The 110,558-nt window shown below is 62.9% G+C and carries 111 protein-coding genes, 1 tRNA gene and 6 pseudogenes (2 of these 118 running past the window's edge); 70 read left to right on the forward strand and 48 right to left on the reverse strand.

Translation table 11 applies throughout. From position 1 onward, the window contains the following. Positions 1-263, reverse strand: the 5' portion of a protein-coding gene (locus tag NLY37_RS02390; protein WP_023742657.1) for a co-chaperone GroES. The gene continues 100 nt to the left of window position 1, outside the view; only the first 263 of its 363 coding nucleotides appear in the window; the start codon lies at positions 261-263; its stop codon lies off the left edge, out of view. Between the two features lie 246 nt (positions 264-509). Here NLY37_RS02390 and NLY37_RS02395 point away from each other — a divergent pair, with 246 nt between their 5' ends. Both NLY37_RS02395 and NLY37_RS02400 read left to right on the forward strand, forming a co-directional pair. Then, positions 510-773: a hypothetical protein gene (locus NLY37_RS02395; RefSeq protein WP_023670169.1), complete on the forward strand. Its 264-nt coding sequence runs from the start codon at positions 510-512 to the stop codon at positions 771-773. Continuing rightward, positions 770-1,036 (forward strand): DUF1488 family protein, encoded by a 267-nt coding sequence (locus tag NLY37_RS02400; protein ID WP_023670170.1) that lies wholly within the window; start codon positions 770-772, stop codon positions 1,034-1,036. The genes NLY37_RS02395 and NLY37_RS02400 overlap by 4 nt, the downstream gene beginning before the upstream one ends. A gap of 43 nt (positions 1,037-1,079) precedes the next feature. Here the strand turns inward: NLY37_RS02400 and NLY37_RS02405 are convergent, their stop codons facing one another. Together NLY37_RS02405 and NLY37_RS02410 are read right to left on the reverse strand one after the other, a co-directional pair. Continuing rightward, a complete protein-coding gene (locus tag NLY37_RS02405) occupies positions 1,080-1,271 on the reverse strand; it encodes a hypothetical protein (RefSeq protein WP_023742656.1) in 192 nt (63 codons plus the stop codon). Positions 1,272-1,278: 7 nt separating this feature from the next. Continuing rightward, positions 1,279-1,488 (reverse strand): hypothetical protein, encoded by a 210-nt coding sequence (locus tag NLY37_RS02410; protein WP_023670172.1) that lies wholly within the window; start codon positions 1,486-1,488, stop codon positions 1,279-1,281. 217 nt (positions 1,489-1,705) lie between these two features. Here NLY37_RS02410 and NLY37_RS02415 point away from each other — a divergent pair, with 217 nt between their 5' ends. Beyond that, positions 1,706-2,113, forward strand: a complete 408-nt coding sequence (locus NLY37_RS02415; protein ID WP_023742655.1) for a DUF3168 domain-containing protein — start codon at positions 1,706-1,708, stop codon at positions 2,111-2,113. 6 nt (positions 2,114-2,119) lie between these two features. Here the strand turns inward: NLY37_RS02415 and NLY37_RS02420 are convergent, their stop codons facing one another. Further along, complete coding sequence (locus tag NLY37_RS02420) at positions 2,120-2,506, reverse strand: ester cyclase (RefSeq protein ID WP_023742654.1); 387 nt, start codon at positions 2,504-2,506, stop codon at positions 2,120-2,122. Between the two features lie 278 nt (positions 2,507-2,784). Between NLY37_RS02420 and NLY37_RS02425 the strand changes: the two genes are divergently transcribed. From NLY37_RS02425 to NLY37_RS02460, 8 genes and pseudogenes are all read left to right on the forward strand, one after another. Next, on the forward strand, positions 2,785-3,045 hold the full coding sequence (locus NLY37_RS02425) for a hypothetical protein (RefSeq protein WP_023670174.1): 261 nt from the start codon (positions 2,785-2,787) through the stop codon (positions 3,043-3,045). Positions 3,046-3,126: 81 nt separating this feature from the next. Further along, positions 3,127-3,792 carry a response regulator transcription factor gene (locus tag NLY37_RS02430; protein WP_023742653.1) on the forward strand — a complete coding sequence of 222 codons (666 nt, stop codon included), beginning with the start codon at positions 3,127-3,129 and terminating at the stop codon, positions 3,790-3,792. Beyond that, complete coding sequence (locus NLY37_RS02435; RefSeq protein WP_023670176.1) at positions 3,776-5,194, forward strand: ATP-binding protein; 1,419 nt, start codon at positions 3,776-3,778, stop codon at positions 5,192-5,194. Before NLY37_RS02430 ends, NLY37_RS02435 begins: the two co-directional genes overlap by 17 nt. A gap of 174 nt (positions 5,195-5,368) precedes the next feature. Further along, positions 5,369-5,811 (forward strand): annotated as a pseudogene (locus tag NLY37_RS02440) (RT0821/Lpp0805 family surface protein). Between the two features lie 85 nt (positions 5,812-5,896). After that, a complete protein-coding gene (gene ccmI, locus NLY37_RS02445; RefSeq protein ID WP_023742651.1) occupies positions 5,897-7,048 on the forward strand; it encodes a c-type cytochrome biogenesis protein CcmI in 1,152 nt (383 codons plus the stop codon). Positions 7,049-7,051: 3 nt separating this feature from the next. After that, positions 7,052-7,495: a cytochrome c maturation protein CcmE gene (gene ccmE / locus NLY37_RS02450; protein WP_023742650.1), complete on the forward strand. Its 444-nt coding sequence runs from the start codon at positions 7,052-7,054 to the stop codon at positions 7,493-7,495. Beyond that, entirely contained in the window at positions 7,495-9,486 is a 1,992-nt protein-coding gene (locus tag NLY37_RS02455; protein WP_023742649.1) for a heme lyase CcmF/NrfE family subunit, read from the forward strand. The genes ccmE and NLY37_RS02455 overlap by 1 nt, the downstream gene beginning before the upstream one ends. Further along, a complete protein-coding gene (locus tag NLY37_RS02460; RefSeq protein ID WP_023742648.1) occupies positions 9,483-9,947 on the forward strand; it encodes a cytochrome c-type biogenesis protein in 465 nt (154 codons plus the stop codon). Before NLY37_RS02455 ends, NLY37_RS02460 begins: the two co-directional genes overlap by 4 nt. Here the strand turns inward: NLY37_RS02460 and NLY37_RS02465 are convergent. Together NLY37_RS02465 and NLY37_RS02470 are read right to left on the reverse strand one after the other, a co-directional pair. Beyond that, positions 9,944-10,252: a type II toxin-antitoxin system RelE/ParE family toxin gene (locus tag NLY37_RS02465; protein WP_023742647.1), complete on the reverse strand. Its 309-nt coding sequence runs from the start codon at positions 10,250-10,252 to the stop codon at positions 9,944-9,946. The two genes, NLY37_RS02460 and NLY37_RS02465, sit on opposite strands and share 4 nt — an antisense overlap. Further along, the gene (locus NLY37_RS02470) at positions 10,249-10,518 is read right to left on the reverse strand and encodes a CopG family ribbon-helix-helix protein (protein WP_023684527.1); all 270 of its coding nucleotides are present in this window, start codon (positions 10,516-10,518) and stop codon (positions 10,249-10,251) included. The genes NLY37_RS02465 and NLY37_RS02470 overlap by 4 nt, the downstream gene beginning before the upstream one ends. A gap of 191 nt (positions 10,519-10,709) precedes the next feature. Between NLY37_RS02470 and NLY37_RS02475 the strand changes: the two genes are divergently transcribed. From NLY37_RS02475 to NLY37_RS02495, 5 genes are all read left to right on the forward strand, one after another. Beyond that, positions 10,710-12,263, forward strand: coding sequence for a Do family serine endopeptidase (locus NLY37_RS02475; protein WP_023742646.1), 1,554 nt, complete (start codon positions 10,710-10,712; stop codon positions 12,261-12,263). A 252-nt stretch (positions 12,264-12,515) separates the two neighbouring features. Then, on the forward strand, positions 12,516-13,190 hold the full coding sequence (locus NLY37_RS02480; RefSeq protein ID WP_023670185.1) for a response regulator transcription factor: 675 nt from the start codon (positions 12,516-12,518) through the stop codon (positions 13,188-13,190). 107 nt (positions 13,191-13,297) lie between these two features. Next, positions 13,298-14,773: a sensor histidine kinase gene (locus NLY37_RS02485; protein ID WP_023742645.1), complete on the forward strand. Its 1,476-nt coding sequence runs from the start codon at positions 13,298-13,300 to the stop codon at positions 14,771-14,773. Positions 14,774-14,784: 11 nt separating this feature from the next. Continuing rightward, positions 14,785-17,739 carry a bifunctional [glutamine synthetase] adenylyltransferase/[glutamine synthetase]-adenylyl-L-tyrosine phosphorylase gene (locus NLY37_RS02490; RefSeq protein WP_023742644.1) on the forward strand — a complete coding sequence of 985 codons (2,955 nt, stop codon included), beginning with the start codon at positions 14,785-14,787 and terminating at the stop codon, positions 17,737-17,739. A gap of 65 nt (positions 17,740-17,804) precedes the next feature. After that, positions 17,805-18,278 carry an EF-hand domain-containing protein gene (locus tag NLY37_RS02495; protein WP_023705425.1) on the forward strand — a complete coding sequence of 158 codons (474 nt, stop codon included), beginning with the start codon at positions 17,805-17,807 and terminating at the stop codon, positions 18,276-18,278. A gap of 103 nt (positions 18,279-18,381) precedes the next feature. Here NLY37_RS02495 and NLY37_RS02500 read toward each other — a convergent pair whose 3' ends face one another. Both NLY37_RS02500 and pepN read right to left on the reverse strand, forming a co-directional pair. Further along, positions 18,382-20,703 carry a PAS domain-containing sensor histidine kinase gene (locus NLY37_RS02500; RefSeq protein WP_023742643.1) on the reverse strand — a complete coding sequence of 774 codons (2,322 nt, stop codon included), beginning with the start codon at positions 20,701-20,703 and terminating at the stop codon, positions 18,382-18,384. Positions 20,704-20,912: 209 nt separating this feature from the next. Next, positions 20,913-23,552 (reverse strand): aminopeptidase N, encoded by a 2,640-nt coding sequence (gene pepN / locus NLY37_RS02505; RefSeq protein WP_023742642.1) that lies wholly within the window; start codon positions 23,550-23,552, stop codon positions 20,913-20,915. Positions 23,553-23,869: 317 nt separating this feature from the next. On the opposite strand from pepN, the gene NLY37_RS02510 reads away from it, so the two are divergent. Next, a complete protein-coding gene (locus tag NLY37_RS02510) occupies positions 23,870-24,772 on the forward strand; it encodes a DMT family transporter (protein WP_084559012.1) in 903 nt (300 codons plus the stop codon). A gap of 19 nt (positions 24,773-24,791) precedes the next feature. Here NLY37_RS02510 and NLY37_RS02515 read toward each other — a convergent pair whose 3' ends face one another. The 3 genes from NLY37_RS02515 to NLY37_RS02525 form a co-directional block, all read right to left on the reverse strand. Continuing rightward, positions 24,792-25,604: a helix-turn-helix domain-containing protein gene (locus NLY37_RS02515; protein ID WP_023742640.1), complete on the reverse strand. Its 813-nt coding sequence runs from the start codon at positions 25,602-25,604 to the stop codon at positions 24,792-24,794. Between the two features lie 238 nt (positions 25,605-25,842). Next, positions 25,843-26,721 carry a uracil-DNA glycosylase gene (locus tag NLY37_RS02520; protein ID WP_023742639.1) on the reverse strand — a complete coding sequence of 293 codons (879 nt, stop codon included), beginning with the start codon at positions 26,719-26,721 and terminating at the stop codon, positions 25,843-25,845. A 267-nt stretch (positions 26,722-26,988) separates the two neighbouring features. Beyond that, the gene (locus tag NLY37_RS02525; RefSeq protein WP_023698594.1) at positions 26,989-27,543 is read right to left on the reverse strand and encodes a hypothetical protein; all 555 of its coding nucleotides are present in this window, start codon (positions 27,541-27,543) and stop codon (positions 26,989-26,991) included. Between the two features lie 302 nt (positions 27,544-27,845). Here NLY37_RS02525 and NLY37_RS02530 point away from each other — a divergent pair, with 302 nt between their 5' ends. After that, positions 27,846-29,525 (forward strand): electron transfer flavoprotein-ubiquinone oxidoreductase, encoded by a 1,680-nt coding sequence (locus NLY37_RS02530; RefSeq protein WP_023742638.1) that lies wholly within the window; start codon positions 27,846-27,848, stop codon positions 29,523-29,525. 150 nt (positions 29,526-29,675) lie between these two features. After that, complete coding sequence (locus tag NLY37_RS02535) at positions 29,676-30,269, forward strand: DUF922 domain-containing protein (RefSeq protein ID WP_353621659.1); 594 nt, start codon at positions 29,676-29,678, stop codon at positions 30,267-30,269. A 25-nt stretch (positions 30,270-30,294) separates the two neighbouring features. On the opposite strand, the gene NLY37_RS02540 is transcribed toward NLY37_RS02535, so the two are convergent. From NLY37_RS02540 to NLY37_RS02560, 5 genes are all read right to left on the reverse strand, one after another. Further along, on the reverse strand, positions 30,295-31,326 hold the full coding sequence (locus NLY37_RS02540; RefSeq protein WP_023698596.1) for an endonuclease/exonuclease/phosphatase family protein: 1,032 nt from the start codon (positions 31,324-31,326) through the stop codon (positions 30,295-30,297). Positions 31,327-31,448: 122 nt separating this feature from the next. After that, positions 31,449-32,909, reverse strand: coding sequence for an AMP nucleosidase (locus NLY37_RS02545; RefSeq protein WP_023731828.1), 1,461 nt, complete (start codon positions 32,907-32,909; stop codon positions 31,449-31,451). 277 nt (positions 32,910-33,186) lie between these two features. Continuing rightward, a complete protein-coding gene (locus tag NLY37_RS02550; RefSeq protein ID WP_023670200.1) occupies positions 33,187-33,381 on the reverse strand; it encodes a hypothetical protein in 195 nt (64 codons plus the stop codon). 39 nt (positions 33,382-33,420) lie between these two features. After that, positions 33,421-33,573, reverse strand: a complete 153-nt coding sequence (locus NLY37_RS02555; RefSeq protein ID WP_023738556.1) for a hypothetical protein — start codon at positions 33,571-33,573, stop codon at positions 33,421-33,423. A 224-nt stretch (positions 33,574-33,797) separates the two neighbouring features. After that, positions 33,798-34,139 carry a DUF2147 domain-containing protein gene (locus NLY37_RS02560; RefSeq protein WP_023687258.1) on the reverse strand — a complete coding sequence of 114 codons (342 nt, stop codon included), beginning with the start codon at positions 34,137-34,139 and terminating at the stop codon, positions 33,798-33,800. Between the two features lie 437 nt (positions 34,140-34,576). On the opposite strand from NLY37_RS02560, the gene NLY37_RS02565 reads away from it, so the two are divergent. Both NLY37_RS02565 and NLY37_RS02570 read left to right on the forward strand, forming a co-directional pair. Beyond that, a complete protein-coding gene (locus NLY37_RS02565; RefSeq protein WP_006199745.1) occupies positions 34,577-34,843 on the forward strand; it encodes an SEL1-like repeat protein in 267 nt (88 codons plus the stop codon). Positions 34,844-35,229: 386 nt separating this feature from the next. Beyond that, entirely contained in the window at positions 35,230-36,351 is a 1,122-nt protein-coding gene (locus tag NLY37_RS02570; RefSeq protein WP_023738557.1) for an ABC transporter substrate-binding protein, read from the forward strand. A 49-nt stretch (positions 36,352-36,400) separates the two neighbouring features. Here the strand turns inward: NLY37_RS02570 and NLY37_RS02575 are convergent, their stop codons facing one another. The 9 genes and pseudogenes from NLY37_RS02575 to NLY37_RS02615 form a co-directional block, all read right to left on the reverse strand. Continuing rightward, the gene (locus tag NLY37_RS02575; RefSeq protein WP_023738558.1) at positions 36,401-38,377 is read right to left on the reverse strand and encodes an acetyl/propionyl/methylcrotonyl-CoA carboxylase subunit alpha; all 1,977 of its coding nucleotides are present in this window, start codon (positions 38,375-38,377) and stop codon (positions 36,401-36,403) included. 49 nt (positions 38,378-38,426) lie between these two features. Beyond that, positions 38,427-38,804 (reverse strand): hypothetical protein, encoded by a 378-nt coding sequence (locus NLY37_RS02580; protein WP_023684512.1) that lies wholly within the window; start codon positions 38,802-38,804, stop codon positions 38,427-38,429. 45 nt (positions 38,805-38,849) lie between these two features. Continuing rightward, on the reverse strand, positions 38,850-39,224 hold the full coding sequence (locus NLY37_RS02585) for a hypothetical protein (RefSeq protein ID WP_023670207.1): 375 nt from the start codon (positions 39,222-39,224) through the stop codon (positions 38,850-38,852). Between the two features lie 120 nt (positions 39,225-39,344). After that, positions 39,345-39,873: pseudogene (locus NLY37_RS02590) on the reverse strand (O-acetyl-ADP-ribose deacetylase). Between the two features lies 1 nt (position 39,874). Then, positions 39,875-41,482, reverse strand: coding sequence for a carboxyl transferase domain-containing protein (locus tag NLY37_RS02595; RefSeq protein ID WP_023684511.1), 1,608 nt, complete (start codon positions 41,480-41,482; stop codon positions 39,875-39,877). Between the two features lies 1 nt (position 41,483). Continuing rightward, positions 41,484-42,647 carry an isovaleryl-CoA dehydrogenase gene (locus tag NLY37_RS02600; RefSeq protein ID WP_023684510.1) on the reverse strand — a complete coding sequence of 388 codons (1,164 nt, stop codon included), beginning with the start codon at positions 42,645-42,647 and terminating at the stop codon, positions 41,484-41,486. Then, positions 42,616-43,266 (reverse strand): TetR/AcrR family transcriptional regulator, encoded by a 651-nt coding sequence (locus NLY37_RS02605; RefSeq protein ID WP_023684509.1) that lies wholly within the window; start codon positions 43,264-43,266, stop codon positions 42,616-42,618. Before NLY37_RS02605 ends, NLY37_RS02600 begins: the two co-directional genes overlap by 32 nt. A gap of 44 nt (positions 43,267-43,310) precedes the next feature. Then, positions 43,311-43,625 (reverse strand): acylphosphatase, encoded by a 315-nt coding sequence (locus NLY37_RS02610; protein ID WP_155924235.1) that lies wholly within the window; start codon positions 43,623-43,625, stop codon positions 43,311-43,313. A gap of 146 nt (positions 43,626-43,771) precedes the next feature. After that, positions 43,772-44,884, reverse strand: coding sequence for a pyridoxal phosphate-dependent aminotransferase (locus NLY37_RS02615; RefSeq protein WP_023742636.1), 1,113 nt, complete (start codon positions 44,882-44,884; stop codon positions 43,772-43,774). Between the two features lie 109 nt (positions 44,885-44,993). Between NLY37_RS02615 and NLY37_RS02620 the strand changes: the two genes are divergently transcribed. Then, positions 44,994-46,673 carry a tetratricopeptide repeat-containing sulfotransferase family protein gene (locus NLY37_RS02620; protein WP_023732006.1) on the forward strand — a complete coding sequence of 560 codons (1,680 nt, stop codon included), beginning with the start codon at positions 44,994-44,996 and terminating at the stop codon, positions 46,671-46,673. A 161-nt stretch (positions 46,674-46,834) separates the two neighbouring features. Here NLY37_RS02620 and NLY37_RS02625 read toward each other — a convergent pair whose 3' ends face one another. The 4 genes from NLY37_RS02625 to NLY37_RS02640 all read right to left on the reverse strand — a co-directional run bounded on the left by NLY37_RS02625 (position 46,835) and on the right by NLY37_RS02640 (position 48,872). Continuing rightward, positions 46,835-48,007, reverse strand: coding sequence for a porin (locus tag NLY37_RS02625; RefSeq protein ID WP_023732005.1), 1,173 nt, complete (start codon positions 48,005-48,007; stop codon positions 46,835-46,837). Between the two features lie 122 nt (positions 48,008-48,129). Beyond that, positions 48,130-48,372 carry a GIY-YIG nuclease family protein gene (locus NLY37_RS02630; RefSeq protein WP_023670218.1) on the reverse strand — a complete coding sequence of 81 codons (243 nt, stop codon included), beginning with the start codon at positions 48,370-48,372 and terminating at the stop codon, positions 48,130-48,132. A 268-nt stretch (positions 48,373-48,640) separates the two neighbouring features. Then, positions 48,641-48,731, reverse strand: a tRNA-Ser gene (locus tag NLY37_RS02635). Further along, positions 48,693-48,872 (reverse strand): hypothetical protein, encoded by a 180-nt coding sequence (locus NLY37_RS02640; protein ID WP_084014292.1) that lies wholly within the window; start codon positions 48,870-48,872, stop codon positions 48,693-48,695. Before NLY37_RS02640 ends, NLY37_RS02635 begins: the two co-directional genes overlap by 39 nt. A 322-nt stretch (positions 48,873-49,194) precedes the next feature. Here NLY37_RS02640 and NLY37_RS02645 point away from each other — a divergent pair, with 322 nt between their 5' ends. Both NLY37_RS02645 and NLY37_RS02650 read left to right on the forward strand, forming a co-directional pair. Next, complete coding sequence (locus NLY37_RS02645; protein WP_023738562.1) at positions 49,195-50,370, forward strand: porin; 1,176 nt, start codon at positions 49,195-49,197, stop codon at positions 50,368-50,370. Between the two features lie 288 nt (positions 50,371-50,658). Further along, a pseudogene (locus NLY37_RS02650) lies at positions 50,659-51,686 on the forward strand (tyrosine-type recombinase/integrase). A 57-nt stretch (positions 51,687-51,743) separates the two neighbouring features. On the opposite strand, the gene NLY37_RS02655 reads toward NLY37_RS02650, so the two are convergent. Continuing rightward, a complete protein-coding gene (locus NLY37_RS02655; RefSeq protein ID WP_023742633.1) occupies positions 51,744-52,646 on the reverse strand; it encodes an alpha/beta fold hydrolase in 903 nt (300 codons plus the stop codon). A 311-nt stretch (positions 52,647-52,957) separates the two neighbouring features. Further along, positions 52,958-54,991: a lytic transglycosylase domain-containing protein gene (locus tag NLY37_RS02660; protein WP_023732001.1), complete on the reverse strand. Its 2,034-nt coding sequence runs from the start codon at positions 54,989-54,991 to the stop codon at positions 52,958-52,960. 278 nt (positions 54,992-55,269) lie between these two features. Here NLY37_RS02660 and dapA point away from each other — a divergent pair, with 278 nt between their 5' ends. The 3 genes from dapA (at position 55,270) to NLY37_RS02675 (ending at position 57,446) form a co-directional block, all read left to right on the forward strand. After that, positions 55,270-56,151: a 4-hydroxy-tetrahydrodipicolinate synthase gene (gene dapA / locus NLY37_RS02665; protein ID WP_023732000.1), complete on the forward strand. Its 882-nt coding sequence runs from the start codon at positions 55,270-55,272 to the stop codon at positions 56,149-56,151. Positions 56,152-56,176: 25 nt separating this feature from the next. Next, a complete protein-coding gene (smpB, locus tag NLY37_RS02670; RefSeq protein ID WP_023687280.1) occupies positions 56,177-56,656 on the forward strand; it encodes an SsrA-binding protein SmpB in 480 nt (159 codons plus the stop codon). Between the two features lie 70 nt (positions 56,657-56,726). After that, on the forward strand, positions 56,727-57,446 hold the full coding sequence (locus tag NLY37_RS02675; protein WP_031246407.1) for a glycoside hydrolase family 25 protein: 720 nt from the start codon (positions 56,727-56,729) through the stop codon (positions 57,444-57,446). 268 nt (positions 57,447-57,714) lie between these two features. On the opposite strand, the gene NLY37_RS02680 is transcribed toward NLY37_RS02675, so the two are convergent. Together NLY37_RS02680 and NLY37_RS02685 are read right to left on the reverse strand one after the other, a co-directional pair. Continuing rightward, on the reverse strand, positions 57,715-58,380 hold the full coding sequence (locus tag NLY37_RS02680) for a uracil-DNA glycosylase (protein ID WP_023738564.1): 666 nt from the start codon (positions 58,378-58,380) through the stop codon (positions 57,715-57,717). Beyond that, positions 58,377-58,958, reverse strand: a complete 582-nt coding sequence (locus NLY37_RS02685; protein WP_023670234.1) for a LabA-like NYN domain-containing protein — start codon at positions 58,956-58,958, stop codon at positions 58,377-58,379. The genes NLY37_RS02680 and NLY37_RS02685 overlap by 4 nt, the downstream gene beginning before the upstream one ends. Before the next feature lie 332 nt (positions 58,959-59,290). Here NLY37_RS02685 and rpoZ point away from each other — a divergent pair, with 332 nt between their 5' ends. From rpoZ to recO, 11 genes are all read left to right on the forward strand, one after another. Further along, positions 59,291-59,692 (forward strand): DNA-directed RNA polymerase subunit omega, encoded by a 402-nt coding sequence (gene rpoZ, locus NLY37_RS02690; RefSeq protein ID WP_023670235.1) that lies wholly within the window; start codon positions 59,291-59,293, stop codon positions 59,690-59,692. Positions 59,693-59,819: 127 nt separating this feature from the next. Continuing rightward, positions 59,820-62,051, forward strand: coding sequence for a RelA/SpoT family protein (locus NLY37_RS02695; RefSeq protein ID WP_023670236.1), 2,232 nt, complete (start codon positions 59,820-59,822; stop codon positions 62,049-62,051). Between the two features lie 127 nt (positions 62,052-62,178). Beyond that, positions 62,179-62,757 carry an orotate phosphoribosyltransferase gene (gene pyrE / locus NLY37_RS02700; protein ID WP_023742632.1) on the forward strand — a complete coding sequence of 193 codons (579 nt, stop codon included), beginning with the start codon at positions 62,179-62,181 and terminating at the stop codon, positions 62,755-62,757. 11 nt (positions 62,758-62,768) lie between these two features. Further along, entirely contained in the window at positions 62,769-63,149 is a 381-nt protein-coding gene (locus NLY37_RS02705; protein ID WP_023742631.1) for a VOC family protein, read from the forward strand. Between the two features lie 264 nt (positions 63,150-63,413). Continuing rightward, entirely contained in the window at positions 63,414-63,998 is a 585-nt protein-coding gene (locus tag NLY37_RS02710) for a DUF2062 domain-containing protein (RefSeq protein ID WP_023670239.1), read from the forward strand. After that, positions 63,995-64,408 (forward strand): holo-ACP synthase, encoded by a 414-nt coding sequence (acpS, locus tag NLY37_RS02715; RefSeq protein ID WP_023742630.1) that lies wholly within the window; start codon positions 63,995-63,997, stop codon positions 64,406-64,408. The genes NLY37_RS02710 and acpS overlap by 4 nt, the downstream gene beginning before the upstream one ends. 90 nt (positions 64,409-64,498) lie before the next feature. Further along, positions 64,499-65,248 carry a signal peptidase I gene (gene lepB, locus NLY37_RS02720; protein ID WP_023670241.1) on the forward strand — a complete coding sequence of 250 codons (750 nt, stop codon included), beginning with the start codon at positions 64,499-64,501 and terminating at the stop codon, positions 65,246-65,248. Continuing rightward, on the forward strand, positions 65,248-65,964 hold the full coding sequence (rnc, locus tag NLY37_RS02725) for a ribonuclease III (RefSeq protein WP_023692856.1): 717 nt from the start codon (positions 65,248-65,250) through the stop codon (positions 65,962-65,964). The genes lepB and rnc overlap by 1 nt, the downstream gene beginning before the upstream one ends. Beyond that, entirely contained in the window at positions 65,961-66,887 is a 927-nt protein-coding gene (era, locus tag NLY37_RS02730) for a GTPase Era (RefSeq protein WP_023670243.1), read from the forward strand. Before rnc ends, era begins: the two co-directional genes overlap by 4 nt. 45 nt (positions 66,888-66,932) lie before the next feature. Then, complete coding sequence (locus NLY37_RS02735) at positions 66,933-67,826, forward strand: aminoglycoside phosphotransferase family protein (RefSeq protein ID WP_023742629.1); 894 nt, start codon at positions 66,933-66,935, stop codon at positions 67,824-67,826. Between the two features lie 102 nt (positions 67,827-67,928). Then, complete coding sequence (gene recO / locus NLY37_RS02740) at positions 67,929-68,720, forward strand: DNA repair protein RecO (RefSeq protein WP_023692858.1); 792 nt, start codon at positions 67,929-67,931, stop codon at positions 68,718-68,720. Positions 68,721-68,820: 100 nt separating this feature from the next. On the opposite strand, the gene NLY37_RS02745 is transcribed toward recO, so the two are convergent. Beyond that, a complete protein-coding gene (locus NLY37_RS02745; RefSeq protein ID WP_023687287.1) occupies positions 68,821-69,285 on the reverse strand; it encodes an NUDIX hydrolase in 465 nt (154 codons plus the stop codon). A gap of 246 nt (positions 69,286-69,531) precedes the next feature. Between NLY37_RS02745 and NLY37_RS02750 the strand changes: the two genes are divergently transcribed. The 8 genes and pseudogenes from NLY37_RS02750 to NLY37_RS02785 all read left to right on the forward strand — a co-directional run bounded on the left by NLY37_RS02750 (position 69,532) and on the right by NLY37_RS02785 (position 77,517). Beyond that, a complete protein-coding gene (locus NLY37_RS02750) occupies positions 69,532-72,306 on the forward strand; it encodes a DUF2339 domain-containing protein (protein ID WP_023742628.1) in 2,775 nt (924 codons plus the stop codon). Between the two features lie 47 nt (positions 72,307-72,353). Then, entirely contained in the window at positions 72,354-72,596 is a 243-nt protein-coding gene (locus NLY37_RS02755; RefSeq protein ID WP_023670248.1) for a type II toxin-antitoxin system VapB family antitoxin, read from the forward strand. Further along, a pseudogene (locus NLY37_RS02760) lies at positions 72,596-73,011 on the forward strand (type II toxin-antitoxin system VapC family toxin). Before NLY37_RS02755 ends, NLY37_RS02760 begins: the two are co-directional and overlap by 1 nt. A gap of 162 nt (positions 73,012-73,173) precedes the next feature. Next, positions 73,174-73,692 carry an RNA polymerase sigma factor gene (locus NLY37_RS02765; RefSeq protein WP_023670250.1) on the forward strand — a complete coding sequence of 173 codons (519 nt, stop codon included), beginning with the start codon at positions 73,174-73,176 and terminating at the stop codon, positions 73,690-73,692. Beyond that, entirely contained in the window at positions 73,689-74,480 is a 792-nt protein-coding gene (locus NLY37_RS02770; RefSeq protein ID WP_023742627.1) for an anti-sigma factor family protein, read from the forward strand. The genes NLY37_RS02765 and NLY37_RS02770 overlap by 4 nt, the downstream gene beginning before the upstream one ends. A gap of 159 nt (positions 74,481-74,639) precedes the next feature. Then, complete coding sequence (locus NLY37_RS02775; RefSeq protein WP_023742626.1) at positions 74,640-75,737, forward strand: peptidase C39 family protein; 1,098 nt, start codon at positions 74,640-74,642, stop codon at positions 75,735-75,737. A gap of 5 nt (positions 75,738-75,742) precedes the next feature. Further along, on the forward strand, positions 75,743-77,206 hold the full coding sequence (locus tag NLY37_RS02780) for a RimK family ATP-grasp domain-containing protein (protein WP_023692866.1): 1,464 nt from the start codon (positions 75,743-75,745) through the stop codon (positions 77,204-77,206). Positions 77,207-77,244: 38 nt separating this feature from the next. Continuing rightward, on the forward strand, positions 77,245-77,517 hold the full coding sequence (locus tag NLY37_RS02785) for a DUF3303 domain-containing protein (RefSeq protein ID WP_023742625.1): 273 nt from the start codon (positions 77,245-77,247) through the stop codon (positions 77,515-77,517). A gap of 13 nt (positions 77,518-77,530) precedes the next feature. Here the strand turns inward: NLY37_RS02785 and NLY37_RS02790 are convergent, their stop codons facing one another. After that, positions 77,531-78,430: a LysR substrate-binding domain-containing protein gene (locus tag NLY37_RS02790; protein ID WP_023742624.1), complete on the reverse strand. Its 900-nt coding sequence runs from the start codon at positions 78,428-78,430 to the stop codon at positions 77,531-77,533. Positions 78,431-78,515: 85 nt separating this feature from the next. On the opposite strand from NLY37_RS02790, the gene NLY37_RS02795 reads away from it, so the two are divergent. Then, complete coding sequence (locus NLY37_RS02795; protein WP_031246405.1) at positions 78,516-79,433, forward strand: fatty acid desaturase; 918 nt, start codon at positions 78,516-78,518, stop codon at positions 79,431-79,433. On the opposite strand, the gene NLY37_RS02800 is transcribed toward NLY37_RS02795, so the two are convergent. Continuing rightward, positions 79,396-80,610 carry an amidohydrolase gene (locus NLY37_RS02800; protein ID WP_023742622.1) on the reverse strand — a complete coding sequence of 405 codons (1,215 nt, stop codon included), beginning with the start codon at positions 80,608-80,610 and terminating at the stop codon, positions 79,396-79,398. The two genes, NLY37_RS02795 and NLY37_RS02800, sit on opposite strands and share 38 nt — an antisense overlap. A 91-nt stretch (positions 80,611-80,701) precedes the next feature. Here NLY37_RS02800 and NLY37_RS02805 point away from each other — a divergent pair, with 91 nt between their 5' ends. Further along, positions 80,702-81,550 (forward strand): AraC family transcriptional regulator, encoded by an 849-nt coding sequence (locus tag NLY37_RS02805; RefSeq protein ID WP_031196463.1) that lies wholly within the window; start codon positions 80,702-80,704, stop codon positions 81,548-81,550. Here the strand turns inward: NLY37_RS02805 and NLY37_RS02810 are convergent. The 3 genes from NLY37_RS02810 to ygfZ form a co-directional block, all read right to left on the reverse strand. After that, positions 81,519-83,651 (reverse strand): putative bifunctional diguanylate cyclase/phosphodiesterase, encoded by a 2,133-nt coding sequence (locus tag NLY37_RS02810; protein ID WP_023742621.1) that lies wholly within the window; start codon positions 83,649-83,651, stop codon positions 81,519-81,521. The two genes, NLY37_RS02805 and NLY37_RS02810, sit on opposite strands and share 32 nt — an antisense overlap. 67 nt (positions 83,652-83,718) lie before the next feature. Next, positions 83,719-84,357, reverse strand: a complete 639-nt coding sequence (locus NLY37_RS02815; protein WP_023742620.1) for an HD domain-containing protein — start codon at positions 84,355-84,357, stop codon at positions 83,719-83,721. Further along, positions 84,357-85,217 (reverse strand): CAF17-like 4Fe-4S cluster assembly/insertion protein YgfZ, encoded by an 861-nt coding sequence (gene ygfZ, locus NLY37_RS02820; RefSeq protein ID WP_023742619.1) that lies wholly within the window; start codon positions 85,215-85,217, stop codon positions 84,357-84,359. Before ygfZ ends, NLY37_RS02815 begins: the two co-directional genes overlap by 1 nt. A gap of 82 nt (positions 85,218-85,299) precedes the next feature. On the opposite strand from ygfZ, the gene NLY37_RS02825 reads away from it, so the two are divergent. From NLY37_RS02825 to NLY37_RS02835, 3 genes and pseudogenes are all read left to right on the forward strand, one after another. Beyond that, on the forward strand, positions 85,300-86,631 hold the full coding sequence (locus NLY37_RS02825; RefSeq protein ID WP_023742618.1) for a dihydroorotase: 1,332 nt from the start codon (positions 85,300-85,302) through the stop codon (positions 86,629-86,631). Between the two features lie 54 nt (positions 86,632-86,685). Continuing rightward, on the forward strand, positions 86,686-86,913 hold the full coding sequence (locus NLY37_RS02830) for a hypothetical protein (RefSeq protein WP_027049982.1): 228 nt from the start codon (positions 86,686-86,688) through the stop codon (positions 86,911-86,913). Positions 86,914-86,975: 62 nt separating this feature from the next. Continuing rightward, positions 86,976-87,703 (forward strand): annotated as a pseudogene (locus NLY37_RS02835) (nucleotidyl transferase AbiEii/AbiGii toxin family protein). A gap of 21 nt (positions 87,704-87,724) precedes the next feature. Here the strand turns inward: NLY37_RS02835 and NLY37_RS02840 are convergent. The 4 genes from NLY37_RS02840 to NLY37_RS02855 form a co-directional block, all read right to left on the reverse strand. Beyond that, entirely contained in the window at positions 87,725-88,528 is an 804-nt protein-coding gene (locus tag NLY37_RS02840) for a hypothetical protein (protein WP_023687301.1), read from the reverse strand. Between the two features lie 106 nt (positions 88,529-88,634). Then, entirely contained in the window at positions 88,635-88,892 is a 258-nt protein-coding gene (locus NLY37_RS02845) for a hypothetical protein (RefSeq protein ID WP_023673564.1), read from the reverse strand. Between the two features lie 328 nt (positions 88,893-89,220). After that, positions 89,221-89,598 (reverse strand): TIGR02301 family protein, encoded by a 378-nt coding sequence (locus tag NLY37_RS02850; protein WP_023742617.1) that lies wholly within the window; start codon positions 89,596-89,598, stop codon positions 89,221-89,223. Between the two features lie 67 nt (positions 89,599-89,665). Then, positions 89,666-90,073: an NUDIX hydrolase gene (locus NLY37_RS02855; protein WP_031246403.1), complete on the reverse strand. Its 408-nt coding sequence runs from the start codon at positions 90,071-90,073 to the stop codon at positions 89,666-89,668. Positions 90,074-90,196: 123 nt separating this feature from the next. Here NLY37_RS02855 and NLY37_RS02860 point away from each other — a divergent pair, with 123 nt between their 5' ends. After that, positions 90,197-90,955: an SOS response-associated peptidase gene (locus tag NLY37_RS02860; protein ID WP_023742616.1), complete on the forward strand. Its 759-nt coding sequence runs from the start codon at positions 90,197-90,199 to the stop codon at positions 90,953-90,955. A 137-nt stretch (positions 90,956-91,092) separates the two neighbouring features. Here NLY37_RS02860 and NLY37_RS02865 read toward each other — a convergent pair whose 3' ends face one another. Further along, entirely contained in the window at positions 91,093-91,248 is a 156-nt protein-coding gene (locus NLY37_RS02865; protein ID WP_023673568.1) for a hypothetical protein, read from the reverse strand. A gap of 391 nt (positions 91,249-91,639) precedes the next feature. Between NLY37_RS02865 and cysS the strand changes: the two genes are divergently transcribed. The 9 genes and pseudogenes from cysS (at position 91,640) to NLY37_RS02910 (ending at position 99,682) form a co-directional block, all read left to right on the forward strand. After that, positions 91,640-93,073, forward strand: a complete 1,434-nt coding sequence (cysS, locus tag NLY37_RS02870; RefSeq protein WP_023742615.1) for a cysteine--tRNA ligase — start codon at positions 91,640-91,642, stop codon at positions 93,071-93,073. 283 nt (positions 93,074-93,356) lie between these two features. Beyond that, positions 93,357-93,761, forward strand: a complete 405-nt coding sequence (locus NLY37_RS02875; protein WP_023742614.1) for an endonuclease domain-containing protein — start codon at positions 93,357-93,359, stop codon at positions 93,759-93,761. Next, on the forward strand, positions 93,758-94,144 hold the full coding sequence (locus NLY37_RS02880) for a VOC family protein (protein WP_023673572.1): 387 nt from the start codon (positions 93,758-93,760) through the stop codon (positions 94,142-94,144). Before NLY37_RS02875 ends, NLY37_RS02880 begins: the two co-directional genes overlap by 4 nt. Positions 94,145-94,166: 22 nt before the next feature. Further along, the gene (locus tag NLY37_RS02885) at positions 94,167-94,673 is read left to right on the forward strand and encodes a GFA family protein (protein WP_023742613.1); all 507 of its coding nucleotides are present in this window, start codon (positions 94,167-94,169) and stop codon (positions 94,671-94,673) included. Beyond that, a pseudogene (locus NLY37_RS02890) lies at positions 94,670-95,147 on the forward strand (GFA family protein). The gene NLY37_RS02885 and the pseudogene NLY37_RS02890 overlap by 4 nt, the downstream one beginning before the upstream one ends. Positions 95,148-95,155: 8 nt before the next feature. Further along, on the forward strand, positions 95,156-96,112 hold the full coding sequence (gene pip, locus NLY37_RS02895) for a prolyl aminopeptidase (protein ID WP_023742612.1): 957 nt from the start codon (positions 95,156-95,158) through the stop codon (positions 96,110-96,112). A gap of 186 nt (positions 96,113-96,298) precedes the next feature. Beyond that, a complete protein-coding gene (cimA, locus tag NLY37_RS02900; RefSeq protein WP_023742611.1) occupies positions 96,299-97,915 on the forward strand; it encodes a citramalate synthase in 1,617 nt (538 codons plus the stop codon). Positions 97,916-98,054: 139 nt separating this feature from the next. Then, positions 98,055-98,984 carry an EamA family transporter RarD gene (rarD, locus tag NLY37_RS02905; protein WP_023742610.1) on the forward strand — a complete coding sequence of 310 codons (930 nt, stop codon included), beginning with the start codon at positions 98,055-98,057 and terminating at the stop codon, positions 98,982-98,984. Between the two features lie 11 nt (positions 98,985-98,995). Beyond that, the gene (locus NLY37_RS02910) at positions 98,996-99,682 is read left to right on the forward strand and encodes a glutathione S-transferase family protein (protein ID WP_023742609.1); all 687 of its coding nucleotides are present in this window, start codon (positions 98,996-98,998) and stop codon (positions 99,680-99,682) included. A gap of 31 nt (positions 99,683-99,713) precedes the next feature. On the opposite strand, the gene NLY37_RS02915 is transcribed toward NLY37_RS02910, so the two are convergent. Then, on the reverse strand, positions 99,714-100,325 hold the full coding sequence (locus tag NLY37_RS02915; RefSeq protein WP_023742608.1) for an LOG family protein: 612 nt from the start codon (positions 100,323-100,325) through the stop codon (positions 99,714-99,716). A 124-nt stretch (positions 100,326-100,449) separates the two neighbouring features. Here NLY37_RS02915 and NLY37_RS02920 point away from each other — a divergent pair, with 124 nt between their 5' ends. From NLY37_RS02920 to NLY37_RS02945, 6 genes are all read left to right on the forward strand, one after another. Next, positions 100,450-102,156, forward strand: coding sequence for a LysM peptidoglycan-binding domain-containing protein (locus NLY37_RS02920; RefSeq protein WP_286441481.1), 1,707 nt, complete (start codon positions 100,450-100,452; stop codon positions 102,154-102,156). A gap of 214 nt (positions 102,157-102,370) precedes the next feature. Then, on the forward strand, positions 102,371-103,204 hold the full coding sequence (locus NLY37_RS02925) for a hypothetical protein (protein WP_286443029.1): 834 nt from the start codon (positions 102,371-102,373) through the stop codon (positions 103,202-103,204). After that, positions 103,153-103,452, forward strand: coding sequence for a transposase (locus tag NLY37_RS02930; protein ID WP_245269818.1), 300 nt, complete (start codon positions 103,153-103,155; stop codon positions 103,450-103,452). Before NLY37_RS02925 ends, NLY37_RS02930 begins: the two co-directional genes overlap by 52 nt. A 264-nt stretch (positions 103,453-103,716) precedes the next feature. Continuing rightward, a complete protein-coding gene (locus NLY37_RS02935; RefSeq protein WP_023672695.1) occupies positions 103,717-104,052 on the forward strand; it encodes an ArsR/SmtB family transcription factor in 336 nt (111 codons plus the stop codon). Positions 104,053-104,076: 24 nt separating this feature from the next. Continuing rightward, positions 104,077-105,957, forward strand: a complete 1,881-nt coding sequence (locus tag NLY37_RS02940; RefSeq protein WP_023743466.1) for an ABCB family ABC transporter ATP-binding protein/permease — start codon at positions 104,077-104,079, stop codon at positions 105,955-105,957. 282 nt (positions 105,958-106,239) lie between these two features. Further along, entirely contained in the window at positions 106,240-106,575 is a 336-nt protein-coding gene (locus NLY37_RS02945; RefSeq protein WP_023743467.1) for an antibiotic biosynthesis monooxygenase, read from the forward strand. Here NLY37_RS02945 and NLY37_RS02950 read toward each other — a convergent pair. Beyond that, positions 106,554-107,444 (reverse strand): SMP-30/gluconolactonase/LRE family protein, encoded by an 891-nt coding sequence (locus NLY37_RS02950; RefSeq protein WP_023743468.1) that lies wholly within the window; start codon positions 107,442-107,444, stop codon positions 106,554-106,556. The two genes, NLY37_RS02945 and NLY37_RS02950, sit on opposite strands and share 22 nt — an antisense overlap. A gap of 132 nt (positions 107,445-107,576) precedes the next feature. Then, complete coding sequence (locus tag NLY37_RS02955; protein ID WP_023743469.1) at positions 107,577-107,906, reverse strand: hypothetical protein; 330 nt, start codon at positions 107,904-107,906, stop codon at positions 107,577-107,579. Here NLY37_RS02955 and NLY37_RS02960 point away from each other — a divergent pair. Beyond that, a complete protein-coding gene (locus tag NLY37_RS02960) occupies positions 107,892-108,260 on the forward strand; it encodes a DMP19 family protein (protein WP_502882119.1) in 369 nt (122 codons plus the stop codon). The genes NLY37_RS02955 and NLY37_RS02960 overlap by 15 nt on opposite strands. A gap of 61 nt (positions 108,261-108,321) precedes the next feature. Continuing rightward, positions 108,322-108,912, forward strand: coding sequence for a hypothetical protein (locus tag NLY37_RS02965; RefSeq protein ID WP_023743471.1), 591 nt, complete (start codon positions 108,322-108,324; stop codon positions 108,910-108,912). 11 nt (positions 108,913-108,923) lie between these two features. Here NLY37_RS02965 and NLY37_RS02970 read toward each other — a convergent pair whose 3' ends face one another. Further along, the gene (locus tag NLY37_RS02970) at positions 108,924-109,604 is read right to left on the reverse strand and encodes a lysozyme inhibitor LprI family protein (protein WP_023743472.1); all 681 of its coding nucleotides are present in this window, start codon (positions 109,602-109,604) and stop codon (positions 108,924-108,926) included. 181 nt (positions 109,605-109,785) lie between these two features. On the opposite strand from NLY37_RS02970, the gene NLY37_RS02975 reads away from it, so the two are divergent. After that, positions 109,786-110,558: the 5' portion of a phosphatidylserine decarboxylase gene (locus NLY37_RS02975; RefSeq protein ID WP_280790543.1), read on the forward strand. The gene runs 10 nt beyond the window's last position; the window shows 773 of its 783 coding nt (coding positions 1-773); its start codon is at positions 109,786-109,788; its stop codon lies beyond the right edge, outside the window.

The raw sequence follows: 110,558 nt of genomic DNA on the forward strand, positions 1-110,558 counted from the left end.
GCTTCCTTCATGATCAGCAGGTCCTCGCCGTCGATCTTGACCTCGGTGCCCGACCATTTGCCGAACAGGATGAAGTCGCCGGCCTTGACGTCGAGCGGAACAAGCGCGCCGTTTTCGTCGCGTGCGCCCGGCCCAACGGCGATGACTTCGCCTTCCTGCGGCTTTTCCTTGGCATTGTCGGGAATGATGATGCCGCCCTTGGATTTGATATCGCCTTCGGCGCGCCGGATGACGACGCGGTCGTGGAGTGGCCGAAACTTCATGAGAACTTCTTTCTGGGGCCGGCATAGGCGACCGCGCCGTTCTTATAGGCGTGTTGGCACTCGATAGATAGGAGTGCCAAAAATTATTCGTGGCCAAAATTAAATATTAAAAAGTATTATGATGTCTGCAGGGTTCGAAACGTCGCGAGGCGCCTAGATATTTCAAAAAATTGAATTTCGAGGCAAAAGTGACTATTTATATCGTAAGTTCGATTCACGATTTCAGGCACGAAGGAGATTTAGGCGATGGCCGAAGGCAATCAGAGCATCATGGAAAAAGCTGAAGCCCGCTTCATGGACAAGCAGAAGAAGACGGCCGAGCGCAACAAGGCAACCTCCGACTACATGTCCGAAGCGAGGGCCAGGGAGATCAAGACAGCAAGGCTCAGGGAATTGCGCCTGGCCAAGGAAGAGGCCGACCGCGTCGCGGAAGCCTTGAACCCGACACCGAAGAAGAAGCGGGCGACAGTCAAGAAAGCCGCCGCCGCGCCGAAGGGGGGCACGTCATGAGCCTGACATTCCCCAATCCAAGTCGCTTCTATGACGAGGCCGGCAAGCGCATCCGCTTTGTCGGCCACGACGGCATGTTCCAGATTTCCTTCTCTGTCGCAGCCGATGCCCTCTCGAAGGCGCCATCAGGGACGGCGACCGCGGAAGCCACCTATCTGGCGGCTTTCGACACCGCGTCCAGCTCCATCCATGACATTGCCAGCAAGGCCTACGCCCGCACCCGCAAGAGCATATATGTGCTCACAGCCGCGGATTTCGGTTAGCGCGCGTTCGTCTTGCAATCAGAGCGGCTGAGATCAGCGTGCGTCAGGACTTGCGGTCGGCTTTTGCCCGCCGCTTGACGTCCCGGCTGTTCAGGCAGTCGGCCATCGCTTCCGCATCGCGCAAATTCATGGCCACCATTACCTGTTGCTTAAGCTCGACAGGCTGGCCGGTGAAGATGTCGAAGATATTCCAGCTCTCGGGCTCGTCCATGCGCAACGCGTAGCGGTTTGCCATATCGGCATCAGGCCCTTGACATGAAAAATGCCGCCGCCAGGATCAGGATTGTCCAGGCCACCACCGACAGCTTCAAGGCCAGGCCGCCATGCATTGAAAGTATCTCGCGCATGCGCAGGGCCACGGTCCTCTTCGACAGGGCGGGTGCTGCCGCAATCGCGACCGGGGGCTTGACGCCAAGCTTTCCAAAGGCCGGCAGCAGCGGTGGCGTTCGCATGAAATGACCTCGAATTGCCGGAGAAAACAGGGCTCCTCATAACACCCTTCTTGAAACTCCCCGCATGCCAAATAGAACCCGGTCCGTGAAAGGGCCATGCCGCCCGATTCGCCGCCTTCCATCAGGCGGATCGTCATCTGGCGCAATCCGTGCAACGCGGTTAGGTTGCGCGCGAAACTGAGGTTGTTCAAAGCGTGACAGGCGAACGGAGACGACGATGACGGCGCCCGGCGATTTGCTGCAAGCCTTGTTCATGAGATTGAAGTGCGATGCCTCGCTGACGGCGCTGCTCGGCGGCGCCGGGTTGCGCGAGCAGGCGGCCGACAGTGCCGCCTTCCCTTATGTGACCTATGGCAGGACCAGCGCATTCGATCTGGACACCGGCGCCGACAATGATGACGACCAGCTCATCACGCTGCATGTCTGGTCGAAGGCGCAAGGCGAGGCCGAGACGCGTCTGATCATGGACAGCATCCGGGCGCGCCTTGACGGCGCCGCTTTCGCCACCGGCTCGCGCGACCAGACCCGCCTGTCCCTGGAGTTCGCCGAGGCCCGCTACGACGAGGACCTGGCGCTCTACCACGGGGTGCTGCGGATACGCGCTCTCACCGAGCAAAGTGATTGAAGCAACCTAGATTTGCGCCTGGATCTCGGCCTTGTCGATGACTGACCACACCTCGAGGATGCGACCCTCTCCGAATTCGTAGAAAACATTCTCAGCGAACGACACGCGCTTGCCGTTCACCGGCAGGCCGAACAGCACGCCCTTGGGATGACAGTCGAAATGCAGGCGCGCCGCCACGCGCGGCGGCTGGCAGACCAGCAGTTCGATGTTGAAGCGGAGGTCGGGAATCGCCTCGAAATCGCCTTCGAGCATACGGCGATAACCCGACAGGCCGAGCATTTCGCCATTGTGCTGCACCTCGTCGCCGACAAAGTCTCCAAGTTTCGCCCAGTCCTGGTCATTCAGGCAAGCGATATAGCCCCGGTAAAGGTCGGCAAGGTCTTTATCCGTCATGGCGCACTCCGATGATTTGGCGTTTCCCGCGCTATTTAGGGCGGCCCTTCAGAATGGTCTCGCCTTGACCTGTTCCCAATCTGGCTGCGAATTGAGAACCTGCGCGCAAAAACCATAGCCGCGCAGCCGGTTTTCCGGTTATGAATCCATTGCCCGGTCGAGGGACTGGGCGGTAGGATCGCATTCATTCGTTGCGCGCGATGGGGTTTTGCGGGGATGGATTTTCACCCGTTCACCGTTCACTTCACGTTCAGCACAGTTGCGTTACAACGCCGACCATGAAAACGCTTCGCTCTCATGTCAGAACCGCGATACTGGCGCTCACGGCGGCCGGCCTGTTGGCGTCGCAAGCGACGCCGGCAGCCGCGGCGGATTGCTACGCGATCGGCCAGCAGGTTGCCGAGCAGAATGGCGGCACGCTGGCCAAGGCTTCGCAGACGACGCGTGGCGGCCAGGAGGTCTGCGTCATCGTCGTGCTTGTGCCGGGCAAGGACGGCCAGCGTCCGCGCCGCTCCGAGATCGTCGTCCCGGCGAACTGATCCAATCTTCCCCCTTGCAGGGTCGTTTCCCAGACCACCGGAATCGGCCTATAGCTGACCCATCAACAGGCCTGACCGATCATGCGCGTACTCGTCGTCGAAGATGACAAGGATCTCAACCGGCAACTGGCCGACGCGCTGGTCGATGCCGGCTATGTCGTCGACCGCTCCTATGACGGCGAGGAGGGGCATTTCCTCGGCGACACAGAGCCCTACGATGCCGTCGTGCTCGACATAGGCCTGCCGCAGATGGACGGCATCAGCGTCGTCGAGCGCTGGCGCCGCAACGGCCGCAAGATGCCGGTGCTGATCCTGACAGCGCGCGACCGCTGGAGCGACAAGGTGTCGGGCATCGATGCCGGCGCCGACGACTATGTCACCAAGCCGTTCCACATCGAGGAGGTGCTGGCCAGGGTGAGGGCGCTGATCCGCCGCGCCGCCGGCCATGCCTCGTCCGAGCTCACTTGCGGGCCGCTGCGCCTCGACACCAAGGCCTCCAAGGCCGATGTCGCCGGCGTGCCGCTGAAGCTGACCTCGCATGAGTTCCGCCTGCTGGCGTATCTGATGCACCATATGGGCGAGGTGGTGTCGCGCACCGAGCTGGTCGAGCATCTCTACGACCAGGATTTCGACCGCGATTCCAACACCATCGAGGTCTTTGTCGGCCGGCTGCGCAAGAAGATGGGCATCGAAATGATCGAAACCGTGCGCGGCATGGGCTATCGCATGCGTGAGCCGGAGGCGTAAGGCGGAACCGCTCCCCATACCAGCAAGGAAGCCTTTTTCGGCGCGGCTCTGGCCGCGCTCGCTGGCCTTCCGCGTCATCGGCTTTTCCACGATCTGGGCGATCCTCACCCTCATCGTTATCTTCACCCTGATTACCACGCTCTACCGCCAGGCCAGCGAACGCGGCTTCGACAGCCTGCTGTCGGCGCATCTGTTCAATTTGATCGGCTCGGTCGGCGTTTCCGAAACCGGCCAGCTCACCGGCGCTCCCGACCTTGGCGACCTGCGCTTCTCGGAGCCGAATTCGGGCTGGTACTGGTCGGTGGAGCCGGCTTCCGAAGGCGTGCACGGCAACCTTCATTCGTCCTCGATGACCACGACGATCCCGTCGCCGACCGTTGCCGAGGTGCCTTTCAATTCCAGTTTCCAGCGCAGCTATTCCACCGACGGCATCGGTGACGAGGAACTGCAAGTGTTCGAAAGCGAATTCGTCCTCGATGCCAAGAACCGCGCCGCGCGCTTCCGCGTGATGGGCAACAAGACCGAGCTCGAGCACGAGATCGCCACCTTCCAGGGCCGCCTGTTGACCTATCTCAGCCTGTTCGGCGTCGGCATGATCGCCATCAATGCGATCGCCATCCTGCTCGGCCTGCAGCCCTTGCGCCGGGTTCGCAACGCGCTTGCCCAGGTGCGCGAAGGCACGGCGCAACGGCTCGACGGCCGGTTTCCCGCCGAGATCGAGCCGCTCGCCAACGAGACCAATGCGCTGATCGAAAACAACAAGCGCATCGTCGAGCGCTCGCGCACGCAGGTCGGCAACCTCGCCCATTCGCTGAAGACGCCGCTCGCAGTTTTGATCAACGAGGGCCGGGCGCTCGGCGGCGCCAAGGGCCAGCTCATCGCCGACCAGGCCGCCTCGATGCAGAAGCAGGTCGACCATTATCTGCAGCGGGCTCGGGTCGCCGCGCAGCGCGACAGCGTCGTCTACCGCACGCCGGTGACCCCGCTGGTGCAGCGCATGGTGCGCGTGCTGCAAAAACTCAAGCCTGATGTCAGCCTGTCGCTTACGCTGCCGGCGGCCGACATCGTCTTTGCTGGCGAGCGCGAGGATTTGGAGGAACTGCTCGGCAACCTTCTCGACAATGCGATGAAATGGGCGAAGAGCACTGTTGCCGTATCCGTCACGCCGGCCGCAGCCGGCCTGTTCGAGCTATCGATCGAGGATGACGGTCCCGGCATCCCCGAGGACAAGGCCCGCGATGTCTTGAAACGCGGCCGGCGCCTCGACGAGACAAAGCCGGGAACCGGGCTCGGACTTGCCATCGTTGCCGACCTCGTCAACGAGTATGGCGGGGCGCTGGCGTTGGAACGCTCCACGATGGGCGGGCTGAAGGCGGTTGTGCGCTTGCGGAGCTTGCAATGATGTACTGCCCAGGGCCAATCGACACGGCCGAATGCCTGTGTTATGGCGGCCCCTCGATTGCACAAAGGCCGTTAAAAACGGCCAAATTTCCGACAAATGTCAATAGTATGACGTCCTGACGCCCCCGATGACGCGGCCCCCAGCGCATCCCGTTCAAGAAAACCGGTTGTTGGCATGAAGATTCGCGTTGCGCTCGTTTCCGCACTGCTCGCTCTTTCCGGCTGCGGAACGCTGGGCAAGGGCAGTGGCCCGGATATCTCCATCACCACCCCCCCGCGTCGCCTCCTTCAGGGGCCAAAGTCGCGACGACGATCATCTCGGCCATGGCCGGCGGGCTCGTCGGCGGATCGATCGGCAGCGGCCTGAACAGCACCGAGAAGCGCAAGGCGCTCGAGGCGGAATACAAGGCGCTCGAATATACGGCGAGCGGCCAGAAGGTGACGTGGAAGAGCGACAGTTCGGCTCATTCCGGCGAAGTCGTCGCGGCCCAGCCCTACCGCGTCGGCTCGCAGGATTGCCGCCAGTACACCCATACGGTGTTTACCGGCACGGCCGGCCAGACCGCGCGGGGCACCGCATGCCGCAACGCCGACGGCAGCTGGACGCCGCTGACCTGAACATTGGGCCGGGGTCGGAATCCCGTCAAAGCGTCGCAGCACCCTCATGTTGTGAGAGCAGGGCTCTCGCTCTATTGGAAGAACCATGCTGTTCTGGGTCATAGCCGCAATCCTCACGCTAGGCGCAAGCCTGACGGTGCTGCTGCCGCTGACCAGTGGCGGCAAGGACGCTCCGACCAGCAGCGACCACGACCTCGAAGTCTATCGCGACCAACTGGCCGAGCTTGAGCGTGACGCCGCGCGCGGGCTGATCCAGCCGGCGGAAGCCGAGGAGGCGCGCGCCGAAATCGCCCGCCGCATCCTTCGCCTGGGAGATGTTGGTCAAGCCAATGTCGGTCAAGCCGATGCGCCTGGCACGCGGCAGCCGTCAAAGGCGGCAAGGCTGGTGGCAACGGCTGCGGTACTGGCGGTCCCTCTGCTCAGCTGGGGCCTTTACAGCCAGCTCGGCTCGCCGGATCTGCCGTCGCAGCCGCTTGCCGAACGGCTGGCCAAGAATCCGGCCGATAGTTCGGTCGACGAGTTGGTGACGCGCGCCGAGGCCCATCTTGCCGCCAACCCTGGCGACGGACGCGGCTGGGACGTGCTCGCCCCGATCTATCTGCGCCTGCAGCGCTTTCCCGATGCCGTGACCGCCTATCGCAATGCCATCCGCCTCGATGGCGACACGGCCGCCCGCGAGGCCGGCCTCGGCGAAGCGATTGCCAATGCGGCCGGCGGCATCGTTTCGGCCGATGCGCAATCCGCTTTCGAACAGGCGCTAAAACTCGACCCGGGAAACGCGAAAGCCTCGTTCTATTTGGCGATGGCGCTGGCCCAGGAAGGCCGCATACCCGAGGCAACCACGGCTTGGCAGAAAATGCTCGATTTCCTGCCGCAGGATTCGCCATGGCGCGGAGCTGTCCAACAGGCACTGGCCGAGGCCGCCAACCGCAGCGTCGCGTCAGGAGAGCCCGCCAAAGGCCCCGATGCCGCAGCCGTCGATGCCTCGTCGATGGCGCCGCAGGACAGGCAGGCCATGATCGAAACCATGGTCGCCGGCCTCGACGAAAAACTGCGGCAAAATCCGCGCGACGCGGAAGGATGGATGCGGCTCATTCGTTCCTATGTTGTGCTGGGCAAGGCTGACCAGGCGCGCGACGCGCTGCATCGCGGTATCGCCGTGTTTGGCGCCGACAGTGAGGAAGCGAAGAAATTCACCGCCTTTGCCGCCTCGCTCGGCCTGACGGCGACGGAGTAGGACATGACGCGCAAGCAGAAGCGATTGTCGGTGATTGTCGGAGGTCTTGCCTTCCTCGGCGCCGCCACCGGGCTGACCTTCTATGCGTTGGGCCAGAAGGCCTCCTATTTCTATATGCCCGCCGATCTGACCACCGCCAGCTTGCAGCCGGGACAGCGCATCAGGCTCGGCGGCCTCGTCGAAAAGGGCACGGTCGTGCGCGGGCAGGGCGCGACGGTTGCGTTCTCGGTCACCGACACGCACAAATCGGTCAAGATCAGCTATACCGGCATCCTGCCCGATCTGTTCCGCGAGGAGCAGGGCGTCATCACCGAAGGCAGCTTTGGCGCCGACGGCGTTTTCGTCGCCGACAGCGTGCTGGCCAAGCATGACGAGCGCTACATGCCCAAGGAAGTCGCTGACGGGCTGAAGGCCAAGGGCGTGTGGCAAGAGAGCAAGAGCCAGTAATGGTTGAGACCGGACACTTCGCGCTCGTCCTCGCCTTTGTGCTGTCGCTGGTGCAGACGCTGGTGCCGCTGATCGGCGCCCGTACCGGCAACCAGAGGCTGATGGCTGTCGGCGGTCCCGTCACGGTCACAGGCTTCGCGCTCACGGCGCTATCGTTCGCAGCACTCGCCGGCGCCTATGCAAGTTCCGATTTCTCGGTGGCGAGCGTGTGGGAAAACTCGCATTCGCTGCAGCCGCTGATCTACAAGATCACCGGAACCTGGGGCAATCACGAAGGCTCGATGCTGCTCTGGGTGCTGATCCTGACCTTCTTCGGTGCGCTGGTCGCTGTCTTCGGCTCCAACCTTCCGGCGACGCTGCGCGCCAATGTGCTGACCGTGCAGGGGGCTATCGGCGCCACCTTCTTCCTGTTCATCCTGGCGACATCCAATCCGTTCACCCGGCTCAATCCGGCGCCGATCGAGGGCCGCGATCTCAACCCGGTCCTGCAGGATCTTGGCCTCGCCATCCATCCGCCGCTGCTCTATCTCGGCTATGTCGGGTTCTCTATCTGCTTTTCCTTCTCGGTCGCCGCCCTCATCGAAGGCCGCATCGATGCCTCCTGGGCGCGCTGGGTGCGGCCGTGGACGCTGGTCGCCTGGATGTTCCTCACCGGCGGCATCGCGATGGGCTCCTACTGGGCCTACTACGAGCTCGGCTGGGGCGGCTTCTGGTTCTGGGATCCGGTCGAAAACGCCTCCTTTATGCCGTGGCTGGCCGGCACGGCTCTTCTGCATTCGGCGATCGTCATGGAGAAGCGTTCGGCGCTCAAGATCTGGACGCTGCTGCTTGCCATCCTCACCTTCTCGCTGTCGCTGCTCGGCACCTTCCTGGTGCGCTCCGGCGTGCTGACCTCGGTGCATGCTTTCGCCACCGATCCGACCCGCGGCATCTTCATCCTGTGCATTTTGACGCTGTTCATCGGCGGCTCGCTGGCCCTGTTTGCGCTGCGCGCCTCGCGGCTGACGGCCGGCGGCCTGTTCCACCCGATCTCGCGCGAAGGCGCACTCGTCCTCAACAATCTGTTCCTGACCACGGCCACGGCCACCGTGCTGGTCGGCACGCTCTATCCGCTGGCGGTCGAAGCGCTTTCGGCCGGCAAGATCTCAGTCGGCGCCCCCTTCTTCAACCTGACATTCGGCCCGCTGATGGTGCCGCTGCTGGTCGTGGTTCCTTTCGGACCATTGCTCGCCTGGAAGCGCGGTGACCTCTATGCCGTCGCCCAGCGCCTGATGGCGGCTTTCGGCGCCGCTCTCCTGGCGATGCTGGTCACCGGGCTGTTCATCGACGGCGCGTCGGTGTTCGCCGCCCTTGGTGTCGGCCTCGCCTGCTGGCTGGTCTGCGGCGCGCTCACCGACCTCGCCGTCAAGTCCGGCTTTGGCAATGTGTCGCCCGCCATCATGCTGCGCCGTTTCGCCGGCCTGCCGCGTTCGGTGTTCGGCACTGCACTTGCCCATCTCGGCCTCGGGCTGACGACGCTCGGCATTGTCGGCACGCTGTGCTTCGGCACCGAAAGGATACTGTCGATGCATGCCGGCGAGAGCGTCGAACTCTCCGGCCACACGCTGCGTTTCGACGGCCTCTTCCCGGCGCAGGGTCCGAACTACAGCGAGCAGCGCGGCCGCTTTTCCCTGATCGGCGCCGATGGCGGCGTTTCAGCCGAAATCACCTCGGCCAAGCGCTTCTTTCCGGTGCGGCAGACGACGACGACCGAATCCGGCATCGAGACGATCGGCTTCAGCCAGCTCTATCTGTCGCTGGGCGATGAAGGCACCGATGGATCCGTCGTGGTGCGCCTGTGGTGGAAGCCGCTGGTGACGCTGATCTGGGGCGGAGCTCTGGTGATGATGGCGGGAGCCGCAATGTCGCTGCTCGACCGTCGCCTGCGGGTTGGCGCACCCTCGCGCCGCCGCAAGCAGGCAGCCTCCATGCCGTCGGCAGGCGCGCCGTGAGCACCAGGTTCTCGTTGGCCTCGCTCACCCTGCTTCTGGCGCTGCTGTTTGCCGGCGCGGCGCAAGCGGTGAAACCGGACGAGGTTCTCACCGATCCGGCGCTCGAGGCGAGGGCGCGGCTACTGTCGGAAGGCCTGCGCTGCATGGTCTGCCAGAACCAGTCCATCGACGAATCCGATGCAGACCTCGCCCGCGACCTGCGCATCCTGGTGCGCCAGCGCCTGGTTGCCGGCGATACCGACCAGCAGGTGATGGACTATATCGTGTCGCGCTACGGCGAGTTCGTGCTGTTGAAGCCACGCTTCAGCCCGCGCAACGCCTTGCTTTGGGGCACGCCGGTGCTTCTGCTTCTAGTCGTCGGCATTTTCATTGTGCTGACCACACGCTCCCGCCGCTCGTTGGCAACCAAGGCGCTGAGCGCCGAGGAACAGGCGGCGCTGGACAAGGTGCTGAGCGACTAGCTCGGCCATTCCTCCAAAGGCCAGTCCCGCGACGTGTGGATGGCGCGCAGGATAACAATGCTCTGACGGCCGGCGATCAGGCGCAATTCATAGGCAATGATGTAGGGCAGGCGGCCGATGGGCTTCTCATAAGTGCCTGTTACCCGGCCAGGTCGGCCCGTCGCCATATCACCAAGGCCCCGGCCCATTTCACGGATACGGTCCGCGAGGCGTCGGGCGGCGGCAGGATTGTCCTGAGCGATAAAGGCAACTTGCTGCGTGAGATCGTCCAGCGCTTCTCGCGACCAGGTGACGAACAGCTTCACGCCTTGCCTGCGCGCCTGGCTTTCGCTGCTTCGATCACCGCGTCGAGCTCCGCCATGGCGTCGTCGTGGGGCACGACACGGCCAGCCTCTGCGTCGGCCATGCCACGTTTTATGCCTTCGATGATATCCAGCTCGCGATCGACATAGGCTGAGACCGCCTCGGCGGCGAGGAACGATTTACTACGCCTGGTATCGGTAGCGATCTGCTCCAGCTTCAGCTTGGTCTCGGACGAGACTCGAATGGTCATGGTGGTGCTTGCTGTCATTGTGAAAGCCTTGTGCTGAGTTGTGTACACCATAGGGCAGCAGGCGAGCGCAACCAAGCGATTTGTGCGACCGCCCAACATTACAAAACTTTCATGCACCGGAAATGGCGCCGTAATGTGCGCCTCTCTATTTCTCTTGTCCGAGGATGCTCTGCCTGAGCCGCATCCAGTGAAAAGAGGATACGAGACCCATGACTATCGCCCCCAACCCATATTCCCGCACCCGCAAGCGCCTGTTGGCCGCCGCCGCTTCGCTGGCCATTGCCGGCGGCATCGGTTTCGGCGCCGTTGCCACTGGTACAGCTCCCGTTCTGGCCGACGCCGTGCGGGTCGAAGCGCCCCAGGTGCCGGGCTTTGCCGATGTCGTCGAGCGCGTTTCGCCGGCCGTGGTCAGCGTCAAGGTCAAGGCCAAGATCGAGCCTGCCGCCGATGACGGCTCCGACCAGTCCGACGATCCGGACGGCATGAACAACCTGCCCGACAATCCGCAGCTGCGCCAGTTCTTCAAGCAATTCCGCGGCTTTGGTGATCAGAACGGCCATGACGGCGGCAATCGTCGCTTCAGCCACCGCGACCGTAACAACGACCAGCCGCGTCCGGTGGCGCAGGGTTCTGGCTTCTTCATCTCCGATGACGGCTATCTCGTCACCAACAACCATGTCGTCGAGGAAGGCTCCGCCTTCACAGTGGTGATGAATGACGGCAAGGAGCTTGACGCCAAGCTGATCGGCACCGATCCGCGCACCGATCTGGCGGTGCTCAAGGTCGATGGCGTCGGCAAGTTCACCTATGTCGATTTCGCCGACGATTCCAAGGTTCGCGTCGGCGACTGGGTGGTGGCCGTCGGCAATCCGTTCGGCCTCGGCGGCACCGTCACCGCCGGCATCGTCTCGGCCCGTGGCCGTGATATCGGCGCCGGTCCCTATGATGACTTCATCCAGATCGACGCTTCGGTCAACCGCGGCAATTCGGGCGGCCCGACCTTCAACCTTAACGGCCAGGTCGTCGGCATCAACACCGCGATCTTCTCGCCGTCGGGCGGAAGCGTCGGCATCGCCTTCGACATTCCGGCCTCGACCGCCAAGCAGGTGGTGCAGGATCTGATGAAGAGCGGCTCGGTGCAGCGTGGCTGGCTCGGCGTCGAAATCCAGCCGGTTACATCGGACATCGCCGAATCGCTGGGCCTGAAGTCGCAGAACGGGGCTCTGGTTTCGGGCGCCCAGGACGGTGGCCCCGGCAAGAAGGCCGGCATCACCGCCGGTGACGTGATCACCCAGGTCGAAGGCAAGGACGTCGCATCGCCGAAGGAACTGGCTCGTCTGATCGGCGCCTACCCACCCGGCAAGTCGGTCGACGTCACGGTGTGGCGCGACGGCAAGAGCCAGACCATCAAGGTCGATCTCGGCACGCTGCCGTCCACCGACAAGCAGGCCTCGGCCGACCCGCAGCAGCCCGCGGCACCGGCAAAGCCCGCCGCGCTGGCCGATCTCGGCCTCACCGTCACCAAGTCGGAAAACGGCAAGGGCCTGGTGGTGACCGATGTCGATCCAGACAGCGATGCCGCCGACCGCGGCATCCAGCCCGGCGATGTCATCACCTCGGTCAATTCGACGGAGGTGAACGGCACCGAAGACGTCGCCAAGGCGATGGCCGATGCGGTCAAGTCCGGCCGCAAGGCGGTGCTGATGCAGATCACCCGCGACGATTCAAACCGCTTCGTCGCGCTGCCAGTCGCCAAAGGCTGACATCACACAGTTTCCAGTGCGGCGGTTTCAACACCCCCGAGCCGCCGCACGGGAAGCAAGGGGCCGAACGCGTTAGTCAGTCATCGTGTTCTGCCCCCGGCGGCAGCGGGCCCATCGCCCGCTGCCGCTCTAACATCGAAGCATGTCGCCCAAAAGTGCACGGCGGTTTTGGCAAAACGACATGCTTGAACGAAAGCTTTTGCGCTCATGGCGGCCCCTCAATCTTCCGGCGAAATCGCGTATAACGGCTCTATGAAGATTCTCGTCATAGAAGACGATCGCGAGGCGGCCGACTATATGCAGAAGGCCTTTGCCGAGGCTGGGCACACCGCCCATGTCGCCGGCGACGGCGAAACCGGCTTTGCGCTGGCCGATGCCGGCGACTATGACGTGATGGTCGTCGACCGCATGATGCCACGCCGCGACGGGCTCTCCGTCATTGCCGGCCTGCGCTCGCGCGGCAACACCACGCCGGTGCTGATCCTGTCGGCGCTGGGCGAAGTCGATGACCGCGTCACCGGTCTGCGCGCCGGCGGGGACGACTATCTGACCAAGCCCTATGCCTTTTCCGAATTGCTCGCCCGCGTCGAGGTGCTGAACCGCCGCGCCAGCGCCAGGGAGGCCGAAACCGTCTACCGGGTCGGCGATCTCGAGCTTGACCGGCTGTCCCATTCGGTCAAGCGCGCGGCGCGCGAGATCACGCTGCAGCCGCGCGAATTCCGCCTGCTCGAATATCTGATGCGCCATGCCGGCCAGGTGGTGACGCGCACCATGCTGCTCGAAAATGTCTGGGACTATCATTTCGATCCGCAGACCAACGTGATCGACGTTCACGTCTCGCGCCTGCGTGGCAAGATCGAGAAGGGTTTCGACAAGCCGATCCTGCATACGGTTCGCGGCGCCGGCTATATGCTGAAGAGCGGCTAGAGCATGATCCCAAAAAGTAGGTACCGGTTTTTGGAGAAGATCATGCTCCAACAAAGGGGTAGGTGATGATGAGATTTCAGCCAAATCTCATCATGAGCTAGAACTCGATGGCCCTTTCCCTGCCGGCCATCATGAGGACGACGGCGGCGCGGCTTTCAGCGCTTTATTTCCTGCTTTTCGCGCTATGTGCCGTGTTGCTGGTCTTCTACATGACGTCGTTGTCGGCCCGCATGCTGACCGGCCAGACCCAGCAGACCATCAATGACGAGGTGCTCGGCCTCGCCCGTGCCTATCAGAGCGGCGGCCTGCCGCGGCTGGTGCGCGTCGTCGAGCAGCGCTCGCGCCAGCCCGGCGCCAACCTCTATCTCATTGCCGATGTCAACGGCCAGATCCTCACCGGCAACGTGCAGAGCCTGGCACCGGGGGTGCTCGAGACCGATGGCTGGACGACCGAACCCTTCTCCTATCGCCGTTTCGGCGAAGGTGAGCTCGAACGGCAGCGCAACCAGGCTTCTGACCCGAATGGCGCGCAGCCCGGCGAGACCGAAATTCAGCCCGAGGGCGAGAAGGGCCACAACGCCATCGCGCTGGTGCTGCGGCTGCCCAACCAGATGATCATGCTGGTCGGCCGCGATCTCGGCGAGCCCGAGCGCTTCCGCGCCGTCGTCCGCCGCGCCCTGATGCTGGCGCTGGGCATGATGGGCCTGGGCGGGCTGCTGATCTGGTTCCTTGTCGGCCGCGCCGCGCTGAAGCGCATCGACAGCGTCTCGGAGGCAAGCCGCCGCATCATGGGCGGCGATCTCACGGGACGGCTGCCGGTGACCGGCGCCGGCGATGAGTTCGACCGCCTGTCGGAAAACCTCAACACCATGCTGGCCAGGATAGCGACGCTCAACGAAGGGCTGAAGCAGGTCTCCGACAACATCGCCCATGATTTGAAGACGCCGCTGACCAGACTGCGCAACCGCGCTGAGGCGACACTTTCGGGCAAGCACAAGACCACCGACTACCGGCAGGCGCTGGAAGGCACCATCGCCGAATCCGACCAGCTGATAAAAACCTTCAACGCCATCCTGATGATCTCCAGGCTGGAGGCCGGCTATTCCTCGGAGAGCACCAGCAAGGTCGATCTCGCCGCCGCGGTGCATGACGTTGTCGAGCTTTATGAGCCGGTGGCGGAGGAGGCTGGCGTGGTGCTTGAAACTGCCGCGGACGGGAATTTTTCCGTCGATGGCAACCGCGAGCTGATCGGCCAGGCACTGTCGAACATCGTCGACAACGCCATCAAATACTCGACCGATGCGACGGAAAAGCCTGCCGTGCGCGTAGCCCTGCAGCGCGTCGGTCACGAAATCCGCCTTTCCGTTTCCGACAATGGCCATGGCATCCCCGACGATGCCGACCGCGCCAGGGCGACCGAGCGCTTCGTGCGGCTGGAAAAGAGCCGCTCGCAGCCGGGATCCGGTCTTGGCCTCAGCCTCGCCAAGGCGATCATGACTTTTCACAATGGCCGGCTTGAACTTCTGCCTGCCAATCCCGGATTGTCCGTTATCATGAGCTTCCCGGCGCGGGAGGACCATTGATGGCGGTGAGGATGGCTGCGAAACGGATCGAGACCGAATGGCGCCTGCAACTGGCGGCGCAGCTCGCGCCGCTGGATGAGGCCCGCGCCCGGCGTGAACTGTCGGAGATCGCTGGCGATGCCAAGGACGAGAACCTGCCGCGGCTGGCGAAATTCCTAGGGGTCAAGGGCGCCGCACAGGAGTTTCTCGCTGCCGTCTTCGACCTCTCGCCCTTCCTCCGCGATGTCGCGCGCCGCCGGCCGCAAATCCTCGACGCGCTGTTCGATGGCAGTGTCGAGGCTCGGCTGCTCGCCATCGCCGAAGCGATCGGCAAGGCCGCCTTTTCCGAGACCGTTTCCGAATCCAGCCTGATGATGGAACTCAGGCAGTGGAAGGGTGAAGCTCACTTCCTGATCGCACTTGCAGACCTCTCCGGCGAGGCCGATGCCGCGCTGACGGTAAGGCGCCTCAGCAATCTCGCCGATGCCTGCACCTGCGCGGCGGTCGACTTCCTGCTGCGCGAGGCGCACAGCCAAGGCAAGCTCAAATTACCCGATCCCGAAAATCCGTCACGGCAATCCGGCTGGATCGTGCTCGGCATGGGCAAGCTTGGCGCGCATGAACTGAATTTCTCCTCCGACATCGACCTCGTCGTCTTCTTCGATCCGGATGCGCCGGCAATCGTCGATCCGCTCGAGGCCACAGAGCTGTTTGCGCGCCTGACCCGCAGGCTGGTCCGCATCCTACAGGACCGCACCGGGCACGGCTATGTCTTCCGCACCGATTTGAGGCTTCGTCCCGATCCAGGCTCGACGCCGCTGGCGATCCCGGTCGAGGCAGCACTTCGCTACTATGAGGCGCGCGGCCAGAACTGGGAGCGCGCCGCCATGATCAAGGCGCGTCCCTTGGCCGGCGATCTCGATGCCGGGGATGCGTTCCTGCGGGAATTGCAGCCCTATGTCTGGCGCAAATACATGGACTATGCGGCGATCGCCGACGTTCATTCGATCAAGCGCCAGATCCATGCCCACAAGGGTCATGGCGAGATCGCGGTCAAAGGACACAACGTCAAGCTCGGCCGCGGCGGCATTCGCGAAATCGAGTTCTTCGTCCAGACCCAGCAACTGATCGCCGGCGGCCGTTTTCCGGAGCTGCGCGGCCGCGAGACGGTGCCGATGCTGGGTGCGCTGGCGGCGCGCAACTGGATCACCGCCGATGCACGCGACGCGCTCACGCAGCAATATTGGTTTCTGCGCCGCGTCGAACACGCCATCCAGATGGTCGCCGACGAGCAGACGCATATTCTGCCCGACGATGATGAAGGGCTGGAACGCATCGCCCATATGCTGGGCTTTGCCGATGCCGCCAGATTTGCCGAAACCTTTCGCGCGGCTTTGCATGAGGTCGAGCGCCATTACGCCGCGCTGTTCGAGACCGCGCCTGAATTGTCGGCCGGCGTCGGCAATCTGGTCTTCACCGGCGATGTCGACGATCCCGACACGCTGCAGACCTTGCACGGCCTTGGCTTCCAGCGGCCAAGCGACATCTGCCGCGTGATTCGAGGCTGGCATTTCGGCCGCTACCGCGTCACCCAGTCTGCGGAAGCGCGCGAGCGGCTGACCGAACTGACGCCGGCGCTGCTCAAAGCCTTCGGCCAGACGCGCCGGGCCGACGAGGCGCTGGTTCGCTTCGACGAATTCCTCGCCGGCCTGCCCGCCGGCATCCAGCTGTTTTCGCTGCTGCAGTCGAATCCCGCCCTGCTGAAACTAATGGCGACGATCATGGGCGCCGCGCCTCGGCTGGCGGCAATCATCACAAGGCGCCCGCATGTCTTCGACGGTCTGCTCGACCCGGCGCTGCTCGCCGAACTGCCCAACCGCGCCTATCTCTCAGCGCGGTTGGCCGCTTTCATCGAAGGCGACCGGGCTTATGAGGACGTGCTCGACCGTTTGCGCATCTTTGCCTCCGAGCAGAAATTCCTGATCGGTGTCAGGCTGCTCGCCGGCTCGATCGACCCGGCGCGCGCCGGCCGCGCCTTTTCCGATCTCGCCGACCTCACCATCGACGCCGCATTGCAGGCGGTGACCACCGAAGTCGCGCTGCGTCATGGCCGCATCGCCGGCGGCACCGTGTCGCTGCTCGGCATGGGCAAACTCGGCAGCCGCGAGCTCACCGCCGGCTCCGATGTCGACCTCATTCTGCTCTACGACCACGACGCGAATGCCGACGAGTCCGACGGCGACAAGCCGCTCGCACCATCGCACTACTATACCAGGATGACGCAGCGGCTGATCGCGGCTGTCTCGGCGCCGACCGCCGAAGGCGTTCTCTACGAGCTCGACCTGCGCTTGCGGCCATCCGGCAACAAGGGGCCGGTGGCCACCCACATCGATGCCTTCAAGAAATACCAGCGGCAGGAGGCCTGGACCTGGGAGCACATGGCGCTGGCCCGGGCGCGCGCCATCGGCGGCGACGCGGCCCTTTGCGCCGAGGTCGAGGCCGAGGTGGCGGCACTTCTGGCCTTGCCGCGCGACGCCGCCAAGGTGAGGGCGGAGGCATCCGAGATGCGCGCGCTGATCGAGAAGGAAAAATCGCCGCGCGATCTCTGGGACATCAAGCTCATCTCCGGCGGCCTCATCGACCTCGAATTCATCGCGCAGGTGGCGGTTATAACCGGGCAGGTCAAAGCCGGCCGCAGGGTGACCGCGACCGGCGAAATTCTGGCGCATCTGTCGCCGGATTTCGCCGAGGCTGACGTCAGGCAGCAGCTTTGCGAAGCCTACCAGCTCTATCTGGCGCTGACCCAGATGACGCGGCTTTGCCTCACCGGCGCATTCGAACGCGATGACGTTCCGCCGGGACTGTCGGATCTGCTTCTGGCGGTGACTGACCTGCCGGATTTCGGTGTGCTGGAAGCACACCTCAAGGAGACGTCGCAAAAGGTCAGAAAGGATTTCGACCTTTTGCTTCGTACGAAACGGTTGTGAGGGCGTGAAGCGCTGGCGGCTGTTTCGGATCGCATCGGGGGTGACGATGCAACAGGAGAATACCCATGAGAAAGACAACCGGACTTGCCCTTGCCTTCGTCGCGCTTGCCGGCGCCGTTGGCACCACCGCCTATGCCGAGAACAATGCCAGCGCCAGAATGCGCGAGGGCGCGATGATGCGCCTCGACAAGGCGATGAAGGATTCCAACGGCACCATCAGCTTCGACCAGTTTTCCGACGCCATGAACGCGCGGCTGAAGAAGCTGGTCGCCGACAATGGCGGCAAGCTGACCGTTGCCCAGCTCGCCGACGCGCTGGAAAAGGCGCGGTTCGAGGAAATGGCAAAGCGTATCGTCGCCCGCTACGACACCAAGGGCGACGGCACGCTGACCACGGACGACATCACCGGGCGTGAGAAGAAGGTGTTCGCCATGCTCGACCGCAACAATGACGGCAAGATCGAGCGCAACGAACTACCAAAGAACGGCCGCATGGGCCGCCACCACCAATGGGACGGCGGCGACGACAGCATGGAGTGAATGGCGATATGTCTCCGGCGGCGAAAGCCGCCGGAGCCCTTACATGACCGCGCCTACCCAGTCCTTGAACGCAGCGGAGAGCACCGCTCGCATTGGCGGGCCGTCAGGCCGCCGCCTTCACCGCCGGTTGCGCCTTCTTCACCGGGATGCGCACCGACACGATCGTGCCGACGCCTTCGGTCGAGCGGATTTTCAGCGCTCCTCCTTGCAACTCGGCCAGCGAGCGCGAGATGGCAAGGCCGAGGCCGGAACCGGCGTGGTTCTTCGAAAACTGGTTCTGCACCTGTTCGAAGGGGCGGCCAAGCTTGCTCAGTGCCTCCTTCGGAATGCCGCAGCCATTGTCCTCGATGGTCAGCACCAGCGCGCCTGACGTGTTGCGGGCGCGCACCGAGATATGGCCGCCCTGGCCGGTGAACTTCACCGCATTCGACAGCAGATTGATGGCGATCTGCTTGATCGCCCGGCGGTCGGCGAACAGCGTCATCGTATCGGCGATGCGGGTTTCGACCGTGATCGATTTCTCCGCCGCCTGCAGCGAGATCACCCGCACCGTCTCCCGGATCAGCGGGCAGAGATCGATTTCCTCGCGGTCCACCGAGAATTGGCCGGCTTCGATCTTCGACATATCGAGTATGTCGTTGATGACGCCGAGCAGATATTTGCCGCTGCCGTTGATGTCGTTGGCATATTCCTCGTAGCGCGGCGAACCGAGCGGCCCGAACAGGCCTTGTTCCATCAGTTCGGAGAACCCGATGATGGCGTTGAGCGGCGTGCGCAGCTCGTGCGACATGTTGGCTAGGAATTCGGATTTGGCCCGATTGGCGGCCTCGGCGCGCTCGGTTTCCTTCATATATTCGCGGTTGAGCTCGACCAGTTCCTTGGCGCGCTCTTCCTCGGCCCGGCGGGCGAGGCTGAGGTCGTGGATGGTCGCCATCAGCCGGCGCTCGCTGTCGACCAGCTTTTCCTGGTGCAGCTTGATCTGGGTGATGTCGGAGCCGACGGAGACCGTGCCGCCGTCCCGGGTCCTCAGTTCGTTGACCTGCAGCCAGCGGCCGTCGGAGAGCTGCCGCTCGAAGGTTGCGCCCCCTTGCGGCCCGTTGGTGTTGGCCAGCCGCCGTTCAGAGGCGAAGGCAAGCATGCGCTCTTCAAGCACGGCGCGCGCAGCGCCCGGCATGACGTCGCGGTCCGACAGGCCGTTGTCCTTCTGGTATTTGGAATTGCACATGATCAGGCGCTGGGCGGCATCCCACAGCACGAAGGATTCGTTGATGTTTTCGATCGCGGTCCGCAGGCGAAGGTCGGCCGCCTCCGAGCGCAGCGCCAGATGCCGCTGCTCGGTGACGTCGACGGCAATGCCGATCAGCTGGATCTCAGGCGCTTCCGGGTCGATCACCTGGGCCCTGGCGCGCATCCACACCCACTGGCCGTCGGCGTGACGCATCCGGAACACCTGGTCGATATGGTCGATCTCGCGCTCGACGATTTTGTTGGCCAGCTCGAACAGGTCGCCGTCCTCGGGGTGGATGATGTCGTCGACCTCGCCGAACGACAGCATCGAGTTGCAGGGCTCGTAGCCCAGCATGTCGTACATCGAGCGCGACCAGTACATCTTGCCGCGCACCATGTCCCAGTCCCACAGGCCGCAGCGACCGCGAACCAGCGCCATGTCGATGCGCTGATGGGCTTCGAGATAGATGCGGTCGGCTGTCTCGGCGCGCGATGCCTGGCCGAAATAGGCGTAGAGGATGATGATCAGCACGCCGGCTGTCAGCACAAACAGCGTGACGTTGAGCGAGACGGTCTTGCGCCAGTTGTCGAACACCGCTTCCTGCGGCACCAGCACGGCGGCGGCGTTCTTGCGGTCCCGGGTCAGGCTCACCGCCGCGTACCAGTCCTGGCCGCCGATGCTGACATCCATGACCCCGGCGCGATCGCCGAACATGAACAGCGGCTGGCCGTCCAGCACCAGGCTGTCCAGCGATCGCCCTTGCCAGCCGGTCGACAGCGGCGACACGGCAATGATCTTGAAGGCGCTGTCGGTGATCACAAGCACATGGCTTCTGCCCATGGCGCCCTGGCGGCTCGTGCTTTCCAGAAGATCAATTGCACCGCTGGATGCCGCGGTCGGGTCGGCCGAGATTGCGTTCGCCATCTGGCCGGCGGCGAGACCTAGCACCGCCTTGCCGTCGCGCTCGGCCTCGTCGCGCTCGTTCATCAGCGACAGCACGCGCAGTGCGGCGATGACGATCAGGAAGATGATGATGAGAGCCGGTATCGAACGGCGCAGAAGGGGTTCGGCAGCCAGGAGCCGCCGGTAGGCTGGTTCAGCGATGAGCCGCGTATTGCCGGCGAGGCCGTCGCCTCGCGCCTTGCGCCGCTCAAAAGCCGTCCCTTCGGGCGCGCCCCACGCGTCCGCCTTGGCCATAAATGGCACTCCCCGAATTTCCGTACGCTTGACGATCCGGCAACACCGCACATCCGAATCGTCTGTAAAGAATCAAAGGTGATTCGCCTTGTCCAGAGGCGCGGCCGAAAAACATTAAAAATTGATTGAAATAACGCTGAAATCCCTCGCCACCACCCCACCCGCCCATCCGCCTTCGGCGGCTGTCCACCGTCCCTCAAGGGGAAGGATCAGGCTAGCGTTCGCTCCACAATATCCCGCAAATCCGCCGACAGGTTCTCGGTACCGGCGATCGCCAGCAGCGCTTCCCTGGCCTTGGCTTGCCTGCCCGGCTCCAGCGAGCGCCACGAGCGCAGCGCTGTCGCCAGCCTGGCCGCCACTTGCGGATTGCGTTTTTCAACCTCGAGTACGGTCTGGGTAAAAAACCGGTAGCCTTCGCCATCGGCGCGGTGGAAGCCGGTCTGGTTGGCGCTGGCGAATGTGCCGACCAGCGAGCGCACCCGGTTCGGATTGGCCATCGAGAAAGCTGCGTGACCAGTCAGCTCGCGTACCGTGTCGACTGTCCGGCGTCCCGGCACGCTGGCCTGGATCTGGAACCATTTGTCCATGACCAGCGGATCGGCGCCATAACGCGCCTCGAAATCGGCCAGCGCCTTGATCGCCTCCGGCGAACCGTCATGGCGGTGCGCAAGGACGGTCAGCGCTGCGGCGCGGTCGGTCATGTTGGTCGCGGTTTCGAAATGCCGGGCGGCGAGCGCAGCACCTTCCGGCAGCAGCGACAGGTAGTCGAGCAGGATGTTGCGCAGCGCCCGGCGTCCCGCATTGGCCGCATCCGGGCTGAACGGCCCGTCGTCGGCGAGGTGGCTGTATAGGTCGGTGAACGTTTGCTGATTGGCGCGCGCGATTGCCAGCGCCAGTGCTTGGCGAGCGGCAAAGATGGCGTCGGGATCGATGTTCGTGCCGATGTCGCGGGCAATGTCGGCCTCGCCGGGAAGTGACAGCGCCAGTGCCCGGTAGGCAGGCTCCAGCGTCTCGTCGCCGGCGATCTTACCGGCAAGTCCGGTCAGCCTGGCGGTGAAAACCGGTTTCGCGCCGCCGAGGATCTGGCGGAAGGCCGCTATCAGCGCATCGGTGAGCAGCGTGTTGAACGCCTGCCAGCGCGCGAAGGCATCTCTGTCATGGCCAGCGAGGAAGAACTGGTCGTCGGCCTTCTGCTCGACCGAAAGCGTGATCGGCGCCGAAAAGCCACGGTTCAGCGACACCGCCGGCCGCTCGGCGACGCCTGAGAAGCGCACCATGTGACGGCGCTTGCGGATGTGGATAACGCCGTCCTCGACGGTGGCTCCCTCGACGCCATCATAGGCGACCGGCTCACCGCCCGCGCCGACCAGCCCGAAGGCGAGCGGAATGTGCATCAGGCGCTTGCGGCTCTCCGACGGTGTCGGCGGCACCGACTGCTCGATCTCGAGCGTAAACTCGCGCGTCGCCGGATTGTGCGTCGAACTGACGGTCAGGTTCGGCGTGCCCGCCTGGTGATACCAGAGCGCGAACTGAGACAGGTCGCGCCCGGAGACGTCCTCGAACACCTTCAGGAAGTCCTCGATCGTCGCGGCCTCGCCATCATGGCGCTCGAAATAGAGGTCCATGCCGGCGCGGAAAGCCTCGGCCCCGAGAATCGTGCGGATCATGCGCACGACTTCCGAGCCTTTTTCGTAGACCGTCGCCGTGTAGAAATTGTTTATCTCGCGGTAGCGGCGCGGCCGCACCGGATGCGCCAGCGGTCCCTGGTCCTCGGGGAACTGGTGCGCCCTCAGCGTGCGCACTTCGGCGATGCGCTTGACCGCGCGCGAGCGCTGGTCGGCTGAGAATTCATGGTCGCGAAAAACCGTCAGCCCTTCCTTAAGGCAGAGCTGGAACCAGTCGCGGCAGGTGATCCTGTTGCCGGTCCAGTTGTGGAAATACTCATGCGCGATGATCGCCTCGATATTGGCGAAATCGGCATCGGTGGCGGTTTCCCGGTCGGCCAGCACATACTTGTCGTTGAAGATATTGAGGCCCTTGTTCTCCATGGCCCCCATGTTGAAGTCGGAAACGGCGACGATGTTGAAGACGTCGAGGTCGTATTCGCGGCCGAACGCTTTCTCGTCCCATTGCATCGAGCGCTTGAGCGCGTCCATGGCGTAGCCGGCGAGCCCCTCCTTGCCTGGCTCGACATAGATGCCGAGTTCGACCTTGCGGCCGGACATGGTGACGAAACTGTCGGCGACCTGGCCAAGATTGCCGGCCACGAGCGCAAACAGATAGGACGGCTTGGGGAAGGGGTCGTCCCAGACTGCAAAGTGCCAGCCGTCGGCAAGCGCGCCGCTTTCGACCGGATTGCCGTTGGAAAGCAACAGCGGCGCTTCGTTCAGCCTCGCCTCGATACGCACGGTATAGACCGACAGGATGTCGGGGCGGTCGAGGAAATAGGTGATGCGGCGAAAGCCCTCGGCCTCGCATTGCGTGCAATAGACATTGCTGGAGCGGTAGAGGCCCATCAGCGCCTCATTGCTGGCCGGCGCGATCTCAGTCTCGAGCAGCAGCTGGAAACGGGCCGGCGGCCTCAAAATGGTCAGCTGGTCCGGCGTGGCGAGATACTCGGCCGGGGCAAGCTCGCGACCGTCGATGGCAATGCGCTTGAGCACCAGCCCGTCGCCGTCCAGCACCAGCGACGTCGAGGCGGCGGCGCCATCGCGGCGTTCGATCGTCAGCACTGCGGTGACACGCGTTGCGTCTGGCGAAAGGCGGAAGGTGAGGCCGGTTTGCGGGATGGAAAAGTCGTTGGGGCGGTAGTCTTCGAGCTTGAAGACCTGGCCGGTATCGGTTCGCATTCCCTTGGGTTTCCCTGTCGCTATCGGAGCCGCTGACGTGTCCTGGCCCATTAATCTAAAGTTGCGCGCTCTTTACACGAAACGGTCACTCGACAAAACTGCGCCAATGCCTATTTCACGGCGTTCCCCTTCGATCTTCATCGCGAGGCCTTGATGACCGTCGTCACACCGAAATTCGGCATGGGTGCCTCTGTGCTGCGTCCTACGACACATATCTGGGCAACGATTCGGGAAGCGGCGGAGGCGTGACTTTAGGGCCGAGAGACGAGGCGGCAGGGAAACTGTCCGATCATCCAGGGCGTGTGCTGACCGGGATCATGCTCAAGGTGATGTCGGTGGCGGTCTTCGTCGGCATGCAAACCTGCATCAAGGCCGCCGGCACTTTGCCGGCCGGCCAGATCGTCTTCTTCCGCTCCTTCTTCGCCATCTTCCCGATCATCGCCTTCCTGGCCTACAAGAGAAAACTCGGTACGGCGTTTGCCACCAAACGCCCGCTGAACCACATTGCGCGCGGTGTCGTCGGCGTTTGCGCCATGGGGCTCGGCTTCTTTGCGCTGACCCGGCTGCCGCTGCCTGAGGCGATCACGCTGAACTATGCCCAGCCTTTGCTGGTGGTGATGTTCTCTTCGCTGTTCCTCGGCGAAGCTATCCGCATCTATCGCTGGAGCGCGGTTGCGGTCGGTCTGGTCGGCGTGCTGATCATCTCCTGGCCGGAGCTGACGCTGCTCACGTCGGGCGCCGCAGTCGGCGATCAGGAGGTGCTGGGCGTGATTGCGGCGTTGGTCTCCGCAGCGATCTCCGCCAACGCCATCCTGCTCGTGCGCAATCTTGTCCAGACCGAACGGACGGCGACCATCGTGCTGTGGTTTTCGGCAACGGCGAGCGTCATGGCGCTGCTTACGCTGCCCTTCGGCTGGCAGGCGCTGACGCCGCTGCAGGCCGGTCTGCTGGTCGCAGCAGGGTTCTGTGGCGGGCTGGCGCAGATTTTGATGACGGCGGCGTACCGCCATGCCGAAGCTTCGGTGGTGGCGCCGTTCGAATACACCTCGATGATCCTCGGCGTGGTCGTCGGCTATTTCGCCTTTGGCGATATCGCCACCATCAACACGCTCGTCGGCGGTGTGATCGTCGTTGCCGCCGGCATGTTCATCATCTGGCGCGAGCGCCAACTCGGCCTGGAACGCACCCGAACGCGCAAGGCAGCGCCACCACAGGGGTGAGGAGGTCCGCGGGGTTGGCTCAGTTAGCTTCCGCACGTTCCTTCGCCAGCCGCACCAGCACCGCTCGCGTCTGCTCGTCGGCCGGGAAGAAAGACTCGATCGCCAGTTCCGACAGCGTCACGTCAAGCGGCGTGCCGAAGACGGTGATGGTGCTGATGAAGGACAGCACCTGGTCGCCATGCGCCAGCCGCAGCGGATGGACGATGCCGTTGGGCTCGACCGGCACCGGCCGCGCACCCTTGAGCCCGGACGGATAGGTTCGCAATTCGCGCTCCAGCTCGACCAGGACGGGATCGCCGGCGGCATCGTTCTGGTGTTTCAGCCGCTCCAGCAGATGCGCCCGCCATTCCGCGAGATTGACGATGCGCGGTGCGATGCCGTTCGGGTGCAGGCTGAGGCGCAGAACATTGACCGGCGGCTGGAGCAGCGACGGCTCGGCAACATCGGGCAGAAACGGGCCGATGGCGGCATTGGCGGAAATCAGGTTCCAGTGCCGGTCGACGGCGAGGGCGGGGAACGGCTCATGCCCTTTGAGCACGCTCTCGACCGCGGCAAGCGCCGGCGCCAGCGTCGTATCTGTGAGTGGCCGCTCGCTGAAGCTCGGGGCAAAGCCGGCAGCCAGCAACAGCTGATTACGCTGCCGCAGCGGAATCTCAAGCTGCTCGGCCAGATGCAGCACCATCTCGCGCGATGGCGCGGCGCGGCCGCTTTCGACGAAGGAGAGATGACGCTGGGAAATCTCAGCCTCCATTGCGAGATCAAGCTGGCTCATGCGCCGGCGCGTGCGCCATTCGCGGATCAGGCTGCCGGCGGAGGTTTGGGCTGTTGTCATCGGGCAGGATTAAGGCGGCGGGAGAGGGATTTCAATTACGTCGGAGGTTATAGCGGAGGCCGAGGCGAAATCTTCTCCCCCTTTGAGGGGGAGATGGCCGGCAGGCCAGAAGGGGTCGGTTCGACGGGATGCGACCTTCTTACGGAAAATGGACGTTGGCGCTCCACGCGCAACGACCCCACAGTCGCCTTCGGCGACATCTCCCCCTCCAAGGGCCCTCAAGGGGGAGATCAGCTAGCTAGCCCACCTCTCGCAACTTCGCTTTCACCTCGAGAAAATCCCGCCACGCCAGTTTCTTGTGCGCCGGCGTCCGCAAGAGATAGGCCGGGTGCAACGTCGGCATGGCCGGAATGGCAGTGCCCGACACCGTCGTGTGCACCTGCCAATTGCCGCGCAGGCGCAGAATGCCCTCGGTCGTGTTGAGCAGGGTTTTGGCCGAAGGGCCGCCGAGATTGACCAGCACCTTCGGATTGACCAGCTCGATCTGCCGCTCGATGAAGGGGCGGCAGATTTCGGTCTCGTGCGGCGTCGGCGTGCGGTTGCCGGGCGGCCGCCAGGGAATGACGTTGGCGATATAGACCGAAGTCCGGTCAAGCCCGATCGCCGCCAGCATGCGGTCGAGCAGCCGGCCGGAGCGGCCGACGAATGGCAGGCCCTCAATATCCTCGTCGCGGCCGGGCGCCTCGCCGACCAGCATCACCGAACCCTCCGGATTGCCGTCGGCGAAGACCAGGTTCTTGGCGGTGAATTTGAGGTTGCAGCCATCGAAGGACGCCATGTGCTGGCGCAGTTCGTCGAGCGTCGAGGCGCTTGCCGCCATCTGCCGGGCCAGGGCCGCCTGTGCCTCGTCGGGCACCGTCGCCATGGCCGGAACGGAACGCGCAGGCGCGTCCGGCACCCGGCTTGCGTCCAGCCCGGGGCTGGCGGCGGCTTGTTCCGGAAACTTGTTTTCGCGAGACGGCGCGGCAGGCGCCGTTGTGCGCTCGGGGCGCTTCGGTGCTGCCCCGGCAAACCGGTTCACCGGCGCGTCCTCCAACGCTTCGTCGACGCCGGCAGAGGCGTAGAAGGCGAGCAACTCGGCCAGGTCGGATCGGTTGTTGGGGGAGGCGGCAGTCATGCCGGGCACATTCGTCCGCCGAGAGACGATTTGCAAGGTTGGGCGGTTAGTAATCTCCCCCCTCGAGGGGGAGATGTCGCCGAAGGCGACAGAGGGGGTCGGCACGACCGGACGCGGCCTGTCGGCGACCGAGGAGGTTGGCGCTCGACGCGCAGCGACCCCCTCTGGCCTGCCGGCCATCTCCCGCTCAAGGAGGGAGATTACGCGCTCGTCGGCTTTCGCCAATCACGAAGGGCATTTCGTGGCGATTTTCACGGCGTCTGCCGCTTACCCCGTAGGAATCCGCGGATCCTGAACCAGATAAAACGTCCAGCGCGGCGTGTAGTCGGTGATCAGAAACTCGAAGCGTCCCCTCTTCAGCGGGTCGATCTGTCCACTCTTGAACAAGAGCCGGTCATAGGGTTCGAAATCGCGGTCGAAATCGGCGTACGCGCTCGACAGGATGTTGTCGGGCGTCTTGTTGCGCTGGTCGAAGGACAGGCCGTCGCCGAACACGCTCGGCTGGTTGAGTATCTCCTGCAGCTCGAACTGGAATTCGACCCAGGCCTGGCCGCTGTTGTTGAGCACCTCGATACGCATGTACAGGATGCCGTTGGCGAATTCGCCGTTGGTGCTGAACGGCTGGATCGGTTTGGTGGTGCGGATGGTGAGCGTCACCGGCGTCGACGAATTCAGCTCCTCGGAGATGACCAACGGATCTTCCTTGGTGCCGGTGCCCGAGGCGCCGGTGATGTGGAAACCGCCAAGCTCGTCGGAAAAGGAATAGGCGCCGGTCGCCCACACCTTCACCGGCTCGGCCTGAGCGCGAACCGGCGTAAGCATTGAAAGGGCGAGAAGGATCGCTCGGCAGGTCCGGCCGGGCGGAAGGGGGAAGCGCGTCAATGAATAGCCGGACGGCGTGCGCATGGAAATAAGTATGGCCGATAAGAGAGCCGTCGAACAATTAAAATATGGGACGCTGAGCGCGGCCGCGCGCAAAACGCTTGCGGCAGAGTTGTTATCCGCGACTTTTTGTCGAAATCGGCATTGTCACGTCAGCGCCGGTTTCCTGTCGCGGATTGATGCGCTATGCAGCGCAGGAGCCAGCAAAATGCCGGAAACGGTTGGCCAGAGCGGAGGGGTTGATGAGCGAGATCGAACGCGAGAGCATGGAATTCGACGTGGTCATCGTCGGGGCCGGCCCGGCGGGCCTTGCCGCAGCGATCCGTCTCAAGCAGGTCAATCCCGAGCTTTCCGTCGTGGTGTTGGAAAAGGGCGGCGAGGTTGGTGCCCACATTCTGTCAGGCGCCGTCCTCGATCCCATAGGCATCGACCGCCTGTTGCCGGGCTGGCGCGAGGAAGATGGCCACCCCTTCAAGACGCCGGTTACGGCCGACGATTTCCTGGTGCTCGGCCCCGCCGGCTCGTTCCGTCTGCCCAATATCCTGATGCCGCCGCTGATGAACAATCACGGCAACTACATCGTCTCGCTCGGCAATGTCTGCCGCTGGCTGGCGACCAAGGCTGAAGCGCTAGGCGTCGAAATCTATCCGGGCTTTGCTGCCGCCAGCCTCGTCTACAACGATGCCGGCGCGGTCACGGGCGTCATCACCGGCGACATGGGCGTCGAAAAAGACGGCACACATGGCCCGGGCTTTGCGCCGGGCATGGCGCTGATGGGCAAATACGTGCTGATCGGCGAGGGCGCGCGCGGTTCGCTGTCCAAGCAGCTGATCGCAAAATACAAACTGTCCGACGGCCGTGAGCCCGGCAAGTACGGCATCGGCCTCAAGGAGCTGTGGCAGGTCAAGCCCGAGAACCACCGGCCGGGCCTGGTGCAGCACTCCTTCGGCTGGCCGCTCGACCTGAAGACAGGCGGCGGCTCCTTCCTCTACCACCTCGAGGATAACCAGGTCGCGGTCGGCTTCGTCCTGCATCTCAACTACAAGAACCCCTGGCTGTCGCCCTTCGAGGAATTCCAACGGTTCAAGACGCATCCGGCGATATCGCGCACCTTCGAGGGCGCCAAGCGCATCGGCTATGGCGCGCGCGCCATTACCGAAGGCGGCTGGCAGTCGGTGCCGAAACTCTCCTTCCCCGGCGGCGTGCTGATGGGGTGTGCGGCGGGCTTCGTCAACGTGCCGCGCATCAAGGGTTCGCACAATGCGGTGCTGTCCGGCATGCTGGCAGCCGAACATGTCGCGCAAGCGATCGGCGCCGGCCGTGCCAATGACGAGCTGTCGTCTTATGAGGACGCCTGGCGCGCGACCGATATCGGCAAGGATTTGAAGAAGGTCCGCAACGTCAAGCCGCTCTGGTCGCGCTTCGGCACCATTATCGGCGTCGGCCTCGGCGGTCTCGACATGTGGCTGAACACGCTGTTCCGCTTCTCGCCCTTCGGCACGCTGAAACATGGCAAGGCCGATTACGCCACGCTTGAGCCCGCGGCCAAGCACAAGAAGATCGCCTATCCCAAAGCGGACGGCGTGCTGACCTTCGACCGCCTGTCCTCGGTGTTCCTGTCCAACACCAATCACGAGGAAAACGAGCCGGTGCATCTCATCGTCGGCGACATGGAGTTGCAGAAGCGTTCCGAGCATGATGTCTTTGCCGGGCCCTCGACCCGCTATTGCCCGGCCGGTGTTTACGAATGGGTCGACAAGGACGGCAACGCCGCCGCCGATCCGTCTGCCAAGGATGTGCGCTTCGTCATCAATGCGCAGAACTGCGTGCACTGCAAGACCTGCGACATCAAGGATCCCAACCAGAACATCAACTGGGTGCCGCCACAAGGCGGCGAAGGCCCGGTCTATCAGGACATGTGAGCCTCACCGACCGCGGCCGTCTCGACCAGCAAAAAATGGCGGCGATGGCCGGGTTTACCAACGCATGTAAGGCGCTCGGCGCCAAAGATTGTTGAAACCGTCGTCTGCTTGTGGTCTCATTGCCGCGTCCATGGGGAAAATGGCATGCGCGTGTTGGTCTTGTTTTGCGTCGCCGCCATAAGCGCGGCCTGCGGCGTCGTCGGGACGGCGTCGGCCGGGGTGAAAACCGTCGTTAAGACGCGAACCTATGACATCACCGGCACGACAGGTGCCGGTCTGGTTATCGCCATGAACCGCAGAGGCCCCAAGCACGGTTTCATGACCCACGCCATCGCGCAGACAAGCTACACCGCGGACTGGAGCCTGGACCTGGGTCAGGTCAACGGCGTCTGCCGCCTGCGCCAAGCCAATGGAACGCTCAACATCGCCTACACCTACCCGCGCGTCGCCTCGGCCGTCACGCCGGCGCTGCGCAAACGCTGGAACCGGTTTTTCACAGGCGTTCTCGCTCATGAAGGAACCCATGGCCGTATCGCCGGGCAGATGATGCAGGCTGCCGAGCGGTCGGTTCGCGGCCTGAAATTTGCCAACGATCCGCAATGCAACAAAACGCGCGTCGAAGCCACGCGGCGCTTGCAAGCCACTTCCAAGCTCTATGAGGCAAAACAGATCGCGTTCGACGCGCGCGAGCACAGTGAAGGCGGCCATGTCGAGCGCATCATCGAGGCCTTGGTAGGCTTGTGAAACCGTAAGCCCCGTGGCGTACGATCTAGCCGCCCATGCTGGGCTGGATCAGCGACACAGTCGCGGTAGAATCCTCGTCGACCGGCTTGGTCTCGTCGCGCATCAATGAAAATTCCACCATCACCGGCAGATGGTCGGAGCCGGTCTCTTCCATCTGCGTCGACGACAGGATGGTCACCCCGCCCTTCGAAAACACCTGGTCGATCGGCAGGCCCGCATAGCGCCGCAGGAAATCGGGCAGGGTCCGGTGGATCCAGGTCGGTCCGGCCGACGGCATCACGGTCAGTCCGCCGAGCGAGGCAACGCGCCGTACCGCGGCGCTCCACGGCACGGCATTGCAGTCGCCGGCCATGATCGCCGTCTCGCCGAGCGAGGTGAGCGTCTCGGTCAACTCGCCGATCTGCCAGTATTGTTCCTTCGGCCACGGCCAGCTCAAATGGATCGCCGCGACATCGACCGGAGTGCCGCCGAAATCGACGGTGGCGGCCGCCATCGCGCCGCGCGGTTCGCAATGCGGCTCGGTGCCGGCCGCAAAGGGTCGCCGGGACAAAAGCGCCACGCCCCACACGCCGTCGGGATGGGCGCACAGGATGCGATAGGGATAGGCGTTCTGGATATAGCTGAGTTCGGTCGCCCACATGGCCGATACTTCGTCGAGCGTGATCACGTCTGGGTTGGTCCTGCCGATCAGCGAAAGAACCTTCTTGGGTGTCGGATTGTTGAAACGCAGGTTCATCTGCAGCAGCCGGTAGACCGGTTCGTTGCCGGGCGCGGCGTCATTGGCGGCCCGCACCGGCCACAGGCGCGGCAAGGTGCTCAACGTGCTGGCGAAGGCGGCCACGGCCAGCAGCAGGCCCACGCCCGCCTGCAGGCGAAACGAGGTGGCGAGCAGCGGCAGCGCAATCAGCCCCATCAGCACGGCAAAATGGATGCGGAAATGGGCGAAGGAATCGAAGGCCGGATGCAGTGCGCCAAAGAACCCGGCTACAAGCGCGGCCGAGAGGCCGAGCATTGCCAGGAACGCCATTGAAGCCATCATCTTTCGCACGCGTGCCATCAGACCGGGTCTTGCCCATAGACCGGGTAATACATTGCCGAGGTATCAGGCCTTTATCGGCTGAAATGCGGCCCAATCAAGATGACGAAACGCCTCGCGGCAAACATTTACGGCAAGCCGGTCTACTGAAAGGCCGTCTCCGAAAAGCTTCTCAGCTTGCGCGAATGCAACCGTTCCATCGGCATTTCCGCCAGCTTCTCCATCGCCTTGATGCCGATGGTCAGATGCTGCGCCACTTGCCGCTTGTAGAATTCGGTCGCCATGCCGGGCAGCTTCAACTCGCCATGCAGCGGCTTGTCGGAGACGCAAAGCAGCGTGCCGTAGGGCACGCGGAAGCGGAAGCCATTGGCGGCGATCGTGGCCGATTCCATATCGAGCGCGATGGCGCGCGACTGCGACAGCCGCTGCACCGGTCCGCGCTGGTCGCGCAGTTCCCAGTTGCGGTTGTCGATGGTGGCGACGGTGCCGGTGCGCATGATGCGCTTGAGATCGTAGCCGGAAAGTCCGGTGACTTCGGCGACCGCCTCCTGCAGCGCCACCTGGATCTCGGCCAGCGGCGGTATCGGCACCCACACCGGCAGGTCATCGTCCAGCACATGGTCTTCCCGGACATAGGCATGCGCCAGCACATAGTCGCCCAGCGCCTGAGTGTTGCGCAGGCCGGCGCAATGGCCGAGCATCAGCCATGCATGTGGCCGCAGCACCGCGACATGGTCGGTGATCGTCTTGGCGTTGGACGGGCCGACGCCGATGTTGACCATGGTGATGCCGCCATGGTTCGGCTTCTTCAGATGATAGGCTGGCATCTGAGGCAGGCGCGGCGCCGCCACGCCTTCGCTGGGCGCGTTTTGCCCTGCCTTGGTGATGACATTGCCCGGTTCGACGAATTCGGTATAGCCGTGGCCGCCTTCAGCCATCTGGGCCCGCGCGCGGGCGACGAACTCGTCGATGTAGAACTGGTAGTTGGTGAACAGCACGAAGTTCTGGAAATGCTGCGGGCTGGTCGCGGTGTAGTGCGTCATGCGGTGCAGCGAATAGTCGATGCGCTGCGCCGTGAACGGCGCCAGCGGCCTTGGTTCGCCGAACGCGACCTCGAAGGTGCCGTTGGCGATCTGGTCGTCGGTGCCGTCGAGATCCGGCACGTCGAACAGGTCGCGGATCGGCCGTTTGATGCGGTCGGCGGCGGCGCCATCGACATGGGTTCCTTCAAGGAACGCGAAATGCAGCGGGATCGGCGTGGTCGATTCCGAAACCGTTACCGGCACGCCGTGATTGCGCATGATCAGGCGAAGCTGCTCTACGAGATAGCGTTCGAACAGCACCGGCTGGGTGATGGTGGTCGAGAAATGCCCGGGGGTCGGCATGTGGCCGTAGGCCTGGCGCGAGTCGATCTGGGTGAACGAATTGGTGGTGACGCCGATCTCCGGGTAGAAGGCGCGGTAGCGCTTGCTTTCGTCGCCGCCGGCGGCAAGCGTGGCAAAGGAGTCGCGCAGAAACTTGGTGTTGCGGTCGTAGAGCACCTGCAAGGCGGCCACGGCCTTTTTGGCGTCGTCGAAGCTCTGCTTGCCGAAAGGCTCCGGCATGACGACCGATTCGATAGCTTGTGGGTAGATTCGCTTTTCCATGGCTCAATATAGAGACTTGAGGCCGCACTTGGGAGGGGAGGGTGGCCGCCAAGTGGTCGATTTATTCGTCCACGCCCAAGGTGTGCTGAGATTCAGGTAAGGCTGAGCCGGAGTCGAGGACGGGCGCGAAGCGACCAAACTGGTTGGCTTCGAGAACCGGAGCGGAGCGTACTCGAAGCATGTGAGCACCAAGGCCGCCACTTGCAGGCCAGCATCACCTTAATACCGGCACACCTTACCCGCGCTGCAGACTGACCAGCAAGACAAAGCCGACGCCATGCTTCTTCGTCGCCGGCGCGTCGATCGTCGTGTCGGCATTGGCCCGCATCATCGGCATGGCCAGGACCGGCGCCGACAACACGACCAGAACGAGCGCCGCCCGCGGCAGGAGCCGAAGGGTCTGGAGGGCGTTGATGGCGATGCGGTTCATGGCTTTTGCTTTTCTGTTTGGATCTATGTCTTTGTCGTCTCAGGGGCGAAAATGGTTCATGCAATCGAATTGGCAGGAACTGGCTGCATTCCAGGAACGGGCCGGACGGCCGGATTCGGCCACGAGGATGGCGAAGAGCATCCCGAACAGGCTCATCAACAGGCAGACGATGGTGAAGCGGCGAGCGAGCATTTGCGTAGTGTCTCCTTGAACACGCCATCAAATGCCCTGATGCGACTGAACCGGCGCTGATGCCGACGTTCATCTGCGGTTCAAAGTGATTGACGAGGTCTTAGAGAGAGCGTCGGTTCGGGTTTGCGCCGCCGCAAACGGCACGGTCGTCGCTATGGCGCGGACCGTCCTGCAAAGAAAACGGGGCCTGTGAAGGCCCCGTTGGTCAACTCAAAGCAGCAAGATCAGAGCTTGTGCCAGGTCTGGCTCTTGCAGATCAGCCCGCCGAGCACGCAGCCGCTCATTTTGAGCGAGGTGCCCGACAGTGTTGCCTTGCCCGAATAGGTCTTGTCGTTTGCCGGATCGGTGATGTTGCCGGCATATTTGTTGGCCCCGGCCGCCTTGAGCGAACCGATGGTCTTCCCGGCATATTTGCCGGTCTTCAGGGTGATGGAGAATGAACCGCTGCCGCCGATAACTGCTGTGTCGCCGGCTTGTGTCTTCCAATTGCCTTCGATCGGATCGGCCCAAGCCGCACCAGCCATCATCACGGCGGCCGCCAGGGCCAAGCTCACTTTGCGAAACATATCTGTCCTCCCTGGTTTAGATGGGGCAGCCGCCTCTCTGCCCCTTACGCAAACGTAAGCTAATCCAGCTCCCGGCAAAACAAAAGCGTGCCGCGACGGAAGGTTTCGCAATTTTCATGCGGGGTCGGGAGAGTGCAGCCCGTGGAAATGAAACGATCGAGGCGTTGGCTTTGGTTCGCGTGGTTAGCAGAGTGTTGATCGGCGCCTTGCAAATTTTCGTCAAATCGGTCGAGAAACGGCGGGATTGCTGACTTTGTATCCTTAACGAATTTCCGCGTTTACCTCTTGTTTTAGCTTTGTTTTCTCCAAATTAAGCACGCCATTTAACGACGGATTCAAGGCTCGGCCTCATTCTCGGAAGCATCGAAAGAGCGGCTCCCCAGGGAACACCGGGGGACAGAAGAGGCCCGCTCTCGGGAGCCAGACAGGGGACTAAAATGGCACGTTTTGAAATGCTTGAAGCCGGCTTCGGCGCCATGGGGGCAACTGCCCAGGCCGACATTCTTTTCGAACTGGGCATGATGTATGCGACCGGCCGCGATTGCGAGACCGATGTCGTTGCCGCCCACAAATGGTTCAACATCGCCGCCATCAAGGGCTCGGTCCGCGCCGCGGAACTGCGCTCGGAACTGTCGGCCGCAATGTCCAAGGTCGAGATCGCCAAGGCGCTGCGCGAAGCCCGCGAATGGATGACGATGCACTGAGATCGCGAGCAGATTATCGCAGGCAGATTATCGAAAACAGGGAAGCCCCGGGATCAAGACCGCAAAGACGGTCGGAACCGGTGAAACGACGAGGCCGCGACAAGACGGCCGACCATGAAAGAACAAGAACGCGGCAGGCCGGCACGGTCCAGTCGTGCACAATGGGGACGGCGGGCAGGTTTTCGTGGCGCGGGGGCGCATGGGGACTGCTACGAGCAAAAAGCCACGACCGGCCGGAACAGGCTGGCGTGGCTTTTTGCGTTGATGAGGCCCAATCGAGCGGCGCCGATGCGCCTAGACAGGCCCAATGAAGGATGAAATTGTCCCGCCTTCGGAAAGAAGCGCGGCCAGAGCGGCTGCGCGAGTGTGGGAGGAGTTCTATCACCATGAAAAAAACGGGTATTTTGAGCGCGGCCGTATTTGGCCTGATGATGAGCGCGCCGGTTGCCTTTGCCGATGACATCACCATTTCGGTGGTCGGCCCGATGACCGGACAGCTCGCCACGATCGGCGATCAGTTCAAGCAGGGCGCAACGGCAGCCGCCGATGCGATCAACGCCGCCGGCGGTGTCAACGGCTCGATAATCAAGCTCGACATCGAGGACGACCAGTGCGATCCCAAGCAGGCGGTTTCTGTGGCCAACCGGATCGTTGCCAACAGCGTCAAGTTTATTGACGGCCATGCCTGTTCAGGTTCGAGCATCCCGGCTTCCGCCGTCTACGCCGAGGCCGGCGCGCTGATGATGAGCCCGGCCTCTTCAAATCCCGAGCTGACCGATGCCGCCGCCAAGGCCGGCTGGCCGACGATCATGCGTCTCTATACGCGTGACGACGCGCAGGGCGCCTTCATTGGCCCGTGGATCGCCAAGAAATATGCCGGCAAGAATGTCGTTATCCTGCATGACAAGAGCGCCTACGGTCAGGGCGTTGCCGATGCCGTGAAGGCGACGATGAATGCCGGTGGCCTCAAGGAGATCGACTATGAAGGCATCAATGCCGGCGAGAAGGATTATTCGGCTCTCGTCACCAAGCTGAAGGACCTCAAGGCCGACGTTGTCTATTTCGGCGGCTATCACCCGGAAGCCGGGCTTATCCTGCGTCAGTCGGCCGAGCAGAGCGTCAAGTTCCAGCTGATCATGCCGGACTCGATCGCCTCGCCGGAATTCTGGCAGGTCGCCGGCCCCGCCGGTGAAGGCACCCTGTTCGTCTTCCCGTCGGACCCGCAGGCCAAGCCGGAAGCCAAGGAGGCCATCGCCAAGATCAAGGCGGGCGGCTTCGTGCCGGAAGGCTTTACGCTGTTCTCCTACGCCGTCGTTCAGGCGTTTGCAGAGGGCGTCAAGCGCGCCGGAACGGACGATCCGGTCAAGGTAGCCGAAGCGCTGAAGAACGGCACGCCCTTCAGCACCGTGGTCGGCGACGTGACCTTCGACGAGAAGGGCGATCTGAAGAACGCCAGCTACGACATCAACCAGTGGCACGACGGCAAATACGCACCGATCGCGCAGTAAGCGGCCGCGTACTCATGGAAATGGCCGGGCTTGTCCCGGCCATTTTTGTTCAAGCCTCCAGCCGGCTTGCAGCCTCTTCAACGAAGCGCACCAGCACCGTTCCGTCGGTGACCTGCGCGCCCTCTGTGGCGATTTCCGCGATCACGCCGTCATGGCTGGCCGCGATCGTGTGCTCCATCTTCATCGCTTCCAGGATCAACAGCGGCTGGCCCTTGATCACCCTTTCGCCCTTTGCCGCGCGCACCAGCTTGACCACGCCTGGCATCGGCGCGCGCAGGCTGCCGGAAGCGGCGGCCGCCTCGTCGGTGCGCGCCAGCGGATCCGGGACGAGGAAACTGTAGCCGACCGCGCCTTCGAACACGGTGACGTGGCCTGGCCAGCGGGCAAGGCGAGGGGCGGCGCGAAGATCATGCGAATTGACGCTGTCATAGGGCGCGTCCAGCGCCACCTCGAAGCGCCCGTCCGGCCGCACTGAAACACGCGCCAGTATATCGTCCTCGCCATGGCGCAGGCGCGTGCGGCGCGCAACGCTGTGGAAATGCGCATAGCCGGCAAGCGACGACCACGGATCGTTCGACGGCGGCAAAGCACCGGCGCCCGCCGCGGCAAGGGCCGCCGCGGCAACGATCTCGCTGCTCGGCGGGGCGACCGCGGTCAGCGCTTCCTGATGCCTGCCGATCAGGCCGGTATCGACATCACCAGCCGAAAAATCGGCGTTCGCGGCAAGTGCCGCGAGAAAGGCGGTGTTGACGGTCGAGCCGGCAATCTCGGTCTGCGACAACGCAGTCCCGAGCGCATCGAGTGCCGCCTGCCTGTCCTTGGCGTGGATGACCAGCTTGGCGATCATCGGATCGTAGAAGGGCGAGATCGCATCGCCGGCCCGCACGCCGGTCTCGATGCGCATGCTGGCGCCTTCGGGCGCGTTGTCGGGAAACGCCAGGTGATGCAGCGTGCCGGTCGCCGGCAGAAACCCTTTCGCCGCGTCCTCGGCATAGATGCGCGCCTCGAAGGCGTGGCCGGAAAGCGTGATTTCGCTCTGCGTCTTCGGCAGCTTTTCGCCGGCGGCTACCCGCAACTGCCACTCGACCAGGTCGGTGCCGGTGACCATTTCGGTGACGGGATGCTCGACCTGCAGGCGGGTGTTCATTTCCATGAACCAGAAGCGGTCGGCCTTCAGCCCTTGCGAGGCATCGACGATGAATTCGATGGTGCCGGCGCCGGAATAGCTGATCGCCTTGGCGGCCTTGACCGCCGCTTCCGTCATCGCCTCGCGCAGCGCCAGCGTCATGCCGGGCGCCGGCGCTTCCTCGATCACCTTCTGGTGGCGGCGCTGCGCCGAGCAGTCGCGCTCGTAGAGATGCACGGCATTGCCAAAATTGTCGCCGAACACCTGGACCTCGATGTGGCGCGGCTTGTCGACGTATTTTTCGACCAGCACGCGATCGTCGCCGAACGCGGCCTTGGCCTCGCGCCGTGCGCCTGACAGCGCTTCCGAAAAATCTTCGGGATGTTCGACGCGGCGCATGCCCTTGCCGCCGCCGCCGGCGCGCGCCTTGATCAGCACGGGATAGCCGATCTCACGCGCCTTGGACGCCAGCAGCACGATCTCCTGCGCCTCGCCATGATAGCCCGGCACCACCGGCACGCCGGCCTTTTCCATCAGCCGCTTGGCCGCATCCTTCAGCCCCATGGCGCGGATCGAGGCGGCCGACGGGCCGATGAAGGTGAGCCCTGCCGCCACCACCAGGTCGACGAAATCGGGGTTTTCCGAGAGGAAGCCGTACCCGGGGTGAATTGCTTCGGCGCCGGTCGCCAGCGCCGCCGCAACAATCTTGTCGCCGCGCAGATAGCTTTCGCCGACCGGCGAGGAACCGATACTCACTGCCTCGTCGGCCATTTTGACATGCAGGGCCTTGGCGTCCGCGTCGGAATAGACGGCAACGGTGCGCACTCCCATCTTCCTGGCCGTGCATATCACCCGGCAGGCGATCTCGCCGCGATTGGCGATCAGGATCTTGGCGAACATGGAGCCTCCAGAGTTTGTCTCGGGCGGCGCCGGTCTGGCAGGAATGAGCCTATTTCGAAGCCGCGATTTTGCAGCCGCCGCTCGCGGTCTGAACCTTCCACTTTTTCAGGCCAACCTGACAGCTTCGCAACGCCAACTCTTCCGCGGCCTTCTGAGATGGCGCGTTCAGCCGCGCACCGCAGATGATGTAAAGATCGTCGACGCGCGAGTAGAATGTGGTCGCGTAGGCCGAGTGGCCACTCGCCGCGACATAGGCGTTGTACGACTTCGTGCAGGGCTCCTTTGGATTCAGTGACAACGGAGGCCAGAATCGGGTGTCTCCCTTGCTGCCCGCCAGCGATCCAGCCGCCCCGATACCGGGTGCCGTAAATACGAGCAGGCCGGCAAGCATCGATACAGTAATTCGTTTGATGCGTGTCGATTTCATCTTGCGCCGCCCATTTGAAAAATGCCCAAGCCGATGCTTGTCGGCCTACTTCGATGCCGCAACTTCGCAGCCCGCACCTGTAATGACCTTGTAATGGCTGCGGGCGGACTCGCAGGATTTCATCGCCCGTTCTTCGGCAGCCTTCTGTGACGGTGCATTCAAGCCCGAGCCGCAGATGATGTACAACGAACGGATCCGGGCATAGGGCGTGGTCGCATAGGCCGAATGGCCGCCGGCGGCCACATAGGCGTTGTAAGCCATGGTGCACTGGTCTTTCGGGCTTTTCGGCAAATACGGATAGAAATGGATGTCGCCTTTGCTTCCCGCCAGCGATGCCGCGGCGCCAACGCCGGGTACCGCAAATATAAGCAAGACTGCAAGTACCGACGCAGTCGTCTTTCCCGAATATTTCGGCCTCATCTTTACCCCATCCCCGTTGCCCAATGCGGGATGAACAATAGCGTCTATTCTCCAGTGCCGCCAGCCTGCTCACCGAAAATTGCTTTTGCGTAGGTGGATGAACCATCTTATCCATGCAGACTAGCATCCTCCAATGGCAGCAACGGCTTGTCGGTATAGTTGAGCTGTTGGCTCGTCGAAGCAGCAGAAAATAACTGTTTCGGGCGTTGAGTTCTGTCCGACGAAGGTACCTGCGATGCCAACGGCAATCTGCGTCGCCTCATTTTTCGGATAACGGTAGATGCCGGTCGAGATCGCCGGAAATGCCACGGTCCGGCAATCCCTGGCGGCGGCGATTTGGAGTGACCTGATATAGCAGGATACGACCAGTCCGGCTTCGCCTTTGCCGCCGCCTCGCCAGACAGGTCCGACCGTGTGGATGATGTAACGTGCCGGCAGGTAATAGCCCTTGGTAAGCTTTGCCTCGCCGACTTGCAGCCGTTCAGCATCCGGCATTCGAATTCGAGCTCCGGGCCGGCGGCGCGGTGAATGGCGCCGTCGACGCCGCCGCCGCCCAGCAGCGAGGAATTGGCGGCATTGACGATGGCATCGACCGCAAGCCTGGTGATGTCGCGGTGTGGACATGTATCCGTTCGCCGAACTTGCTCATCTCACATCCTGAACACGCCGAACTTCGTTTCCTCGATTTCGGCGTTGAGCGCGGCCGACAGGCTGAGCGCCAGCACCTCGCGCGTTTTCGCCGGGTCGATGATGCCGTCGTCCCACAGCCGCGCCGAGGAGTAGAGCGGGTGGCCCTCATGCTCGTATTTCATCAGGATCGGCTTCTTGAATTTCGCTTCCTCGTCCGCGCTCCACTCACCGCCCTTGCGCTCGATGCCCTCGCGCTTGACCACCGCCAGCACGGTCGCCGCCTGTTCGCCGCCCATCACCGAAATGCGCGCATTCGGCCACATCCACAGGAACCGCGGCGAGTAGGCGCGTCCGCACATGCCGTAATTGCCGGCGCCGAACGAGCCGCCGATGATCATCGTCACCTTCGGCACGCGAGCGGTGGCGACCGCCATCACCAGCTTGGCGCCGTCCTTGGCGATGCCGCCGGCCTCGTATTTCCGCCCGACCATGAAGCCGGTGATGTTCTGCAGGAAGATCAGCGGGATCTTGCGCTGGCAGCACAGTTCGATGAAATGCGCGCCCTTGACAGCACTTTCGGAAAACAGCACGCCATTATTGGCGATGATGCCGACCGGCATGCCCTGAAGATGGGCAAAGCCGGTGACCAGCGTGGTGCCGTAATTCTGCTTGAACTCGTCGAACTCGGAGCCGTCGACGACGCGCGCGATCACCTCGCGCACATCATAGGGCTGGCGCAAATCCGTCGGCACGATGCCATAGAGTTCACGCGGATCGTGAAGCGGCGGCGCGGGTTCCTGTAAGCTCAGGCTTACGGTCTTGCGCCGGTTGAGGTTCTTGACGATGCGCCGGCAAATCGCGAGCGCATGTTCGTCGTCCAGCGCATAGTGGTCGGCGACACCGGACAGCCTGGTGTGCACGTCGGCGCCGCCAAGCTCCTCGGCGCTGACATCTTCGCCCGTAGCCGCCTTCACCAGAGGCGGGCCGCCGAGAAAAATGGTCGCCTGGTTGCGCACCATGATCGTCTCGTCCGACATTGCCGGCACATAGGCGCCGCCCGCAGTACATGAGCCCATGACGCAGGCGATCTGCGGAATGCCGGCCGCCGACATGTTGGCCTGGTTGTAGAAGATGCGGCCGAAATGCTCGCGATCGGGAAACACCTCGTCCTGATTAGGCAGGTTGGCGCCGCCGCTGTCGACCAGATAGACGCAAGGTAGATTGTTTTGCAGCGCGATCTCCTGTGCGCGCAAATGCTTCTTCACCGTGAGCGGATAATAGGTGCCGCCCTTCACCGTGGCGTCGTTGACCACGACCATCACCTCGGTGCCTTCGACACGGCCGACGCCGGCGACGAGGCCGGCCGAGGAAATCTCCTCGCCATACATGGACCATGCCGCGAACTGGCCGATCTCGAGGAAAGGCGAGCCGGTGTCGAGCAACTGCGCCAGCCGCTCGCGCGGCAACAGCTTGCCGCGCGAAACATGACGCTCGCGCGCCTCCTCCGAGCCACCGCGCTCGACGCTTGCCGCCTTGTCCGCAATGTCGGCAACCAGCGCCCGCATGCGCTCAGCATTGGCGCGGAAGGTTTCGGAGGAGGGCGAGATCTGGGTTTGGAGTACGGCCATGCTAAACCCCTTCCGCCATGATCTCGCGCCCGATCAGCCAGCGGCGGATTTCGCTGGTGCCGGCGCCGATCTCGTAGAGCTTGGCGTCGCGCAACAGCCGGCCGGTCGGATACTCGTTGGTATAGCCGTTGCCGCCAAGCAGCTGGATGGCGTCGAGCGCCATCAGCGTCGCCTTTTCGGCGGCAAACAGCACGCAGCCGGCAGCATCCTTGCGTGTCGTCTGGCCGCGATCGCAGGCAGCCGCGACAGCATAGACATAGGCACGCGCGGCATTCATCGTCGAATACATGTCGGCGAGCTTGCCCTGTACCAGCTGGAACTCGCCGATCGGCTGGCCGAACTGCTTGCGCTCATGCACATAGGGGATGGCGACATCGAGGCTCGCCGCCATCAGCCCGAGCGGGCCGCCGGCGAGCACGGTGCGCTCGTAGTCGAGGCCCGACATCAGCACCTCGACGCCGCGGCCTTCCTCATGCAGCACATTGTCGTAGGGAACCTCGACATTGTCGAACACCAGTTCGCCGGTGTTGGAGCCGCGCATGCCGAGCTTGTCGAGCTTTGGTGATGCCGAGAAGCCGGCCATCGTCTTTTCGACGATGAAGGCGGTGATGCCGCGCGATTTCCGCTCCGGATCGGTCTTGGCATAGACGACCAGCGTTTCGGCGTCGGGGCCGTTGGTGATCCACATCTTTGAGCCGTTGAGCACATAGCGGTCGTTGCGCTTTTCAGCCCGCAGCTTGAGCGAGACGACGTCCGAGCCGGCGCCCGATTCCGACATGGCCAGCGCCCCGGCCTTTTCGCCCGAGCACAGTGCCGGCAGGAACTTCTCCTTCTGCGCAGGTGTCGCCCAGCGGTTGATCTGGTTGACGCAGAGGTTCGAATGGGCGCCGTAGGAAAGGCCGACCGAGCCCGAGGCGCGCGAAATCTCTTCCACCGCAATGACATGGGCGAGGTAGCCCATGCCGCTACCGCCGAAATCGGGATCGGCGGTGATCCCAAGCAGGCCGAGCGCGCCGAGTTCTTTCCACAGATGCGCGGGGAACTGGTTGCTGCGGTCGATCTCGGCGGCGATCGGCGCTATTTTCTCCTGGGCAAAGCGGCGCACCAGATCGCGCAGCGCCTCGATGTCCTCGTCATGCCCGAAGCTGAGTGTGTTCGTGTACATGCCGCTCCCTCCCGGAACTGTCGTCTATGTTCGCGCCAACTAGGCGCATTGTCATTGAAAGATATGTCGCCGTGACTTCAGCCATCGACAGCCGCTCGCCCGGCCGGAACCAGACGATGACGCCGGTCATCATCTGGATCAGGGCCATGGCAGTGAGCCCGGTGTCATCGACACTGAAGGCGCCGGCCTCCGCGCCGTCGCGCAGGATGGCGCGCAACTCCTTCTCATAGGCGGTGCGCATGCGAAGGATCTGCGTCAGCCGGTCATGCGACAGGCTGCGCAATTCCATATTCGAGACATGGGTTGAGTGGCGGCGCTCGATGTGGAAAGCGATGTGGTTTTCGACATAGGCGGCAAGCCGCGTTGCCGGATCGGCTGCGTCGGGGCGTGCGGCGTCCCACGCTTCGATCAGCCCTTCCATATGTTTGCGCATCAGCGTGAACAGCAGGTCTTCCTTGGTCGGAAAATAGCGGTAGAGCGCGGCCGCCTGGACGCCGACCTCGGCGGCAAGCTGCCGCATCGACGTCGCCTCATAGCCGAAGCGGGCGATCAGGCTGACCGCTGCCTCGCGGACGGCCGCTTCAGTTTTTTCGCCATCGGATCCCGTTGTGCGTGCCATGATCGCCTCCCGGTATTTAGTAATAAAACGAACGTTCAATTAATTCAAGCGGCAATAAAGTGGTTCCGTCTAGACAATGATCCGAAAGTCGATGGGCGAGTCGAGGAGTTCGAATTCTTCGACTCGACCCTCGAAACCGAAGCTCCCCTTGGCCCTTGCCGGAGCCGTTCGATCATTGTGGAAACCGCAGCATCGGCACCGGCAATCGAGGCCGTCACCGTGCCGTCTCGTTCATTGCGTACCCAACCTACGAGGCCAAGCCTTATCGCTTCGCGTCGCGCCCACATCCGGTAGCCGACGCCTTGCACCTTACCATGCATGCGCGCCTGCACCGCCTTTTGCCGGTCGTTATCTCCCATGCTCAAGAACTGGCGCGGGATCGGACGAAAGCAACAGCCTTGAACGGTTGGATTGTTGTTGGATCGACGGAAGCCGGGGGCCCGGCTGATTCTGTCTTGGCCTTTGGCGGCATTGGCAGGCCGTGTCGCGACGGCAATCGGCCGGGCTAGTTTCCCCGTGCCGCGGCGAGCGCGCCGGGCAGTTCCTCGGCAAAGATGTCGAGCTCATGATCGAGGCCGACGCTGACCCGGATGCAACGTTCGAGCCTTGGCGCCATCGGCTTGCGGATGAAAACGTCGCGCGACAAAAGATTTTGCAGCACTTTCAGCGCGAAGGCGCCGTCCTTGCCGCAATCGATGGTGACGAAATTGGTCGCCGATGGCAGCGGCTTCAGCCCGTTCGTCTCGGCAATCCCGGCTATACGTGCGCGTCCGGCAGCGACTCGCGCCACCACGCTGTGCAGCCAGTCCTGGTCGGCCAGCGCCTCGACGCCGGCGATCTGCGCCATGCGGCTGACGCCGTAATGGTTGCGGATCTTCTCGAAATCGCGGATCACCTCAGCCTCGGCCATCGCATAGCCGCAGCGAATGCCGGCCAGCCCGTATGCCTTGGAGAAGGTGCGCATGCGGATGACATTGGGTCGCGCGACATCGATCGGCGGCAGCGCCGAGGCCGGCCCCAATTCGCCATAGGCCTCGTCGAGCACCAGCATGGTGGTTTCCGGCAACGCTTCGACGAAGCGGGTGATATCTCCTGCTTCCCACCAGCTGCCCATCGGATTGTCCGGATTGGAGAGATAGACCAGCGGCGCCTTCTCCTTGATAATTGCCTTGAGCAGTCCATCCAGACTTTCCTTGTCGTTCTCGTAAGGCACCGTGACCAGCCGGCCGCCGACGCCGGCAATGTGGAAATTGAAGGTCGGATAGGCGCCGAGCGAGGTGACCACCGCGTCGCCTGGCGCCACATACATGCGCGCCACCAGGCTGAGCAGCCCGTCTATGCCTTCGCCGACCACGACGTTTTCGGCGCCGATGCCGAGATGGCGGGCCGCGGCCTGCTTCAGATCGTAATTGTCGGGGTCGCAATACATCCACTGGTCACGCGCGACGCTCTCCATGCGCTCGATGACGCGCGGCGAAGGCCCGAAACTGCTCTCATTGGCGCCGATGCGGGCGCGAAAAGCACGTCCGCGCTCGCGCTCCTGCGCTTCCGGTCCGACAAACGGCACCGTCGAGGGAAGCGCGCCGACAAGCGGCGTGAGGGCAGGGCGCTGGCGCATGGCAAAGGCTCACGAGAAAATGGGCCTTCTTGCTAGCGTGGAGGCATGTTGGGCGCAAGATGACAATGCCGCACTGGATTTCGCCGATCCGTTTTGCTAGCGAGATAGAATGAGCAACCGATTGCCGCCCGCTTGGGCCAAGCACCTTAAAACCCAACCAGCACCGAAGGGCGCACCGCCGAAGGTTGGGCAACCGAAACTTCAGCCCGCAATGGCGGCTCCGTCTCGCGCTCAGGCCAATGATATGTTGTTGAGGCAGGCGCTCGAGTTCCAGCAACAGAATCGATTGCCTGAGGCGGAAGAACTCTGTCATCGCGTTCTGGCGAGAACGCCCGAACATCCACTGGCCCTCTACGTACTAGGTACGCTGGGCATCGGGTACGACGACGAGAAGGTCCTGCGGTATTTTGGTCGGGCGATCGCGCAGGAGCCTCTAAATCCCTACTACCACCTTAGCCTCGGTCAAGCCTATTTGAGGCTCAGCGAGTTTACGCCGGCGATCAAACACATTCAGCACGCACTGGCTTTGAAGCCGGATCTTGTGGAAGCGCTTTGCGCCTTGGGTGATGCATACAATTCGTTTGACAAGGGGGAAATGGCGCTGCCTCTCTACGAGAAGGCGCTCAGGGTCGATCGGGATCATCCCGCAGCCCGGTTAGGGTTGCCTCGCGCGCTGGCAAGTCTCGGCCGTATGGACGAAGCCGCGACTCATCTGAAAGAGGCAATAGAACGACGCATTGCGATACCTGCTGCCTACAACGCGCTTGTACGCACGCGCAAATTCGCCGAAGAGCCGCCAGAACTTGAGGCGATCCTGACGGAACTTCAAGACCCCCACCACGGATCGGAAGGGGCGCCGGCGCTTCATCACGCCGCCGGAAAACTGCTCAACGACCTCCGCCGCTACAAGGAGGCGATGGATCACTTCAAAAAAGGAAATCAGGCCGGCGGCCAGAGATTCGATCTGCAATCCTACCGTCGCTGGGTCGACGCCCTGATCGAAACCTTTACACCGGAACTGGTGGCTTCAAGGTCTGCTCGCGGTAATACCTCGGAGGTCCCTGTGTTCGTGGTCGGTATGCCCCGCTCGGGCACAACACTGACTGAGCAGATCTGCGCCAGCCACCCCGCTGTTCATGGCGCTGGAGAGTTAACCAAGCTTAGACGCATATCGAATGGGATCGATCTTGGGTATGGTTCCGACGTAAACCCCAGGGAAGCGCTCGCATTGATGACGCCTGAGTTGTCGACGATGCTGGCTGCGGAGCACGTTGCCTACCTGCGCGAGCGAGCGCCCGATGCGCTTCGAATTGTCGACAAGATGCCGCATAATTTCGAGTTGGTCGGCCTGATTGGCATTCTTTTTCCCAATGCGCGTGTCATTCATTGTCGCCGCGACGCCATCGACAACTGCATCTCTTGCTTTGTCCTGCAGTTCAGTACGGCGCATAGCTATAGCGCCGATCTTGAGACGCTGGGACTTTACTACAGGGAGTACGATCGCCTGATGCGGCATTGGGACAAGATTTTCCCGGGCCGTATCTTTGAAAACCGGTACGAGACGTTGATTGAAAATCAAGAGAAGCAGTCGCGCCGGCTCATAGATTATCTCGGACTGCCTTGGCACGATGCCTGCTTGCGCTTTTTTGACAGGGGGGGCTCTGTAAACACCTACAGCGATTGGCAGGTCCGCCAGCCTATCTATACGTCGTCCGTCAAGCGGTGGAAGAACTACGAAAGCGAGATCCAGCCGCTGATTGAGGCCCTCGGCGATTTGGCTCATATCTGATCTGAATCTGGAATCCAGACATCATGAGCACACCGCGTCGCCTTTCCGGCAATCTGGGCAGCCGTTGAGAAGGTCGACACCTGCAACGTCTGAAAAAGGCGCGACGGACCAAAAAACCCGGCGGCGCCCGCCGGGTTCGATTTTGAGCCAGGCTCTGCCTGTTAGAACGAGCGCTGGAAGCGCAGCAGGCCGCCAATGCTGCTCTTCTTGTCGGCGTTGGTGAAGTTGGAGAAATTGGCGTCGTCGAACTTGCCTGCATTGAGGTAGTCGACTTCGGCCGTGACCGTGAAGCCGGGAACAACGTCGTAGGCGATGTTGGCGGCAACACCGAGATTCTTCCATTCGTCATACGAGACCTGGGCATTGAACGAGGTCTTCTCGTTGATGGTGTAGGTGCCGCCACCCCAGAATGCCCAGTTACCGCCCCACTGCTTGTAGAAGCCGCGGCCGCCGGCGTCGATCGCATAGCTCGAGTCCGTCAAATTGTCGTCGGTGCCGTAGCCGCCCATGATGAACAGCGACAGGTTCTGCATCGGGGTGACGTCCAAACGCACCTTGCCGGCGACTTCTTCATAGTTGCTGTCGTACGCGACGACGCCGGTGATGGCGCCCCAGCCCTGCGTGTACTTCAGACCGCCGACGACATGCGGAACGTAGCTGTCGATCGTGTCGAAGCCCGAGCCCTCTTCGAGAGAGACGACAGCCGAGAAGCCGTTGCCCGCATCGAAGTAGTACTGGACCACGTTGGTATCGAAATCGCCGTAGGGAACGAGCGTATCCTGAAGGACGTTGCCGGCGTAGCCGATGAACGTGTCGAAGGCCGATTCGTCCTTACCGACGCGCAGGCCACCGAGCTGGATCCAGGCGAAGTTCAGCGAAACGTTCTTGTTGCCGGCAGGGTTGGAGTTGAACTCGTCTGCTTCCGTTGCCGGATCGTCTGCCGACGGGTAGCCGTTGCGGTTGCCGAAGTTGAAGCGGGTCTCGGTGTAGGTCTTCAAGGTGCCGAGTTCGGTTTCCTGGCCGGTCCAGGTCTTCAGCGTGAAACGGGCGTTCTTGTAGAAGGTATCCTGCTCGTCGCCATCCTTATGGTCGAAGGACCTCGCACCGTCGAACGAGCCGACGTCGCCGGCGCCGATGTCGTAACGGACATAGCCGCCGATGCGCAGGCAGGTTTCGGTGCCGGGAATGTAGAAGTAGCCCGAGCCGTAAACGTCGCAAATCTTGACGTATTCAGCCGGTTCCGGCTCGGCGACGACGACGGCGTCGGCGGCGCGCGCACCGGAAACTGCGATCAAGGCCGCAGCGGAGCCGAGAAGAAGGCTCTTAATGTTCATTTTCTGACCTCCAGTCAGAATCGAACAAGATAGTCAAGCCGGCGACAAGCGTTTTCGCTGTAATCAATTGTTATTGTTGAAGTTATTGAAAAGATGGACCTTTGCGGCAGGTGATGCGGCCATCACCACAGGCGCTTGTTGGCGAAAGCATGCCCTGAACCGGATTTGAGATAGCGCTCGAATGAAGCTGCCTTGGCCTGGTTCGAAAAGGCCATATAGGTGACGATCCGCCACGGCAGAAACTTGGATGTATGGCTGGATTTCCCCGCATTGTGCTCGACAAGCCGCCGTTTCAGGTCCGTCGTTATGCCGATATAGCGTTCGCCTTCCGCAGCCGTACTCTCCAGAAGATACACATACCACATGAGCTGCTCTCCTTTGCCGGGGCTTCGGAGGGCATCCTCTCCGCCATCCTGCTTCGCGCTGAGGTGGGCTTGTCCTGCGAAGCTCGAAGAGCGAAGCAGGACTGCCAATCGAATTTGCAAGGGATTCTCTGGGCTTACGCTGTGCGGCACGTAGCACACCACACGGTCCGGCCCTCCTACGCCAAGGCTTCGGAGGGCATCCTCTCCGCCATCCTGCTTCGCGCTGAGGGTTGGGCTTGTCCTGCGAAGCTCGAAGAGCGAAGCAGGATGGCGGAGAGGATGGGATTCGAACCCACGAGAAGCTTTTGACCTCTACTCCCTTAGCAGGGGAGCGCCTTCGACCACTCGGCCACCTCTCCGTTGCGCCGCTGGATAGAGAAAAGCGCCGGCACAATCAACAAGCCGGCGCGATAATCGTTGAAAAATCCGCATTCGGCCGCAGCGCCGCCTTTTGCATGCGGCGATTCTGCGGCGGTTCCTGGCTGGCGAGTCGGCGACATGGCCGCAATTCTGGCCGGCCATCGCCAGATTCGGCCGCATTGCGCGGCGCTGGAAAAGGCTTGCGGGCCCTTCGATAGTTAATGAGAGCTTTCTGACTGAGGCCAAATCGTGTCATTTGTGCAACAACGCATGGGGATAGCGCCCGCATAGCCCTTTCGCCGGTACGATCGTGGTTGAACGCCGCCGCCTCATGGGTAATGTCGATTTCGAAGGAGCGGCGCGGTGCGCATCTTTTTCGGTAGTGGGGATGGGGCAGGGAACGCTGTCCTTCAGCAAAGAATACCCAGACCCGTTTTTTAACTTTTGACTGGAGGTCAGAAAATGAACATTAAGAGCCTTCTTCTCGGCTCCGCTGCGGCCTTGATCGCAGTTTCCGGTGCGCGCGCCGCCGACGCCGTCGTCGTCGCTGAGCCGGAACCGGCTGAATACGTCAAGATCTGCGACGTTTACGGCTCGGGCTATTTCTACATCCCCGGCACCGAAACCTGCCTGCGCATCGGCGGCTATATCCGTTACGACATCAGTGGTGGCGACGTCGGCTCGTTCGACGGTGCGAGGACCCGTGATGTAGAGGATGGCGGCGAGAACGACACCTGGCGCAAGAAGGCCCGCTTCGCGCTGAAGACCTGGACCGGCCAGGAAACCGAACTCGGCACCTTGAAGACCTACACCGAGACCCGTTTCAACTTCCAGAATGGCAATCGCTATGCCACCCTATATGGCAACCCTGCTGGCAACACCGGTGCTTCGCTGAACTTCGCCTGGATCCAGCTTGGTGGCCTGCGCGTCGGTAAGGACGAATCGGCCTTCAATACGTTCATCGGCTATGCCGGCAACGTCATCCAGGATACGCTCGTTCCCTATGGCGATTTCGACACCAACGTCATCCAGTACTACTTCGATGCGGGCAACGGCTTCTCGGCCGTCCTCTCGCTTGAAGAAGGCTCGGGCGGGGGCGTATTTGGGCGCTACGGCGCAGGCACCATCGACAGCTACGTTCCGCATGTTGTAGGCGGTCTGAAGTACACGCAGGGCTGGGGCGCCATCACCGGCGTCATCGCTTACGACAGCAACTATGAAGAAGTCGCCGGCAAGGTTCGTTTGGACATCACCCCGATGCAGAACCTGTCGCTGTTCATCATGGGCGGCTATGGCACCGACGACAATCTGACGGATCAGTCCTATGTCTTCAATGCTGGTGGCCGCGGCTTCTACAAGCAGTGGGATGGCAACTGGGCGGTCTGGGGTGGTGGCACCTACACCATCAACGAGAAGACCTCATTCAACGTCCAGGTCTCGTATGACGAAGGTGAGAACCTCGGCATCGCAGCGAACATCGCCTACGATGTGGTTCCCGGCTTCACTGTCACGGCCGAGGTCGACTACCTCAATGCGGGCAGTTTGGATGACGATGCCTTTGGCGCGAATCACAACTGGACCAATGCTGACGACGAGAGCCAGATTGGCGGTATGCTTCGCTTCCAGCGCTCGTTCTAAGGGCTGGCTTTAAACAAATGAATACCAGCCCGGGCGTTTCAACGCCCGGGCTGTTTTGTTTCGCGACTGGGTCAAGACAAGCAGAAGGAACAGGGGGAATCGGCAGCTGAACAGTCCGTAGGGTGAGTTCGTGGGATCCGCTGATGGGCGGATGAATTCACAACTGCGTGATTAAATCTCTTGAAAGGACGCTTCCAAGCGGGTAGGTCTGACTCTATCCACTCGGGGGTGTGGCAATTTATGACCATCGACGCGATACAAGAGGGTGACCCCTCCGAACATTTCTCAATGTTCTCTTCTCAAAATGCTAAGATAAAATACAGCTACAACAAGATCAGAGAAGTAAAGTCGCACCGGGTCGGAGAGCTTTTTTCAGCGTACCGAGACATACTCTGGGATGACGGGCGACATAAATACAATGTCAGCTCCTTCATCGGCGAAATAGACGAGATTCTCCTCGGAGAACGGTTCAGCGCCTTTGACCAGGGCACCCTTGATAATCTTATCGGCACCTTGCGCCAGCGCGGCAACAGCAACGCAACCATCAATCGAAAGATGGCTGCCCTCAGCAAACTGCTGCGCAAGGCTTACAAGATGGGGGATATCCACAGCCTGCCCGAGTTCCGCCGCCAGAAGGAGCGGGCGGGACGGATTCGTTTCCTCGAAAGGGACGAAGAAGCAAGGCTGTTTGCCGCCATCAGGACCCGCAGCGAAGATGCCTACCGTCTCTCGGTCTTTCTTGTCGACAGCGGCTGCCGCCTCGGCGAGGCGCTCGGACTGATCTGGAACGACATCCAGGAACACCGCGTCTCGTTCTGGATCACCAAATCCGGCCGCAGCCGCACCATCCCGATGACCGAGCGGGTCAAGGAGGTCATCAAACTGCCTCCGTCAGTGGCCGCCGGCCCAAGGGCCCGTTCACCAAACTTAGCCAGGCGCAGTTTCGCGCCATCTGGAACGATGCCAAGGCCGAAGTCGGCCTCGGCGCCGACGACCAGGTGGTGCCGCATATCTTGCGTCACACCTGTGCCTCACGTCTGGTCCAGGGCGGCATCGACATCCGCCGCGTGCAGATGTGGCTCGGCCACCAGACGCTTTCGATGACCATGCGCTATGCGCATCTGGCCACCAACGATCTCGACGGCTGCGTTGTCGTGCTGGAAACGCCCCGCGGCGAGGGGTTATCCGGCGATGGAAAAAACTCCGCCTTCGCATCGCCGCTGACCACGGCCTCAGTGCCGGCACCTGCCCAAAAGAGCAAAGCGGCAGCTGCGAAGGCACCCAAGACGCCCCGGAAAAGCTCGAAAGCCAAATAGTTACCCAAGGCTTTCATATACTGCCATGGCAACCCCAGGATCATATGATCTTGGGGTTTACTTATCCTGGGCCGTATTTAGTACTCCATCCAGGAAGGCCGCGATAGCGCCCGGCAGGTTGCCTGTCTCCAGGAAGGGGGCATGGCCTTGGCCCTCGACGGTGGTCGCTTCCATGCCGGGATGACGCTTTTGCATCTCGTCGAGTGTGTCGGCCGACAAGAGTTTCGAGTTGGCGCCGCGAATGGCAAGCAAAGGTATCGCCGCCAGCGCCTCGAACTGTGGCCACAGATCCGGCAACGGCTTGCTGAGGTCGAGGCCCGCCACCGTCTCGACCAGTTGGGGGTCGAAATCCGGCAACAGGAGGCCTTCGTCCGTCTCGCGGTAGAGGGCCGACACCATCCGCTCCCAATCCGCCGCGGTCAGAGCGGGAAAATCCGCTCCGTGCGCGACGCGTTGCGCATCGATCGCCTCATGGCGGCTCTTCGGTTTCGGTGCCGGGTCGAGATAGGTTTGGATATGGGCCAGCCCCGCGGCCTCGATCACGGGTCCGATGTCGTTCAGCACTATGGCTTTCAGTATGGCTGGCCGCAGCGCGCCGAGCACGTGGATGATCAGTCCGCCACGCGATGTGCCGATGAAGGCCGCTTCCTCGACGTCCAGGGCAGCCAGCCCGGCGAGGAAATCGCCGGCCTCGATGGCGATAGTGTAGTGGCCGATATCAGGGTCGTAAGCGGACTGGCCGCGGCCACGGTAGTCGAAGGCGATGACCTTGCGCGGATTGTCGGCCCGCTGTGACAAATAAAGCGCCAACTCATGAAAGTCGCGCGCGTTGCGGGTCAGGCCGGGCAGGCAGACCACCGGCCAGTTTCCCGAGTTCGTCTCACCGTAGATGCGAGCGTGAAGTCTGAGGCCGTCCGGCGCTGTGTAGAAGAAATCGGAAAAGCCGTCGGTGCTCGACATATTGAAAGGACTCCCTGGCCGGATTGTCTCCGTCTGCTACAGGCGAGGGTGGGAGCGGTCAAATCGAGGGTTGTCGGCAAGCTGACACTCTTGGAAATGTCGGAGGGACAGCGCCCCCCTCTGTCCTGCCGGACATCTCCCCCACGAGGGGGGAGATTGGCGGTTCAGGCGCTACGCCCTTCCTTCGACGTTGGAGATTGGCGAAATCGGCAACGACAGCTGATCTCCCCACTCGTGGGGGAGATGGCCGGCAGGCCAGAGGGGGGCGCGAAGGATCGCCAACGTCTGCCCATGGCGACAGCTCTGCCGCCTCAACCCCGCCCGTTCACCAAATCCCCAACGATGTCGTACTTCCCCGAAATACGCATCTTGTAGACCTCGTAATTCTCCATCACGCGCTGCACGTAACTTCTTGTTTCGGTGTAGGGAATCCGCTCGATCCAGTCGACGACGGCGTCGATGCCCTTGCCGCGCGGGTCGCCGTACTTGGCTACCCATTGGCTGGCGCGGTTGGGGCCGGCATTGTAGCCGGCGAAGGTCAGCACATAGGAGCCGCCGAAGCGGTCGAGCTGCTCGCCGAGGAAGGCAGCCCCCAACGTCGCATTGTAGCCGGCATCGCTGGTCAGCCGATCCTGGGAAAAGCTCAGTCCTGCCTTCTTCGCCAATTGCTTGGCGGTGCCCGGCATCAGCTGCAGCAGGCCGCGCGCGCCGGCGCTGGAGACGGCGCCGACATTGAATTCGCTTTCCTGGCGGGCGATCGCGTAGGCCAGCGCCTTGCCCGAGCCGGAAATGTCGGCGGTGTCGGGAATGACGCCCAGCGGATGCGACAGCGCGCCGACATCGATGCCGCGCGCGCCGGCGATCTTGCCGATCTTCAGCGCCATGAAATGATTGCCCTGCTTTTCCGCCAGCAAGGCAAGCAGCGCCAGCTCGCCGGGGCTGGTCAACTGCCCGGCGAGGTCGCGGTAAAGCGTCTCGGCATAGCGGTCGTAGCCCGCCTCCTGCAGCCGCTTGATGGCGCTGACGGCTTCGCGGCCGTCAAAGCTTTGGCGGTCGACAGTGCTTGGCTCGGGATAGGCGATGTTCAGCGTGCGCAAGCCAACCCGTTCCGCCGCCAACTGCCCGTAGAAAGTGGTGCCATAGGCTGCCGCCTTGGTGAAATAATCCTTCGCATTGCCGGGACCGCCGACTTCCGCCGCGCGGCCAAGCCAGTAATAGGCGCGTGACAGCGACATCGGTCCCTGCGCGAGATCGGCGATGCGGGCAAAATGGGTCGAGGCCGTCGCAGGATCGTTGAGGCCGCGCAGCGCATACCAGCCGGCGTGGAATTCAGCCTCGGCGGCGCTGGCGGGACTTTCGGCGGCGTGCGCGGCAACGATCTTGTAGGCGGTCTTCCAGTCGCTCTGATCGACCAGCGCGCGCGACAGCACGCGGCGTTCTACCCACCAGGCATCGGGATCGACCAACGCGTCGCGGTTCGTTGGCGCTTTCATCATCACCGCGGCGGCGTCCGCAAACTTCCGCTGCTTGCGCAGATATTCGGCTTGCGCGAAGAAATAGCCGGCCGATTGCTGTGCGGCAGGCACTGCTTTCAACAGCTTGGCCGCGTTCTTGTCGCCACGCGAGGCGGCGGCCCAGGCATCGGCCAGCGGTTGCGCGCCGGCAAGTGCTGCGACCCGCAGTGCCGAATTCTCCCGGTCGGCATAAAACATCCGTTCCATGCGGAAACGATGGTCGGCAGCCGGAATGATGGCGCCAAACTCCTTGCTGACGGCCGCCTCGTCCCTGGCTTCCAGCTTCTCGGTGCGCCAGAATGGCGACAGCACGGAAAGCGCAGCCTTGGTGTTGCCAAGAGCTACATAAGAACGGGCAAGGATGACCACGCCTTGAAAGGTCAGCGGCTGGCTGCCGTCAAAGGCTTTCACCACGGTCTGCGGCGAGGGGTTTTCGCGATAAAGCGCGCGCTCGCTGTTCTTGCGCAGAGCGATGGTGCCCGGCCAATTCGGCAACATCTTTGCGGTATCGGCAATCTCGCTGCTCGGCACACGGTCGCCGCCATAGAGCGCGATCGCCCAGGCCAGGATATGGCGGTCCAGCGAACTGGCCGGCAATGTTTCGCGCACCGCTCGTGCCGCGGCGATATCGCCGGTCGCCAACGCGTCGAGACCGCTTTTCAGCACGGCGATATTGGCGGAGGGCGCATCGGTCTGCGCTCCATCTTGCATGTCAGGCATCGGGATCGATGAGGTCGTCTGCTCGTCGACGCTCTCGTTTGCCGCCGTCCCCACTATCAGCAGGGCAACGGCGCCAAGCAATATGAAGCGGAGTGGCCGACTGGCCGGCATGATCCTGATCTTTCCCTGTTGCGGCACTTTAGGTGGCAAGCCCAGGTGCCCGAGAGCCTAGACTTAGGTCGTGAAGAGCTCGTAAACAAAGGGTTATCGAGGCCGTTCGAATTGCGCTTGCTGGCACCATCGGCATGCTTGCCGCGCAACAGTGTCGAGACTATGGTGCGCGGCTTCGCTTTCGGCTAGAAGGCGCCCGATGCATGTCGCCCAAAAGCGGGAACCGGTTTTGGGACGATGATACGCATAAACAAACAAGTTCCAAGGAGTTGGACGACATGCTGAGAGGCTCGCTTACTGCGCTCGTGACACCGTTCGAAAAGAGCGGGCGTTTCGACGAGAAAGCCTTTCGCGCCTTCGTCGAATGGCAACTTGGCGAGGGCACGACGGGCCTCGTCCCGGTCGGCACCACCGGCGAGTCGCCGACGCTGTCGCATGACGAGCATCGCCATGTCGTCAAGGTCTGCATCGAGGTGGCCAAGGGGCGCGCTCCGGTCGTCGCCGGCGCCGGCTCCAACAACACCGCGGAAGCGGTCGGTCTGGTGCAATATGCCGAGCAGGCGGGCGCCGACGCCGCTCTGGTGGTCACGCCTTATTACAACAAGCCAACACAGCGCGGCTTGTACGAGCATTTCGCCGCTGTCGCCAGGGCGACCAAGCTGCCGATCATCATCTACAACATCCCGCCGCGCTCGGTGATCGACATGATGCCGGAGACGATGGGCAGGCTGGCGCACGACTTCCAGAACATCGTCGGCGTCAAGGATGCCACCGGCAAGGTCGAGCGCGTGTCCGAACAGCGCGCCACCTGCGGCAAGGATTTCATCCAGCTTTCAGGGGAGGATGCCTCGGCGCTCGGCTTCAACGCCCATGGCGGCGTCGGCTGCATCTCGGTGACGTCGAATGTCGCGCCGCGGCTGTGCGCCGAATTCCAGGAAGCCACACTGTCCGGTGACAGCGCCAAGGCGCTGGAATTGCAGGACCGTCTGTTGCCGCTGCACAAGGCGATCTTCCTTGAGCCCGGCCTGTGCGGCGTCAAATACGCGCTGTCGAAGATTGGCAAGGTCGAGAACGTGGTGCGCTCGCCGCTGGTGACCATCGAGGCGTCGACCGCCGAGAAGATCGATGCGGCGATGAAGCACGCCGGCTTGATAAACTAGGGATGAGGCGCCACCTCTCCACATCATGAACCAGGTCAGAAAAGCCGATCCAAACAACAAAACCGTTGCGGAAAACCGCAAGGCGCGGTTTTCCTATGAGGTGCTCGACACGGTCGAGGCCGGCCTGGTGCTGACCGGCACCGAGGTCAAGTCGCTGCGCCAGGGCCAGGCCAACATCCAGGACAGCTACGCCTCGGTCGAGGGTGGCGAGATCTGGCTGATCAATTCCTATCTGCCGGAATACCTGCAGGCCAACCGCTTCAACCACGAGCCCAGGCGGCGTCGCAAGCTTCTGCTCAACAAGCGCGAGATGGCAAAACTGGCGCAGAGCATCGACCGCGAAGGCATGACGCTGGTGCCGCTGAAAATCTACTTCAACGACCAGGGCCGTGCCAAGCTGCTGCTCGCCGTCGGCCGCGGCAAGAAACTGCACGACAAGCGCGAGAGCGAAAAGCAGCGCGACTGGTCGCGCGAAAAGGGCCGGCTCATGAAGGAACGCGGCTAGAACCTCGGGCAGTCCCAGAAAAGCCAGACGTCGGCTTTCAGGTTTCGAACAGCTGCAGCAGCAAAACACGATGGGGGAAGGCTTGAAGAACCGGATCATCCTCTGGGGTGCGGCCAGTCTGGTCTTTGCGGGTCTTGTCGGGGCAGGCGGCTTCTTCTATTTCCGGGCCTTCTCGCCGGATCGTGACAGCTATCCGGTCAGGGGTATCGACGTTTCCCATCATCAGGGTGAGATCGACTGGCGGCGCGTTGCCGCCGACGATGTCGCCTTCGCGGTCATCAAGGCGACCGAGGGCGGCGACCATGTCGACGATGCCTTCGCCAAGAATCTGCGCGAGGCGCGCGCGGCGGGCCTCGCCGTCGGCGCCTATCACTTCTTCACCTTCTGCCGGCCGGGCGCCGACCAGGCGAAAAATTTCATCGCGGTGGTGCCGCACGACCAGCCGCTGCTGCCACCGGTCGTCGACATCGAATTCGGCGGCAACTGCCCGCAACGCCCGTCGCCGGAGCAGCTGAGCGCGGAACTCCAGGCCTTCCTCGGACCGGTTGAAGCTGCGTTCGGCAAGCCGGCGATCATCTACCTGACCGACGAGGCCGAGGACGCCTATGCCGGGAAAATCGACGTTCGCCCGCTCTGGCGTCGCTCGTTGCTCCTGGAGCCAGGTCGCAACGACTGGATCTACTGGCAGTACCACAATATGGGCCGCGTCGACGGCATCACCGGCGATGTCGATCTGAATGTGCTGAGGGGCGGGCAGGAGAAGCTGGCTGAGTTGTTTGCCGCGCCTTGACCTGGCGTGCTCGACCGGCGCGAGATTGGAACCAAACATCGCGGCGCTGATCGGCCCTACCCAGCGTTCCGGCCAGTCTGCGCGCTAACGAAGGTCGGTTTCAGACCGAGCGCTTCCAGGACTTTCATGATTGTCGCAATTCCGGGTTCCCGTCGCCGCTCAAGGCTTTGGAGAGCGCCTGTCTCGTCATGCCCGCCTTTCGGCAAGCTTCGTCATCCGCGCCCGGGCAAGCCAAGGGCAAGATCGTGCTGGATGGTTTTGAAGGACGCTACTTCCGCAAGAAGGCGGCGATGTCGCTGAATACCTTGACGAACATCGCTTCGGTCAGCACCCCAGTGTTGGTGTTGTAGCGCGAGCAGTGATAGCTGGAAAACAGCGTGACGCCGCCGGCCGGCAACTGACCGCCGTGCTTGAACGGATAGGCAGCGACGCGCTGACCGAGCGCCCTGACGGTCGACTGGTGGGCGATCGAGCCCAGCGCCAGCACGGCGCGCAATTTCGGAAAGCGCGCGATCGTCGGCACCAGAAAGCTGCGGCAAGTGGCGATCTCGGCGCCGACCGGCTTGTTCTCCGGCGGCACGCAGCGCACCGCATTGGTGATCGCGGTGCCGATCAGTTCGAGCCCGTCATCCGGCCGCGCCTTGAACTCGCCGCGGGCAAGACCGTGAGCGATCATCGTTGAGTAGAGCAGGTCGCCGGCATAGTCGCCGGTGAACGGTCGCCCGGTGCGGTTGGCGCCGCGCAGGCCGGGCGCCAGCCCGACGATCAGCAGCTCGACGGCGTCCTCGCCATCAGGCGGCAGGAAAGTCGGCACCGGCGCATTAAACCACGACGGCTCGCGCTGCCGCCAGTCTGCGATGAAATCATGCAGGCGCGGGCAGAGGGGGCAGTCGCGGTCGGGTTCGGGAGCGGCGTCCAAGGCCGCCGCCGTCAATAGTCTTCCTCTTCGACTTCGGCCGGCTCGGGCCTGCGCACCGGCCGTTCGGAGGGATCGCGGCCGACCTCGTTCTTCAGCGAGGTCAAATCGATGAAATGGTCGGCCTGGCGGCGCAGATCGTCCGAGATCATCGGTGGTTGCGAGGCCATGGTGGAGACGATCGAGACCTTGCGGCCGCGCCGCTGCAGCGCTTCGACCAGTGTGCGGAAGTCGCCGTCGCCGGAGAAGATGACATAGTGGTCGACAACATCGGCAAGTTCGAGCGCATCGACGGTCAGTTCGATGTCCATATTGCCCTTGATCTTGCGGCGGCCGGTCGAGTCGGTGAACTCCTTGGCCGGCTTGGTCACCACCTTGAAGCCATTATAGTCGAGCCAGTCGATCAGGGGACGGATCGAAGAGTATTCCTGATCCTCGACCAGAGCGGTGTAGTAATAGGCCCGCAGCAAATAGCCGCGCTTCTGGAAGCTGGATAGCAGTTTGCGGTAGTCTATGTCGAAGCCGAGTGCGCGCGAGGTGGCGTAGAGATTGGCGCCGTCTATGAAAAGAGCGATTTTTTCACGGGGGTCGAACATGGCAATATTCCTTTTTCGAAATAGGTGGCGGACTAATCGAAATGGGTCGTTTATATCGCTCGGCTCGCAAATAAACCGGCTGACCTTTCGTCAACCGAGATAGCGCCAGTTTTACGGCAATCCAAGGGTGCCGGGGCGCACTGCAAGCAATTGTGATCGGAGCCGTGTCGTCGCCCGGTAGGCGGGCTTCGCCGGCAAGGCATTCAGCGGCGCCAGAAGCTGGCATTCGCCAGCCCATGGGGCCACAGAGCCATAATGCTTGTATTTTGGCGGCGTTCGGGTTATGGACCGCGCCTGTTTTCCATCAAATCCAGGCATGAAAGGGGCAATCAATGGCCCGCGTAACCGTTGAAGACTGCATCGACAAGGTCGACAACCGCTTCGAGCTCGTGCTGCTTGCCGGCCATCGCGCCCGCCAGATCAGCCAGGGCGCGCCGATCACCGTGCCGCGCGACAACGACAAGAACCCGGTCGTGGCGCTGCGCGAGATCGCCGACGAGACGCTGTCGCCCGACGACCTCAAGGAAGATCTGATCCACTCGCTGCAGAAGCATGTCGAAGTTGACGAGCCCGAGGCCGACGGCGAGGCGATCGCCGACCAGACCGGCAACGCAGTTGCAGCTACCGACGCCGACGACGCGGAAGAAAACGTCACCTTCGATCGCATGACCGAGGAAGACCTTTTGGCCGGCATCGAGGGCCTGGTTCCCCCGGAAAAGAGCGACGACTACTAATCGCTGCCCTGGACCTGCTGGGAATATCGTTCCGGCACTTCCGTCCCGTGTGTTTCGTGGCTATCTATGAGATGCGCCGTACATCAGTGCGGCGCATCAATCATTTCAGCACAGTGAGAACCCGCCCATGATGCGTCAGTATGAGCTTGTCGAGCGCGTTGCGCGCTACAAGCCTGACGTCAATGAGGCGCTGCTCAACAAGGCCTATGTCTACGCCATGCAGAAGCATGGCCACCAGAAGCGCGCTTCCGGCGATCCCTATTTCTCGCATCCGCTCGAAGTCGCCGCCATCCTCACCGAAATGCACATGGATGAGGCGACGATCGCTGTCGCCTTGCTGCACGACACGATCGAGGACACCACCGCGACGAGGGCCGAGATTGACGATCTGTTCGGCCCCGAAATGGGCAAGCTGGTCGAAGGCCTAACCAAGCTGAAGAAGCTCGATCTCGTCTCCAAGAAGGCCGAGCAGGCAGAAAACCTGCGCAAGCTGTTGCTGGCCATCTCGGAGGATGTCCGCGTTCTGCTGGTCAAGCTCGCCGACCGTTTGCACAACATGCGCACCCTCGACCACATGCCCGAGGCCAAGCGCCTGCGCATCGCCGAGGAGACGATGGACATCTACGCGCCGCTGGCCGGGCGCATGGGCATGCAAGGCATGCGTGAGGAGCTGGAAGAGATCGCCTTCCGCTTCATCAATCCGGAAGCCTACCGCGCCGTCACCGCGCGGCTTGCCGAGATATTCGAGCGCAACAAGGGTGTGCTGACCGACATCGAAAAGGCGCTGTCGGCGCTGTTCGAGAAGCATGCCATCAATGCCGGGGTGAAGAGCCGGCAGAAGAAGCCGTGGTCGGTGTTCCGCAAGATGGAGGCCAAGGCGCTGTCCTTCGAGCAGCTCTCGGACATCTTCGGCTTCCGCGTCGTCGTCGACAGCGTCGAAGACTGTTACCGCGCGCTCGGCGCCATTCACACCACATGGTCGATGGTACCTGGCCGCTTCAAGGATTACATTTCTACGCCCAAGCAGAACGACTACCGTTCGATCCACACCACCATTGTCGGCCCATCGCGCCAGCGCGTCGAACTGCAGATCCGCACCCGCGAGATGAACAAGATCGCCGAATATGGCGTCGCCGCCCATTCGATCTACAAGGACACCGGCGGCAAGACGAACGGTGCCGCCCATGCGATCTCGAAGGAGACCAACGCCTATGCCTGGCTGCGGCGCACCATCGAGCAACTGGCAGAAGGCGACAACCCGGAAGACTTCCTCGAAAATACCAAGCTGGAGCTGTTCCAGGACCAGGTATTCTGCTTCACGCCGAAAGGCATGCTGATTGCGCTGCCGCGCGGCGCCACGCCCATCGACTTCGCCTATGCCGTGCACACCGATGTCGGCGACACCTGCGTCGGTGCCAAGGTCAACGGCCGCATCATGCCGCTAATGACGGAACTGAAGAACGGCGACGAGGTCGAGATCATCCGCTCCAAGGCGCAAGTGCCGCCGGCGGCCTGGGAGTCGGTGGTGGTCACCGGCAAGGCGCGTTCAGCCATCCGCCGCGCCACCAAGAACGCCATTCGCAAGCAATATTCAGGTCTTGGTGCCCGCATTCTCGAGCGCGCCTTCGAACGCGCCGGCAAGACCTTCACCAAGGAAAGCCTGAAGCCGGTGCTGCACCGGCTGGCGCGCAAGGACATCGAGGATGTGCTGGCCTCGGTCGGGCGCGGCGAACTCGCCTCGACCGACGTCATGAAGGCCGTCTTCCCAGACTACAAGGACGAGCGCGTCACCGTCAGTGCCCCCAAGCAGCGCGAGGAGGGCTGGTCGAAGATCCGCAACGCCGCCGGCATGCTGTTCCAGATGCCCGGCACCCGAGCCGCGCGCAAGGACAAGGACCAGCCGCGCGATGGCGCGGTACCGATCCGCGGCGTGCGCGGCGACCTGCCGGTGCGTTTCGCGCCGGAAGGGGCCGTGCCCGGCGACCGCATCGTCGGCATCGTCCAGCCGGGCACCGGCATCACCATCTATCCCATCCAGTCGCCGGCGCTGCAGGCCTTCGACGACCAGCCGGAGCGCTGGATCGACGTGCGCTGGGACATTGACGAGCAGACCAAGGAGCGCTTTCCGGCGCGCGTCTCGGTCACCGCCATCAACGCGCCGGGCTCGCTCGCCGATATCGCCCAGGTCGTTGCCTCCAACGACGCCAACATTCATACGCTGTCTATGGTGCGCACCGCGCCCGACTTCACCGAAATGCTGATCGATCTCGAAGTCTGGGATCTGAAGCACCTCAACCGGCTGCTGTCGCAGCTCAAGGATAATTCGAGCGTCAGCGATGCGCGGCGTGTGAATGGGTGAATAGTGAATAGTGAATAGTGAATGGTGTAGTGAATAGTGAATAGTGAAAGAAGGCGCTCTCACCACCATTCACCATTCACCATTCACCATTCACCATTAACCATTCACCATGGACATGGGGCGAGTTATGAATACCGACGAAGTTCTGGGCATTTTCCGCGAGGCGGGCGCTGTTCTGGAGGGGCATTTCATCCTGACGTCCGGCCTGCGCAGCCCGGTCTTCTTGCAGAAGGCGCGCGTCTTCATGCATGCCGACAAGACCGAGCGGCTTTGCAAGGCGCTGGCCGAGAAGATTCAAAAGGCGGTGCCGGGCAAGATCGACTACGTCGTCGGCCCGGCGATCGGCGGCCTGATCCCGGCCTATGAGACGTCGCGCCATCTCGGTGTGCCAGCAATCTGGGTGGAGCGCGAAGGCGGCGAGTTCAGGCTGCGCCGTTTCGAGATCGCGCCGGGATCGCGCGTCGTCATCGTCGAGGACATCGTCACCACCGGCCTGTCGATTCGCGAAACCATCGACTGCCTGCGCGCGATTGGCGCCGAGGTCGTGGCGGCGGCCTGCATCATCGACCGCTCGGCCGGCAAGACCAATGTCGGCGTGCCGCTGATCGCGCTTGCCGAATATGAGGTGCCGGCCTATCCCGCCGACCGCCTGCCGCCCGAACTTGCCGGCATCCCGGCGATCAAGCCGGGTAGCCGCAACATTTAGGGGACATCACGATGATCGCCGGCATCGATCATTTCGTGCTGACGGTCCGCTCGGTGGAGGACAGCTGCGCCTTCTACCAGCGGGTGCTTGGCCTGAAGCGTCACGACGAGCCGAACCGGCCGACGGCGTTGCTGTTCGGATCGCAGAAGATCAACCTGCATCAGGCAACGCACACTTTTGAACCGAAAGCCAAGACGCCGATGCCTGGGTCCGGCGATTTCTGCCTGGTCGCCGCAAGGCCGCTTGCCGAGATTTGCGCCAGTCTCGAAGCCAATGGCGTTGCCATCGAAGTCGGTCCGGTCGAGCGCACCGGCGCCCGCGGCACGATGATGTCGGTCTATTTCCGCGATCCGGACAGCAATTTGGTCGAAGTCAGCGAATATCGGGAATAGTCTATCCGCCTCGGCGTCGTCTTCGCGCGGACCTTGCCGTCGTCGGGGAGCTTTCATCGATATTGTCCTCAGTTTCGCCCCAATGGCGCTCTTGTTACCCGCCTGCGGCAGACCATCGCGGCGGCGTTTCATTGTTCCGCCGCAAGGCAGTCGCTATATCAAAGTCGTTGTTGCCTTTCTGCGCCCTCGAAGCGCAAGATGGAGCGACCGCGCCCGGCCAGGGTGGTTGCAATTTGGGCGTGATGAACCGGGAACTGGAACAGAGTGCTTTTTCGACGCCGAAAGCCTGATGGCATTCTGGAGCGGGTGCGTACCTATCTGTGGCCGCGCCGCTCGTTTTCGCGCTCGTTGCAATATTTCTCCAAGCGCATCCTGCGGCTGAAGGCGACACCGCATGCAGTCGCGGCCGGCGTCGCGGCCGGCGTTTTCGCCTCCTTCTTTCCGCTCGGCTTCCATTTCGCCGTCGCCGCCGTGCTCTGCTGGGTGGTCGCCGGCAATCTGGTGGCCGCCGCCCTCGGCGCGGTATTCTTCGGCAATCCGCTGACTTTCCCGCTGCTGTGGGGAGCGTCCTGGGAAGTCGGCAAGCTGATCCTGCATGAGCGCCTGCCCAAGAACGGACCGCCTGCGCATCTTGGTGAGATGATGCACACGCTGTCGTTTGCAAAACTGTGGCATCCGGTGCTGGAGCCGATGCTGATCGGCGCTGTGCCGCTCGGCCTGATCTTCGGGCTGATCTTCTACGGCATCACCCGCTGGGGGATGACAGCCTTTCGCGAGCAGCGCAGGAAGCGCATGGCAGAGCGGGCGCATAAGGCCGGGCACCGCGGACGGGAAGTTCCGGCGGAATGATCATCGGCATCGGCAGCGACCTGATCGACATCAGACGCATCGAAAAGTCGCTGGAACGGCATGGTCAGCGCTTCATCCAGCGCATCTACACCGAGGTCGAACAGGTCCGCTCGGAAGGCCGCAAGGGCCGCGCAGCCTCCTATGCCAAGCGCTTCGCCGCCAAGGAGGCCTGCGCCAAGGCGCTTGGCACCGGCCTGGCGCATGGCGTGTTCTGGCGCGACATGGGGGTCGCCAACCTGCCCAGCGGCGCGCCGACGATGGCGCTGACCGGGGGAGCGGCGGCACGGCTGGCCAAAATCCTGCCACAGGGGCACAGAGCGGCGATCCACCTCACAATCACCGATGATTTCCCGCTTGCTCAAGCCTTTGTGATCATCGAGGCGTTGCCCGCCGAACAAGCGCCACATTGATTGCATCAGACGACCGCTATCTAACGCCGACTTGACGTTGCCCAGCGCGCGCCGAGACTCTATACCATCCAACGCACAATCGAGGACGACATGAGCGTGGCTGAAAAATCCGAGAAGAAATCCGGCGGGCTTGGCGAAATCGTCAGCGTCATCATCCAGGCTTTGCTGCTGGCCATGGTCATCCGCACCTTGCTGTTCCAGCCCTTCTCGATTCCGTCCGGCTCTATGCGGCCGACCTTGCTCGAAGGCGACTATCTGTTCGTCACCAAATGGTCCTATGGCTTCTCGCGTTATTCGCTGCCATTCGGCCCCGACATCTTTTCCGGCCGCATCTGGGGTTCCGATCCGAAGCGCGGCGACGTGGTGGTCTTCAAGTTCCCGCCGGATCCGTCGCTCGACTACATTAAGCGCGTCGTCGGCCTGCCCGGCGACAAGATCCAGATGAAGGACGGCCAATTGTTCATCAACGGCCAGGGCGTGCCTCGTGTGAAAACCGGCCAGATCCAAAATCCTGATATCACGGAAGTGCCTGAGCCGGTCGACGTCTATCGCGAGACCCTGCCCAACGGCGTCAGCTACGACACGCTCGACCTGACACCGAATTCGATCACCGACAACACCCGCGAGTTCGTCGTGCCCCCCGGCAACTATTTCATGATGGGCGACAACCGCGACAATTCCTCCGACAGCCGCCTCAGCGTTGGCTACGTGCCGGCGGAGAACCTTGTCGGCCGCGCCAACATCGTCTTCTTCTCGATCGCCGGGAAGGCGAGCCCCCTCGAGATCTGGAAATGGCCGTCGCTCGTGCGCCTGTCGCGCCTGTTCCATTTCGTAAATTGATGGCTTTGAAGCGCCCGACGGGTGAGACTCTGGCCGATTTGGTGACAGCCAAAACCGGCCATTCCTTCCGGGACGTCCGTTTGCTCGAGACCGCGCTGACTCATTCCAGCGCGGTCAAGGCAAGCAGCAACAACCAGCGCCTCGAATTCCTTGGCGACCGCGTGCTCGGCCTGATCGTTGCCGACCTGCTTTTCGAAAAGTTTCCTGAGGCGCCGGAAGGTGAAATCGCCCCGCGCTTCAATGCCCTGGTCGATGCGCGGACATGCTCCGAGATCGGCATTGAAATGCAACTCGAAGATCTGGTTCGGGCCGACGCTGCCTTGAAGGCGCGCTCGCGCGGCTCGGGCGGAAACTATCTGGCGGATGCGGTCGAGGCGCTGATCGCGGCGGTCTATATCGACGGCGGCCTCGATGCCGCAAGGCAATTCGTCCTGCGCTACTGGGAGCCGCGCTCGCAAAAGGTGGTGGCCAAGCCGCCCAATCCGAAATCCGACCTGCAGGAATGGATCGCCAAGACCAGCGATGTCAGGCCCGAATACGCGATCGAGAAACGCGAGGGACCTGAACATCAACCGGTTTTCACGGTGTCCGTGAAGGTCGGCGGTTTTGCGCCGGCAAGCGGCACGGGCGGCTCTCGCCGCGCAGCCGAAGAAGCGGCGGCATCGGCGTTTCTTATGCGCGAGGGCATCTGGGCCAACCAAGGGAGTGCGGCGTGACCGGCAGCGAAGATCTCCCTCCGGCAGCGGAGGCCACGCATTCCGGCTTCGTTGCCCTGATTGGGGCGCCCAATGCCGGCAAGTCGACGCTGGTCAACCAACTGGTCGGCGCCAAGGTGTCGATCGTCACCCACAAGGTGCAGACCACCCGCGCCATCGTGCGCGGCATCGCCACGCATGACAACGCGCAGATCGTCTTTGTCGATACGCCCGGCATCTTCAAGCCGAAGCGCCGGCTCGACACCGCGATGGTGACCACCGCCTGGGGTGGCGCCAAGGACGCCGATATCGTGCTGCTGCTGATCGATGCCGAGCGCGGCATCAGGGGTGACGCCGACGCCATCCTCGAGCGGCTGAAGGACGTCCGCCAGCCGATGGTGCTGATCCTCAACAAGGTCGACCGGGTCAAGCACGAGGCGCTGCTGGCCCTGGCTGCGGCAGCAAACGAAAAGGTGCCGTTCAAGCGCACCTTCATGGTCTCGGCGCTGACCGGCTCCGGCTGCAAGGATTTGCTCGACTATCTCGCGCAAGCGCTGCCGGTCGGCCCCTGGTACTATCCGGAAGACCAGATCTCGGACCTGCCGATGCGCCAACTGGCCGCCGAGATCACCCGCGAGAAACTGTATCTGCGGCTGCATCAGGAGTTGCCCTATTCCTCCCATATCGAGACCGAGAAATGGGAAGAGAAACCGGATGGCTCGGTACGCATCGACCAGACCATCTATGTCGAGCGCGACAGCCAGAAGAAGATCGTGCTCGGCCACAAGGGCGAGACGATCCGCGCCATCGGCCAGTCGGCGCGCATGGAAATAGCCGGCATTCTCGAGCAGAAAGTGCACCTGTTCTTGTTCGTCAAAGTGCGTGAAAACTGGGGCGACGACCCCGAACGCTACCGTGAGATGGGGCTTGAGTTTCCCCATTGAGCTTCATCGTCTAGAAATGCCGCTCCGGCAGTTTGAGACGATGACATGCCTGATCCAAAACCGACCATCGATACCGATCTCGTGCGCCGGCTGGTCAACGCGCAGTTTCCGCAATGGCGGCATCTGCCGGTGAGCCCGGTGACGTTTGGCGGTTGGGACAACCGAACCTTCCACCTCGGCAATGATATGACTCTGCGGCTGCCGAGTGCCGCACCATATGCCTTGCAGGTCGAAAAAGAGCACCGCTGGCTGCCCAGGCTGGCGCCGCTTCTGCCGCTGCCGATCCCGGTTCCACTGGCGATGGGCGAGCCTGGGGAGGACTACCCCTGGCAATGGTCCGTCTACCGCTGGATCGACGGCGAAACAGCCAAGACCGCCGAAATCGCCGATCGCCCACAGTTCGCGGTCGATCTGGCCAAGTTCCTCATTGCGCTCCGGCGGATCGATCCGGCGGGCGGGCCGCCCGCGGGCCAGCACAATTTCTTCCGCGGCGGATCGCCGAGCGTGTATGACAACCAGACAAGGGAAGCACTCCAGGCGCTGGAGGGGCAGATCGACACCCAGGCGGCCACCGCTGTCTGGGATGCGGCCCTTGCCGCCACCTGGCAAGGGTCGCCCGTCTGGTTCCACGGAGACGTCGCTTGGGGCAACCTTCTGGTCCAAAACGGCCGTTTGAGCGCCGTCATCGACTTCGGCACCTCCGGGATCGGCGATCCCTCTTGCGACCTGGCGATCGCCTGGACATTCTTCCAGGGCGAGAGCCGGGAGGCATTCCGGGCTGCCATCGACGTCGATGAAGCGACCTGGGCGCGCGGCCGCGGCTGGACGCTGTGGAAAGCGCTGATCACCGTTGCCGGACACGACGCCAACCAGGCCGAGGCGGAACGATCTCGCCGCGTCATCGACGACGTTCTGGCCGATCACCGGAAATTCGCATGATCAGAGCCTTTCGACGATGTGTGGGGATCCAATGTCAGCACAGATCGCACGCGGCGCGCCAAAATCTTGATTTCGCCACGCAACCGGTGACAAGCTCCTGCCATGGAATGGCGCGACGAGGGAATCATACTCGGCACCCGCAAGCATGGCGAAACCAGCGCCATTCTCGAGGTAATGACGCGTGCGCATGGCCGCCATCTCGGCCTGGTGCGCGGCGGGCGCTCGCGCAAGCAGCAGCCGGTGCTGCAGCCCGGCAACCGCGTCGACCTTTTGTGGCGGGCACGCCTCGACGAGCATCTCGGCACCTTCCAGGCCGAGGCGATCGAGATGAATGCCGCCCGGTTGATGGACAGCGCAGTCGCCGTCTACGGCCTGCAGACCATGGCCGCGCATCTCAGGCTCCTGCCGGAGCGCGACGCCCATGGCGGCCTGTATGAGACGCTTGCCGTGATGATCGCCCATCTGGACGATTCGGATGCCGCCGGGGAACTGGTGGCGCGCTTCGAACTGCTCATCCTCGACGAACTCGGCTTCGGCCTCGATCTCAGCCAGTGCGCGGCGACCGGCGCCAGGCAGGATCTGGCCTATGTCTCGCCGAAATCCGGCCGTGCGGTGTCGCGAGCCGCCGGTGCGCCGTGGCGCGACAAGATGCTGGCGCTGCCGGCCTTCCTGCAGCGCGGCTCCGGCTTGCGGGCGGACCACGCGGCACTCGAGGACGCCTTCCATCTGACCGGTTTCTTTTTCACCCGCCATGTCTACGAGCCGCGCGGCATTGAACAGCCCGATGCCCGTGCCGGCTTCCTCGCCGCCTTGCGCAAGCATCATTCGGGCGGCAATGCCGCCACTACGGCAGACGCTGCGCCAGAAAGGGGAGGGAGACTCGGTGGGTGCTGACCTCCGCAACCGTCCAGGTTCACAGCAAAAGCTGCATGCGGCAGCATTCCCTCCCCATTGTGGGGAGGGTTAGGGTGGGGGTACTCGTAGGGCAAGAGCCTCAGCCGGCCTTGCGATGCTCCATGAAATCATCGAGGATGGCGCGCTGACCGCCGAGGATCTTGAGGCTGGCCTCCGCGAAGGAAAACCAGCCGGCCCTGTCGATTTCGGGAAATTCCCTCGTCACGCCTGACCTGGGCGGCCATTCCATCGTGAACATGTTGCTTTTAACGGCATCGGGATCGAAATCGGCTTCGACACTCCAGGCGATGACGATCTTGCCGCCGGCTTGCCGATAGCTGCCGACAGGCTCGAAATCACCCTCGATGCTGACTCCGAGTTCTTCCCCAGCCTCGCGCCGGGCGGCGGCCAACTCATCTTCATTGTCCTCGACGAGGCCCTTGGGGATCGACCAAGCGCCTTCATCCTTCCTTGCCCAGAATGGGCCGCCGGGATGGACGAGCAGAAATTCGAGAATGCCGGCCCTTGTCCGGTGGATCAGCAGCCCTGCACTTCGTTTCGGCATTCGATTTCCCCACAGTTCATCCGAGGATAGCATGGCTCCTGGGCAAGTGGCGGCGGCATGCCATTCCTGGCTATCTCAGATGATGGGTGAGGATAAAGACCGTAGGCCGCTGGAATTTGCCGACGAAACATGCTCGATAACTTCTTTTCGGCCACCATTGCGGTGGCGTGACTTGAATAGCGTCTGGGGTGGCCGTGTGGCCGCCGCAATTGTCAGTGAAAACTGGCCTGGTTTGGGGGAACCGCCATGTTTGAAAGCCTGATTGGCGCCGTCGTCGTTATCGTGCTTTTTGTCCTCGTCTTGCGCCAGCAGGGCCGCGTCAGTCTGATCGAGCGCGAGCTCGGAGCGCTGCGCAGTCTGGTTCTGTCCGGCGTGCATGCGACACCGCCCGTTGCCAAACCGGTCGAGCAGGTTGCAAGCGCACCGGCGGATGCCGCTCAGGTTACCGCACCAGTTGCCGACATAGCTTCGCCAACAACAGCCGACGCGGCACATGCCCAGGCACCGGCCGCCGAAGCCGATGCGGCCACCAGCGAGGCCGTGCCAGAACTGTCGGCCGCGGCCAAGGCGGCATTCACCGGATCCGCGCCTGCCGCCACGGCGAAGGCAGCCCGCCAGTCAGAGGTCGAAACGGCGCTCGGCACCCGTTGGGCGGTCTGGGTCGGCGGCGTCGCGCTGGCCCTGGGCGGCCTGTTCCTGATCCGCTACACCATCGAGGCCGGCATTTTCGGCCCTGAAGTGCGGCTGTCCCTGGCGGCGCTGCTCGGCCTGGTGCTGATCGGCGGCGGCGAGTTCATCCGCCGCACCGGCTTCAAGGTGCCGGTGCAAGGGGCTGCAGGCGCCTATATTCCGGCGATCCTGACGGCTGCCGGCGCCTTCATCCTGTTCGGTACGGTCTATGCCGCGCACGCCATTTACGGTTTCGTCGGCCCGGCCTTCGCCTTCACCGTGCTCGGCGCCATCGGCGTAGCGACGATTGTCGCCGCTCTCGTCCACGGTCAGGCCCTGGCCGGCATCGGCCTTGTCGGCTCGATGGCGACGCCGGCGCTTGTGTCCTCGCAGGCGCCCAACCCATGGGCGCTGTTCGTCTACCTGGCGATCGTGCTTGCCGCCACAGCCGTGATCGCCCGCATACGCGACTGGAAATTCCTGATCGCGGCCGCCTTCTTCGGCACCGGCGCCTGGACCATCGCCTACATGATGAGCACGCTCGTCGCCGACCTTGCCGTCATCCTGTTCATCGACGCGGTGACGCTGGCGGTGCTTGCCTTTGTTTGGCTGGGCAGTCGTGGCGGCGAAGCGGAACCTGCAAAGGCGGGCTTCGACTGGCCCTCGATCGTGCCTGGCGTTTTCGTTGCGTTTTCAGCGCTAGGCCTGTCCGTCGACACGACGCTGGTCGCCGCCGGTGGCGCCTTGCCGGGCGCCTTCGTCCTCGTCGCCCTTGTCGCCACCGCACTCTACCGGCCGCGCGCGCTGCCGCTGCTGCATGCCGCCGGCGTGGTGAGCGTGATGATCCATCTCGGCATCATTCCGCCCACCACCATCGGCTCCGACATAACCCAGGGGAATATCGGCTTTGACGGCATGCCGGTGGCGGCCGGAAATCCGTTGACGCTGCGCATCGGCATTGCCCTCGGCCTGGTTTTCATCGGCGCCGGCTTCTGGGCCGCACGCCGCTTCGCCGCCTCAGCACGGGTCCGCGCGGCATGCTGGGCGGCATGGGGCGTCGCTGCGCCGCTGCTTATTCTGCTGACGCTGTGGCTCGCCTACGGCAATCTCGACCGCGACCTTGTCTACGCAGCGATAGCTGCCCTTCTGGTCGTCGTCTTCGCCGCCGGCGGCGAATGGATTGCGCGCGCCGAACAGCCGCCGCTCAAGGGCGACGTCGCCGTCTCCTTCGCGCTTTGCGGCTCGGCTCTGGCCGGGCTCCTGATGCTGCACATGGCCTTCGGTTCCGGCTGGACCACGTTGCTTGCCGGCGTTGCCGCCATCGTGCCGGCGCTGGCGACGCGTTGGCGTTCTTATCCGGTGCTGGGCTGGATTTCGGTCGGCGCGGTCGTCGCCGTGCTCGGCCGCGTCGCCTTCGATCCGACCATCGTCGGCGCCGAGTTCCTGACGACGACGCGGGTGTTCAACTGGCTGCTGCCGGGATACGGCGTACCGGCGCTAGCCTTCGGCTTTGCCGCCTGGCAACTCGCGCGTACCACCCCCGCACTACCAACAACTGGCAATGGCCGGCCGCGCCTTGCGATGGAGGCGGGTGCAGCCCTGTTTGCGCTGCTCACCGTCGCCATGCTGGTGCGCCACGCCATGCATGGCGGCGTCATCGACACCGGCCCGGTGACGCTCGCCGAACAGGCGATCTATACGCTGATCGCCATCGGTGCCGGCGCGATACTGGTGGCCATCGACATGCGCTCGCCAAGCTCTGTGCTGCGCTACGGCTCGATGGCCGCCGGCGTGCTCTCGATCGCCTTCATCGTCCTCCAGCATTTCCTGGTGCTCAATCCGCTGTTCACCGACGAATCGACCGGCCAGATCCCGGTGTTCAACCTCTTGTTCCTGGCTTACCTGTTGCCGGCCATAGCCGCCGCCGGGCTGGCGCTCTATGCCAGGGACAAGCGGCCGCCATGGTATGCGCAGATGCTGGCGGTAGTGGCGGAATTGCTTGTCTTCGCCTACGCCACACTGTCGGTCAGGCGCGTGTTCAAGGGCGAGTTCATCGGCCTGTGGAGCGGCCTCGGGCAGCTTGAGACCTACACCTATTCGGCGCTCTGGCTGATCATCGGCGTCGTGCTGCTGACCGCCGGCGTCTGGCTGAAGTCGCAGGTGCTGCGCATTGCCTCGGCGGCGCTGATCGCGATTGCCGTGGTAAAAGTCTTCCTGTTCGACATGTCGGAACTGGAAGGCGTGCTCAGGGCGCTGTCCTTCATCGGTCTTGGCGCCGTGCTGATCGGCATCGGCCTGTTCTACCAGCGGCTGCTGACGCGGGCGGCGAGGGAGGCCAACGCTGCAACTTGAAGTGATATACGATATGGAATATATGAATATCCAACGGAGGATATTCGATGCCGCTCTATATCCGCGACGACGAAGTGGATGCGCTGGCCAGCAGATTGCAACGCGAGACGAACGCTCCGAGCAAAACGGAGGCGGTGCGGGTCGCGCTCGTGCACGAACTTGAGCGCAATCGGGCGAAGGTGCCGCTGCGCGATCGGATCGCCAGTCTTCAGGACAGGGCCAGGAAGCTTGGCCTGCCCAATCCCGATTTCGATATGAAGAAGTTCACCGACGAGATGTGGGAAGACTGATGTTTGTCGACGCGTCGGTGATCGTCGCCATTCTCAACAAGGAACCTGGGTGGGAGGAATTGCTGAAGCAGCTGTCGGTTTTTCCGGGCAGGTCTGGGTTTCTCCGTTGGTTCACTTCGAAGCAACACAGGCATTGGCAAGGGCCGGCGCCGGCCCGCGCAGACCCAGCGCTGAAGCCCTTCTCCATGCCCGCGATCTGATCGATGAGTTCATTGTGGAGATCATGGGAGAGAGTCTGGCCATTGACGACAACATCGGCTCTCGGGCCATTGACGCGAGCGCCCGTTACGGCAAAGCCGTTGGCCACAAGGCGGATCTGAATCTCGGGGACTGTTTTGCTTACGCCTGCGCGAAAAGCCGCGATCTTCCACTGCTGTACAAAGGCCATGATTTCGCACTGACCGATTTAGGATAATTCGGCCCTTTTGTTGATTGCGGGGAATAATTTAGCCGATCAACTCGTTATCTCACTGCTTGGGTGACCGGGGCGGCAGACCGCTTCGCGCTGGCCGCTTGCGCCGCGCCGGGAAGGCGCGTTCAATCGGGTTAAACAAGGGCGACCTCAGAACCAGCGGTCATGGACGAAAAGAAGGCAGCAATCCTTGGCGAAATACCGCGCCTGCGCCGCTACGCACGCTCGCTTCTGCGCGACCGCGAATCCGCTGACGATCTCGTCCAGGATTGCCTCGAACGAGCGCTCTTGCGGCTTGAAAGCTGGCAGACGGGAGAAAGCCCCCGGAGGTGGCTGTTCACGATCATGCATCATTTGTTCATCGATCAGATGCGCAAGGTGAACCGGCGCGGTGAGGCGGCGATCCTGCCGCTTGACGCAAACGAGGCGCAGGCAGTCCCCGCCGAGCAGGCGGAGAACGCCGCCTCGCGCGAGATCATCGACGCATTGCAGGCGATCAGCCCCGACCGCCGCGCCGCTCTCGTCATGGTCGCCATCGAAGGATTTTCCTATGCCGAAGCCGCCAACATTCTCGGCGTGCCCGCCGGCACGCTGATGTCGCGCATAGCGCGCGGACGCGAGGAGCTGCGCAGCCTGCTCGATGACACGGCGCGCCGCCGCTCGATAAGGATCGTCGAGAAATGACCCGCAGCGATTTTTCCGAACGCGATATCCACATGGCTCTCGACGGCGAGCTGCCGGGCGACGAGCGCGCCGCCTACGACGCCTGGATCGACGCCAATCCCGAAATGAAGGCCAAAAGCGCCCGCTACACCGCCGACCGCACCGCGTTGCGCGCCGCCTTTGCCGGTGTGCTCGACGAGCCCGTGCCGGTGCTGTTCAAGCAGATCGTTAGCGGTGAACGCGCGACCAAAGCGGCGGCGCGGCAGTCGCGCTGGTGGCTTGCGGCCGCGGCGGCCGCAGTGCTCGTCATCGGCGGTCTTGGCGGCTATTTTGCCGGCATCGACGGCATCGGCAGGGAAGATGGCGCCGATGACCAACTGGCCGAAGAGGCGATCGCCGCCCATGTCATCTATGCCGCCGAACAGCGCCATGCGGTGGAAGTGCCGGCAAGCGACAAGGATCACCTGCAGACCTGGCTGTCCAACCGCGTCGGCCTGAAACTGGTGGCGCCGGATCTGGTGGCGGAAGGCTTCCAGCTGGTTGGCGGCCGGCTGCTGCCCGCCGGCCAGGGCAAGGCAGCGATGCTGCTTTACGAGGACGCCAAGGGTCAGCGCATCTCCTTGTTCGTTACCGCTGATTCCTCAGCCAAGTCCAAGGGCACCTACATGGCCGAGGCCGACGGCCCCGAGGCGGTCTACTGGCTGGACAAGGGCTATGCCTGCGCCGTCGTCGGCTCGCTGCCGCGCGAGCAACTGGCTGCGGTCGCCAAGCGGGCCTACGGTCAGCTTCTGGCTGGTATCGCCAGTTAAGCGCATTCCGTTTCGGGAATGCGCCGGGGTAGAAAGTGTCACAATTCGGCCCTATTCGAAGTGCGATAGCGCTTGATGGATATCGGCGTTTCGGCTGATGTTTGCGACGTTTTTGACTGCGGTCTTTTCCTCCACCCAATCGAGGTTTTCCAAACCCGCATGCCTGCCGAGATTCGCAAGGCCCGCGCGTCCGACGTCGATGACCTCGCCGCCATCGAGAAGGCGGTCTTTTCCAGTGACCGCATTTCCCGGCGCTCCTTCCGCTTGTTGATCGAACGCGAGACAGCCGAGATGCTGGTCGCCGAAAGCGATGGCCGTGTCGCCGGCTACGCCATCGTGCTGTTTCGCAAGGGCAGCGGCGTCGCCCGGCTCTATTCGCTTGCCACCAGCCCGTTTTTCAGCGGCCGCGGCATTGGCCGCATGCTGCTTGCAGCGGCCGAAGAAGCTGCCTTCGAGCACGACCGCATGATGTTGCGCCTCGAAGTGCGCGAGGACAATCTTCGCGCCATTGGCATCTATGAGCAGAGCGGCTACCGAAAGATCGGTCGCGAGCCTCACTATTACGAGGATGGCGCCACCGCGCTGCGCTACGAAAAGACCTTGCGCGGCGATATTCCGGTCGCCACCAAAGTCCCATTCTACCAGCAGACCTGCGAGTTCACCTGCGGTCCATGCTGCCTGATGATGGCGATGGCCAATTTCGATTCCGGCTTCGTGCCCGATCCGGTCATGGAAATCCGCCTATGGCGCGAGGCAACGACCGTGTTCATGATGTCCGGCCCAGGCGGCTGCGAGCCCTTCGGCCTTGCGGTTTCCGGCTACGAAAGCGGGCTTGCGGCGGAAATCTTCGTGTCCTTCTATGGCGCGCTGTTCTTGCAATCGGTGCGCAGCGACGACAAGCGCCGGGTGATGGAACTTGCCCAGGTGGACTTTCGCCGCCGCGCGGAACTTTACGGCATCCCGGTGAATTACCGTCCATTCACCATCGACGATATCCGCGGCGTCCTGGCTCAGGGAAAACTGGTGCTGGTGCTGATCAGCGGCTTCCTGATGTTCGGCAAGAAGGTGCCGCATTGGGTGCTGGCTATCGGCGACGATGGCGACCACATCCTGATCCACGATCCCTGGGTCGAGGACGAAAGACAGGAGACCATCCTCGACGCCGCCAACATTCCCGTGCCGCACGGCATCTTCATGAACATGGCGCAATTCGGCCGCGACGGACTGCGTGCTGCCATCACTCTTGGGAAACGCTGATAACAATGACCTGGGTCATCCTCACCGGCCGTCAGAACGATCTCGACCCGGCGGCGACGCCGCACAAGATCATCACCAACCGTGACTATCTTGCGCATCCGGCGCTGTTTCGCGGCCAGCAGCCGAAGGTTATCAACCTGTCGAACAATTACGCCTACCAGAGCCGCGGCTATTATGCCTCTCTGCTCGCCGGTTCGCGCGGCCACAAGGTCATCCCGACGGTCGAGACGATGATCGACCTGTCCGAGCGCAAGCTCTACGAGCACGCGCTGCCGGAACTGGAGCTGGCGCTCAACAAATGCCGCAAGGATCTCGGTGGCGTATTCCCGCAAAAAATCTGCATCTTCTTCGGCATCGGACCGTCGAAGGTCTGGGACCGCTTCGCCAAGCTGTTGTTCGACTGGTTCCGCGCTCCGGCGCTTGAGGTTCACATCAAGGACAGCGCCGAATGGGCTTCGATCCGCAAGATCGGCTTCCTGCCGCTGGCCAGGATGGCCGAGGAGGAAGAAGCCCTCTTCGTGCAGGCGCTCGAGACATACACCAACCGCGAGTGGCGCGACACCAAGGGCCGCACGCCGGCACGCTACACCTTCGCCACGCTGGTCGATCCGCATGAGGAACTGCCGCCGTCGGAGATTTCCTCGCTGCGTTACTGGGCCAAGATCGCCGAAAAGATGGGCGTCGAAATCGAGCCGATCACCAGGAAGGACCTGGCCAAGCTCGCCAATTACGACGCGCTGTTCATCCGCGAGACCACCTCGATCTCAAACCACACCTACCGCTTCGCGCGCCGCGCCCAGCAGGAAGGCATGCCGGTGATAGACGACCCGCTGTCGATGATCCGCTGCACCAACAAGGTCTATCTCAACGAACTGATGGCCTACAACAAGGTGCCGGTGCCGCCGACGGTGATGATAGCCGGCACCTCGGACCTCGAACTGGCGGCGCAGACGCTGGGCTTTCCGCTGGTGCTGAAGATCCCGGATTCATCGTTCTCGCGCGGCGTCAAGAAATGCGGCAACTTCGAAGAACTGAAGACGCTCGCCACCGAGTGGCTGGAGGATTCCGATCTCCTGATCGCGCAGAAATTCATCCCGACCGAATATGACTGGCGCGTCGGCGTGCTCGGCGGGCAGCCGCTGTTTGCCGTGCATTATCTGATGGCGAAAAAACACTGGCAGATCGTCAACCACAAGGCCAGCGGCAAGCCCGACCAGGGCGGCATCAAGACCTTCACGCTGAAAGAGACGCCGCCGCATGTCGTCGACACCGCGGTGAAGGCGGCGCGCTGCATCGGCGACGGGCTTTACGGCGTCGATCTCAAGGAAACCAAGGATGGCGTCTTCGTCATCGAGGTCAACGACAACCCGAACCTCGACCATGGCTGGGAGGATTCCGGCGAAAAGGACGAAGTCTGGGTGCGGCTGACGCAATGGTTCCTGGAGCGGCTGGACCGTCCCGGGCGTTAGTTTGCGGTCCCGGGCGGTAATTCAACCGAGGGGGAAAAATGCAGTTCATCGTCATCGAGGATTTCACCGGCTGCGACCGCAAGGAGATCTACCGCCGTTTCGGCGAGCGCGGCAGATTGAAGCCGGACGCGCTTGTCGTGCACCACTCCTGGATCGCGGCTGATATGAGCCACTGCTTCCTGCTGGTCGAGGCCGATGACGCCACGCTGCTGCAGCGCTGGGTCATCGAATGGTCTGACCTGGTGGAGTTCGAGATCATTCCCGTGGCGACGAACAAGGACATGGTCGCCGCACTGGCCGGCCATCTCTGAGCAGTTCGGTCCATCAGCCGAGCACCGGCGAACCCACCGACCGCCGGCATTCCTCAATCAGCCAATTGCGAAACGCCGCCACCAGGTCGCGCCTTGCACTGCGTTCCGGGATCGTCAGGCAATATGGCTGACGCAGCGCGATCGATAGGGCATTCGCCCGGACCAAACGGCCGTCTTCCAGCGCCCCGGCGCAATAAATGCCTTGCGCCAGCGCCACGCCCAGCCCTGAAATGGCAAGGTCGAGCGCTGCCCGCGACGAGTTCGCCGACAGGCCGCGCTGCACTGCGCGGCCGGGCTCTATGCGCGCCGCCTCGAACCAGGTGCGCCAAGACGGAAACGACGCGCCGGTCGGTCCCCAGTCGGTGTGAATCAGTGGCAGGCCGGCGAGGCTGTCGGTTTTGGCGGTGAGTTCTGGCGCGCAGACGGGGTAGACGGCGTCCCTGACGATCTCCTCGGTCGGGTGTTCACGATAGTGCGGGCCGAAGGACAGCCGGATGTCGATCAGTTCGCGGTCGAACGGCACCGGATCGTCATCGCCGCGCAGGGATATGTCGACGGCGCCGTGGCTGGCGACAAAGCCGGCGAGGCGTTCGGAAAGCCAGCCCATCGCCATGGACGGCGGCACCGATACGACAAGCCGCGGGCGGAAGGCATCGCTGCCCTGCGCGATGCTGCCGATCTCTCGAAAAGCCAGGGTCAGCCGGGGCAGCATCTCGACGCCGGCTTCCGTCAGCACCACGCGGCGGTTGACGCGATGGAACAGTTTTCGACCCATCTGCTCCTCGACGGTGCGAATGAGCTGGCTGACCGCGGCCGCCGAGATCGAGAGCTCATCCGCCGCTGCGGCGAAACTCCCCGAGCGCGCCGCCGCCTCGAAGGCTTGAAGTCCTCTCAGGGAAGGAAGCGCGGTCATGGGCTATCCGATAGGTAAGGTAAGCTTATCTATGTCGCAGAAATCCTCGTTTTTCGAAAGCTTTCTTATCGAGTATCTTGGCGCCATGACCGTATCGGCCCAGTTTGAGCCCAGAGACCATCGCGACGTCGTCGCGTCTCTGACCAATGAGCAGCGCAGCCGCCTGACCGGCAAGTCGGACGGGCCGGGTCTGGTCCAACTCGCCTTCCATCTCGGCGCGATTGTGGCTATCGGCGGGCTGATTGCGGCCAAGGTGCCGTACTGGCCGCTGTTGATGTTGCCGCAAGGCATTCTCATCGTCTTCCTGTTCACGCTGCTGCATGAGACGGTGCACAGGACGGCGTTCGAGACGCAGTGGCTCAACGATGCCGCCGCAAGGGTCTGCAGCCTGGCGATCGCGCTGCCCGCCGACTGGTTTCGCTATTTCCACTTCGGCCATCACCGTTTCACCCAGGATCCCGAGAACGATCCGGAACTCGCCTTCCCGAAACCGGAGACGAGGCGGCAATACATCGTCCACGTCTCGGGCCTGCCGGTGTGGTGGGGTCATTTGCAGACACTCTACGCCAACGCGACCGGCCGCTGCCACGACAGCTACGTGCCGCCGAAAGGCCTGCCCAAGGTGCGCACTGAAGCCCGCGCCATGATCGCTTTCTATGTCGTGGTCGCCGCGCTAGCCCTGTGGTTCGCGGCAAGTGTACTGCTCTATGTCTGGATCGTGCCGGCGCTGCTCGGCCAGCCCTTCCTCAGGGTCTATCTGCTGGCCGAGCATGGCCGCTGCCCGCTTGTCGCCAACATGCTGGAAAACACCCGCACCACGCTGACCAACTGGCTGGTGCGCAAAGTCGCCTGGAACATGCCGTATCACGCCGAGCACCACGCCTATCCCGGCGTGCCCTTCCATCAGCTGCCGGCCTTCCACCAGCTGATCGAGCGCCATCTCAAAGTCGTCGAACCCGGCTATGTCAGCTTCCACGAGAAATACGTCGAGACCTTGCGCTGAGGCGCTCGGCGTCAGATAGCGTCTGCTCGACGAGCGTGACGAAATAGCGGAGCACGGTGGGGACGATGGCGTCGTTGAAGACATAGCGATCGCCGTGCAGCCCTTCGCCCGGTCTGACCGCTCCTGCGCCGACCCAGGCATAGCAGCCGCCGGCTTCGCGGACCATGTAGGCAAAATCCTCGCAGCCGAGGCTCGGGTTGAATGCGGTCTCGACCTGCTCGCGGCCGACAACCGCGGTTGCCGCCTGGACGGCCCGGTCAGTGGCAGCCGACGTGTTGACCAGCGGCGGGTAGCCTTTCTTGTAGGCGAGCTTGGCGGTGAGGGCATGCGCCGAGGCAATGCCTTGCGCGTTGTCGCCGATCAGACTTTCGCAATGGTCTGACAAAGTGGGCTCGAAGAAGCGGCAGGTTCCCTGCAGCCAGACCTTGCCCGGCACGATGTTGCCGACATTGCCGCCGTGGATCTGGGTGATCGAAACGACCAGCGCCATTTCCGGGTCGACCGAACGGCTGACGATGCGCTGCACGGCTTGAACGAAGGCGCCGGCCGCGAGCACGGGATCGTCGCCTAGCTGCGGCATGGCGGCATGCGCGCCGGTCCCTTCGAAGTTCAGTTCGAAAGTGTCGACGGCCGCCATCATCGACCCGGCACGGGCCGCGATCTTTCCGAGCGGCAGCCCCGGCCAGTTGTGGACGGCGTAGACGGCTTCCACGGGGAAGCGCTCGAACAGTCCGTCCTCGATCATCCGCATGGCGCCGCCTTCATTTTCTTCTGCCGGCTGGAAGATGAAACAGACGGTGCCGTCGAAGGCTCTGTTGTCGGCGAGCAGCTTGGCGGCGCCGAGCAGCATCGCGATGTGCCCGTCGTGGCCGCAGGCATGCATCACGCCGTCTTTCTTCGACGCATATGGCAATCCTGTCTTCTCCAGCACGGGCAAGGCATCGAGTTCGGCCCGAAGCCCGATGGCGCGCACGCCTGGTCGTCCTCTGAGGACGCCAACCACGCCGGTGCCGCCTATGCCTTCATGAACCTCGTCGAGCCCGAAGGTGCGCAGCTTGTCGGCGACGAAGCGCGCGATCTCATACTCTTGGAAACCGAGTTCGGGGTTGGCGTGGATGTGATGCCGCCATTCCACCACCTGCGGGGTGAGGGCGGCGATGGGGTCGTTGTGCAGCATTGCGCTCTCCTTGCCGGCTATCGTAAATTCGGCCTTGTCGATGCCAGCACGTAAAGGATTTGCGCCGGCAGCGTCTTGAACAGGATTGACCGTGTCTGGAATTCAACAGCCTCAGGAGACGACGCAGTTCTGGCGTCATCCGCGCTTTCGCGATCTTGGCATGCTCAAGGCGCGCTTCACGCGGCATCGCTACCAGCTGCACACGCACCCCACCTATGTCGTCGCCCTGATCACGCAAGGGTGCGAGCGTGTCCGCATCGGCAACGAGACTGTCCTCGCGCCGTCGGGCACGGTTCTGCTCGTCAATCCGGAGATATGGCATGACGGCGAGGCGGGCGCCGACCAGGGCTGGGCTTACCGCACCTTCTATCCCTCGGCCTCGCTCGTGGGTGCGATCGCGGACGAACTCGGGCAGGATCGCCCGCCGTTGTTTTCACAAGCGATCGTAGATGATGCCGATCTCGTCCAGGCAGTAGGCGTCGCGCACTTGGCTTCGACATCGGGTGATGCCACGAGCGCCGAAACATCCATGCTGATCGCCTTGCGCAAGCTCATCCTGCGCCATGGCGATTGGGGCGGCCGGCGGCGCGAGGCGGTCGAAAGCTTCGGATCGAAAAGCCGGCTCCGGGTCTATGAACAGGTCATCGAAGACCATCTGAACTCGGGCCTCGATTTGCAGCGGCTCGCTGAAGCCGCAGGCGTGACGCGCTTTCAAGTTATCCGCGATTTCAGGAAAGTGCTGGGTCTCACCCCTGCTGCCTTCATCCGTGACCGCAGGCTGCGCCGTGCCGATCTGCTGATCCGGCAAGGTTCAGATCTCGCCGGTGCCGCCTTTGCGGCCGGCTTCTCCGACCAAAGCCATCTCTCGCGCACCTTCCGCGCCGCGCATGGAATGACGCCGGGGATGTTCAGGCGCGCCGGGACGCTGCCCTCGTCTTGAGAAGTCGAGCCATGTCGGCGGCCTTTGACGGCATGCCGATCAGAAAGCCCTGCGCCTCGACGCAGCCAGCCTTGCGCAATATGTCGAGCTGCGCTTCGGTCTCGACGCCTTCGGCGGTGACGGTGATGCCAAGTTCGGCACCAAGCCCGATGATCGTGCGCACGATCGCCGCCGTGTCCTTGTTGTCGATATCGTGGATGAAGGAGCGGTCGATCTTGATCTTGTCGACGGGAAAACGCCTGAGATAGCCGAGCGACGAATAGCCGGTGCCGAAATCGTCGAGCGCGATGCGGATACCGAGTTCGCGCAGCTGTCTCAGCGTCTTCAGCACCGTCTCGCTCTCATCCATCAGCACGGTCTCGGTGATTTCCAGTTCGAGCCGGCTGGCCGGCACACCGGAAACGGCCAGCGCCGAAATCACGCTGCGGGCAAAGTCGGCGCTTCTGATCTGCACTGCCGAGACATTGACGGCGATGCGCATTCCAGGCGGCCAGCCGGCGGCCACGCTGCAGGCCTGTTTCAGCGCCCATTCGCCCAGCGGAACGATCAGCCCGCTGTCTTCGGCGGCTGCGATGAAATCGTCGGGCGCCACCAGGCCGCGCGTCGGTGATTTCCACCGCATCAACGCTTCGGCGCCGACGATCTTGCCCGACGCGATGTTGGTGATCGGCTGGAACTCCAGCACGAACTCCCGCCGTTTCAGTGCCGTCTCGAGATCGGTTTCGAGCGCCAGGCGCGCCCGCACCAAGGCATCCATGCCGGGCTCGAAAAAGCGGTAGACGTTGCGGCCTTCGCTCTTGCCGCTGTAAAGCGCCATGTCGGCGTTCTTCAAAAGCGTGTCGGCGTCCTTGCCGTCACCGGGATACAGTGCGATGCCAAGGCTGATGCCGACATGCATGTCGCGGCCCTTGTCGCGAAACGGCTGGCTGACGACAGCGACGATGCGTTTTGCCAGTTGTTCCGCATCGGTGGCGCCTTTGGGATTGAACTGCAGGATGGCGAACTCGTCGCCACCGAGGCGGGCGACCACATCGGTGTCGCTGCGCAGGCTGTGCCGCAACCGCTCCGCCACGCATTTCAGCAGCCAGTCACCGGCCGGGTGTCCCCAGGTGTCGTTAACGGCCTTGAAGCGATCGAGGTCGAGCGAGAAGATCGCCAACGGTGTATCGCCGGCCATCGCCTGGTCGAGCCGTTCGCGAAACATCGAGCGGTTGGGCAGGTCGGTCAGCGTGTCGTAATGGGCAAGGTGGCTCATGCGCTCTTCGGCGCGCCGGCGCTCGGTGATGTCTTCGAAGGTCGCCACCCAGCCGCCACCGGCAAGCGGCCGGCGCGCAACCAGCAGCGTTCGGCCATCGGCAAGGCTGCGGTCTGTCGAACGCTCCTCACCGGCCTGCAGGCTGGCTCTGGTGTTGGCGATCTCGCCGTCAATGTCCATCGACGGATAGATGCGCAGTCGCACCATCTGTTCGAGCAGGGCGCGCTGGCTCATGCCGAGCGGGAAGTCGTCAGGCGTGACCTTGTAGAGGTCGAGGAAGCGCTGGTTGCGCACGATCAGCGTGCCTTCGGCGTCGTACATCAACAGGCCTTGCGACATGTTGGCGAGCGCCGCATCGAAGCGGCGGTGCTGCTCCTTCAGTTCCTGCTCGGCCCGCCTTTGCTCCGTAATGTCCTCATAGATCGACACCCAGCCGCCTGAGGCCAGCGGCCGGTGCGTGATGGAAACGATACGTCCGTCCGACAGTATTTCCTCGTAGGTCGAGGCTTGCGCGCGCTCGATATAGGGCTTGCGGATGGCATACAGGTCTTCGGCGCTCTGTGAGGCGACACCGATGTCGACGCTGTGCTTTAGAATGTCCAGGAACGCGATGCCGGGCCGCACGATCTTCGCGTCGAGGGAGAAGATGCTGATATAGTTGCCGTTGCAGATGATCATCCGCTCGTCGGCGTCGAACATGCACAACCCGTGCGACATATTCTCGACGGCCGCCGAAAAGCGCTCGTTCTGGTGGCGCAGTTCGTCGGCGATCTGCCGTGGCGCGGCGACGCCTCCGGCTCCCCGTCTGCGGACGGGCGAACCACCCTTGACGTGCGCAACGGACATGAGGCGTGCCTGCTGACCGTGATCGAAACCCGGTACTGTGGTTACCGCTGGTTAATTTAGCGTATGTTCACTGCGCCGAATGCACGGCAACCGTTGCCTGGCGTTGCTTTTCAAGCGTTGCGTAGCGTTTGAGGAAGGCAGCTTGCGCCGAGGTCACCGAGTGCGGCTTAAAGTCGAAGCGGTCGGCATTGAAGCCGCGCGGCCGGCCGAAGAACTCGGTTGCTTCTGCGGTCGAGAAACCGGCAAGCAGCGTCGCCTCGTAATAGGCGGCGATCTGGTCGGCGCGCTTGATCTCCTTGCGCAAGCCGACGCCGAGTTCGGGCGGCAGGGAAAAGCGCTGATGGATGGCGCGCTGGAGGCGCAGCTCGCACTCCTTGTAGGAGCCGCCCATCACCGATTTGAACGGCGAGATCATGTCGCCGATGACATATTCCGGCGCGTCATGCAGCAGTGCTGCCAGCCGCGCATTGGCCGAGGCGTCCGGCTGCAACTCGCTGAACAGCGCCTCGACCAGCAGCGAATGCTGGGCGACCGAAAAGGCGTGATCGCCGCGGGTCTGCCCGTTCCAGCGGGCGACGCGGGCAAGCCCGTGGGCGATGTCGGAGATTTCGATGTCGAGCGGCGAGGGATCTAGCAGGTCGAGCCGCCGTCCCGACAGCATGCGCTGCCACGCGCGCGGTGGCGCTCCTACGCGATCGGCAGCCATCAGGCGTCCTCCGCGCCGATGGCTTCCCTGGGAAAGCTGAACTGCGCCCAGGCCGGGATGGCGAGCGAGACGGTGACATCACCGGCCAGTACCGGCTGGCCAGCGTCGAGCGCCGCCTTGACCCGGTCGATGCGGGCAATGGCGAGTCCGGCCATGCCCGCGGTCGAGCCGAGCGTGCCGACCGGCCGCCCCGCAACCGTCAGCTCCGTGCCGGGCGCGGGTAAGGCGCGGTCGGCCGAAACGATCAGCACGCGGCGCCTGGCGGTGCCGCGATGCTGCATGCGCGAGACCACTTCCTGGCCGACATAGCAGCCTTTCTTGAAGCCGACGCCGCCGGTCTCGTCGAGCAGCACGTCGTGAGGGAAGGCTTCGCCGAGCTGATAATCGGAACCGCTTTCGGCAATGCCGTTGGCGATGCGGAGCGCCTGCCACGCAGCCGGGTCGCCACCTACGAATGCGCCGCCATAGGAGCGGCTCACAGCCACCTCGCGGAAGCGGGCATCGGCAAGTACCGTTGAATCAGACTGTGAAGCGCTTGAATCATCGCCCCACGCAACCGTCACAAGCACTTGATCCTGCCTGGCAATCTCGGCCTTGGCGCGCAGCTTGTAAAGCATCAGCCGGCGCAGGAAATCGTCTGCGATGTTGGCACGGCAATCCAGCCGGAATGCGTCCTCGCCGCTACGCGAGATCAGGAAATCAAACAGGATCTTGCCTTGCGGCGAAAGCAGCGCACCGGGCTTTGCCGCGTCGACGGCCAGCGTGTCGAGGTCGGTGGTGAGGATGTTCTGCAAAAAATGCTCGGCATCCGGGCCTGACACGGAAATGAGAGCGCGGTCTTTGAGCAGGGCAAAAGGCATGGGCGGCAAAGAACCTGATCTTGCAAAACGGTCGGCCTTTACGTAAGCCGACGATACTCCCCCCGCAAGAGACCGAACGCCCATGGCCACCACCTACGACCTCATCCTGACAGGCGGCACGGTGGTCAACCATGATGGCGAGGGCGCGCGCGATGTCGGCGTCAAGGGTGGTCGCATCGTCGCAATGGGCGATCTTCGCCAAGCTTCGGCCGGCCAAGCGATCGACTGTCGCGGGCTGCACGTCCTGCCAGGCGTCGTCGACAGTCAGGTGCATTTTCGCGAGCCGGGGCTGGAGCACAAGGAAGATCTGGAGACGGGCTCGCGCGCGGCTGTGCTGGGCGGGGTCACCGCCGTCTTCGAAATGCCCAACACCAATCCGCTGACCACCAGCGAGGCGGCGCTTGCCGACAAGGTGCGCCGCGCCACCAGCCGGATGCATTGCGACTTCGCCTTCTGGGTTGGCGGCACGCGCGAGAATGCCAATGATGTCGGTGAGCTCGAGCGGCTGCCGGGTGCTGCCGGGATAAAGGTGTTCATGGGCTCGTCCACCGGCGACCTGCTAGTCGAGGACGACGAGGGTGTCGCATCGATCCTGCGCAACACCCGCCGCCGTGCCGCCTTTCACTCGGAGGACGAGTTCCGGCTGCGCGAGCGCCTTGGCCTGCGCGTCGAGGGCGACCCGTCATCGCATCCCGTCTGGCGCGACGAGATCGCGGCGCTTCGCTGCACCGAGCGGCTGGTGCGCATCGCGCGAAACACCCGCGCCCGCATCCATGTGCTGCACATCTCCACTGCCGAAGAGATCGTGTTCCTCGAACAGCACAAGGATGTCGCCACCTGCGAGGCGACGCCGCACCATTTGACGCTCACCGCCGACGACTATGCGCGGCTGGGCACGCTGATCCAGATGAATCCCCCGGTTCGCGCGGCCCGCCATCGCGACGGCGTCTGGCACGGCATTGCGCAAGGCATCATTGACGTGCTGGGCTCCGATCACGCCCCGCACACGCCGGCCGAGAAGGCAAAGCCCTATCCGGCCTCGCCGTCTGGCATGACCGGGGTGCAGACGCTGGTGCCGATCATGCTCGACCATGTCAATTCAGGCCTGCTGACCCTGCAGCGCTTCGTCGACCTCTCCAGCCACGGCCCGCAGCGCATCTTCGGCATGGCCAGGAAAGGCCGCATCGCCGCCGGCTACGATGCCGATTTCACCATTGTCGACCTCCAGCGGCGCGAGACCATCACCAATGCGCAAGCCGGCTCCAGGGCCGGCTGGACGCCCTATGACGGCAAGGAAGTCACCGGCTGGCCGATCGGCACCATCGTGCGCGGTCGTCGCGTGATGTGGGACGGCGAGATCGTCACGCCCGGGCAGGGCAGGCCGGTAGAGTTTTCCGAGGCGCTGCCGGCTTAGCGGTTTCTTGCTGCGTTGGATTTTTTAAGCGCCATCCACTACGTTAAGGGCATTATGAACGCAGATATCGCGCCCATGATTGTCCCTGCGGAGTTTCCGGAGCTCCAGGCGCTCGCCTGGAACCGCGATGCGGCACGCCCGATTCCGGCCGAAGAGGCATTTGCGCTGTATGAGCGTAATTGGCGGTTTGTCGATCAAAAGCGTCTTACTGTGCGTGAGAAGATGCTTATCCAAAGTTTGGCAGACAAATTCGGTCACGGCGTGCTCTTGACCGCCGGCTGATTTCCCTCACCTGATCGTTCCTCGCAGCCGGAATATCAACAGGACACACCGCGAGCGTCATGATGGAATTCAAGAGGCCCGAGCACCAGATCATTGCCGAAGCGCTCGGATTGATGGATCGCCATTTCCTGACCGCAAACCAGTGCTGGTTCGGCGGTGGCACTGCGATCGTTATGAAATTCGGGGAATATCGCCGCTCACTGGATGTGGACTTCCTGTGTGCCGACAGTGATGGCTATCGCGAATTGCGGACCTCCGCAGCCGAACGTGGCGTCAGAGCATTCTTTCCTGAGCCGGTCGAGGCTGTTCGGGACTTCCAGATCGATCAATATGGCTTGCGGACGATCGTGCGGTTGAAAGGCCAAACGATCAAGTTTGAAGTCATCCGCGAAGGCCGCATAAAACTGCGAGGCCATTTCGACGACGATCTGAATGTATCCGCCCTGGTCCCGGCGGATATGTTTGCCGAGAAGTTGCTGGCGAACGCGGATCGATGTCAGGACCGTGCAATTGCATATCGCGATGCCATCGACTTGGAGCGCTGGTTGGCATCTATAAGGAAATCCCGAGCGACGCTGTTGGCAAGGCGAAGGCGGCCTATGGCGTGGATATCGAGCGCAAGGTGGCTTGGGTGGTAAACAGGCTGCGGGACAAGGAAGAATTGCGGCATGCCGCCGAGGTGCTGCAAATGGATCCCAACGCGGCGGTCGAAGCGATTTCGGCCCTTCGAAATGAAGGTATCCGCATATGGCCTGACACAGGCCTCGAGCTTTCTAGCCCTAGCCAGTAGCCATCCCAGGGGAATCGCCGTTCAATCCCCGGCGACGAAGAATGTCCACTGCCCGGCCGGCGTGATGCCGACGCGGTAGAAGATGTAGGCGCCGAACTGCTTCATGTCGTCATAGTCGCCGGCGGTGACGATCTTGAACAGTTCGACCCGCTGCCTGGCGTTGAGCTTGTCCAGCGGCAGGGCGAAGAAATATGGCCAGACATAGAGTTCCTGCGGTGTGCCGACGTCTACATGGACATAGCCGGCATTGAGCACCTCTTCCAGGATAGCGAGGATTTCCTGACCTTCCTTGTCGCCCGATAGCCCTTTCAGGAAGGCGATCGGGTCGCCCTCGATTTCGCCCAGCGACAATTGGGTCATGGTGTCGCCCTTGCCGATCAGCGGCCGCAGCTTCTCGATGTCGCCGCTTACGCAGGCCTCGACCATCAGATCGCGCATGCGCCTGACGGGCTCGGGCAATTTGGAAAGGTCATAGACGACTTCGGGCACCGGCGCTTCTGGATCGGCACGCGGGTTGGCCACGCCGCCATCGTTGGCGGGGGCTTCCGGTTGGCTTTGTTCGGGCTCCGTGGGCGATTTCGGCTGGCTGGCGGCCGGTGGCGCCGTGCCGGGCAGATCGGGCATTGGCACTGAATTTTCAGACGGCGCCGTCTCACCATTGGCTGGTGGCCCGGCAGGAGCTGGAAGCTCCTCGCGCTTGATCTCGCTCAGCGCATAGGCAGGGTTGCTGGTCAGGACAAGCGCCAGCGGAACCGCGGCGCAGGAAGCGGCAAGCCAGATGCTGAGGACCACGCCGCGAGGCCGGCCTGACATCGAAAAATTCACCGCTTGCCTCTCCTTGGGCCTAGGCTCTTCAGGCATGATGCCCAAACGGCGCGCCGTCGTCAAAGAACCGGTAAGCTGGCGATGCACCCTCTGAGACGCGCGCCGCCTAGTGCCGAAACCGCTCCGGCTCGAAGGCGCCGGCGATCACCTTTTCACGCATGCGGTCGAGCAGGGCAAGGGCCGAGGTCTCGCCATTGGCTCGCAGCATCTCGCCGAACGCGGTTTCAAGCGCTGCCTCGGCGATGATTTCAGGTTCTATGCCGGCCGACAGGCCTTCCGCCCAGGCCTCGCTATGGCTTTCCACCGCGGTCAGGCGCTTTTCTTCCCTGACAAGCGCGTCGATGTCGTTGACGCCATGTTCCATTTGCGATGTCCACCTTTTCAAGCGGCGGTCCGACGGGTCGGATCCGGCTTGGGCTGCCCCTATCTCACGCAGGCTAAGTAAGTATCTGTAAATACGACATTTCTTTGATCGTCTTTACAAACTTCGTCGCCTGCGTTCGGTCCGATTCAAACTTAGCCGATTAGACCGGTGAGCGGGATGAAAACCTTCAGTTTGAGTTAATTCCGCATTCGCGCGCTAACGTTTCGTTAATACTGTTGCGCAAGTGCAACACCAAGATTGCATCAACGTGCCGTGGATACAAGGCGGGTGCTCGAAAAGGCGTTGGCTAAACGCCGTCTGGCGCTCGTCAGTTGCCGTAACGCGAGGCGATGTCGCGCGACAGCGTCTCGCCTTCCTTCATGTAGCGGCTGATGGCTTCGGTCGCTGACGGCGTGCATTGGGTATAGGTGCCGCCGAAGGAACGGTAACCGCGGTTGAAGCTGGCGATGAAGCGGGCACGCCGCTCCGGATCGGGATTTTCCGAATCGATCAGCTTTTCCATCTCGGTGCGCCACTGGTCGCCCTTTTCGCCGCACAGATTGCGCAGGAAATGCAGCGACCCCAGCACCTCGGCCAGTCGCATCAGCCCGGGCTCGAACGGCGACTCGGCGGCCAGCCCCGGCTGCACGGCAAAAGCCGTGGCGGTGGCGATGCATGCGGCAAGGAACAGCGAGGTGCGGGTCATAAGTCTATCTGACGAAACATTTTGTCGCCTGCAAGGCGATTCTCGGAGCGGCAGATATGGGCCTGCTTCAGGCCAAAAGCTCTTCAGCCACCTCCATGACGTCACCCGCGAGCGGCAGCGTCGCCATTTCATCAAGACTATAGAAGGCGGCGGTCTCGGCATCGTCGCTGGCCGTCGCTTCGCCGCCGGCATAAACGGCGCCGAACACGGTCAGCAGATAGTCGACCGGGTGATTCTCGCCGCTGCCGTCGATGTGGATGTCGCGAAGCGGACAATAGTCCTGCGCCCGCAGCCCGGTTTCCTCCAGCAATTCGCGCACTGCTGCTTCTTGCAGCGTCTCGCCGGGCTCGACCTTGCCGCCGGGAAAGGCATAAAGCCCCTGCGACGGCGGCCGCGCCCGTTTGACCAGCAGCACCGTCCTGCCGCGCACGACGGCGACCGAGACTGCGGGAAGTGTCTTGCGCTGCTCGTTCATCGATATCGATTCGCTTATGTGAGGCCCACCCTGTGGACCGGCTGGCAGCGAGCAGCTTTAGCGGTTACGCAGCGCCGGTTCCATCTCCACGTTCGCGATCGGATCAATTCATCGAGCTTGCCAATGTGCGGACGCTTTGCCCTGACGGCCACGCCGGACCAGACCGCCGCCTTGCTCGGCCTGGCGGAGCTGGACGATTTTCCGGCCCGCTACAACATCGCGCCGACGCAGCCGGTGCTAATGGCGCTGTCGGGGCCGCCGCGCATGCCGGGCTCGAATTTCCCGGATCGCCAGGCGATGCTGGTACGCTGGGGGCTGATCCCAACCTGGGTCAAGGACACCAGGGAATTTCCGCTGCTCATCAACGCGCGTTCGGAAGGCGCTATTGAAAAAGCCTCGTTCAAAGCCGCCATGCGCCATCGCCGTGCCTTGGTGCCGGCCTCCGGCTTCTATGAGTGGCAGCAATCCGGCAGCGGCAAGAAGGGCCAGCCCTACTGGATACGGCCGAGGCATGGCGGGTTGATCGCCTTTGCCGGGCTGATTGAAACCTATGCCGAGCCGGGCGGTTCGGAAATGGACACCGGCGCCATTCTTACCATCAACGCCAATGCCGGCATCGCCCATATCCATGACCGGATGCCGGTGGTGATCGCGCCTGAAGATTTTGCCCGCTGGCTGGACTGCCGCACGCTCGAACCGCGCGATGTGGCCGACCTGCTCAAACCCGCGCTGCCCGATTTCTTCGAGGCAATTCCGGTCTCCGACCTCGTCAACAAGGTCGCCAACACCGGGCCGGAGATACAGGACATGGGCATCGTCGAGCCCGACAAGGTCAGGCGCCAGAAGCCCGGCGCGGACGACAGTCACATGACGCTGTTTTAGAGCGCGCTCCCAAGAAGCCAGGTCCGGTCTTCGGGAAGAACCTGCTCAATAGGAAGAGCTGTTGTTTTCAGGCGCGCTATGGGCGCCTCAGCCTTCCGTTCCGGCGCACGCCTTTCGGCGGCCGGCACGATGCCTGTTCAGGCAGCGCGGGGCGAAGTGATTTTCGGCGCCGGCTTTTTATTCTTCGCGGTATGGAGAAGGGCGGCGACGATCGCGGCCGGGCCGATCGCACGGTAGTGGTTGGCGAGCGCCGGTTGCTTGGCGCGGCTCGATTCCTGCTTGGTTCGTGACATCGATCTCTTCCCTGGTAACATTTCCGTGTCTGCGTTTGCCGGCCGAATCTGACCGAATCGTGACCTATGGTGGACTAGCCGGCGAATGTTTCATGACTGTGCCGACATGTTTAATAAAATGTTTCAGCGGCTCCTGACCTATGATCCAGCGACGCTTTTGCCGGAAGTTGCGACTTGACGGCAACACCGGCCAAGGCGATAAAGCCGCCGATGAAAACGTTTTTCGCCATTTGTGGCATTTGCATTATTGGCTAGCTTCGCGCTGGTCCGGACGTTTTCGCCTCATCTTTCCCCAGAGTGGACAAACGCCCCGGCCAGCAGGCTGGAGCCCGATTTGTGCCTTGGCACAGGTAAGGCTCTCTCCAGAACTTAACGGGCCGGAAGGGCACGCATGTCTGACGCATCGAAGGGTCTCAGCCTCTACAACACGCTAACGCGGACGAAGGACGTGTTCGTCCCGATCGACCCGTCGAATGTGCGCATGTATGTCTGCGGCCCAACCGTCTACGACTTTGCCCATATCGGCAATGCGCGTCCGGCGATCGTCTTCGACGTGCTGTTCCGTTTGCTGCGTCACCTCTACGGCGAGGCTGGTGTCACGTATGTGCGCAACATCACGGATGTCGACGACAAGATAAACGCCCGCGCGCTGCGCGATTTCGGCGCCGAGATCGCGTCGGGAAGCCTGACGCTCAACGAGGCGATCCGCCGCGTCACCGAAAAAACCGCCGACCAGTACCACAAGGATGTCGCCGCACTCGGCTGCTTGCCGCCGACGGTCGAGCCACGCGCCACCGAGTTCGTCGCGCGCCGCGCCGACGGCAAGGTTGACATGATCACCCTCATCGAACGTTTGATCGAACGCGGCCACGCCTATGTCGCCGCCGGCGAAGTGCTGTTCGACACCGCCTCGATGCCGGATTATGGCGAGCTGTCGAAGCGCAATCTCGACGAACAGCAGGCCGGTGCGCGAATTGCCGTCGACGCTCACAAGAAGAACCCGGGCGATTTCGTGCTGTGGAAATTGTCGTCACCGGAAGAGCCCGGCTGGGACAGCCCATGGGGCAGGGGCCGGCCGGGCTGGCACATCGAATGCTCGGCCATGTCGGCCGCCTATCTCGGCGATGTCTTCGACATCCATGGCGGCGGCCTCGATTTGATCTTCCCGCACCATGAGAACGAGATCGCCCAGTCGCGTTGCGCGCACGGCACCGACGTCATGGCCAATGTCTGGATGCACAACGGCTTCCTGCAGGTCGAGGGCCAGAAAATGTCGAAGAGCGTCGGCAATTTCTACGCGATCGCCGAACTGCTGGAGACCGAGACCTTCGGCGGCCGCAAATGGCCGGGCGAGGTGCTGCGTCTGGCGATGCTGATGACGCATTACCGCGAGCCGATCGATTTCTCCGTGCGCAAGCTGGAGGAAGCCGAGAACACGCTGCGCAAATGGAAACGCGCGGCTGACCTGGCGCCGTCGGCAGGGCAAGTCCCGGCGGAGATTGTGGCGGCACTGTCGGACGACCTCGCCACCTACGCCGCCTTCCAGCAACTCACGCAGCTTGCCGGTGAGGCCGCGGAGGGCAACGAAGCGGCCGCATCGCTGAAGGCATCGCTGTTGTTCCTCGGCTTCGATATCGGCGCGGCCGCCGTGGATGAGGACAGCGTTGCCAAGTCGATCGCGCAGCGCCTGGAGTTCATCGCCGCCAAAAACTGGGCCGAAGCTGACCGCATCCGCGACGAGCTTCTGGAGCAAGGCGTGCAGCTGAAAGACGGCAAGGATCCTGTTACCAACGAACGCGTGACGACGTGGGAGGTGAAGCGGTGAGGGTGGCGCGAGACACCGTTGTAAGATTGGCGAAGGCCGGAGCGACAGCCAATCTCCCCCCTTGCGGGGGAGATGTCCGGCAGGACAGAGGGGGGTGTAAAGGAACGCCAGCGTTCCTTCTTGCCCACTTTCATTTCGGTCACTTTCTGAGAACGCAATGGCTGCCGGTTGAGACGCTGGCGGGACAGCACTCCCCTCTGTCCTGCCGGACATCTCCCCCGCAAGGGGGGAGATCAGCCCTCGCCTCGGTTTTCGCTAATCGCCAGCGCGGAGTGGCCTGAGCATGGGTCACGACCTCGTTCCATCGCGTCAGCGCAAGAATGCAAAGTCCATGCGTCGCGTCATGACCGATGCCGAGCTGAAACTGTGGAATGAGTTGCGGGCTCACCGGCTGATGGGGATGAGCTTTCGCCGACAGGTACCGATTGGACCCTACATTGTCGACTTCGCCTGTTCGGCCCACCACCTCGTAGTCGAGGTTGATGGCAGTCAGCATGCCGACGTAGAAGATGCAGAACGCGACAAGGCACGCAGCGCTCAATTGAGTGCCAGTGGCTGGACCATCCTGCGCTTCTGGAACGACGACGTCATCCGCGATATCGACAATGCCTGCCAGCACATCGTCATCGGGGCCGGCTTGGCCGGCGCCGACGTGCCGGCGCCAGCAAGGGAGGAGCTTGTTGCATGATCGACCATCTCGGCATCAATGTCGCCGACTTCGACGCGTCGAAAGCCTTTTATGACCAGGCGATAGCGCCGCTTGGCGCCTCGCTGATCTACATGGTGCCACTGGAATATACCGGCGGCGCCAAGGTCGGCGGTTATGGCCGCGACCGGCCGGTGTTCTGGCTGCAGGCCAGCGATGACAAGCCGAGGACCCATCAGCACGTCGCCTTCACCGCGCGCAGCCGCGCCGAGGTCGACGCCTTCCATGCCGCGGCGCTCGCCGCCGGCGGCAAGGACAATGGCGGGCCGGGGCTGCGCCCGCACTATCACCCGGACTATTACGGCGCCTTCGTCTTGGATCCCGACGGCAACAATGTCGAGGCCGTCTGCCATGCGCCCGAATGACTATGAAACGGAGTGAAACGCCATGAGCCTCGACAACCGGCCGATCTACACCGGCGGCTGCCAGTGCGGCGCGGTGCGCTTTCGCGTCGAGGGTGCGCTGGGTGACGCCTCAATCTGCCATTGCCGCATGTGCCAGAAGGCGTTCGGCTCATTTTACGCGCCCCTGGTCTCGGTGCGTGGCGCCAAACTCGACTGGACGCGCGGCGAACCGAAATATTTCGCCTCGTCCAGCCATGTCGATCGTGGCTTTTGCGCCAATTGCGGCACGCCGCTGACCTTTACCGCGCCCGATGGCGTTGGTCTCGCCATTGGCGCCTTCGACGATCCGGCCGAAATCGTGCCGCTGATCCAGTGGGGCATGGAGGCAAAACTTCCCTATGTCGACACCCTTCCGCAATTGCCGGGCGAGGACACTATGGCCGACATGTCGTCGGCTCCGTATCTGGCCGATCTCGTCTCCTACCAGCATCCCGACCATGACACCGACCAATGGGACACCGAACACCGGCCGCCAGAGGGAAAATCATGACCGATGAAGTTCGAACCGGCGGCTGCCAGTGCGGCGCCGTGCGTTTCCGCATCAAGGGCAAGCTTGGCCGGGCGTCCATCTGCCATTGCCGCATGTGCCAGAAACAGTTCGGGTCTTTTTTTGGCGCCCTGGTGACAGTGCCCAAGGATGGCGTCGAATGGGTGCGCGAGGAGCCGACCTACTTCCAGTCGTCGGTCAACATCGATCGCGGCTTCTGTGCCCGCTGCGGTACACCGCTGACCTATCGCCAACCTGGCGCACTGGAGATCGCCATCGGCGCCTTCGACGACCGCTCCGATCTGGCGCCGCAGATCCAGGTCAACTACGCGGTCCGATTGCCTTGGGTGGAAACGATCTTTGACCAGCCCGTGCATCAGGATCCGGATTTCTACTCCCGCCAGGGAGCAGATCATCTCGTTCCAGCATCCCGACCACGAAACCACGGACTGGCCCGCGCACGGCCTGAAGATATGAGCAATGAAATGAACAGTGAACTTCGTACTCTTTATCCCGAGATCGAGCCCTTCGAGTCCGGCATGCTCGATGTCGGCGACGGCCATCATATCTATTGGGAGCGCTCCGGAACCAGGGGCGCCAAGCCGGCCGTGTTCCTGCATGGCGGTCCTGGCGGCGGCTTCTCGCCAAAACATCGGCAATTGTTCGACCCGAAGCTTTACGACGTCATCCTGTTCGACCAGCGCGGCTGCGGGAAATCGACACCCAACGCCTCGCTCGAGGCCAACACCACCTGGCACCTGGTTGCCGACATCGAGCGGCTGCGTGAGATGTGCGGCTTCGAAAAATGGCTGGTGTTCGGCGGCTCGTGGGGCTCGACGCTGGCGCTGGCCTATGCCGAGAAGCATCCTAATCGCGTCAGCGAGCTTGTCGTGCGCGGTATCTACACGCTGACCCGCGCCGAACTCGAATGGTACTATCAGTTCGGCGTCTCCGAAATGTTCCCCGACAAATGGGAGCGTTTCCAGGCGCCGATCCCTGAAGCCGAGCGCGGCGACATGATGGCCGCCTACCGCAAACGGCTTGTTGGCTCCGACCGCAATGCGCAGATGGAAGCCGCGCTTGCCTGGAGCCTGTGGGAAGGTGAGACGATCACGCTGCTACCGGAGCCGGAGACCAGCGACAAGTTCGGCGAGGACGACTTCGCCATCGCCTTTGCCCGCATCGAGAACCACTATTTCGTCCACGCCGGCTGGCTGGAGGAGGGGCAGCTTCTCCGCGATGCGCATAAGCTCGCGGATATTCCCGGCACAATCGTCCACGGCCGCTACGACATGCCGTGCCCGGCGCGCTATGCCTGGGCCCTGCACAAGGCCTGGCCGAAGGCGGATTTCCACCTCATCGAAGGCGCCGGCCATGCCTATTCGGAGCCGGGGATTCTGGATCGGCTGATACGCGCGACGGATGGGTTTGCGGGGAAATGACAGCGCGCGGCACCCCCCTCTGTCCTGCCGGACATCTCCTCCTCAAGGGGGGAGATTGCCTGTCATCGGGCCTTTCGCAAATCTCCGTCGCTGCGGGAAAAGATCCGACGCTAAAGCTGCCGATCTCCCCCCTTGAGGGGAGATGGCCGGCAGGCCAGAGGGGGGTGCTCGCGCGCCAACAGAACAATGACAAAGCAACGCCTCTATCTCTTCGACACAACCCTCCGCGATGGCCAGCAGACGCCGGGCATCGACTTTTCCGTCGAGGACAAGATCGCGATTGCCAAGCTGCTCGATGAGTTCGGCATGGACTATGTCGAAGGCGGCTATCCCGGCGCCAATCCGACCGACACCGCCTTCTTCCAGCAGAAGCGAACGGCGAAGGCAAAGTTCGTCGCCTTCGGCATGACCAAGCGGGCAGGCGTGTCGGCGTCCAACGACCCGGGCCTGGCAGCGCTCGTGCAGTCCAAGTCCGACGCCATCTGCTTCGTCGCCAAGAGCTGGGACTATCATGTCCGCGTCGCGCTCGGCTGCACCAATGAGGAAAACCTCGACTCGATCAACGCGTCGGTCGAAGCAGCTGTTGCCGCCGGCAAGGAAGCGATGGTCGATTGCGAGCATTTCTTCGACGGCTTCAAGGCCAATCCCGACTATGCGCTGGCCTGCGCCAGGACCGCCTATGATGCCGGCGCGCGCTGGGTGGTGTTGTGCGACACCAATGGTGGCACGCAGCCCTCGGAAGTGCGCGCCATCGTCGACAAGGTCATTGTTTCAGGCATTCCGGGCGGCCATCTCGGCATCCATGCCCATGACGACACCGGCCAGGCGGTGGCCAATTCGCTCGCCGCCGTCGAGGCCGGCGTGCGCCAGATCCAAGGCACGCTGAACGGCATCGGCGAGCGCTGCGGCAACGCCAATCTGGTCTCGATCGTACCGACGCTGGCGCTGAAGCCGGCCTTCGCCAATCGCTTCGAAACTGGCATCTCGGTTGAAGCGTTGACCGGTATTTCACGGCTTTCCCGCGCCTTCGACGAATTGCTGAACCGCGCTCCGGAAGCGCAGGCGCCCTATGTCGGCGCCTCGGCCTTCGCCACCAAGGCCGGCATCCATGCCTCCGCACTGGCCAAGGAGCCGGCGACCTATGAACATGTGCCGCCCGAGGCGGTAGGCAACCGCCGCCGCGTTATGGTTTCGGACCAGGGCGGCAAGGCCAATTTCCTCGCCGAGCTGAAGCGGCGCGGCATCGATGTGCCCAGAGACGACCATCGTCTCGATGCGCTGATCTCGGTGGTCAAGGAGCGCGAGGCCGAGGGCTACGCCTATGAGGGCGCCGATGCCTCCTTCGAGCTGTTGGCGCGCAAAATGCTGCACGGCCTGCCGGAGTTCTTCAACGTCACTTCGTTCCGCTGCATGGTCGAGCGCCGCTTCGATGCCAACGGCCAGTTGAAGACGGTCTCCGAAGCCATCGTCAAGGTGATGGTCGAGGGCGAGGAGAAGATGTCGGTGGCCGAAGGCCACGGCCCGGTCAACGCGCTCGACATCGCGTTGCGCAAGGACCTCGGCAAATTCCAGAGCGAGATCGCCGACATGGAGCTCGCCGATTTCAAGGTGCGTATCCTCAATGGCGGCACCGAGGCGATCACTCGCGTCCTGATCGAATCGCATGACGGCACCGGCGCACGCTGGTGGACGGTCGGCGTGTCGGAAAACATAATCGACGCCTCCTTCCAGGCGCTGATGGATTCGATCGTCTACAAGCTGATGAAGAACCGCGACATGGCGGGATTGGTGGCGGCGGAGTAGGGTTGCAAGACGTGGGTTTCCTCGCCCCCCGAAGTGGGGCGAGGAACTGGCGCCGCCCCTTGAGCCATCAGCGGAAGTCCATTGATCCATCATAATTTTGCGATGGTTTTGGATGGCCCACTGGGCCATAGCGTTTGCCATGGCCAGCGACACGATCCAGCCCGACGCCGACTCCAAAGCCCGCAGCGGCTTTCTCCTCGCGCTCGGCGCTTATCTGCTATGGGGCCTGTTGCCCTTCTACATGAAGGCGGTTGCGCATCTGCCGCTGATCGAGGTGATCGCCCACCGCATCGTCTGGTCGGTGCCGATTGCTGCTGCAGTGCTGGTCTGGGCCGGCCGCACAGCCGATTTCAAGGCGGCGATCCGCTCGCCGCGCAGCATCGCCATGGCGGCGCTGACGGCGACCCTGATCTCCGTCAACTGGGCCATCTATGTCTGGGCGATCTCGGTCGACCGCACCGTCGAGACCGCGCTCGGCTATTACATCAACCCACTGGTCAGCATCGTCGTCGGCGCGGCTCTTCTCGGCGAGAAGCTCGACCGGCTGCAGATCGCGGCCGTGGCACTGGCGGCGATCGCCGTTGCCGTGCTCACCGTTGACGCCGGCAAATTGCCCTGGGTGTCGCTGGCGCTGGCCTTTTCCTTCGCCGCCTACGGCTTCTTCCGCAAGACGCTGCCGATCGGCCCGAGCCAGGGCTTTCTGCTCGAAGTGCTTTTGCTCTCGGTGCCGGCGCTTGCCTACATCGTCTTCCTGGTCGTCAACGGCCAGGACCATTTCATCTCCAGCAACGGCACCGATATGGCTTTGCTCATCGGCTGCGGCCCAGTCACCTCGGTGCCGCTGCTTCTGTTCGCCTTCGGCGCCAAGCTTCTGCGCCTCTCCACCATCGGCATCATGCAGTACATCGCACCGACCATGGTGTTCCTGATCGCCGTGCTGATTTTCGACGAGCCGTTCGGCACCACGCAAGCAATTGCCTTCGCGCTGATCTGGGCGGCATTGGCGATGTATTCCTGGTCGATGTTTCGTGGCCGTGAAATCCGCCCGGTGGCGTTGGCCCCGAAGTAGGGAGCCTTTCGATGTACGTGCTGCATATCGCCAACAAGAACTATTCGTCATGGTCGCTGCGGCCATGGGTGCTGATGCGCACCCTCGACATTCCGTTCGAGGAGCAATTGACGCCGTTTCCGACCGGGCCCAGTTTCGATCTCTACCGGGCGTTCTCGCCCAGCGGGCGCGTGCCTTGCCTGGTGGATGACGGCTGGGCTGTCTGGGATTCGCTGGCTATTGCCGAGTATCTCGCCGAGCGCCACCACGGTGTGTGGCCTGCCGAGGCCAAGGCGCGAGCCTGGGCGCGCTCGGCCGCCGCCGAAATGCATTCTGGTTTCACGGCCTTGCGCGGCGCATGCCCGATGAATTGCGGCTTGCGGGTAAAACCGTTGCCGATGTCGGACGCGCTGAAGCAGGATCTGTTCCGTTTGGGCGATCTCTGGGACGATGGCCTTGCCCGGTTCGGCGGGCCGTTCCTTGCCGGCGGCCACTTCACCGCCGTCGATGCCTTCTTCGCCCCGGTGGCGTTCCGCGTCCAGTCCTATGGATTGTCTTTCGAAGGGGCAGCTGCAGCCTATCCCGCGCAATTGCTTGGCCTGCCGGCCATGCAGGAATGGTATGCCGCGGGTCTCGCCGAGACCTGGCGGGAGCCGGACCATGAAGCGGAGGTCGCTGCCTCCGGTACCATCGTCGAGGATCTTCGCGCTACGGCGTGATGGGCAGCGGGGCCTCTCTCACTAGTCACTATCACATCTTATCAATCACCGACTGCACGCCTTCCGTCGGCGCATCGACCGACGACCCCGCCACCATGATGGCGGCGACGATTGCCTCGGGGTCTTCGACCACCAGCGGCTTGACCCGCTGCGCGGTGTGGATGAAGCCTTCGCCCGACATGTGGTCGAGCAGAGCCAGCATCGGATTCCAGAATCCTTTGACGTTGGCGAAGACGATCGGCTTGCGGTGATGGCCGAGCTGGCCCCAGGTCATGATCTCGACGATTTCCTCGACCGTGCCGATGCCGCCGGGCAGCGCCACAAAGGCGTCGGATTTGTCAAACATCTTGTGCTTGCGCTCGTGCATGTTGTCGGTGATCAGCAACTCGTCGAGCCGGTCAAGCGCGGTTTCGGTCGCCTCCTTGTTGATGAGGAAGCGTGGAATGATGCCCGTTACCTTGCCGCCGGCCTTGAGCGCGCCTTCGGCTACGGCGCCCATGATGCCTTTGGTGCCGCCGCCATAGACCAGCCGCAGGCCGGCTTTGGCGAGCGAGCGGCCAAGCAGGTGCCCGGCCTTGGCATAGATTTCATCGCGGCCCGGAGACGAGCCGCAATAGACGCAGACGGATCGAATCGTGTTCATCCGTGATTGGTGATTGGGTCTGAATGCGGGGTCAAGCCCCTGAGGCTGACAAGCCCGGGCTTTTTCTTGTCGGTGCCGGCAAAACACGCTAGACCGGCTTCAGGTGGCTAAGGGGCAGGGAAATATGGCAATTAATCCTTTGAAGGCGTTTCTGTTCGCGGCCGGTGGGACCGTCGCGGTCGTCGGGACCGCCTATGTATCGGGCGCACTCGACCCGTATCTGAATCCCACGCCGCCTGCGGCGATTGCATCGCTGACGCCGCCGGCTGAAAAGCTGGCCGATCCGGGGACCGAGGGAAGGCTGCCGCCGGCGCCCGCCGCGCCCACCGATGCCAAGGCTCCCGCAGCACCCGCGCCTGCCGACGCAACGGCTCCCGCGACCGAAGCTGCGGCTCCGGCGGCACCTGCCGCGCCGGCTGCAGCCCCAGCAACTCCCGCGCCGGCCACGGCCGGCCCGGTTGCGCCGAGCTTCGACGTCGTGCGCGTCGAAGGCAATGGCTCGATCGTCATTGCCGGCAATGCGGCCCCGAATGCGAAGGTGGAGATTCTCAACGGCTCGACGGTGCTCGGCTCGACGGTCGCCGGTCCGGACGGCGCCTTCGTCATCGTCCTCGACGATCCACTGAAGCCCGGCGACTATACGATTGCGTTGCGCGCGACGGCCGGCGATGTGGTTACCCCTTCCGTGCAGACCGCCGTCGTTTCGGTTCCCAAGGACGCCGCCGGCCAGGTGCTGGCGATGGTCGAGGAACCCGGCAAGCCGGCCGAGCTGCTTAGCGTCCCGGCGCCTGAGACCAAGCCCGCGGCACCGGCCGCCGGCGATCAGGCCGCTGCCCCGGCCGCTGAGGTGCCTGCTACGGCTGCGCCTGCCGTGGCCACGGCAGCGCCTGCCGCTCCCGCTGAAACAGCACCTGCTGCTCCGGCTGTGGAAGCCGCAACTGCCCCTCCAGCGCCAGCAGTACCTGCAGCGCCGCCGGCGGCAGGCGTGGCTGCACCCAAGATCGTCGTCGAGGCGGTCGAGATCGACGGCAACAAGATCTTCGTCGCCGGTCTGGCTGACGCCGGCCGCAAGGTGCGCGCCTATGCCAACGATATCCTGCTTGGTGATGCGGTGACCTCGCCCGACGGTCATTTCCTGGTCGAGGCGACGCGCGACATCCCGGTCGGCAGCTACACCATCCATGTCGACGGTCTCGACGCCGAGGGCGTGAAGGTCGTGGCCCGCGCCGCCGTGCCGTTCGAGCGCGAACCCGGCGAAGCGATCGCCGCCGTGGCGCCCGCGGAGGCCAAGCCCGCCGAGACCAAGCCCGCCGAAGCAAAGCCTGCTGAGCCGGCCGCACCGGCTGCTGCCGAAGCACCGGCCGCTCCGGAGCCTGCGGCGCCAGCCACTATCGCGGCTGCCCCTGCGAAGCCCGCACCAGCTGCTGCCGCATCCGCACCAGCCGCACCGGCGGCTGAAGCGCTGGCTCCGGCTGCCCCGGCGGTTGCCGGGGCACCTGCGGCACCGGCAGCGCCTGCCGCTGAGGTTCCAGCCGTCGTCGCGGCGGCAACGCCCGATGTGCCAGAGACGGTGGCGCCAAAGCTTGAACATGCCGACGGCGCGGTGATCATCCGCAGGCACGACACGCTGTGGCGGATCTCACGGCGCGTCTACGGTCACGGCGTGCGCTTCTCGACCATCTATCTCGCCAACCAGGACCAGATCAGCGATCCCGACCGCATCTGGCCGGGGCAGGTGTTCAAGGTTCCGGAAAAGTCCAAGGAAGGCGAAGCCGCCGACCTCAAGGCGATGGGCGAGCAGGTGACAACGGCGCCGGTGAAGACGCAGTAGCGGCCGAGCGCTTGATCTCCCCCCTTGAGGGGGAGATGGCCGGCAGGCCAGAGGGGGTCGCCGCGCATAGAACGCCGACCTTCTCTTTGCTGCAAACGACGTTGCGTCAGGACGTACCGACCCCCTCTGTCGCCTTCGGCGACATCTCCCCTCGAGGGGCATAGGCGCTAAGATAGGTATTGCCCTGCGGAATCGGGTGTGATTCTACACTGCGATGACACACGAATCGCTTGTTGATGACGGCTGGGCCGAGACGATTGAGCTTCTGGGCGGCGAAGAGTTGATCGCAGGAAGTGCCCGCGAGACGAAGGCGTTCCTGCGCCCGCGCGGCGTCAGGTCGGCGAGCGACCTGTTGCGCCTGACACTGGCTTACTGCCTTGGCAAGGTTGGCATGCGGGGCGTCGTGGCCTGGGCGGCGGCGAGCGGGATTGCCGACATTTCAGACGTGGCGTTGCTTGGCCGGCTGCGCAATGCAGGACCATGGCTGCAGCAGTTGATTGGGCACCTTTTGAAGCGCGAGGATGCAGGTTTGGCCAAAGGCCGACTGGTTCGCATCCTCGATGCGACAGCGGTTGCCAAGGCCGGTGCGTATGAGAAGAAGAACAATGGTCTTTGGCGCATGCACTGCGCCTTCGAGCTTGAGCGCGAGCAGTTCGACTTCCTCGAGATCACCGATCAGAGCGAGGCCGAGTTGATCGACCGCGTGCCGGTGGTGCCGGGCGAGATCCGCATCGGTGACCGCGCCTATCTGCAGGCCGAGCGGATCGCCAAGGTGATGGCGCAAGGCGGCGATGTTGTTGTGCGCGCGTCGTGGAAAAACGCGCGATGGCTCGACGCCAACGGCAGGGCGTTCGATCTCATCGGCTACCTGGAGAACTGCCGGGAGGAAGTCTGCGAAACGCCTGCCCGGCTGGCACTCAAGAAGGGCGAGCCTGTGAAGATGCGCCTGATCGCCTTGCGCAAATCCGAGGCCGCGGCACAAGAAGCGCGCGCAAAATCAACAAGGAAGCCAGGGCCAAGGGCAACAAGGTTCAACCGCAGACGCTGATTGCGGCCGGCTTCGTCCTGCTTGTGACCTCGCTTGACCGGGAGGAGTTTCCCGCCGATACGGTCCTCAAGCTCTACCGCATGCGCTGGCGCATCGAGCTCGCCTTCAAGCGCCTGAAGAGCCTGATCGGGCTGCGCTCTCCTCCCGCCAAGGACCCAAGGATCGCAAAGCCTTGGATCCTTGCACACTTCCTCATCGCGCTCGTGACCGAACCCCTCTCGCAGGAGTTGGGTGTCTCTCCCCCTTGAGCGACGGGCGCCCGCTGCTGTGGCGCGCAACCCGCCAGATCGTCGCCTCTCTGATCGCGACCATCTTTACTCAACCTTCCTTGGCGGTCCTGCGCCAAAATCTCCATGCCTTGCGATATCGCTGGCGCGAACCACCACGAAAGCGCAAGTTTCAGTCCATGCCAAAGCTATCTTAGCGCCTATGCCTCGAGGGGGGAGATTAGGTCGCTCTACCCATCGGGTTAGCTTGCCACGCACCCGTTCATCGTCTATCGCCGATGAACGATGGCAGACTCGCTCGCTGAACCAGACCACGCAAACTGCGCACCGCCCCAAAGCCGCGCCGTTGCCGCTCGCTTCGCCGCACTCTCGCACCCGGCGCGCATCGAGATCCTTAGACATCTGTCGGCCAGCCGCTCCTGCTGCTGCCGTGAGGTTGTCGACCATCTCGACCTCGCGCAGTCGACGGTCTCCCAGCATCTGAAAATCCTGGTCGAAGCAGGCTTGGTCCGCTTCGAGCCCGACCGCCAGCGCTCGCGCTATCAACTCGACCGCGCCGCGCTCGCCGACGTTTCCGCATCGCTGACCGCACTCGTCAATTCCTGCTGCTCCGGCCGCTGATTTCTCACGCAAAAGGCAAGACAAGTGGCAGAAAAAACCGTTTCCGATAGCTCGACCTTCAGAACCTTGCGCAATCTGTGGCCCTATATGTGGCCGGCCGACCGCGCCGATCTCAGGGCACGCGTCACTTGGGCAACGCTGCTTCTGGTCGTTGCCAAGCTGACACTGGTTGCCGGGCCGTACTTCTTCAAATGGGCGACCGATTCTCTGGCCGGTGACGCCAAATCGCCGCCGCCGCTGCCATCCTTCCTGCTGGCGCCGGTGATGCTGGTCGTCGCCTACAATGTCGTGCGGCTGGTGCAGCTTGGCTTCAACCAGCTGCGCGACGCGCTGTTTGCCCGCGTTGGCCAATATGCGGTGCGCCAGCTCGCGTTCCGCACCTTCGTTCACATGCACCAGCTGTCGCTGCGCTTTCACCTCGAGCGCCGCACCGGCGGCCTGTCGCGCATCATCGAGCGCGGCACCAAGGGCATCGAGACGATCGTGCGCTTCATCATGCTGAACACGGCGCCGACCATCCTCGAATTCGCGCTGACCACCGGTATCTTCGCCTACACTTATGGCTGGAAATATGTGGTCGTGGTGGCGGCCACGGTGTGGCTCTACGTCTGGTTCACGGTTCGCGCCAGCGACTGGCGCATCTCGATCCGCCGCGACATGAACGACAGCGACACCGACGCCAACACCAAGGCGATCGACTCCCTGCTCAACTACGAGACGGTCAAATACTTCAACAACGAGGGTATGGAGGCTGAGCGCTTCGACCGTTCGATGGCGCGCTATGAAATGGCGGCGACCAGGATATGGACCTCGCTCGGTTGGCTGAATTTCGGCCAGGGCATCATCTTCGGTCTCGGCACCGTCGTCGTCATGTGCATGTCGGCGCTGGAGGTGCAGGCCGGCACGCAGACGGTCGGCGATTTCGTCTTCATCAACGCCATGCTGATGCAGCTTGCGGTGCCGCTCAATTTCATCGGCTTCATCTACCGCGAAATCCGCCAGGGGCTGACCGACATCGAGCAAATGTTCGACCTGCTCGATGTGCCGCAGGAAATCACCGACAAGCCCGATGCCAAGCCACTGGCTGTTACAGCCGGCAAGGTCGAGTTCCGCGACGTGCACTTCGCCTACGACCCCAGCCGCAAGATTCTGAAGGGCGTCTCCTTCGAGGTTCCGGCCGGCAAGACGGTGGCCATTGTCGGTCCGTCCGGCGCCGGCAAGTCGACGATTTCGCGGCTCTTGTTCCGCTTCTACGACGTCCAGGGCGGTCAGGTGCTGATCGACGGCCAGGATGTCCGTGATGTGACGCAGGCGAGCCTGCGCGGCGCGATCGGCATGGTGCCGCAGGACACCGTGCTGTTCAATGACACCATCGCCTATAACATCCGTTACGGCCGCATCGGCGCCAGCGAGGAAGACATGCAGAAAGCCGCCGAGCTTGCCCAGATCGGCCCGTTCATCGAACGACTGCCCGAAGGCTACCGCTCGATGGTTGGTGAGCGCGGGCTAAAACTGTCGGGCGGCGAAAAGCAGCGCGTGGCGATCGCCCGCACCATCCTCAAGGCGCCGCCGATCCTGATGCTCGACGAGGCGACCTCGGCGCTGGACAGCCACACCGAACAGGAAATCCAGGCCGCCCTCGACCTGGTCAGCAAGGGCCGCACCACCATCGTCATTGCGCATAGGTTGTCGACGGTGATCACCGCCGACGAGATCATCGTGCTCAAGGACGGCGAGATCGCCGAGCGCGGCACCCATGCCGAGCTGATGCAAAAGCATGGCCTCTACGCGTCGATGTGGGACCGCCAGCGCGAAGCGACAGAAGCCGAAGAGAGGCTTCGAGTTGCACGCGAGAGCGATGAGCTGGGTGTGGTTGTGCGCAGGCGGACTTCGGAGGTGAGCTAGGCGGCGGAGCGCCGATCTCCCCCCTTGAGGGGGAGATGTCGCCGAAGGCGACAGGGGGTCGCCGCGCGTGGAGCGCTAACCTTCATCGGTCGCAAGGGGGGCGCATCCAGTCGAACCGACCCCCTCTGGCCTGCCGGCCATCTCCCCCTCAAGGGGGGAGATATGCAGCGTCGTCCCATCATCACCACCGAAAATTTCCCCTTGACCTCAACCTAAGTTGAGATCGCAAACCCGTTCCTGAGCCACCGAACCCAAGTCGTTCAAGAACGGAGACAGATTCAAATGGATAAACTTGCCGAGGCAGCCGTGTTCAGGGTCGACAAATTCGTCGTTCCTGCCGAGGCCCGTGAAGAAATTCTCAGCAGAGTTCGGGCGACTCATGAATTGCTGCGTCTGCAGCAAGGCTTCGTCCAGGATTTCGTGCTCGAGCAATTTTCGGGTCCGGGTGAGTTCAACCTGGTCACCATTGTCGAATGGGAAAACCAGGCGGCCGTCGACAATGTCGTGCCGATCGTCAAGGCGGCCCACGAGCGGGCGGGCTTCAACCCGCAGGAGACCATTGCCCGGCTGGGTGTGAAGGCCGATATCGCCAACTATCAGCGTCTGCCTGAGATGTAGGAGGGCCAGCCCGTGCCAGGTGCTGGCGCCTCGACGCTCAGCACCTGGCCGGTGCGGGCATCGCTGATCATGTTCTCGAAACCACGCCATTCGGCGGCGACGATGAACAGTGTCGTGCCATCCGGCCCGCCCAGCATGCAGGCAAAGCAGCCGCGATCGGCATCGACTGTCTGCAACACCTCGCCACCTTCGCGCACCCGCACGCAGCGCTTGTTGGGAACATCCGCGTACCAGGCAGCCCCTTCGGCATCGAGGCAGATGCCGTCGGGGAAGCCATCGAGATCGGCCCAGACCCGGCGGTTGGAAAGCCCGCCATCCTCCGCGACATCGAAGGCGGTCAGCCGGATGGCATGCGACTCCGCCACGATCAGTGTCCTGTTGTCCGGCGTCACCGCCATGCCGTTGGCGAAAGCGATGTTCTCGGCCACTTGTCGAACCGAGCCGTCCGGCGTGATCAGCACGATGGTGCCGGGCCCGAAATGCTCGCCCGGTGCAGGCGCCGACCCGCCGCCATTGACATAGATGTTGCCGCGCCCGTCGACGACGATCTCGTTCCACGGGCTGTTTGACAGCGACCGAAGATCGGCATGGGTGGCCAGCGTTCCATCCGCCTCCTGCCGCAGCAACAAGCCATCCCGACCCGAGACGATCAGCAATCGGCCATCCGGCAACCAGTCGATCGAATAGGGCAGGATGGCCGGCACGGTGAGCATCACCTGGTTCCCGCCGTCCTCATCCACCGCGACGATCTCTCCGGTTCCCCAGTTGCAGAGCCACAGGCGTCCGTCGTGCCAGCGGGGAGACTCTCCGAAAGCGAGGCCTTCTGTAATGACCTTGGCGTTCAGGGCGACTGATTTCGAGGATGGCATCTCTGACCCTGGTTTGTCGACTCGCCGCAATTCGGCATTGTCGCGAAGCGCTTTCCTGCCAAGGACGTATGAATCTGTGGCGCCCCGACACCGTCGACAATTTCGGCAAACCATCGTGCGGATGCCTCTGGATCAGAGTGCCTTTAATCCTTGAGGGCAGCTGATATTGTCGCGTCGGAAATAACCCGTTCGCGCAAGTTTTGCGACCAAGAGAGTATTTTCGATGTTCGGTTTCTTTTCCCGCAAATCCAAGAAAACGCCCGAGAAGTCGGCATCAGATTCTGGAAAGCAGTTGGAATTCGGCCTGCCGTTGCCGGTCGTCGTACTGCGTTCGAACGTCGAGGATCCTGATGAAGAGCCGTTTTTCTCGTCTTCGCTGTCATGCAATTCGTCACAGCGATGGTTTCCAAAGGACTCTATCGTTATCCCGAAATCGACACCAAGGCGATGCAGGTCCTTCATGCCGACTCGTACTCTTCGGAGGTAAAGAACGGTCAATTCATCCACAATGCCGGGCAGGAAATCGGCGCCATGATTGCCAACGCACGAGCTGGACTCACTGCTTGTGGCGCAAAGGGCCAGCTTGCGACTTTGGAAAAGATGTCCAGCTGGATTGCAGACCACCCAACGAAGCCGCCCAGCAGACGGGCTTCGAGGGCGGGCGGGATGATTTTCTCGATACACTTGATCATGCGTTCTACGTTGCGGATGAGGCCGCGCCCATGGAAAACCTTTTGGCGCGCTGGATCGCGTCATGGCCTGATCTGCAAGTTGTCGATAGTGACGATTACGACGACGTCATACACCGGCTGGTGATGGCCAATCCGAAGCGCGAAGCAGGCTTCTTCATAAGTCCGTTGGCAACTTGGCAGGCCAGATGATCTTGAGCTGGCGCGATGTCGGGGCCGGCCTTGCCTGCGCCAAGATCGCGCCGCCCGAGATCAAAATCGCGTTCGGCATGGCAAGGATGCTGAACATAGAAGGAGAGAAACAGCTGGTTTTTCAACTTCAGACCAGCGCGAAGAAGACCCGACTATGCAGTGCGACGGAGACACACGTCACGGTCTACGAGTACATCGCTCCAGAAGAGTTGCTTGTCATACCGCCAGGCGAGAGCCCGCTAGCGGCTAACGCCCCGAAAGTTGGCGCCAAGCTTGGCATTGCTGAAGAGCCCGAGATCACAGCGGTCATTGAGCTGGCGGAACAATACCATGCTCCCGCCGCCGTCGACCTCCTGCGCAAGGCAGGCTTCGACCCGACGGATGCCATCGTTTCTGCGAATTCGGTGGTGCAGAAGGAGGAAGGAGCAATCGTGAATTGGGTGGTGCTGGCATCAGGCCAAGTCTTCCTTTTCCAATCGTTGCGGAACGGCGGTGTGCTCTTGCGCGGCAAGGATGATGAAAGCCTCGCTGAGGCCGCTATGGCCGAGCTCAATGCCCACTTTGATCGCTCCGCTGCGGCGGGTTAGCGACAGCAAACCTACTTTTTCTCCGTCAGGAAGAACGTGCCATCGGCATGGCCGTTGGCACCGCATGACAGGGGCTCCGATTTGCCATCCTTGCCGGCGCCGCTCTGCTCGACGACAAGCGCATCGCCGTCGCGTCGGAAGGTAAAGACAAAACCGGTTGGGTTGTCGTTGTCGACGGCACGGTCGACCAGCCGCAGAGTGTTGCGCTCCTCGACCGTGCCGTCGATCTCGCATGACCCACTTCCCCAGACTGGATTGGAAACGACATCTTCCGAGATTTCGACCTTGCCTCCGCCAACAGCCTTGATGTCGACGCTGCCGCGCACGCTGCTCCATGTGCCGATCAAACCTGCATCGGGGGGCTTGCGTATGCCGGACAGGAAGGTTGCGCGGTCTCGCAGGAATTCGCCGAGATCGAAAGTCTGTTGGTTCTTGGGCGAACTTTCGTTGAAGCCGGCGATCTGGTCGCGATACGCGATGAAATCGCTTTGGTCGTCCCGCAGCGCCTTGCCGGCATGAGCATCGAGCCTCTTCAGCAGCGCGGTATAATTCTTCGCGACGTCGGCATCGGCTTGCGCCAGGACCGGATCGGCGCAAATGGCCTTTTCCGCCACGCTGGCGGCCTTGGCGCAGTCGAAGGATGGCTTGCCTTGCGCAACTGCGTGGTCGCTCGCTGCCACAAGTACGGTCAAAACGGCACCCACGGCTGACGATCGTATGGCAACAAGATACGTTTTGCCTGAATTTGGCGCCATGGCAGTCGGCCTTTTCGCCGCGCGTTCAGCCGGCGTTGACCCGAATTCTGGCGGCAAAGCAGCCGACAGGCAAGCACGTCACCGTTCCTGCCGGCTGCGGACGATGCGGCCTTGCCCAATGTTGCGTTGCGGCAGCGGAGCCTTTCCGGTATTGAGGCCGGACCTGAAACAGGGACCGCCCCCATCCCATGAGCCCCATCCGATGAGCCTTGTCGATTCGATCAAGAATGCCTTCGTTCCGATCCATCGCGAGGGCTATCCGTTCATTGCCGCCTTTGGTGCGGGCACGCTGTTCCTGGGCTATTTCTCCTCGGTGCTGTTCTGGATCGGCCTGATCCTGACCGCCTGGTGCGTCTATTTCTTCCGTGACCCCGAGCGTGTCACCCCGGTCGATGACAGGCTGGTGGTCAGTCCCGCCGACGGCGTCATCTCGGCGGTCGGCCCGGCCGTGCCGCCGCGCGAGCTTGGCCTCGGCAACACCGAGATGACCCGCATCTCGGTGTTCATGAACGTCTTTTCCTGCCATGTGAACCGCGCTCCGGTGCGCGGCCGCATCACCAAAATCGAGCACCGGCCGGGCAAATTCCTGAACGCCGAACTCGACAAGGCAAGCTCGGAGAACGAGCGCAACGGGCTGGTCATAGACAGTCCCAACGGCATCGTTGTCGCCGTGCAGATTGCCGGCCTGGTGGCGCGCCGCATCGTCTGCTGGGCCGAGACCGGCGGCTCCATTGCCGTCGGCGAACGCTTTGGCCTGATCCGCTTCGGCTCGCGCGTCGATGTCTTCCTACCGTCGACCGCGGTGCCGCGCGTCGCCGTCGGCCAGACGGCGGTCGGCGGCGAAACCGTGCTCGCCGAATTCGGCGGCGTCGCCGCAACCCCGCTCGTCAG

Origin of the sequence: Mesorhizobium sp. C395A, assembly GCF_030323205.1 — a bacterium.
Classification (GTDB): Bacteria; Pseudomonadota; Alphaproteobacteria; order Rhizobiales; family Rhizobiaceae; genus Mesorhizobium.

Excerpts from the sequence above, each read along its gene's own strand:
- NLY37_RS02395 (WP_023670169.1), top strand. The coding sequence starts at position 510 with ATGGCCGAAGGCAATCAGAGCATCATGGAAAAAGCTGAAGCCCGCTTC.
- NLY37_RS02400 (WP_023670170.1), top strand. The coding sequence starts at position 770 with ATGAGCCTGACATTCCCCAATCCAAGTCGCTTCTATGACGAGGCCGGC.
- NLY37_RS02405 (WP_023742656.1), bottom strand. The coding sequence starts at position 1,271 with ATGGCAAACCGCTACGCGTTGCGCATGGACGAGCCCGAGAGCTGGAAT.
- NLY37_RS02410 (WP_023670172.1), bottom strand. The coding sequence starts at position 1,488 with ATGCGAACGCCACCGCTGCTGCCGGCCTTTGGAAAGCTTGGCGTCAAG.
- NLY37_RS02415 (WP_023742655.1), top strand. The coding sequence starts at position 1,706 with ATGACGGCGCCCGGCGATTTGCTGCAAGCCTTGTTCATGAGATTGAAG.
- NLY37_RS02420 (WP_023742654.1), bottom strand. The coding sequence starts at position 2,506 with ATGACGGATAAAGACCTTGCCGACCTTTACCGGGGCTATATCGCTTGC.
- NLY37_RS02425 (WP_023670174.1), top strand. The coding sequence starts at position 2,785 with ATGAAAACGCTTCGCTCTCATGTCAGAACCGCGATACTGGCGCTCACG.
- NLY37_RS02430 (WP_023742653.1), top strand. The coding sequence starts at position 3,127 with ATGCGCGTACTCGTCGTCGAAGATGACAAGGATCTCAACCGGCAACTG.
- ccmI (WP_023742651.1), top strand. The coding sequence starts at position 5,897 with ATGCTGTTCTGGGTCATAGCCGCAATCCTCACGCTAGGCGCAAGCCTG.
- ccmE (WP_023742650.1), top strand. The coding sequence starts at position 7,052 with ATGACGCGCAAGCAGAAGCGATTGTCGGTGATTGTCGGAGGTCTTGCC.
- NLY37_RS02455 (WP_023742649.1), top strand. The coding sequence starts at position 7,495 with ATGGTTGAGACCGGACACTTCGCGCTCGTCCTCGCCTTTGTGCTGTCG.
- NLY37_RS02470 (WP_023684527.1), bottom strand. The coding sequence starts at position 10,518 with ATGACAGCAAGCACCACCATGACCATTCGAGTCTCGTCCGAGACCAAG.
- NLY37_RS02475 (WP_023742646.1), top strand. The coding sequence starts at position 10,710 with ATGACTATCGCCCCCAACCCATATTCCCGCACCCGCAAGCGCCTGTTG.
- NLY37_RS02480 (WP_023670185.1), top strand. The coding sequence starts at position 12,516 with ATGAAGATTCTCGTCATAGAAGACGATCGCGAGGCGGCCGACTATATG.
- NLY37_RS02485 (WP_023742645.1), top strand. The coding sequence starts at position 13,298 with ATGGCCCTTTCCCTGCCGGCCATCATGAGGACGACGGCGGCGCGGCTT.
- NLY37_RS02490 (WP_023742644.1), top strand. The coding sequence starts at position 14,785 with ATGGCTGCGAAACGGATCGAGACCGAATGGCGCCTGCAACTGGCGGCG.
- NLY37_RS02495 (WP_023705425.1), top strand. The coding sequence starts at position 17,805 with ATGAGAAAGACAACCGGACTTGCCCTTGCCTTCGTCGCGCTTGCCGGC.
- NLY37_RS02500 (WP_023742643.1), bottom strand. The coding sequence starts at position 20,703 with ATGGCCAAGGCGGACGCGTGGGGCGCGCCCGAAGGGACGGCTTTTGAG.
- pepN (WP_023742642.1), bottom strand. The coding sequence starts at position 23,552 with ATGCGAACCGATACCGGCCAGGTCTTCAAGCTCGAAGACTACCGCCCC.
- NLY37_RS02510 (WP_084559012.1), top strand. The coding sequence starts at position 23,870 with ATGCTCAAGGTGATGTCGGTGGCGGTCTTCGTCGGCATGCAAACCTGC.
- NLY37_RS02515 (WP_023742640.1), bottom strand. The coding sequence starts at position 25,604 with ATGACAACAGCCCAAACCTCCGCCGGCAGCCTGATCCGCGAATGGCGC.
- NLY37_RS02520 (WP_023742639.1), bottom strand. The coding sequence starts at position 26,721 with ATGACTGCCGCCTCCCCCAACAACCGATCCGACCTGGCCGAGTTGCTC.
- NLY37_RS02525 (WP_023698594.1), bottom strand. The coding sequence starts at position 27,543 with ATGCTTACGCCGGTTCGCGCTCAGGCCGAGCCGGTGAAGGTGTGGGCG.
- NLY37_RS02530 (WP_023742638.1), top strand. The coding sequence starts at position 27,846 with ATGAGCGAGATCGAACGCGAGAGCATGGAATTCGACGTGGTCATCGTC.
- NLY37_RS02540 (WP_023698596.1), bottom strand. The coding sequence starts at position 31,326 with ATGGCACGCGTGCGAAAGATGATGGCTTCAATGGCGTTCCTGGCAATG.
- NLY37_RS02545 (WP_023731828.1), bottom strand. The coding sequence starts at position 32,909 with ATGCCGGAGCCTTTCGGCAAGCAGAGCTTCGACGACGCCAAAAAGGCC.
- NLY37_RS02550 (WP_023670200.1), bottom strand. The coding sequence starts at position 33,381 with ATGAACCGCATCGCCATCAACGCCCTCCAGACCCTTCGGCTCCTGCCG.
- NLY37_RS02555 (WP_023738556.1), bottom strand. The coding sequence starts at position 33,573 with ATGCTCGCTCGCCGCTTCACCATCGTCTGCCTGTTGATGAGCCTGTTC.
- NLY37_RS02560 (WP_023687258.1), bottom strand. The coding sequence starts at position 34,139 with ATGTTTCGCAAAGTGAGCTTGGCCCTGGCGGCCGCCGTGATGATGGCT.
- NLY37_RS02565 (WP_006199745.1), top strand. The coding sequence starts at position 34,577 with ATGGCACGTTTTGAAATGCTTGAAGCCGGCTTCGGCGCCATGGGGGCA.
- NLY37_RS02570 (WP_023738557.1), top strand. The coding sequence starts at position 35,230 with ATGAAAAAAACGGGTATTTTGAGCGCGGCCGTATTTGGCCTGATGATG.
- NLY37_RS02575 (WP_023738558.1), bottom strand. The coding sequence starts at position 38,377 with ATGTTCGCCAAGATCCTGATCGCCAATCGCGGCGAGATCGCCTGCCGG.
- NLY37_RS02580 (WP_023684512.1), bottom strand. The coding sequence starts at position 38,804 with ATGAAATCGACACGCATCAAACGAATTACTGTATCGATGCTTGCCGGC.
- NLY37_RS02585 (WP_023670207.1), bottom strand. The coding sequence starts at position 39,224 with ATGAGGCCGAAATATTCGGGAAAGACGACTGCGTCGGTACTTGCAGTC.
- NLY37_RS02595 (WP_023684511.1), bottom strand. The coding sequence starts at position 41,482 with ATGGCCGTACTCCAAACCCAGATCTCGCCCTCCTCCGAAACCTTCCGC.
- NLY37_RS02600 (WP_023684510.1), bottom strand. The coding sequence starts at position 42,647 with ATGTACACGAACACACTCAGCTTCGGGCATGACGAGGACATCGAGGCG.
- NLY37_RS02605 (WP_023684509.1), bottom strand. The coding sequence starts at position 43,266 with ATGGCACGCACAACGGGATCCGATGGCGAAAAAACTGAAGCGGCCGTC.
- NLY37_RS02610 (WP_155924235.1), bottom strand. The coding sequence starts at position 43,625 with ATGGGAGATAACGACCGGCAAAAGGCGGTGCAGGCGCGCATGCATGGT.
- NLY37_RS02615 (WP_023742636.1), bottom strand. The coding sequence starts at position 44,884 with ATGCGCCAGCGCCCTGCCCTCACGCCGCTTGTCGGCGCGCTTCCCTCG.
- NLY37_RS02620 (WP_023732006.1), top strand. The coding sequence starts at position 44,994 with ATGAGCAACCGATTGCCGCCCGCTTGGGCCAAGCACCTTAAAACCCAA.
- NLY37_RS02625 (WP_023732005.1), bottom strand. The coding sequence starts at position 48,007 with ATGAACATTAAGAGCCTTCTTCTCGGCTCCGCTGCGGCCTTGATCGCA.
- NLY37_RS02630 (WP_023670218.1), bottom strand. The coding sequence starts at position 48,372 with ATGTGGTATGTGTATCTTCTGGAGAGTACGGCTGCGGAAGGCGAACGC.
- NLY37_RS02640 (WP_084014292.1), bottom strand. The coding sequence starts at position 48,872 with ATGTCGCCGACTCGCCAGCCAGGAACCGCCGCAGAATCGCCGCATGCA.
- NLY37_RS02645 (WP_023738562.1), top strand. The coding sequence starts at position 49,195 with ATGAACATTAAGAGCCTTCTTCTCGGCTCCGCTGCGGCCTTGATCGCA.
- NLY37_RS02655 (WP_023742633.1), bottom strand. The coding sequence starts at position 52,646 with ATGTCGAGCACCGACGGCTTTTCCGATTTCTTCTACACAGCGCCGGAC.
- NLY37_RS02660 (WP_023732001.1), bottom strand. The coding sequence starts at position 54,991 with ATGCCGGCCAGTCGGCCACTCCGCTTCATATTGCTTGGCGCCGTTGCC.
- dapA (WP_023732000.1), top strand. The coding sequence starts at position 55,270 with ATGCTGAGAGGCTCGCTTACTGCGCTCGTGACACCGTTCGAAAAGAGC.
- smpB (WP_023687280.1), top strand. The coding sequence starts at position 56,177 with ATGAACCAGGTCAGAAAAGCCGATCCAAACAACAAAACCGTTGCGGAA.
- NLY37_RS02675 (WP_031246407.1), top strand. The coding sequence starts at position 56,727 with ATGGGGGAAGGCTTGAAGAACCGGATCATCCTCTGGGGTGCGGCCAGT.
- NLY37_RS02685 (WP_023670234.1), bottom strand. The coding sequence starts at position 58,958 with ATGTTCGACCCCCGTGAAAAAATCGCTCTTTTCATAGACGGCGCCAAT.
- rpoZ (WP_023670235.1), top strand. The coding sequence starts at position 59,291 with ATGGCCCGCGTAACCGTTGAAGACTGCATCGACAAGGTCGACAACCGC.
- NLY37_RS02695 (WP_023670236.1), top strand. The coding sequence starts at position 59,820 with ATGATGCGTCAGTATGAGCTTGTCGAGCGCGTTGCGCGCTACAAGCCT.
- pyrE (WP_023742632.1), top strand. The coding sequence starts at position 62,179 with ATGAATACCGACGAAGTTCTGGGCATTTTCCGCGAGGCGGGCGCTGTT.
- NLY37_RS02705 (WP_023742631.1), top strand. The coding sequence starts at position 62,769 with ATGATCGCCGGCATCGATCATTTCGTGCTGACGGTCCGCTCGGTGGAG.
- acpS (WP_023742630.1), top strand. The coding sequence starts at position 63,995 with ATGATCATCGGCATCGGCAGCGACCTGATCGACATCAGACGCATCGAA.
- lepB (WP_023670241.1), top strand. The coding sequence starts at position 64,499 with ATGAGCGTGGCTGAAAAATCCGAGAAGAAATCCGGCGGGCTTGGCGAA.
- rnc (WP_023692856.1), top strand. The coding sequence starts at position 65,248 with ATGGCTTTGAAGCGCCCGACGGGTGAGACTCTGGCCGATTTGGTGACA.
- NLY37_RS02735 (WP_023742629.1), top strand. The coding sequence starts at position 66,933 with ATGCCTGATCCAAAACCGACCATCGATACCGATCTCGTGCGCCGGCTG.
- recO (WP_023692858.1), top strand. The coding sequence starts at position 67,929 with ATGGAATGGCGCGACGAGGGAATCATACTCGGCACCCGCAAGCATGGC.
- NLY37_RS02745 (WP_023687287.1), bottom strand. The coding sequence starts at position 69,285 with ATGCCGAAACGAAGTGCAGGGCTGCTGATCCACCGGACAAGGGCCGGC.
- NLY37_RS02750 (WP_023742628.1), top strand. The coding sequence starts at position 69,532 with ATGTTTGAAAGCCTGATTGGCGCCGTCGTCGTTATCGTGCTTTTTGTC.
- NLY37_RS02755 (WP_023670248.1), top strand. The coding sequence starts at position 72,354 with ATGCCGCTCTATATCCGCGACGACGAAGTGGATGCGCTGGCCAGCAGA.
- NLY37_RS02765 (WP_023670250.1), top strand. The coding sequence starts at position 73,174 with ATGGACGAAAAGAAGGCAGCAATCCTTGGCGAAATACCGCGCCTGCGC.
- NLY37_RS02770 (WP_023742627.1), top strand. The coding sequence starts at position 73,689 with ATGACCCGCAGCGATTTTTCCGAACGCGATATCCACATGGCTCTCGAC.
- NLY37_RS02775 (WP_023742626.1), top strand. The coding sequence starts at position 74,640 with ATGCCTGCCGAGATTCGCAAGGCCCGCGCGTCCGACGTCGATGACCTC.
- NLY37_RS02780 (WP_023692866.1), top strand. The coding sequence starts at position 75,743 with ATGACCTGGGTCATCCTCACCGGCCGTCAGAACGATCTCGACCCGGCG.
- NLY37_RS02785 (WP_023742625.1), top strand. The coding sequence starts at position 77,245 with ATGCAGTTCATCGTCATCGAGGATTTCACCGGCTGCGACCGCAAGGAG.
- NLY37_RS02790 (WP_023742624.1), bottom strand. The coding sequence starts at position 78,430 with ATGACCGCGCTTCCTTCCCTGAGAGGACTTCAAGCCTTCGAGGCGGCG.
- NLY37_RS02795 (WP_031246405.1), top strand. The coding sequence starts at position 78,516 with ATGACCGTATCGGCCCAGTTTGAGCCCAGAGACCATCGCGACGTCGTC.
- NLY37_RS02800 (WP_023742622.1), bottom strand. The coding sequence starts at position 80,610 with ATGCTGCACAACGACCCCATCGCCGCCCTCACCCCGCAGGTGGTGGAA.
- NLY37_RS02810 (WP_023742621.1), bottom strand. The coding sequence starts at position 83,651 with ATGTCCGTTGCGCACGTCAAGGGTGGTTCGCCCGTCCGCAGACGGGGA.
- NLY37_RS02815 (WP_023742620.1), bottom strand. The coding sequence starts at position 84,357 with ATGGCTGCCGATCGCGTAGGAGCGCCACCGCGCGCGTGGCAGCGCATG.
- ygfZ (WP_023742619.1), bottom strand. The coding sequence starts at position 85,217 with ATGCCTTTTGCCCTGCTCAAAGACCGCGCTCTCATTTCCGTGTCAGGC.
- NLY37_RS02825 (WP_023742618.1), top strand. The coding sequence starts at position 85,300 with ATGGCCACCACCTACGACCTCATCCTGACAGGCGGCACGGTGGTCAAC.
- NLY37_RS02830 (WP_027049982.1), top strand. The coding sequence starts at position 86,686 with ATGAACGCAGATATCGCGCCCATGATTGTCCCTGCGGAGTTTCCGGAG.
- NLY37_RS02845 (WP_023673564.1), bottom strand. The coding sequence starts at position 88,892 with ATGGAACATGGCGTCAACGACATCGACGCGCTTGTCAGGGAAGAAAAG.
- NLY37_RS02850 (WP_023742617.1), bottom strand. The coding sequence starts at position 89,598 with ATGACCCGCACCTCGCTGTTCCTTGCCGCATGCATCGCCACCGCCACG.
- NLY37_RS02855 (WP_031246403.1), bottom strand. The coding sequence starts at position 90,073 with ATGAACGAGCAGCGCAAGACACTTCCCGCAGTCTCGGTCGCCGTCGTG.
- NLY37_RS02860 (WP_023742616.1), top strand. The coding sequence starts at position 90,197 with ATGTGCGGACGCTTTGCCCTGACGGCCACGCCGGACCAGACCGCCGCC.
- NLY37_RS02865 (WP_023673568.1), bottom strand. The coding sequence starts at position 91,248 with ATGTCACGAACCAAGCAGGAATCGAGCCGCGCCAAGCAACCGGCGCTC.
- cysS (WP_023742615.1), top strand. The coding sequence starts at position 91,640 with ATGTCTGACGCATCGAAGGGTCTCAGCCTCTACAACACGCTAACGCGG.
- NLY37_RS02875 (WP_023742614.1), top strand. The coding sequence starts at position 93,357 with ATGGGTCACGACCTCGTTCCATCGCGTCAGCGCAAGAATGCAAAGTCC.
- NLY37_RS02880 (WP_023673572.1), top strand. The coding sequence starts at position 93,758 with ATGATCGACCATCTCGGCATCAATGTCGCCGACTTCGACGCGTCGAAA.
- NLY37_RS02885 (WP_023742613.1), top strand. The coding sequence starts at position 94,167 with ATGAGCCTCGACAACCGGCCGATCTACACCGGCGGCTGCCAGTGCGGC.
- pip (WP_023742612.1), top strand. The coding sequence starts at position 95,156 with ATGAACAGTGAACTTCGTACTCTTTATCCCGAGATCGAGCCCTTCGAG.
- cimA (WP_023742611.1), top strand. The coding sequence starts at position 96,299 with ATGACAAAGCAACGCCTCTATCTCTTCGACACAACCCTCCGCGATGGC.
- rarD (WP_023742610.1), top strand. The coding sequence starts at position 98,055 with ATGGCCAGCGACACGATCCAGCCCGACGCCGACTCCAAAGCCCGCAGC.
- NLY37_RS02910 (WP_023742609.1), top strand. The coding sequence starts at position 98,996 with ATGTACGTGCTGCATATCGCCAACAAGAACTATTCGTCATGGTCGCTG.
- NLY37_RS02915 (WP_023742608.1), bottom strand. The coding sequence starts at position 100,325 with ATGAACACGATTCGATCCGTCTGCGTCTATTGCGGCTCGTCTCCGGGC.
- NLY37_RS02920 (WP_286441481.1), top strand. The coding sequence starts at position 100,450 with ATGGCAATTAATCCTTTGAAGGCGTTTCTGTTCGCGGCCGGTGGGACC.
- NLY37_RS02925 (WP_286443029.1), top strand. The coding sequence starts at position 102,371 with ATGACACACGAATCGCTTGTTGATGACGGCTGGGCCGAGACGATTGAG.
- NLY37_RS02935 (WP_023672695.1), top strand. The coding sequence starts at position 103,717 with ATGGCAGACTCGCTCGCTGAACCAGACCACGCAAACTGCGCACCGCCC.
- NLY37_RS02945 (WP_023743467.1), top strand. The coding sequence starts at position 106,240 with ATGGATAAACTTGCCGAGGCAGCCGTGTTCAGGGTCGACAAATTCGTC.
- NLY37_RS02950 (WP_023743468.1), bottom strand. The coding sequence starts at position 107,444 with ATGCCATCCTCGAAATCAGTCGCCCTGAACGCCAAGGTCATTACAGAA.
- NLY37_RS02960 (WP_502882119.1), top strand. The coding sequence starts at position 107,892 with ATGCAGGTCCTTCATGCCGACTCGTACTCTTCGGAGGTAAAGAACGGT.
- NLY37_RS02955 (WP_023743469.1), bottom strand. The coding sequence starts at position 107,906 with ATGAAGGACCTGCATCGCCTTGGTGTCGATTTCGGGATAACGATAGAG.
- NLY37_RS02965 (WP_023743471.1), top strand. The coding sequence starts at position 108,322 with ATGATCTTGAGCTGGCGCGATGTCGGGGCCGGCCTTGCCTGCGCCAAG.